At 71.8% G+C, this 112,683-nt stretch carries 105 protein-coding genes and 1 riboswitch; of the genes, 45 read left to right on the top strand and 60 right to left on the bottom strand.

Annotated features, from left to right (window positions below):
• Positions 1–56: 56 nt before the first annotated feature.
• Positions 57–530, top strand: a complete 474-nt coding sequence (locus ADK54_RS04935; RefSeq protein WP_199826866.1) for a hypothetical protein — start codon at positions 57–59, stop codon at positions 528–530.
• A 68-nt stretch (positions 531–598) separates the two neighbouring features.
• Here ADK54_RS04935 and ADK54_RS04930 read toward each other — a convergent pair whose 3' ends face one another.
• The 3 genes from ADK54_RS04930 to ADK54_RS04920 all read right to left on the bottom strand — a co-directional run bounded on the left by ADK54_RS04930 (position 599) and on the right by ADK54_RS04920 (position 2,329).
• Complete coding sequence (locus tag ADK54_RS04930; RefSeq protein WP_078966127.1) at positions 599–1,054, bottom strand: hypothetical protein; 456 nt, start codon at positions 1,052–1,054, stop codon at positions 599–601.
• A 96-nt stretch (positions 1,055–1,150) separates the two neighbouring features.
• Complete coding sequence (locus ADK54_RS04925; RefSeq protein WP_053724267.1) at positions 1,151–1,687, bottom strand: DinB family protein; 537 nt, start codon at positions 1,685–1,687, stop codon at positions 1,151–1,153.
• Between the two features lie 39 nt (positions 1,688–1,726).
• The gene (locus ADK54_RS04920; protein ID WP_053724266.1) at positions 1,727–2,329 is read right to left on the bottom strand and encodes a TetR/AcrR family transcriptional regulator; all 603 of its coding nucleotides are present in this window, start codon (positions 2,327–2,329) and stop codon (positions 1,727–1,729) included.
• Positions 2,330–2,405: 76 nt separating this feature from the next.
• Here ADK54_RS04920 and ADK54_RS04915 point away from each other — a divergent pair, with 76 nt between their 5' ends.
• Together ADK54_RS04915 and ADK54_RS04910 are read left to right on the top strand one after the other, a co-directional pair.
• A complete protein-coding gene (locus ADK54_RS04915; protein ID WP_053724265.1) occupies positions 2,406–3,644 on the top strand; it encodes an FAD-dependent oxidoreductase in 1,239 nt (412 codons plus the stop codon).
• The gene (locus ADK54_RS04910) at positions 3,641–4,546 is read left to right on the top strand and encodes a Gfo/Idh/MocA family protein (RefSeq protein WP_053724264.1); all 906 of its coding nucleotides are present in this window, start codon (positions 3,641–3,643) and stop codon (positions 4,544–4,546) included. The genes ADK54_RS04915 and ADK54_RS04910 overlap by 4 nt, the downstream gene beginning before the upstream one ends.
• On the opposite strand, the gene lnt is transcribed toward ADK54_RS04910, so the two are convergent.
• Entirely contained in the window at positions 4,470–6,041 is a 1,572-nt protein-coding gene (gene lnt, locus ADK54_RS04905; protein WP_053724263.1) for an apolipoprotein N-acyltransferase, read from the bottom strand. The two genes, ADK54_RS04910 and lnt, sit on opposite strands and share 77 nt — an antisense overlap.
• Before the next feature lie 111 nt (positions 6,042–6,152).
• Positions 6,153–6,632 carry a nuclear transport factor 2 family protein gene (locus tag ADK54_RS04900; protein ID WP_053724262.1) on the bottom strand — a complete coding sequence of 160 codons (480 nt, stop codon included), beginning with the start codon at positions 6,630–6,632 and terminating at the stop codon, positions 6,153–6,155.
• 83 nt (positions 6,633–6,715) lie between these two features.
• Between ADK54_RS04900 and ADK54_RS04895 the strand changes: the two genes are divergently transcribed.
• Entirely contained in the window at positions 6,716–7,501 is a 786-nt protein-coding gene (locus ADK54_RS04895) for a crotonase/enoyl-CoA hydratase family protein (RefSeq protein ID WP_053724261.1), read from the top strand.
• A 13-nt stretch (positions 7,502–7,514) separates the two neighbouring features.
• Here ADK54_RS04895 and ADK54_RS04890 read toward each other — a convergent pair whose 3' ends face one another.
• The 3 genes from ADK54_RS04890 to ADK54_RS45655 all read right to left on the bottom strand — a co-directional run bounded on the left by ADK54_RS04890 (position 7,515) and on the right by ADK54_RS45655 (position 8,859).
• Entirely contained in the window at positions 7,515–8,315 is an 801-nt protein-coding gene (locus tag ADK54_RS04890; RefSeq protein ID WP_053724260.1) for a GNAT family N-acetyltransferase, read from the bottom strand.
• A 52-nt stretch (positions 8,316–8,367) separates the two neighbouring features.
• On the bottom strand, positions 8,368–8,565 hold the full coding sequence (locus ADK54_RS04885; RefSeq protein WP_053724259.1) for a hypothetical protein: 198 nt from the start codon (positions 8,563–8,565) through the stop codon (positions 8,368–8,370).
• Between the two features lie 117 nt (positions 8,566–8,682).
• Positions 8,683–8,859, bottom strand: a complete 177-nt coding sequence (locus ADK54_RS45655; RefSeq protein WP_159047626.1) for a hypothetical protein — start codon at positions 8,857–8,859, stop codon at positions 8,683–8,685.
• 209 nt (positions 8,860–9,068) lie between these two features.
• Here ADK54_RS45655 and ADK54_RS04880 point away from each other — a divergent pair, with 209 nt between their 5' ends.
• Positions 9,069–9,446, top strand: a complete 378-nt coding sequence (locus ADK54_RS04880) for a hypothetical protein (protein WP_053724288.1) — start codon at positions 9,069–9,071, stop codon at positions 9,444–9,446.
• Between the two features lie 30 nt (positions 9,447–9,476).
• On the opposite strand, the gene ADK54_RS04875 is transcribed toward ADK54_RS04880, so the two are convergent.
• Positions 9,477–10,349 (bottom strand): undecaprenyl-diphosphate phosphatase, encoded by an 873-nt coding sequence (locus tag ADK54_RS04875; RefSeq protein ID WP_053724258.1) that lies wholly within the window; start codon positions 10,347–10,349, stop codon positions 9,477–9,479.
• A 210-nt stretch (positions 10,350–10,559) separates the two neighbouring features.
• Positions 10,560–11,264: a TVP38/TMEM64 family protein gene (locus ADK54_RS04870; RefSeq protein ID WP_053724257.1), complete on the bottom strand. Its 705-nt coding sequence runs from the start codon at positions 11,262–11,264 to the stop codon at positions 10,560–10,562.
• Between the two features lie 75 nt (positions 11,265–11,339).
• On the opposite strand from ADK54_RS04870, the gene ADK54_RS04865 reads away from it, so the two are divergent.
• From ADK54_RS04865 to ADK54_RS04850, 4 genes are all read left to right on the top strand, one after another.
• Positions 11,340–12,038, top strand: coding sequence for a DNA alkylation repair protein (locus ADK54_RS04865; protein WP_053724256.1), 699 nt, complete (start codon positions 11,340–11,342; stop codon positions 12,036–12,038).
• 291 nt (positions 12,039–12,329) lie between these two features.
• Complete coding sequence (tuf, locus tag ADK54_RS04860; protein WP_053724255.1) at positions 12,330–13,499, top strand: elongation factor Tu; 1,170 nt, start codon at positions 12,330–12,332, stop codon at positions 13,497–13,499.
• 68 nt (positions 13,500–13,567) lie between these two features.
• Complete coding sequence (locus ADK54_RS04855) at positions 13,568–14,407, top strand: patatin-like phospholipase family protein (protein ID WP_053724287.1); 840 nt, start codon at positions 13,568–13,570, stop codon at positions 14,405–14,407.
• Between the two features lie 50 nt (positions 14,408–14,457).
• Positions 14,458–15,318, top strand: coding sequence for a spermidine synthase (locus tag ADK54_RS04850; RefSeq protein WP_053724254.1), 861 nt, complete (start codon positions 14,458–14,460; stop codon positions 15,316–15,318).
• Here ADK54_RS04850 and ADK54_RS04845 read toward each other — a convergent pair.
• Both ADK54_RS04845 and ADK54_RS04840 read right to left on the bottom strand, forming a co-directional pair.
• Complete coding sequence (locus ADK54_RS04845) at positions 15,280–16,581, bottom strand: MFS transporter (protein ID WP_053724253.1); 1,302 nt, start codon at positions 16,579–16,581, stop codon at positions 15,280–15,282. The two genes, ADK54_RS04850 and ADK54_RS04845, sit on opposite strands and share 39 nt — an antisense overlap.
• Positions 16,582–16,686: 105 nt before the next feature.
• Positions 16,687–17,736, bottom strand: coding sequence for a hypothetical protein (locus ADK54_RS04840; protein WP_053724252.1), 1,050 nt, complete (start codon positions 17,734–17,736; stop codon positions 16,687–16,689).
• A gap of 109 nt (positions 17,737–17,845) precedes the next feature.
• On the opposite strand from ADK54_RS04840, the gene ADK54_RS04835 reads away from it, so the two are divergent.
• From ADK54_RS04835 to ADK54_RS04825, 3 genes are all read left to right on the top strand, one after another.
• The gene (locus ADK54_RS04835; RefSeq protein ID WP_053724251.1) at positions 17,846–18,283 is read left to right on the top strand and encodes a DUF4442 domain-containing protein; all 438 of its coding nucleotides are present in this window, start codon (positions 17,846–17,848) and stop codon (positions 18,281–18,283) included.
• A 258-nt stretch (positions 18,284–18,541) separates the two neighbouring features.
• A complete protein-coding gene (locus ADK54_RS04830) occupies positions 18,542–21,022 on the top strand; it encodes a beta-glucosidase family protein (RefSeq protein WP_053724250.1) in 2,481 nt (826 codons plus the stop codon).
• 75 nt (positions 21,023–21,097) lie between these two features.
• The gene (locus ADK54_RS04825; RefSeq protein ID WP_053724249.1) at positions 21,098–21,754 is read left to right on the top strand and encodes a DedA family protein; all 657 of its coding nucleotides are present in this window, start codon (positions 21,098–21,100) and stop codon (positions 21,752–21,754) included.
• A 141-nt stretch (positions 21,755–21,895) separates the two neighbouring features.
• Here the strand turns inward: ADK54_RS04825 and ADK54_RS04820 are convergent, their stop codons facing one another.
• Positions 21,896–22,339 carry a hypothetical protein gene (locus ADK54_RS04820; RefSeq protein ID WP_053724248.1) on the bottom strand — a complete coding sequence of 148 codons (444 nt, stop codon included), beginning with the start codon at positions 22,337–22,339 and terminating at the stop codon, positions 21,896–21,898.
• Between the two features lie 106 nt (positions 22,340–22,445).
• Here ADK54_RS04820 and ADK54_RS04815 point away from each other — a divergent pair, with 106 nt between their 5' ends.
• Together ADK54_RS04815 and ADK54_RS04810 are read left to right on the top strand one after the other, a co-directional pair.
• The gene (locus ADK54_RS04815) at positions 22,446–22,976 is read left to right on the top strand and encodes a gamma carbonic anhydrase family protein (RefSeq protein WP_053724247.1); all 531 of its coding nucleotides are present in this window, start codon (positions 22,446–22,448) and stop codon (positions 22,974–22,976) included.
• A 70-nt stretch (positions 22,977–23,046) separates the two neighbouring features.
• Complete coding sequence (locus tag ADK54_RS04810; RefSeq protein ID WP_053724286.1) at positions 23,047–23,790, top strand: acyltransferase; 744 nt, start codon at positions 23,047–23,049, stop codon at positions 23,788–23,790.
• Here ADK54_RS04810 and ADK54_RS04805 read toward each other — a convergent pair whose 3' ends face one another.
• Entirely contained in the window at positions 23,791–24,657 is an 867-nt protein-coding gene (locus ADK54_RS04805; RefSeq protein ID WP_053724246.1) for a DMT family transporter, read from the bottom strand. It abuts the gene before it with no gap.
• Between the two features lie 130 nt (positions 24,658–24,787).
• Here ADK54_RS04805 and ADK54_RS04800 point away from each other — a divergent pair, with 130 nt between their 5' ends.
• Positions 24,788–25,360, top strand: coding sequence for a helix-turn-helix domain-containing protein (locus ADK54_RS04800; RefSeq protein WP_053724245.1), 573 nt, complete (start codon positions 24,788–24,790; stop codon positions 25,358–25,360).
• A 514-nt stretch (positions 25,361–25,874) separates the two neighbouring features.
• Here the strand turns inward: ADK54_RS04800 and ADK54_RS45650 are convergent.
• Positions 25,875–26,045: a hypothetical protein gene (locus ADK54_RS45650; protein ID WP_159047625.1), complete on the bottom strand. Its 171-nt coding sequence runs from the start codon at positions 26,043–26,045 to the stop codon at positions 25,875–25,877.
• A 45-nt stretch (positions 26,046–26,090) separates the two neighbouring features.
• Between ADK54_RS45650 and ADK54_RS04795 the strand changes: the two genes are divergently transcribed.
• The 3 genes from ADK54_RS04795 to fxsT all read left to right on the top strand — a co-directional run bounded on the left by ADK54_RS04795 (position 26,091) and on the right by fxsT (position 34,031).
• Positions 26,091–28,520 carry an FxsB family cyclophane-forming radical SAM/SPASM peptide maturase gene (locus tag ADK54_RS04795; protein ID WP_053724244.1) on the top strand — a complete coding sequence of 810 codons (2,430 nt, stop codon included), beginning with the start codon at positions 26,091–26,093 and terminating at the stop codon, positions 28,518–28,520.
• Positions 28,521–28,714: 194 nt separating this feature from the next.
• Positions 28,715–30,064 (top strand): TIR-like protein FxsC, encoded by a 1,350-nt coding sequence (locus ADK54_RS04790; RefSeq protein ID WP_078966129.1) that lies wholly within the window; start codon positions 28,715–28,717, stop codon positions 30,062–30,064.
• The gene (gene fxsT / locus ADK54_RS04785; RefSeq protein ID WP_053724243.1) at positions 30,057–34,031 is read left to right on the top strand and encodes an FxSxx-COOH system tetratricopeptide repeat protein; all 3,975 of its coding nucleotides are present in this window, start codon (positions 30,057–30,059) and stop codon (positions 34,029–34,031) included. Before ADK54_RS04790 ends, fxsT begins: the two co-directional genes overlap by 8 nt.
• A 60-nt stretch (positions 34,032–34,091) precedes the next feature.
• Here the strand turns inward: fxsT and ADK54_RS04780 are convergent, their stop codons facing one another.
• From ADK54_RS04780 to ADK54_RS04770, 3 genes are all read right to left on the bottom strand, one after another.
• Positions 34,092–34,955: an alpha/beta fold hydrolase gene (locus tag ADK54_RS04780; RefSeq protein WP_078966126.1), complete on the bottom strand. Its 864-nt coding sequence runs from the start codon at positions 34,953–34,955 to the stop codon at positions 34,092–34,094.
• A 100-nt stretch (positions 34,956–35,055) separates the two neighbouring features.
• Positions 35,056–35,523, bottom strand: coding sequence for a CoA-binding protein (locus ADK54_RS04775; protein WP_078966125.1), 468 nt, complete (start codon positions 35,521–35,523; stop codon positions 35,056–35,058).
• A 35-nt stretch (positions 35,524–35,558) separates the two neighbouring features.
• Positions 35,559–36,509, bottom strand: coding sequence for a phytoene/squalene synthase family protein (locus tag ADK54_RS04770; RefSeq protein WP_053724242.1), 951 nt, complete (start codon positions 36,507–36,509; stop codon positions 35,559–35,561).
• Between the two features lie 473 nt (positions 36,510–36,982).
• Here ADK54_RS04770 and fusA point away from each other — a divergent pair, with 473 nt between their 5' ends.
• The 4 genes from fusA (at position 36,983) to ADK54_RS04750 (ending at position 44,016) form a co-directional block, all read left to right on the top strand.
• Positions 36,983–39,052, top strand: coding sequence for an elongation factor G (gene fusA / locus ADK54_RS04765; protein ID WP_053724241.1), 2,070 nt, complete (start codon positions 36,983–36,985; stop codon positions 39,050–39,052).
• A 57-nt stretch (positions 39,053–39,109) separates the two neighbouring features.
• The gene (locus tag ADK54_RS04760) at positions 39,110–39,736 is read left to right on the top strand and encodes a YigZ family protein (protein WP_053724240.1); all 627 of its coding nucleotides are present in this window, start codon (positions 39,110–39,112) and stop codon (positions 39,734–39,736) included.
• Positions 39,737–39,835: 99 nt separating this feature from the next.
• Complete coding sequence (locus ADK54_RS04755; RefSeq protein ID WP_053724239.1) at positions 39,836–40,990, top strand: exonuclease SbcCD subunit D; 1,155 nt, start codon at positions 39,836–39,838, stop codon at positions 40,988–40,990.
• Positions 40,987–44,016 (top strand): AAA family ATPase, encoded by a 3,030-nt coding sequence (locus tag ADK54_RS04750; RefSeq protein WP_053724238.1) that lies wholly within the window; start codon positions 40,987–40,989, stop codon positions 44,014–44,016. Before ADK54_RS04755 ends, ADK54_RS04750 begins: the two co-directional genes overlap by 4 nt.
• 209 nt (positions 44,017–44,225) lie before the next feature.
• On the opposite strand, the gene ADK54_RS04745 is transcribed toward ADK54_RS04750, so the two are convergent.
• On the bottom strand, positions 44,226–44,672 hold the full coding sequence (locus tag ADK54_RS04745; protein WP_053724237.1) for an Lrp/AsnC family transcriptional regulator: 447 nt from the start codon (positions 44,670–44,672) through the stop codon (positions 44,226–44,228).
• A 95-nt stretch (positions 44,673–44,767) separates the two neighbouring features.
• Here ADK54_RS04745 and ADK54_RS04740 point away from each other — a divergent pair, with 95 nt between their 5' ends.
• Positions 44,768–45,253 (top strand): rhodanese-like domain-containing protein, encoded by a 486-nt coding sequence (locus ADK54_RS04740; RefSeq protein ID WP_053724236.1) that lies wholly within the window; start codon positions 44,768–44,770, stop codon positions 45,251–45,253.
• 58 nt (positions 45,254–45,311) lie between these two features.
• Here ADK54_RS04740 and ADK54_RS04735 read toward each other — a convergent pair whose 3' ends face one another.
• The 4 genes from ADK54_RS04735 to ADK54_RS04720 form a co-directional block, all read right to left on the bottom strand.
• Complete coding sequence (locus tag ADK54_RS04735; RefSeq protein ID WP_053724235.1) at positions 45,312–46,988, bottom strand: DUF885 domain-containing protein; 1,677 nt, start codon at positions 46,986–46,988, stop codon at positions 45,312–45,314.
• Positions 46,989–47,071: 83 nt separating this feature from the next.
• Positions 47,072–48,469, bottom strand: a complete 1,398-nt coding sequence (locus ADK54_RS04730) for a GNAT family N-acetyltransferase (RefSeq protein ID WP_053724234.1) — start codon at positions 48,467–48,469, stop codon at positions 47,072–47,074.
• 153 nt (positions 48,470–48,622) lie between these two features.
• The gene (locus tag ADK54_RS04725; RefSeq protein ID WP_053724233.1) at positions 48,623–50,179 is read right to left on the bottom strand and encodes an alkaline phosphatase D family protein; all 1,557 of its coding nucleotides are present in this window, start codon (positions 50,177–50,179) and stop codon (positions 48,623–48,625) included.
• A gap of 186 nt (positions 50,180–50,365) precedes the next feature.
• Positions 50,366–51,238 carry an alpha/beta fold hydrolase gene (locus tag ADK54_RS04720; protein ID WP_053724232.1) on the bottom strand — a complete coding sequence of 291 codons (873 nt, stop codon included), beginning with the start codon at positions 51,236–51,238 and terminating at the stop codon, positions 50,366–50,368.
• 348 nt (positions 51,239–51,586) lie between these two features.
• Here ADK54_RS04720 and ADK54_RS04715 point away from each other — a divergent pair, with 348 nt between their 5' ends.
• Entirely contained in the window at positions 51,587–52,351 is a 765-nt protein-coding gene (locus ADK54_RS04715; RefSeq protein ID WP_053724231.1) for a GntR family transcriptional regulator, read from the top strand.
• Between the two features lie 117 nt (positions 52,352–52,468).
• On the opposite strand, the gene ADK54_RS04710 is transcribed toward ADK54_RS04715, so the two are convergent.
• From ADK54_RS04710 to ADK54_RS04700, 3 genes are all read right to left on the bottom strand, one after another.
• Complete coding sequence (locus tag ADK54_RS04710; protein WP_053724230.1) at positions 52,469–53,626, bottom strand: ROK family transcriptional regulator; 1,158 nt, start codon at positions 53,624–53,626, stop codon at positions 52,469–52,471.
• Positions 53,627–53,714: 88 nt separating this feature from the next.
• Positions 53,715–54,365 (bottom strand): response regulator, encoded by a 651-nt coding sequence (locus ADK54_RS04705; RefSeq protein WP_053724229.1) that lies wholly within the window; start codon positions 54,363–54,365, stop codon positions 53,715–53,717.
• A gap of 228 nt (positions 54,366–54,593) precedes the next feature.
• A complete protein-coding gene (locus ADK54_RS04700) occupies positions 54,594–55,769 on the bottom strand; it encodes a sensor histidine kinase (RefSeq protein ID WP_053724228.1) in 1,176 nt (391 codons plus the stop codon).
• A gap of 107 nt (positions 55,770–55,876) precedes the next feature.
• Here ADK54_RS04700 and ADK54_RS04695 point away from each other — a divergent pair, with 107 nt between their 5' ends.
• The 3 genes from ADK54_RS04695 (at position 55,877) to ADK54_RS04685 (ending at position 58,057) form a co-directional block, all read left to right on the top strand.
• Positions 55,877–56,806, top strand: a complete 930-nt coding sequence (locus ADK54_RS04695) for an ATP-binding cassette domain-containing protein (RefSeq protein WP_053724227.1) — start codon at positions 55,877–55,879, stop codon at positions 56,804–56,806.
• Positions 56,807–56,809: 3 nt separating this feature from the next.
• Entirely contained in the window at positions 56,810–57,556 is a 747-nt protein-coding gene (locus ADK54_RS04690; RefSeq protein ID WP_053724226.1) for an ABC transporter permease, read from the top strand.
• A gap of 66 nt (positions 57,557–57,622) precedes the next feature.
• Positions 57,623–58,057: a hypothetical protein gene (locus ADK54_RS04685; protein WP_053724225.1), complete on the top strand. Its 435-nt coding sequence runs from the start codon at positions 57,623–57,625 to the stop codon at positions 58,055–58,057.
• A 50-nt stretch (positions 58,058–58,107) separates the two neighbouring features.
• Here ADK54_RS04685 and mug read toward each other — a convergent pair whose 3' ends face one another.
• The 3 genes from mug to def (ADK54_RS04670) form a co-directional block, all read right to left on the bottom strand.
• The gene (gene mug, locus ADK54_RS04680) at positions 58,108–58,653 is read right to left on the bottom strand and encodes a G/U mismatch-specific DNA glycosylase (protein WP_053724283.1); all 546 of its coding nucleotides are present in this window, start codon (positions 58,651–58,653) and stop codon (positions 58,108–58,110) included.
• Between the two features lie 13 nt (positions 58,654–58,666).
• A complete protein-coding gene (gene purB / locus ADK54_RS04675; RefSeq protein ID WP_053724224.1) occupies positions 58,667–60,109 on the bottom strand; it encodes an adenylosuccinate lyase in 1,443 nt (480 codons plus the stop codon).
• Between the two features lie 143 nt (positions 60,110–60,252).
• Positions 60,253–60,900, bottom strand: a complete 648-nt coding sequence (gene def / locus ADK54_RS04670; protein WP_053724223.1) for a peptide deformylase — start codon at positions 60,898–60,900, stop codon at positions 60,253–60,255.
• 224 nt (positions 60,901–61,124) lie between these two features.
• Here def (ADK54_RS04670) and ADK54_RS04660 point away from each other — a divergent pair, with 224 nt between their 5' ends.
• On the top strand, positions 61,125–61,847 hold the full coding sequence (locus ADK54_RS04660; protein ID WP_053724221.1) for a GNAT family N-acetyltransferase: 723 nt from the start codon (positions 61,125–61,127) through the stop codon (positions 61,845–61,847).
• Positions 61,848–61,928: 81 nt separating this feature from the next.
• On the opposite strand, the gene ADK54_RS04655 is transcribed toward ADK54_RS04660, so the two are convergent.
• Entirely contained in the window at positions 61,929–62,765 is an 837-nt protein-coding gene (locus ADK54_RS04655; protein ID WP_053724220.1) for an SGNH/GDSL hydrolase family protein, read from the bottom strand.
• A gap of 181 nt (positions 62,766–62,946) precedes the next feature.
• Between ADK54_RS04655 and ADK54_RS04650 the strand changes: the two genes are divergently transcribed.
• Positions 62,947–63,201, top strand: coding sequence for a holin (locus ADK54_RS04650; RefSeq protein WP_199826865.1), 255 nt, complete (start codon positions 62,947–62,949; stop codon positions 63,199–63,201).
• Positions 63,202–63,205: 4 nt separating this feature from the next.
• Here ADK54_RS04650 and ADK54_RS04645 read toward each other — a convergent pair whose 3' ends face one another.
• From ADK54_RS04645 to bioB, 11 genes are all read right to left on the bottom strand, one after another.
• The gene (locus ADK54_RS04645) at positions 63,206–64,228 is read right to left on the bottom strand and encodes a hemolysin family protein (RefSeq protein WP_053724219.1); all 1,023 of its coding nucleotides are present in this window, start codon (positions 64,226–64,228) and stop codon (positions 63,206–63,208) included.
• Positions 64,225–65,562, bottom strand: coding sequence for a hemolysin family protein (locus ADK54_RS04640; RefSeq protein WP_053724218.1), 1,338 nt, complete (start codon positions 65,560–65,562; stop codon positions 64,225–64,227). The genes ADK54_RS04645 and ADK54_RS04640 overlap by 4 nt, the downstream gene beginning before the upstream one ends.
• A 167-nt stretch (positions 65,563–65,729) precedes the next feature.
• The gene (locus ADK54_RS04635) at positions 65,730–66,152 is read right to left on the bottom strand and encodes a GNAT family N-acetyltransferase (RefSeq protein WP_053724217.1); all 423 of its coding nucleotides are present in this window, start codon (positions 66,150–66,152) and stop codon (positions 65,730–65,732) included.
• Positions 66,153–66,267: 115 nt separating this feature from the next.
• Positions 66,268–67,152, bottom strand: a complete 885-nt coding sequence (locus ADK54_RS04630; protein ID WP_053724216.1) for a TIGR03621 family F420-dependent LLM class oxidoreductase — start codon at positions 67,150–67,152, stop codon at positions 66,268–66,270.
• Positions 67,153–67,176: 24 nt separating this feature from the next.
• On the bottom strand, positions 67,177–69,744 hold the full coding sequence (locus ADK54_RS04625) for an ABC transporter permease (RefSeq protein WP_053724215.1): 2,568 nt from the start codon (positions 69,742–69,744) through the stop codon (positions 67,177–67,179).
• Between the two features lie 6 nt (positions 69,745–69,750).
• The gene (locus tag ADK54_RS04620; RefSeq protein WP_053724214.1) at positions 69,751–70,566 is read right to left on the bottom strand and encodes an ABC transporter ATP-binding protein; all 816 of its coding nucleotides are present in this window, start codon (positions 70,564–70,566) and stop codon (positions 69,751–69,753) included.
• Positions 70,567–70,716: 150 nt separating this feature from the next.
• The gene (locus ADK54_RS04615; protein ID WP_053724213.1) at positions 70,717–71,415 is read right to left on the bottom strand and encodes a class I SAM-dependent methyltransferase; all 699 of its coding nucleotides are present in this window, start codon (positions 71,413–71,415) and stop codon (positions 70,717–70,719) included.
• An 88-nt stretch (positions 71,416–71,503) separates the two neighbouring features.
• Entirely contained in the window at positions 71,504–71,866 is a 363-nt protein-coding gene (locus ADK54_RS04610; RefSeq protein ID WP_053724212.1) for a VOC family protein, read from the bottom strand.
• Positions 71,866–72,558, bottom strand: coding sequence for a dethiobiotin synthase (bioD, locus tag ADK54_RS04605; RefSeq protein WP_053724211.1), 693 nt, complete (start codon positions 72,556–72,558; stop codon positions 71,866–71,868). Before bioD ends, ADK54_RS04610 begins: the two co-directional genes overlap by 1 nt.
• Before the next feature lies 1 nt (position 72,559).
• Positions 72,560–73,849, bottom strand: a complete 1,290-nt coding sequence (locus ADK54_RS04600) for an adenosylmethionine--8-amino-7-oxononanoate transaminase (protein ID WP_053724210.1) — start codon at positions 73,847–73,849, stop codon at positions 72,560–72,562.
• On the bottom strand, positions 73,842–75,062 hold the full coding sequence (gene bioB / locus ADK54_RS04595; protein WP_053724209.1) for a biotin synthase BioB: 1,221 nt from the start codon (positions 75,060–75,062) through the stop codon (positions 73,842–73,844). The genes ADK54_RS04600 and bioB overlap by 8 nt, the downstream gene beginning before the upstream one ends.
• A gap of 145 nt (positions 75,063–75,207) precedes the next feature.
• On the opposite strand from bioB, the gene ADK54_RS04590 reads away from it, so the two are divergent.
• Positions 75,208–76,350, top strand: a complete 1,143-nt coding sequence (locus tag ADK54_RS04590) for an 8-amino-7-oxononanoate synthase (protein ID WP_053724208.1) — start codon at positions 75,208–75,210, stop codon at positions 76,348–76,350.
• 27 nt (positions 76,351–76,377) lie between these two features.
• On the opposite strand, the gene ADK54_RS04585 is transcribed toward ADK54_RS04590, so the two are convergent.
• Positions 76,378–76,599 carry a DUF397 domain-containing protein gene (locus ADK54_RS04585; protein WP_053724281.1) on the bottom strand — a complete coding sequence of 74 codons (222 nt, stop codon included), beginning with the start codon at positions 76,597–76,599 and terminating at the stop codon, positions 76,378–76,380.
• Between the two features lie 23 nt (positions 76,600–76,622).
• Entirely contained in the window at positions 76,623–77,486 is an 864-nt protein-coding gene (locus tag ADK54_RS04580; protein ID WP_053724207.1) for a helix-turn-helix domain-containing protein, read from the bottom strand.
• Between the two features lie 235 nt (positions 77,487–77,721).
• On the opposite strand from ADK54_RS04580, the gene ADK54_RS04575 reads away from it, so the two are divergent.
• The gene (locus ADK54_RS04575; RefSeq protein ID WP_053724206.1) at positions 77,722–78,156 is read left to right on the top strand and encodes an ATP-binding protein; all 435 of its coding nucleotides are present in this window, start codon (positions 77,722–77,724) and stop codon (positions 78,154–78,156) included.
• A 97-nt stretch (positions 78,157–78,253) separates the two neighbouring features.
• Here ADK54_RS04575 and ADK54_RS04570 read toward each other — a convergent pair whose 3' ends face one another.
• The 3 genes from ADK54_RS04570 to ADK54_RS04560 form a co-directional block, all read right to left on the bottom strand.
• The gene (locus ADK54_RS04570) at positions 78,254–78,727 is read right to left on the bottom strand and encodes a C40 family peptidase (protein ID WP_053724205.1); all 474 of its coding nucleotides are present in this window, start codon (positions 78,725–78,727) and stop codon (positions 78,254–78,256) included.
• Between the two features lie 3 nt (positions 78,728–78,730).
• Positions 78,731–78,914, bottom strand: a riboswitch (cyclic di-AMP (ydaO/yuaA leader).
• Positions 78,915–79,253: 339 nt separating this feature from the next.
• Positions 79,254–79,562 (bottom strand): hypothetical protein, encoded by a 309-nt coding sequence (locus ADK54_RS04565; RefSeq protein ID WP_053724204.1) that lies wholly within the window; start codon positions 79,560–79,562, stop codon positions 79,254–79,256.
• A 6-nt stretch (positions 79,563–79,568) separates the two neighbouring features.
• Entirely contained in the window at positions 79,569–80,198 is a 630-nt protein-coding gene (locus ADK54_RS04560; protein WP_053724203.1) for an ATP-dependent Clp protease proteolytic subunit, read from the bottom strand.
• A 251-nt stretch (positions 80,199–80,449) separates the two neighbouring features.
• Here ADK54_RS04560 and ADK54_RS04555 point away from each other — a divergent pair, with 251 nt between their 5' ends.
• From ADK54_RS04555 to ADK54_RS04515, 9 genes are all read left to right on the top strand, one after another.
• Positions 80,450–81,145, top strand: a complete 696-nt coding sequence (locus ADK54_RS04555) for a lysophospholipid acyltransferase family protein (protein ID WP_053724202.1) — start codon at positions 80,450–80,452, stop codon at positions 81,143–81,145.
• 154 nt (positions 81,146–81,299) lie between these two features.
• The gene (locus ADK54_RS04550) at positions 81,300–81,593 is read left to right on the top strand and encodes a type II toxin-antitoxin system Phd/YefM family antitoxin (protein WP_053724201.1); all 294 of its coding nucleotides are present in this window, start codon (positions 81,300–81,302) and stop codon (positions 81,591–81,593) included.
• Positions 81,594–81,891: 298 nt separating this feature from the next.
• A complete protein-coding gene (locus ADK54_RS04545; RefSeq protein ID WP_053724200.1) occupies positions 81,892–82,194 on the top strand; it encodes an urease subunit gamma in 303 nt (100 codons plus the stop codon).
• A gap of 15 nt (positions 82,195–82,209) precedes the next feature.
• Complete coding sequence (locus tag ADK54_RS04540; protein WP_053724199.1) at positions 82,210–82,521, top strand: urease subunit beta; 312 nt, start codon at positions 82,210–82,212, stop codon at positions 82,519–82,521.
• The gene (locus ADK54_RS04535) at positions 82,514–84,235 is read left to right on the top strand and encodes an urease subunit alpha (protein ID WP_053724198.1); all 1,722 of its coding nucleotides are present in this window, start codon (positions 82,514–82,516) and stop codon (positions 84,233–84,235) included. Before ADK54_RS04540 ends, ADK54_RS04535 begins: the two co-directional genes overlap by 8 nt.
• A 14-nt stretch (positions 84,236–84,249) precedes the next feature.
• A complete protein-coding gene (locus ADK54_RS04530; protein WP_053724197.1) occupies positions 84,250–84,924 on the top strand; it encodes an urease accessory protein UreF in 675 nt (224 codons plus the stop codon).
• Positions 84,925–85,054: 130 nt separating this feature from the next.
• Entirely contained in the window at positions 85,055–85,732 is a 678-nt protein-coding gene (gene ureG / locus ADK54_RS04525; protein WP_053724196.1) for an urease accessory protein UreG, read from the top strand.
• Positions 85,720–86,487, top strand: a complete 768-nt coding sequence (locus tag ADK54_RS04520) for an urease accessory protein UreD (RefSeq protein WP_053724195.1) — start codon at positions 85,720–85,722, stop codon at positions 86,485–86,487. Before ureG ends, ADK54_RS04520 begins: the two co-directional genes overlap by 13 nt.
• A gap of 206 nt (positions 86,488–86,693) precedes the next feature.
• Positions 86,694–88,217, top strand: a complete 1,524-nt coding sequence (locus ADK54_RS04515) for an alpha/beta hydrolase (RefSeq protein WP_078966128.1) — start codon at positions 86,694–86,696, stop codon at positions 88,215–88,217.
• A gap of 64 nt (positions 88,218–88,281) precedes the next feature.
• Here the strand turns inward: ADK54_RS04515 and ADK54_RS04510 are convergent, their stop codons facing one another.
• Together ADK54_RS04510 and ADK54_RS04505 are read right to left on the bottom strand one after the other, a co-directional pair.
• Positions 88,282–89,316 (bottom strand): NAD-dependent epimerase/dehydratase family protein, encoded by a 1,035-nt coding sequence (locus tag ADK54_RS04510; protein WP_053724193.1) that lies wholly within the window; start codon positions 89,314–89,316, stop codon positions 88,282–88,284.
• Positions 89,317–89,419: 103 nt separating this feature from the next.
• Positions 89,420–90,121, bottom strand: coding sequence for a lysophospholipid acyltransferase family protein (locus tag ADK54_RS04505; RefSeq protein WP_053724192.1), 702 nt, complete (start codon positions 90,119–90,121; stop codon positions 89,420–89,422).
• A gap of 210 nt (positions 90,122–90,331) precedes the next feature.
• On the opposite strand from ADK54_RS04505, the gene ADK54_RS04500 reads away from it, so the two are divergent.
• A complete protein-coding gene (locus tag ADK54_RS04500) occupies positions 90,332–92,746 on the top strand; it encodes a polysaccharide lyase 8 family protein (RefSeq protein ID WP_053724191.1) in 2,415 nt (804 codons plus the stop codon).
• A gap of 6 nt (positions 92,747–92,752) precedes the next feature.
• Here the strand turns inward: ADK54_RS04500 and ADK54_RS46635 are convergent, their stop codons facing one another.
• The 5 genes from ADK54_RS46635 to ADK54_RS04480 form a co-directional block, all read right to left on the bottom strand.
• The gene (locus ADK54_RS46635; protein WP_199826864.1) at positions 92,753–92,914 is read right to left on the bottom strand and encodes a hypothetical protein; all 162 of its coding nucleotides are present in this window, start codon (positions 92,912–92,914) and stop codon (positions 92,753–92,755) included.
• Between the two features lie 63 nt (positions 92,915–92,977).
• Entirely contained in the window at positions 92,978–93,934 is a 957-nt protein-coding gene (locus ADK54_RS04495; protein WP_053724190.1) for a cytochrome c oxidase assembly protein, read from the bottom strand.
• A gap of 153 nt (positions 93,935–94,087) precedes the next feature.
• Positions 94,088–95,113, bottom strand: coding sequence for a 6-phosphofructokinase (locus ADK54_RS04490; RefSeq protein WP_053724189.1), 1,026 nt, complete (start codon positions 95,111–95,113; stop codon positions 94,088–94,090).
• Positions 95,114–95,303: 190 nt separating this feature from the next.
• Positions 95,304–96,032, bottom strand: coding sequence for a type 1 glutamine amidotransferase (locus ADK54_RS04485; RefSeq protein ID WP_053724188.1), 729 nt, complete (start codon positions 96,030–96,032; stop codon positions 95,304–95,306).
• Between the two features lie 24 nt (positions 96,033–96,056).
• Positions 96,057–97,304, bottom strand: coding sequence for a Mur ligase family protein (locus ADK54_RS04480; RefSeq protein WP_053724187.1), 1,248 nt, complete (start codon positions 97,302–97,304; stop codon positions 96,057–96,059).
• Between the two features lie 117 nt (positions 97,305–97,421).
• On the opposite strand from ADK54_RS04480, the gene def (ADK54_RS04475) reads away from it, so the two are divergent.
• Positions 97,422–98,009, top strand: coding sequence for a peptide deformylase (gene def / locus ADK54_RS04475; RefSeq protein ID WP_053724186.1), 588 nt, complete (start codon positions 97,422–97,424; stop codon positions 98,007–98,009).
• Positions 98,010–98,226: 217 nt separating this feature from the next.
• Here the strand turns inward: def (ADK54_RS04475) and ADK54_RS04470 are convergent, their stop codons facing one another.
• Positions 98,227–98,880: a TetR family transcriptional regulator gene (locus ADK54_RS04470; RefSeq protein ID WP_053724185.1), complete on the bottom strand. Its 654-nt coding sequence runs from the start codon at positions 98,878–98,880 to the stop codon at positions 98,227–98,229.
• A 176-nt stretch (positions 98,881–99,056) separates the two neighbouring features.
• Between ADK54_RS04470 and ADK54_RS04465 the strand changes: the two genes are divergently transcribed.
• Complete coding sequence (locus ADK54_RS04465) at positions 99,057–100,286, top strand: acyl-CoA dehydrogenase family protein (RefSeq protein WP_053724184.1); 1,230 nt, start codon at positions 99,057–99,059, stop codon at positions 100,284–100,286.
• Between the two features lie 94 nt (positions 100,287–100,380).
• Here ADK54_RS04465 and ADK54_RS04460 read toward each other — a convergent pair whose 3' ends face one another.
• The 3 genes from ADK54_RS04460 to ADK54_RS04450 are packed head-to-tail and all read right to left on the bottom strand — an operon-like array spanning position 100,381 to position 104,403.
• Positions 100,381–100,869, bottom strand: a complete 489-nt coding sequence (locus tag ADK54_RS04460; protein WP_053724183.1) for a glutathione peroxidase — start codon at positions 100,867–100,869, stop codon at positions 100,381–100,383.
• 31 nt (positions 100,870–100,900) lie between these two features.
• On the bottom strand, positions 100,901–101,782 hold the full coding sequence (locus ADK54_RS04455; protein WP_053724182.1) for an acyl-CoA thioesterase: 882 nt from the start codon (positions 101,780–101,782) through the stop codon (positions 100,901–100,903).
• Between the two features lie 47 nt (positions 101,783–101,829).
• The gene (locus tag ADK54_RS04450) at positions 101,830–104,403 is read right to left on the bottom strand and encodes a DEAD/DEAH box helicase (RefSeq protein ID WP_078966123.1); all 2,574 of its coding nucleotides are present in this window, start codon (positions 104,401–104,403) and stop codon (positions 101,830–101,832) included.
• An 85-nt stretch (positions 104,404–104,488) separates the two neighbouring features.
• On the opposite strand from ADK54_RS04450, the gene ADK54_RS04445 reads away from it, so the two are divergent.
• Positions 104,489–105,280 (top strand): metal-dependent hydrolase, encoded by a 792-nt coding sequence (locus ADK54_RS04445; RefSeq protein WP_053724280.1) that lies wholly within the window; start codon positions 104,489–104,491, stop codon positions 105,278–105,280.
• 346 nt (positions 105,281–105,626) lie between these two features.
• Here the strand turns inward: ADK54_RS04445 and ADK54_RS04440 are convergent, their stop codons facing one another.
• Together ADK54_RS04440 and ADK54_RS04435 are read right to left on the bottom strand one after the other, a co-directional pair.
• A complete protein-coding gene (locus ADK54_RS04440; protein WP_053724180.1) occupies positions 105,627–107,408 on the bottom strand; it encodes an ABC transporter ATP-binding protein in 1,782 nt (593 codons plus the stop codon).
• Positions 107,405–109,231, bottom strand: coding sequence for an ABC transporter transmembrane domain-containing protein (locus ADK54_RS04435; RefSeq protein WP_053724179.1), 1,827 nt, complete (start codon positions 109,229–109,231; stop codon positions 107,405–107,407). The genes ADK54_RS04440 and ADK54_RS04435 overlap by 4 nt, the downstream gene beginning before the upstream one ends.
• Positions 109,232–109,392: 161 nt before the next feature.
• On the opposite strand from ADK54_RS04435, the gene ADK54_RS04430 reads away from it, so the two are divergent.
• Positions 109,393–111,000 carry a peptide-N4-asparagine amidase gene (locus ADK54_RS04430; RefSeq protein ID WP_234391923.1) on the top strand — a complete coding sequence of 536 codons (1,608 nt, stop codon included), beginning with the start codon at positions 109,393–109,395 and terminating at the stop codon, positions 110,998–111,000.
• 44 nt (positions 111,001–111,044) lie between these two features.
• Here the strand turns inward: ADK54_RS04430 and ADK54_RS04425 are convergent, their stop codons facing one another.
• Entirely contained in the window at positions 111,045–112,433 is a 1,389-nt protein-coding gene (locus ADK54_RS04425; RefSeq protein WP_053724177.1) for a Gfo/Idh/MocA family protein, read from the bottom strand.
• Between the last annotated feature and the right edge of the window lie 250 nt (positions 112,434–112,683).

Genomic DNA, 112,683 nt, shown 5'->3' with positions numbered 1-112,683 from the left:
ATAGCGTCGAAGCCGTTCGGCTTTTCGTGACGACTGGACGACTGGTGGAGACAGCGGTGACGGACATGCAGGAAGCCCCGGGGGACATCGTGATGACCCGGATCGGGCAAGCGATGATGCTGCTGCACGGCGGGGACCGCGAGGAGGCCCGCAACCGCTTCGGAGCGCTGTGGACGGAGATCGGCGAGGACGGCGACGCGCTCCACCGCTGCACCCTGGCCCACTACATGGCGGACGCGCAGGACGACACGGGGGACGAACTGGCCTGGGATCTCAGGGCGTTGGCGGCGGCCGACGGCCTGAGCCAGGAGCGCCTCACCGAGCACCACGCCTGGCTCGCGGTGCGGGCCTTCTACCCCTCCCTCCACCTCAACCTCGCAGCCGACTATGTGAAACTGCACCGCGCCGAGGAGGCCCGGCTCCACCTCGGCCGGGCCCACGCCGCCCTGGACGCGCTGTCCGACGACGCGTACGGGAACGACATCCGCGAGGCGCTGCGGCGGCTTGAGCGGCAGGTGGACGCCATGTGACCCGCCCTCAGCCCCTCAGCTCGATGCCGTGCGGCCCACCGTCAATCCCGGCCAAGTGTGACGGATCGTCAATTGCCGTATGCCTCACGGCAGATGCGGGCCTCCGGGCTGTCCGCCTGCCAGCCGCCGTACCCCTGGCCCAGCGCGCAGATGCCGCCCGAGGCGGGCGGCGCGGGGGCGGGTCGGGGGTGCTGCTTCCTGGGGGCGGCCGGGTGGTGCCTGGGCGGCTCGGCCCGGGGGTGGTGGTGAGGACGGGGCGCTTCCGGCTGCTCGGCCTTCGGCGGCGGGGGCGGCGAAGGGGAGGGGGCGTCCGGGGGCAGGGCCGTGTCCAGGGCCTCGCGGGCCGGGGCCTGGACGATCTGCGGCTGCGGAGCGACCTCGCCCTGCTGCCGGGCGGGCGGGGTGGCGGGCGGCTGGGTTGGTGCGGTCCGGGCGTCGACGGAGACGCAGCCCGAGACGCATCCGCAGACGGTCAGGGCTGCCACGGCCGTCATGAGCTTCAGCGCGTTCCTGGTTCGGTGCATCTGGCAACTCTGCTGGTTACGGCGGGAGTTGGGCGATAGTACGGGCCTATAAATGGCCCGCACGAGTGACCCGGCCGCCTCCGCGTTTCCGTGGGCTCAGTCGCCCGTCGAGCCGTCGAGCGCCTCGCGGATCAGGTCGGCGTGGCCGTTGTGGCGGGCGTACTCCTCGATCATGTGGGTGTAGATCCAGCGGAGGCCGAAGTGCTGCCCGCCGCGGGCGGTGCCGACGCTGAGGTCGTCCAGGTCGTGCTTGGCCGCGTGCGAGCGGGCGGTCGCGACCTCGCGCTGCCAGGTGGCAAGGGCGTCCGCGTAGGTGTCGTCGGGGCCGAAGTGGAAGTCGCCGTCCGGGTCCTCCTCGGTTCCGTACACCCAGGCGTCGGGCTCGCCGCCGAACACCGTGGTGAACCACCAGCGTTCGACCTCGGTCAGGTGCCGCAGCAGGCCGAGCAGGGTGAGCGTCGAGCTCGGCACGGCGGCCTGCTTGAGCTGCTCGTCGGTGAGCCCGGAACACTTCCAGACCAGCGTCCGGCGGTGGTACTCCAGCCAGCCGTCGAGCATGGCCCGCTCGGCCGCGTCCAGTGCGGGCTCGTCGCGCTCGGTCGTCTCGGCCGGCGGTACTTCGGAGGTCGTCATGGCGTCATCCTCTCCGACGGCCTCGACCGGAGCCAACGGTTATCGGAGCGGCGGCCCGGCCAGCATGCCGCGAAGGAGCTCGGTGAAGCCGCGCCGGACCTCCGGCTCGGACGGCACCTCGGCGTGGTAGGAACCCGCCACGCAGGAGAACATCAGGCCCTCGCTGAACGAGATCAGGGAAAGCGCGTGGCGTTCGGGCGCGCTCGATCCCGCGGCCTTCATCAGAGCCACGAGCGGCGCCCTGAACTGTCGTCCGGCCGCGTCGTAGTACGCGCGGAGCTCCGGGCGCCGGGTCGCCTCCAGGGCCAACTCGTAGCGGGACACGAGCAGTTCGCGGTGGCCGGTGAGGTGGCGGTGCAGAGCCAGGGCCAGCGCGCCGGCCAGCTCGTCGGGGCCGCTCCCGGGTGCCGGCATCTCGGCCGGGACGAGCACCTTGGCCTCGCGTTCGGCCTGCCGCCGGACCGCCGCTTCGAGCAGCGCCTGGCGGGTCCGCGCCTGGTTGGAGGTCGAGCCCTGCGGCAGCCCCGCCAGCTCGTCGACGGCCCGGTGGGTGAGGCCGCGCATGCCCCGCTCGGTGAGCAGGGCGAGCGCGGTGTCGGCGATGAGATCGGCACGCGAGGTGCCCGGGGTGCGTGCGGCCATGGGGCCAATCTATCCCGCGCACTACAGCTGTAGTACCGTTGGCTTCTCACTACAGGCGTAGTCGACAGGGGGCGTCATGGACGTGTGCAGCGGAAACGGGGCATCCCGCGCGGTGGTCGTCGGCGGCGGAATCGGCGGGCTCACCGCCGCCCTGGCTCTGATCCGGCGGGGCTGGCGGGTCACCGTTCTGGAGCGGGCCGCTGAGCTGAAGCCGGTCGGCGCGGGCATCGGGCTCGCCCCCAACGCCCAGCGGGCACTCGATGTCGCCGGCCTCGGTGACGCCGTCAGGGCACTCGCCGCCTGGCAGGGGGAGGGCGGCCTGCGCACACCGAGCGGCCGCTGGCTCTCCCGCACCGATCCGCAGGCCGCGGCCGAGGCCTTCGGCGGCCCGATGGTGCTGCTGCACCGGGCGACCCTGATCGACACCCTCGCGGCGGCGCTGCCCGAAGGAGCCCTGCGCACCGGAGAGTTGGCGGAACTGGCCGACCGCGGAGCAGTCGACCGCCCCGCCGTGGTGCGCACCACCACGGGGGACATCGAGGCGGACCTGGTCGTCGGCGCCGACGGCATCAACTCCGTGCTGCGCAAGGCCCTGTTCCCCGCCCACCCCGACCTCGCGTACGCCGGATTCACCACCTGGCGCGTCGTGGTGCCCGACCCCGGCCGGCCCTTCGCGCCGCACGAGACCTGGGGGCCCGGCCGCATCTGGGGCACCCAGCCCCTCAAGGACGGCCGCCTCTACGCGTACGCGGCGGCCAGGACACCGCGCGGCGGGCGCGCCCCCGATGGTGAACTGGCCGAGCTGCGACGGCTGTTCGGCGCCTGGCACGACCCGATCCCGGCCGTCCTCGAAGCGGCCGAGGGAGGTCCGGTGCTGCGCAACGACGTCCACTGGATGGCCGAGGCCCTGCCCGCCCACCACCGCGGCCGGGTCGCCCTCATCGGCGACGCCGCACACGCGATGGCGCCCACGCTCGGCCAGGGCGGCAACCAGGCCATCGAGGACGCCATCGTCCTGGCCCACCACGCGGACCCGCACGGCGACCTCGCCACCGGCCTCGCCCACTACAGCGCCGAGCGGCTGCCCCGCACCATGGGCATCGTCCGCAAGTCGGAGCGGACCGCACGGATCAACATGCTGCGCAACCCGGTGGGCATCGCGGTCCGCAACACTCTGATCAGCGCGGTCTCCGTACTTTGCCCTGCTTTCCCGCTCCGCTCCTTCGCGGACATCGCCACCTGGCAGCCGCCTGGGCGCACGTATGCTGACCAGGCAAGGAAGCAGGACACCCCTCGGCAGAAGGAGACCCCGTGAAGGTCGGATGCATCGGACTCGGGGACATCGCGCAGAAGGCCTATCTGCCGGTTCTGACCACGCTGGCGGACACGGAACTGCATCTGCAGACCCGCACCCCGGCCACCCTGGCCGCGGTGGCCGACACCCACCACATACCGGCCGCGCAGCGCCACACCGACCTCGACTCGCTGCTCGCGCAGGACCTCGACGCGGCATTCGTGCACGCGCCGACCGCGGTGCACCCCGAAATCGTGGCCCGGCTGCTCGAAGCGGGCGTACCGACCTATGTCGACAAGCCGCTGGCGTACGAACTCGCCGACTCCGAGCGGCTCGTGGCGCTCGCCGAGGAGCGCGGCGTCAGCCTCGCCGTCGGCTTCAACCGGCGCCTCGCGCCCGGCTACGCCCAGTGCGCCGACCATCCCCGCGAGCTCATCCTGATGCAGAAGAACCGCGTCGGGCTGCCCGAGGACCCGCGCACCCTGGTGCTCGACGACTTCATCCATGTCGTGGACACGCTCCGCTTCCTGGTGCCGGGACAGATCGAGCACACCGTCGTACGGGCCCGCGTGCGCGAGGGGCTGATGGAGCACGTCGTCCTCCAGCTCTCGGGCGACGGGTTCACCGCGATCGGCACCATGAACCGGATGAACGGGTCCACCGAGGAGATCCTGGAGGTCTCCGGGCAGGACACCAAGCGCCAGGTCCTCAACCTCGCCGAGGTCGTGGACCACAAGGGCCAGCCGACCGTGCGCCGCCGCGGCGACTGGGTGCCCGTCGCCCGCCAGCGCGGCATCGAGCAGTCCGTCCTCGCCTTCCTCGACGCCGTGCGGGCGGGCAAGACGCTCAGCGCGCAGGACGCGCTGGCGACTCATGAGCTGTGCGAGAGGGTGGTGCGGGAGGCCCTGGAGCAGGCCTCCTGAGCGCACGCACGCCCTCGGCCGCGCAGAACAGGGCGAGGGCGCCGAGCGCCGAGTACACCGCCCAGTCGCCGAGCCGCACAAAGGGGGTGGTGCCGGTGGCGAGCGGCACGTCGTACACCGCGGAGGTGCTCGCGGACGTGCCGATCCAGTTGCCGATCCGCTCGCCTGCGGGGCCGTAGACCGCGCTGATGCCGGTCAGCGTCGCGTGGACCATCGGGCGGCCCGTCTCGGCGGCGCGCAGCGCGGCCAGCGAGGCGTGCTGGGCGGGCGCCCAGGTGTCCTGGAACGTCGAGGTCGAGGACTGCGCGATGAGCAACTGGGCGCCCATGCGCACCAGATGACGGCTCATGTCGGGGAACGCGGACTCGAAGCACACCAGCGGCCCCACCCGTACCGCGGACGGCAGCGTCATCACCACGGGCGTCGTGCCCCGCTGTCGGTCCTCGCCCGCCGCCTTGCCGACCGAGGTCGCCCAGCCGAGCAGCGAACGCGCCGGGATGTACTCGCCGAACGGCACGAGCCGCATCTTGTCGTAGCGCTGCCCGGTCGGACCCCCGGGCCCGACGAGGACCGAGCTCTTGAAGATCCCCGGCTTGTCGGACCTGCGCGCGTCCACATTCACCAGGATGTCCGCGCCCAGGTCCTCGGACAGCTTCGCGATCCGCGCGGCCAGGTCCGGCCGGGCGCTCAGATCCTGCCCGACACTGCTCTCTCCCCACACGACGAGATCCACGTGCTGCCCGGCCAGCGCACGGGTCAGCGCCTCGCTGCGGGCGAACCGGGCATCCCCGTTCTCGATCACACCGGGCTGCACCACGGCGACCCTGATCCGGCCGTCCCGCTGCATGTGCGGAGCCCACATCCACACCGCTCCGGCGGTGAGGGCGCACACCGCAAGGACGGACACCATGGCGGTACGCACAGGGGGGAGCGCCACACAGAGGGTGATGGCGGTGTTGACCGCCACCACGAGCAGGCTCACCAGCCACACCCCGCCCACCGACATCAGCCGGAGCGCCGGAGCGACCTCCCACTGGCTCGCGCCGAGCAGCCCCCACGGCCCGCCGAGCCCCTGCCACGACCGGACGAGCTCCACCATCAGCCAGCCCGAGGGCACCACCGCGACGGCGGCCAGCGCGCGCAGAACGGAGGGCCCGCCGCCCAGCGTCGAGCGCACCAGGACGCCCCACGGCGCCCACAGCAGCCCGAGCAGAGCGGCCAGGACCACGATGAAGACATTGAGGCTCGGCAGCAGCCAGTGATGCACCGCGAGCATGAACCCGATGCCGCCGAGCCAGCCGTCGAGCGCGGCCCGCCGCACGCTGCCGGCGGAACGGATCAGGAGCAGCCAGGGCACGAGGGCGACGTAGGCGAACCACCACAGCGAGGGCGCCGGGAAGGCCAGCGAGGGCAGCGCCCCGGCGAGCACCGCGGCCGCCCCGCGCCACCAGGCGGAACTCAGACGCGGTGTGTGACGGCCGACCGGAATCCGCATGCCGCGCCTCCTTGCCCGCCCCCGTGATCCGTTGGGTTCCCCCTGCCAGTGTGCGGGTCGGGCGTCGCCGCGCACAGACGGCCCGGCGCCCGGCGCGTCCCGCCCGCGCGCTCAGCCCCCGGCGAGCGCCCCCGACATCCGCCGCCACTTCTCGTGCACGGTCACCGACCGCAGCCGCCAGCCCGCGTCCGTGCGGACCAGCGAGAACGTGTAGCGACCGCCGGCCTCGAAGTCGGGCGTGGGCGGGGTGCCGTCGCCGTTGGCGCCCAAGCACATCGGGTTGAGGTAGTCGGCGCGCAGTTCGGCCCGGTCGCCCGGGTAGCCGCCGAGATCCTGGAGGGTCAGCAGCCGGTTGGTGATCAGGTGCTGGCGGACCGGGAAGAGCCGCATGGTCTCCGCGAGCCAGCGGGCCACCTCCTGCGCCGGGCCCTCGATGCCGCCCGCCGGGCGGTAGTCGGCGCGGCCGTCGGCGGCGAACAGGGCGCGGTAGGCGGTCCAGTCCCCGTCGTCGACGGCCGCGGCATATCCGGTGATGAGTTCGTCGATGGCCAAACGGTCGAGCAGGGTCCCGAGATCCACGCGCTGCGTCATCGGTTCAGTCTGTGCCAGCGGGCCCGGAACGCCAAGAGCCCTGCACTTGTGGCTGGTTGGCGACCCGTGCTACCGCTGGCGCCATGACTGACGAGACGGCTCCAGCGGTACGCAGCGAACGGCACGGTCCGGTCACGACGGTGGTCCTTTCGCGGCCCGGCGTGCGCAACGCGGTGGACGGCCCGACCGCGAAGGCCCTGGCCGACGCCTTCCGCGCCTTCGAGGCCGACGAGCAGGCCGCGGTGGCGGTGCTCTGGGGCGAGGGCGGCACGTTCTGCGCGGGCGCCGACCTCAAGGCGATCGGCACCGAACGCGGCAACACGGTCACCGAGGACGGCGACGGCCCGATGGGCCCCACCCGGCTCAGGCTCTCCAAGCCGGTGATCGCGGCCGTCGCCGGGCACGCCGTGGCGGGCGGCCTCGAACTCGCGCTGTGGTGCGATCTGCGGGTGATGGAGCAGGACGCCGTGTTCGGGGTCTTCTGCCGCCGCTGGGGGGTGCCCCTGATCGATGGCGGCACGGTACGGCTGCCGAGGCTCATCGGGGCGGGTCGCGCCATGGACCTCGTACTCACCGGGCGGCCGGTGGACGCGGCCGAGGCCCGCGCCATCGGCCTCGCCGACCGGATCGTGCCGAGCGGCACCGCCCGCGCGGCCGCGGAACGGCTGGCCGCGGAGATCGCCGCCTTCCCGCAGACGTGCCTGCGCCACGACCGGATGTCCCTGCTGGAACAGGAGGGCCGCACCGAGCCGGAAGCCCTGCTGGGCGAGGTGCGGCACGGCGCCCAGGCTCTGGAGGAGGCGGCCGAGGGAGCGGCGAGGTTCGCGGCGGGGGCGGGCCGGCACGGCGCGTTCGAGGGCCGGGACTGAACGCCGGCGGCTCTTACGGCTGCCGGATGTACGGCGTCGTCACCGTCAGCGGGGTGAAGCCGAGGCGCCGCAGGATGGGGCGGCTCTGGTCGGAGGCGTCGACCTGGAGGTAGCGGTAGCCGCGCTCGGCGGCGATCCGGGTGCGGTAGGCGATCAGGGCGCGGTAGATCCCCTTGCCGCGCCACTCGGGCAGGGTGCCGCCGCCCCACAGGCTGGCGAACTCCGTACCGGGGTGGAAGTCCATGCGGGCCGCGCTCACCGGCACGTCACCGGCCATGGCGACGACCGCCGTGACGGTCTCGGGGGCCTCGGCGAACTGGGCGAGGAGGCGCGCACGGAACCGGGCGCCGTCGTTGTCGAAGGCCCGCTCGTGGACGTACGCCATGAGGTCGACCCCGGCCGCGTCGGTCACCGGGCGCAGCGTGATGCCGTCGGCGGGCTCGACGTCGCGGGGGAGGTCCGCGACCCGGGCGACCATGACGGTCTCCGCGGGCTCGGCCTCGAACCCGGCCGCGAGCAGGCGCCGGCCGAGGTCGGCGGGGCAGTCGTGGGCGTACAGCTTCCACTCGCACTCGTTGCCGAGCGAGGCGAAGTGGCGGGCCTGTGCCGCGATCTCCGCGTCCGCGTTCGCCGCGGTCAGGTCCGACCAGAGGATGCCGTTCCACACGTGGCCCGGACCCACCTGCCGTACGACGTCGCCGGTCCGCTCGACCGTCGCGCCGGGACCGTCGGGCAGGGCGTTCTCCCGCAGCTGCCGGTCGAAGATCGCGAGCAACTCGTCATCGGTGTCGCCGTTCAGCGCGTCGGTGTCCATCCGGCCACTCCAACACCGTGACGAGGGCCACAGCAACTGGAATTCGCGCGGCTCAGGCCCGCCGCAGCGAGGGGGCTCCCGCCGCCACCGGGGCGCTTTCGCCCACCGCCGCGGCCCACTCGGCGAGCAGCCGCTCGTACTCCTCCGCGGGCCAGTGCTCGTCCGCGCCGTCGACGAGCGCACGGATGGCGTCGTTGGCGGCGTCCGCGTCGGACGGCGCGGGGCCGGACCGCTCGGGGGAGGAAGACATGCGACCAGGCTACGGGTCCGGTCGGACAACCGCCCCCGCCAAATGCGCCGAACCCCAGGTGGGAGCGGTGCGGGGTGGCCAAGATCACAGGGTTTGGGACGTTTGGCCCGCCCGGTGTCAGGCTGCCTGGGCGGTGTCTTGGCGCACGGCCGCGGCCCACTCGACCAGGAGCCAGTGGTAGCGCTCCTCCTCTTCGGGCGAGAGGCGTCCGTCGGACCGCTCCCACAGCGAGCGGATCTCCGCGTTCACCACGTCGGCAGGGCGAAGGGAGCGGCGGTCGAAAGTCGGGGGCATGGGGACAACCCTACGGCCATCAGGTGACCCACCGCCACGGAGTGGGAACTCTCAGCCAACATGCGGCGGTTGAGTGGCGTGGGAGGGCCACTGCCGGCGGGGTGCCGGGGGCGAGATCCGGACAGCTGGCCGTACGGGCGTGGCAACTGCCCGGCGCGGTCGGGGCGTTGTCCGGCGCCCGGGCGGGCCTCGCCGCCTATCCTCGCGGCATGGAGCAGAGCGAGGTTCTCAAGCGAGTGATCGGCATTCTCACCGAGGCCGGGGACTACCGCCGCCGCATCGAGGCGGAGGCCGAACGGGGAGCCCCCGACACGGAGATCGGCATCGTCACCGCTCTGCTCAACGAGACGATGCCGCACATCGAGATCCCCGCCGACGCCACCCCGCAGGAGATGGCCACCCTCGTGGCGCGGGAGGTCGGCGGGGCCATCCGGCAGCTCGTGGCCGCGTTCAGCCTGGCGTTCGTGGCTCTCGCCCAGGTCCACGACTCCGGCGAGCGGGACATGACATCGGCCGATGTGCTCCAGGACCTGGCGCTGCGCGCGGAGGAGCTCAAGGGGGACGGCCCCGAGGAGTCGGCGGGCTGAGCACCCCAACTCCCGTATGCAATACGTGAGTTAGAGTCCCCCGCCCGCGTCCGGGCTGAGGGTGCCCGCGGCGATGAGGGCGAACAGGGCGACGCCGAGCACGATGCGGTACACCACGAAGGGCATGAAGCTCTTGTTGGAGATGAAGGCCATGAACCACGCGATGACCGCGTATCCCACGCCGAAGGCGATGACCGAGGCGAAGAGCGTCGGAAGCATCGGGGCCTGACCCGGGCCGCCCGCGTCCTTCAGCTCGAAGACCCCCGAGGCGAGGACGGCCGGGATGGCGAGCAGGAAGGAGTAACGGGCCGCCGCCTCGCGGGTGTAGCCCATCAGGAGGCCGCCGCTGATGGTGGCGCCGGAGCGCGAGACACCCGGGATCAGCGCCATGGCCTGGCAGATGCCGTAGATCAGACCGTCCTTGGTGCTGAGTTCGCGCAGCGACTTGCGCTCCTTGGCGGCCCGGTGGCGGCCGCCCGACTCGTCGCGGGCCGCGAGCCGGTCGGCGACGCCGAGCACGACGCCCATCACGACCAGGGTGGTGGCGATCACCCGCAGATCGCGGAAGGACGTGTCGATCTGGTGCTTCAGGACGATGCCGAGCACCCCGATCGGGATCGAGCCGACGATGACGAGCCAGCCCATCCGCGCATCGTGGTCCTGGCGCAGGGAGCGGTCGGTGAGCGAGCGGAACCAGGTCGACACGATCCGCGCGATGTCCGTACGGAAGTAGATGAGGACGGCCGTCTCGGTGCCGATCTGTGTGATCGCCGTGAACGCCGGACCCGGGTCTTGCCAGCCCGCGAAGGCCGCGGTCAGCCGCAGGTGCGCGCTGGAGGAGACGGGCAGGAACTCCGTGAGCCCCTGGACGAGCCCGAGTATGAACGATTCGAACCAAGACATGGGTTGCTGCGCCATCCAAGAGGGTCGGGGCCACGGCCGGTCGGGCACGACGGGGACCGGCCGGAGCACCGGGGGCAGCACGGCTGCAACCGGAGATCTTGCGCGGATCGAGGGCACGGTAACGGCCGTGGGTTAACGGATGGTTGACGCCGCGAGGCCCGGGGGAAGCGTGGCCGTCCGGATCGCGGTGAGCCTCGGTGGGCCTGAGCCCTACCGCTGCCGCAGCCGGTGCCGCTTGCGCCAGCCCACCACGGCGGCCGCGGCCCCGCTCAGCACGATGAAGCCCATGGCGATCACGAAGGCGGGCGAGGTCGGCGACGAGGCGCTGCTGCCCGCGACGACGTACGCGAGGGTGTTGGGCACCGAGCCGAGGCCCGTCGCGAGCAGGAACGGCGCCCAGCCCATGCGCGAGACCGCCGCGCAGTAGTTGGCGCCGGCGAACGGCACGCCGGGGAAGAGCCGGATCGCCATCATCGAGCGGAACCCGTGCCGCGACAGCTGGCCGTCCGCCGCCTTCAGCCAGCGCCCGCGCAGCAGGGGCCGCAGCGCGTCCTGCCCGAGCACCCGTCCGAGCCCGAACGAGATGCCCGCGCCGAGCACCGTGCCCGCCAGCGAGGACGCGAATCCGGCCCAGGTGGCGAAGAGCGCCCCGGCGGCCAGATTGAGGATCGGACGCGGCACGAACGCCGCCGTGCACAGCCCGTACGCCACCGCGAAGAGCACGACGGCGCCGGCCCCGCCCACCTGCGGCGGCCAGCCCTCGGCGAGCAGCCGCTGCGGCTGGAGGACGAGGACGGCACTCCCGGCGGCCGCGAGCACCACGACGAGCAGCCCCAGCCGCGCCCACGGCGAGAGCACTGCTCTCGTACAGCGGGCGGCGAGGCCGGGGGACGGGCGGACGGCGGGCTCCAGCATCCGGGGAGACTAACCGACGCGAGCGGTCGCCCGCCGCAGGCGAAGTCCCGGACACCCTCCCCGTACCGTGGGCCCATGACCCCTCGCGCGACCCGCAGCCCGCTCGCCGACGACGTGCTCGGACGGCTCGTCCGGGTCTATCCCGGGGGCGGGGATCCGCACCGGGCCGCCGAGATGGTCGCGTACATGAAGGGCATCGCCCCCTTCCTCGGCATCCGCACCCCCGAGCGGCGCGCGCTGTCGCGGGCGGTGCTCGACGGACTCGTGCGGCCCACCGAAGCGGACTGCGCCGCTGTCGCGCTGCGGTGCTGGGAGCTGGCCGAGCGCGAGTACCACTACTTCGCGGTCGACTACCTGCGGCGCAACGTCCGGGTCTGCTCGTCCGGGTTCCTGCCGGTCGCCCGGCACCTCGTCGCCACCACCTCCTGGTGGGACACCGTCGACCACCTCGCCGCCCACGTCGTTGGCCCGCTCGTCGCCGCCGACGACGGGCTGACCGCCGTGATGGACGAGTGGATCGACGACGACCACCTCTGGATCGCCCGCACCGCCCTGCTCCACCAGCTCGCCTACAAGGAGCGCACCGACCCCGACCGCCTCTTCGACTACTGCCTGCGCCGCGGCACGCACCCGGACTTCTTCATCCGCAAGGCCATCGGCTGGAGCCTGCGCGAGTACGCCAAGACCGATCCGGGCGCGGTCCGCGCCTTTGTGGCGGCCGAGCGCGAACGTCTGTCGCCGCTGTCGGTGCGCGAGGCGCTGAAGAACCTGTAGGGGGCGTTTGCCACCCCAACTTCCGCCCGCCGAAAACCATTCGACGCGCCGCCGCCCACCAGGGATGATCGGCGACATGTCCAGGTACGCCTTCCTCGCAGCGCCGTCCGCAGTCGCGGACGCGCCGAAGGCTGCCGTCTTCACAGCGGCCGGGGCACTCACGGCCGCGGCGCCCCTCGGCGGCGCCCGAAGCTGACCCTTCCCGGAAAGTCCGGCGGACCCCGCACGGGGAGGGTCGGCCGGATTCAGGGGTCCCAGCACGCTCAGCGACCACGCGAGGGACATTCAGCCATGCCCAAGACGGCATACGTACGCACCAAGCCCCACCTCAACATCGGCACCATGGGTCACGTCGACCACGGCAAGACGACCCTGACCGCCGCCATCACCAAAGTGCTCGCCGAGCGCGGCACCGGCACCTTCGTGCCGTTCGACCGCATCGACCGCGCCCCGGAGGAGGCCGCCCGCGGCATCACCATCAACATCGCGCACGTCGAGTACGAGACCGACACCCGTCACTACGCGCACGTCGACATGCCGGGCCACGCCGACTACGTCAAGAACATGGTCACCGGCGCCGCCCAGCTCGACGGGGCGATCCTCGTGGTCTCCGCGCTCGACGGGATCATGCCGCAGACGGCCGAACACGTCCTGCTGGCCCGCCAAGTGGGCGTCGACCACATCGTCGTCGCGCTCAACAAGGCGGACGCGGGCGACGAGGAGCTGACCGACCTGGTCGAGCTGGAGGTCCGCGAGCTGCTGTCCGCGCACGGATACGGGGGCGACTCCGTGCCCGTCGTACGGGTCTCCGGGCTCAAGGCCCTTGAGGGCGAGCCGCGTTGGACCGAGGCGATCGGCGCGCTGCTCGACGCCGTGGACACCTATGTGCCCATGCCCGAGCGCTATGTGGACGCGCCGTTCCTGCTGCCGGTCGAGAACGTGCTCACCATCACCGGGCGCGGCACCGTCGTCACCGGAGCCGTCGAGCGCGGCACCGTGCGGGTCGGCGACCGGGTCCAAGTCCTGGGCGCGGACGTCGAGTCGGTGGTCACGGGCCTGGAGACGTTCGGCAAGCCCATGGAGTCGGCGCAGGCCGGCGACAACGTGGCGCTGCTCCTGCGCGGGGTGCCACGTGACGCGGTCCGCCGCGGACACGTGGTCGCCGAGCCCCACAGCGTCTCGCCATGCCGGAGGTTCACCGCCCAGGTGTACGTCCTCTCCACGCGCGAGGGCGGCCGCTCGACGCCGATCGCGACCGGCTACCGGCCGCAGTTCTACATCCGCACCGCGGACGTGGTCGGCGACGTCGACCTCGGTGAGCTCGCGGTCGCGCGGCCCGGCGACACGGTCACCATGACCGTCGAGCTCGGCCGTGACACGCCCCTTGAGCCGGGCCTCGGCTTCGCCATCCGCGAGGGCGGCCGCACCGTCGGCGCAGGGACGGTCAGCTCGGTCCTGTGACCAGCGGGCCCGCCTTCCCCCAACACCCCGGGGGAGGCGGGCCGTTGGCGTTCGGGCACACTGCGATCATGACGGACACTGCACTGGTACTCGGTTCGGGCGGGCTCACCGGAGTGGGCTGGGAGACCGGCATCCTGTACGGGCTCGCGGAAGCGGGCGTGGACCTGACCGACGCCGGCCTCGTCGTGGGAAGCTCGGCGGGCGCGGTCGTCGGCGCGAACGCGAGCGCACGCCGGACATCCCTCGCCGAGCTGTACGGGCGTCAACTGGCGAAGCCCGAGGGGGAGATCGCGGGCCACCTCGGTGCCGGCAAGCTCTTCCGCTACGCGCGGGCCGTGATCGGCTCCCGTACGCCCGAGGACTACGGCGCGAAGATGGGCCGCTTGGCGCTCGCCGCGGACACCCCGAGCGAGGCCGACCGGCGTGCGGTCATCGCCGCCCGGCTGCTCACGCACGAGTGGCCCGAGCGGGCGCTGAAGCTGACCGCGGTCGCCGCCGACACCGGCGAGCTGAGGGTCTTCGACAAGGACAGCGGCGTGTCGCTCGTCGACGCGGTCGCCGCGAGCTGCGCGGTGCCGCTGGTGTGGCCGCCGGTCACCATCGACGGGTGCAAGTGGATCGACGGCGGCCTGCACTCCACGGCCAACGCCCACCTCGCGGCCGGCTGCCGCCGCATCGTGATCATCGCGCCGAGCCCGGCCGGCGGCGGCCCGCTCGATTCCCCCGCCTCCCAGGCCGCGAAGCTCACCGCGGCGGGCGCGAAGGTGGAGCTCATCACCCCCGACGCCGCCGCGAAGAAGGCCTTCGGGCGCAACAGCCTCGACCCGGCGCGGCGCGCCCCGGCCGCCCGGGCCGGCCTCGCCCAGGCCACCGCCCACGTCGACGCCGTCAAGGCGCTCTGGGCCTGACGCACACCGCCCGGCGACCCGCATCCGGCCGCCGGGCGCACAATGGGACGGTGAACGACGACCCGAGCGCCGAGCCGATACCCGTCATCCGGGAGGTCGACTGGGGCACCGCCAAACTGCTGCCCGACGTCGACCGCGAGCGCGGCTGGCTGCTGACCGTGAACGGCGCCCCGCAGTCGTACGTGGACCTCGACGACCCCACCTACATCGAGTTCGAGTACGTGCGCCGGCTCGCCCACGTCGTCGACTGCGCGGCCGACGAAGGAGTCCCCCTCGACGTGCTGCACCTCGGCGGCGGGGCGCTCACGCTGCCCCGCTACGTCGCGGCGACCCGGCCGGGCTCGCGGCAGGACGTCGTGGACGCCGACCGGGCGCTCGTCCAACTCGTCCGCGAACACCTGCCGTTGCCCCCGGACGCCGGGATCACCCTGCACGCGGCGGACGCCAGGGCCTGGGCCGAGCGGGCGCCCGCCGCCTCCGCGGACCTGCTCGTCGCTGACGTCTTCGGCGGCTCGCGGGTGCCCGCGCACCTCACCTCGATCGAGTACGCGCGCGTCGCCCAGCGGGTCCTCAAGCCCGGCGGCATCTACGCGGCCAACCTCGCGGACGGCGCGCCGTTCGCCTTCCTGCGCTCCCAACTGGCCACGTTCCGGGCGGTGTTCGCGGAGGTCGCGCTGATCGCCGAGCCGTCTGTGCTGCGCGGGCGGCGCTTCGGGAACGCGGTGCTGCTCGCCTCGGCGCGCCCGCTGGACGTCGCGGCGCTCGCCCGGCGCACGGCGGGGGACGCCTTCCCGGCCCGGGTCGAGCACGGCGACTCGCTGCGCCGCTTCATCGCGGACGCCCGGCCGGTCGGCGACGCGGAAGCACAGCCCTCACCCGAGCCGCCCGACGGCGCCTTCAGCATCGGCTGACACCTCGGGCCCGCCCGCGGCCACGGCCTCGGTGCGCCGGGTCAGGCGGCGTACGTCCGGCACGCACAGGACCGCCGCGGTGAGCAGCACGATCAGCGCCGAGCAGCCCCACAGCGCGGACGTACGGCCGACCGCGTTCTGGGCGGGCCCGGCGAGGGCGGTGGCCAGCGGCACCATGGCGATCGAGCCCAGCCAGTCGTAGGCGGAGACGCGCGAGAGCTTCTCCTCGGGGATCTCCTGGTTGAGGGCGGTCATCCACGAGACGCCGAAAACCTCGATCGAGACGCCCGTCACCAGCATGACCGCCATGAGCGCGGCCACCGGCAGCGGTACCGCCAGCGCCGCCGAGGGCAGGGCGAGCGGGAAGACGCACAGGCTGCCCGCGAGCAGCAGCCGGCGCGGCTTCCAGCGCATCATCAGGAGCGCGCCGCAGAACGTGCCGACGCCGAACGCGGCGAGCGCGAGCCCCCACGGGCCGGGACCGCCCAGCTCGTCGCGGGCCACCAGCGGTCCGTACACCGCCTCGGCCGCCGCGACCACGGCGTTGACCACCGAGAACTGGACCACGATCGACCACAGCCACGGCCGTGTGACGAACTCCCGCCAGCCTTCGCGGAGATCGGAGATCATGCCGCCGCCCGCCTCGCGCGGCGGGATGTGGCTCACGTCGAGGAAGGCTCGCAGCGCGCCCGCCACCGCGAAGGCCGCCGCGTCGATCGCGAGCACCCAGCCAGCGCCGAACACGGCGATCAGCGCGCCGCCGAGTGCGGCCCCGCCGATGCCCGCGCCGTGCATGGCCATCCGGTAGAACGCGAAGGCCCGGCCCGCCTCCCCACCGCTCACGCTGGACATGAGCATGCCCTCGGAGGCGGGGCCGAAGAACGCCTGGCCCACCCCGCCGAGCGCGGTGAGCGCCATCATCTGCCAGAGCCGGGGATCGCCGGTCAGGACGAGGAGCGCGAAGGCGCCCTGGGAAAGGAAGTTGAGGGTGTTGGCGGCGACCATCACCCGGTGGCGTGGCAGCCGGTCGGCCAGCGCGCCGCCGACCAGCAGGAACAGGACGAGCGGCACGGTGCGGGCCGCCGCGACCAGGCCCACGTCGCCGCCGCTGCCGCCGGACTGGAGCACCGCGAACGCCGCCGCGATCAGGGCCCCCTGGCTGCCCAGGTTGGTGACGACCGCGGCGGCGGTCAGCAGGGTGTAGTTGCGGCCCGCCCAGGACGGGCGGCGTGCGTGCGAAGGGGTGGCGGCGGCGGAAGTCACTCAGGGACTATCGCCGCTGCCACCCCGTGGCGACAAACGGTTTGCGGCCTCGCTCGCGGCAGGAACCCGGCCCCTATCAGGACCGGATCGCGTTACCGGTGCGCGTCAGGAACCGGAGTCGGTGACCGGCACGAGCCGTATGGTGCCGAGGATCTTCTGGATGGTGTCCTCGTCGACCGCGCCGGGCACGCCCGTGTTGGCGATGAAGCTCCAGGCCGCGAGGTCGCCCTTGGCGGTCTTGAAGCCGAACAGCACGGACTGGCCCTCGGTGGAGCACTTGTCCGTCTTCTTGACGCCCGTCGTCTTGGCGCGGACCACGCTGCCCTGAAGACCCGACTTCGTCGTGAAGGGAACCGGCTTCTCGGAGGTGATGTGGTTCTTGTCCGGCTGGGTGTAGGCGTAGTACAGCCAGTCGTCGGCCTGCTCGGCCGCCTCGTCCGTCGACTTGGCGCCGTTCGCGCCCTTGGTGCCGATCTGGGCGAGAGCGGTGTTCTCGTCGCGACCGCTGCCGTTCTTGGTGGTGCACCACTTGGACTTGTAGTAGGCGGGGGAGGACATCATCATGCCGCCGAACCCGTTGGGGTCCGCCTTGTCGGACCAGCCGACGCTCATGCCGGGGCTGTCGACCTCCCAGTCCGGCGGTACGTCGAAGGCGTCGCCCTTGGTGGGGTTGACCACGACCTTCCAGCCCGCGATCACCGGCTGGACCTGGGCGCCCGCGCCACGCGGGTTGGCGGCCGGGGAGGACGGCGCCGCCGGAGACGAAGCCGCGGGCGACTTCTTGTCCTTGCCGTCGGCCTTGGTGTCGCTCTTGCCGTCGTCCTTGAGGACCACCACGCCGGTCACGGCGGCGGCCACGACCACGGCGGTGGCCGCGATGATGGCGATGAGGGTGGTCTTCTTCCTGTCGTTGTTCTCCGGCGGCTGCGGCGGCCCGGGCGGGCTGCCCACGGGGTACTGCGGCACCGTGGGCTGCTGGTACGGGTTCGGCGTCTGGTAACCCTGCTGCGGCGGATACCCCGGCGGCGGCGCGGGCTGCTGCGGCCCCGGCTGCGTATAGGGATTCGGCTGCTGGTACCCCGGCTGCTGGTACGGGTTCTGATTCGGATCCTGCGGGTTCTGCTCGCCCCCGGGCGGCTGCTGTCCTGGCCACATGGCCAGTAACCATAGAGGTGCACTCCCGCTCCTGCTACGGCCGCCCCCGTCAGGGGATGGCCAATGGCAGCTACCCATGGGTAACATCGGCCCCATGAGCGCTGATCAGATGTCCGTGGGCGAGATGCTCGCCGCGACCGTTCCCATGGCCCGCACCCTCAACCTGAAGTTCCTGGAGACCACCCCCGAGCGTGCCGTGGTGGAGCTGCCGGACCAGTCCGAGTACCACAACCACGTGGGCGGACCGCACGCCGGAGCGATGTTCACGCTCGCCGAGTCCGCCAGTGGCGCCATCGTCATCGCCGCCTTCGGCGACCAGATGAACCGTGCGGTGCCGCTCGCCGTCAGGGCGGAGATCGGCTACAAGAAGCTCGCCATGGGCGTTGTCACCGCCACCGCGACGCTGGGCCGCCCGATCGCCGACGTGGTGGCCGAGCTCGACGCCGGGCAGCGCCCCGAGTTCCCGGTTGTCATCGAGATCCGGCGCGCGGACGGCGCCGTGACCGGCGAGATGACCGTCGTGTGGACGCTTCGCCCCAACTCCTGATCACTCCGTAGCGCAGGCTACGGAACCCGAAGGCGTCCCGGCTCCGGCCGGGGCGCCTTTTCCATGTCCTGGCGGCCGCCCCGTTCACTTTCATTGACTCTTCCACCGGACGGTCCTACGTTTCCCGGCGCCTCGTGGCGCCTGACGGGTTGTCAACTCGGTCGTGACGCATAGTGCGTTCACAGGTCGAACGCCGGCCCGCCGCCTGCTGTGCCGCGGTCCACCACGTCGTGCCCGCACACAAAGGAGTGACGGTCCATGTCCGACACCGTTTCCCGAAGGTCAGCACTGCGTCTGCTGGGCGGCGCCGTCACCGTCGCGGCCACCGCCACCGGCACGCTCGCCGCCCCGGCCAGCGCGCTCTTCGCAACCCCGGCCTCCCGCCGGGTGGAAGCGCTGATCGCCCGCCTCACCCTGGACGAGAAGGTCGGCCTCCTGCACGGCGCGGACGATCCCAAGAGCCTCGGCCAGGCCGGCTACGTCCCCGGTGTGCCCCGGCTCGCGATCCCTGCGCTCAGACTCGCCGACGGACCGGCCGGGGTCCGCGTCACCGCGCACGCGACCGCGCTGCCGGCCCCCGTGCTGCTGGCCTCCGCCTTCGACCCGGCGCTCGCCCGCGAGTACGGCGAGGTCATCGGCCGCGAGGGCCGCGCCCTCGGCCAGGACGTCCTCCTGTCGCCCATGGTCAACCTGATCAGGACCCCGTACGCCGGACGCAACTACGAGACCTTCTCCGAGGACCCGCTGCTCGGCGCGGACCTGGTCGCCGAGGAGACCCGCGGCATCCAGAGCCAGGGCCTCATCGCCACCGTCAAGCACTTCGCCCTGAACAACCAGGAGAAGGACCGCATGTCCATCGACGTGCGGATCGCCGAACGGCCCCTGCGCGAACTCGAACTCCGCGGCTTCGAAGCGGCCGTAGCCGCCGGAGCGGGCGCCGTGATGGGCGCGTACAACAAGGTAAACGGGACCTTCGCCTGCGAGAACAAGCCAATTCTCGGCGACGTCCTGCGTGACGACTGGGGCTTCGACGGCTGGGTCATGACCGATTGGTTCGCCGCCCACAGCACCGTCGCCGCCCTCACCGCAGGCCTCGACATGGAGATGCCGAGCGGCAACTACTTCGCCGACGCCCTCAAGAAGGCCGTGCTCGACGGCAGCGTCCCCGAGGCGCTCGTCGACGGTTCCGTACGCCGCGTCCTGTCCGTCATGGACCGGTTCGGGCTCCTTGACGGGAGCGCTCCCGCCCGGCCCGGCCGCGACCCGCGGGCCGGTGCGCGCACCGCGCTCAAGGTCGCCAAGGCCGGCGCCACCCTGCTCCACAACCGGCACGCCACCCTCCCCCTCACCGGCCGCGCCGCCCGGAGCATCGCCGTGATCGGACCCACCGGAACCATCCCGTTCGTCAGCGGCGGCGGCAGCGCCCACGTCGTGCCCGACCACGCGCGGAGCCCCCTCGACGCCCTCGGGGCCCGGGCCGGCCAGGGCGCCCACGTCGGCTACGCACTCGGCGAGGACCTCTTCGGCAAGCCGCTCCCCGGCACCTCCGCGGGCGCCGACTTCGAGGGCCAGGGTGTCGCACCGGGCGCCACCTGGACGTACGACGGCACGCTCACCGTCGACGACGCCGACGAGTGGACCTTCTACATCCACTACTCCGGCGACCGCCCCAAAGTGCTCCTCGACGGCACCGAACTCTTCCCGCCCGCGCCCGGCCTCGGCGAGTTCTTCGCCGGCGGACTCATCGGCGCCGCACCCGACGGGCTCACCGTCCGCCGCAGCACCCTGGACCTCACCGCCGGGGCACACCGGCTCACCGTCACCGCCAAGGGCCGCGACAAGGGCCAGCTCTTCCGGCTCCGCCGCACCACCGGAGCCACCCGGGCGGCCGACGTCGCCGAGGCGGTCGGCGCCGCCCGCGCGGCCGAGAGCGTCGTCCTCTTCGCGTACGAGGACGCCACCGAGGGCGCCGACCGCACCGCCCTCGCGCTGCCCGGCCACCAGAGCGAGCTGATCGAAGCGGTCGCCGCCGCCAACTCCCGCACCACGGTGGTCCTCAACACCTCGTCGTGCACCACCATGCCGTGGCTCGACCGCGTCGGCGCCGTACTGCAGATGTACTACCCGGGGCAGGAGGGCGCCGAGGCCACCGCGGCCGTCCTGTTCGGGGACTGCGACCCCGGCGGCCGGCTCACCCAGACCTTCCCCGTCTCCGAAGACCGGCACCCGGTGGCCGGGGACCCGCACCGCTACCCCGGAGTGGACGGCACCGAGGAGTACTCCGAAGGCATCCACCTCGGCTACCGCTGGTACGACGCCGAGGACGTGGCGCCGCTCTTCCCCTTCGGGCACGGCCTGTCGTACACGAGCTTCGAGTACGCGGAACTGGACGTGCGGCCCGACGGCGACGGGCTCGCGGTCGGCTTCACCGTCCGCAACACCGGCCGCCGCACTGGCACCACGGTCGCCCAGGTCTACCTCGGCCCCTCGCCCGACCTCCGCCTCGACCAGGCGCGCCGCGCCCTGGCCGGCTACCGCCGCCTGGAACTGGAGCCCGGCCGCGAGCAGCGGGTGACCGTACGGATCTCCGCGCGCTCGCTGTCCTCGTGGGACCCGGAGCGGCACGGCTGGGTGCTCGGCACCGGAACGCGCGAGGTGAGCGTGGGCGTCTCGGCGCGCGAACAGCGGCTCGTCGGCCGTGGCCAGGTCCGTTTCCGCGCCGCGGCCGGCCGGCCCTGACCGGGTAGGCTTCCCGGCGTGCGCCAGGGGGGCGCACGCCGGGCTCCGGCCCGGAGCGAGCGGGAGGAAGCGGCGTTGCACATCCAGGAGTGGCTGGAGCACATCCCCGCCGTCAGTGTCTATCTCCTGGTGGCGCTGGTCATCGGGGTCGAAAGCCTCGGGATCCCGCTGCCCGGCGAGATCGTCCTGGTCAGCTCGGCACTGCTCGCCTCACAACAGGGCCACATCAACCCGGTCGTGCTGGGCGCCTGCGCCACGGCGGGTGCGGTGATCGGCGACTCGATCGGCTACGCGATCGGACGCAAGGGCGGCCGCCCGCTGCTCGCCTGGCTCGGCCGCAAGTTCCCCAAGCACTTCAGCGAGGGCCATGTCGCCATGGCGGAACGGTCCTTCCAGAAGTGGGGCATGTGGGCCGTCTTCTTCGGCCGCTTCATCGCCCTGCTCCGCATCTTCGCGGGCCCGCTCGCGGGCGTACTGCACATGCCGTACTGGAAGTTCCTCATCGCCAACGTGCTCGGCGGGATCTGCTGGGCGGGCGGTACGACGGCCGTCATCTACTACCTGGGCATCGTCGCGGAGTCCTGGCTGAAGAACTTCTCCTACCTGGGTCTGGTCGCCGCGCTGCTGATCGGCGTCGTCTCGATGCTGGTGGTCAAGAACCGGGCGAAGAAGTCGATGGCCGAGGCTGAGGCGGGGCAGTCCACGGCGGAGAACGTTCCGGCCGCGGACTGAGCTCCCGCAGGTCGTTTGGGGCGACTGCGGGCCGTCGGTCGCTGGCCGCGCAGTTCCCCGCGCCCCTAGGGGGTTTGATCGGCCCCCGCCGTGTAGGTGCCCACGCCCCATCGGGGGTTCGACAGCCCTCAGTCGCGGCTCTCAGGGGGTTCTGTCCCGTAGCAGTGCCTTCACGGCCCTGCCGAACACCACGCGCCCAGTCCTCGCCGTCAACCCGTCCAACGCGCGCGGGAGCCCGCGTACGCGCAGGTCCTCTCGCCAGACCACGTACGACCCCGCCCCTGCCCGGCCCACCTCGATCTCGGCCCAGCCGGTGACCGTCCGGCCGCGCTTTTCCAGGCGGCACACGCCCGGGCCGGCCCCGGTCGGCGGCTGCCAGCGCGTGATCTCCATCCGGTCGTCGAAGCCCAGGGGGCCGAGCCCGGTGCGGGCCACGAGGACCGTGCCGGTGCCGGACGGCGGCGGGGTGTGCACGGTGACCCGGGTCAACGGGACGCTGTCGCCGTGCCGTTCCCAGTCGGTGAGCCGGCGCCACGTCTCGGCGGGGGCGAGCCGGGTGCGGCGGGCGATCCGGAAGAGTGCCATCGCGTGATCGTAAGCTGCCCCCCGGCCGCGCGGGCCCAGGCGCGGTCGCTTAGCGTGACACCCGGCGCGATGGCATCCGTACCGGGATCCGTACAAGGAGTGGCGCATGGCAGAGCAGGCGATGGTCGTGGCGGTGGGCGGCAAGACGCCCGAGATCGCCCCGACCGCATTCACCGCACCCACCTCCGTGGTGCTCGGCGAGGTCACCCTCGGGGCGGGCGCGAGCGTCTGGTACCACGCGGTCCTGCGGGCCGACTGCGGGCCGATCGTGATCGGCGCCGAGAGCAACATCCAGGACAATTGCACCGTGCACGTGGACCCGGGCTTCCCGGTCACCGTCGGCGAGCGGGTCACCGTCGGGCACAACGCGGTGCTGCACGGCTGCACCGTCGAGGACGACGTCCTTGTCGGCATGGGTGCCACCGTCCTCAACGGGGCCCGGATCGGCGCCGGTTCGCTGATCGCGGCGCAGGCCCTGGTGCCGCAGGGCATGGTCGTGCCGCCCGGCTCCCTGGTCGCGGGCGTACCGGCGAAGGTGCGGCGCGAGCTGACCGCCGAGGAGCGCGAGGGGATCAAGGTCAACGCCCTGATGTACCTGGGCCTGGCCGAGGACCACCGCACGGCGTACGGCGCCTGAGCCCGCGCTGAGCGGAAGATCACAGGCGTCGGCCCTGATCGGCCGGGTCAGCGATGAGTACCGTGTGCGGGTGCCCAAGAACAGAAACACGTTCTCATCGCTGACCGCCTGGCGGCGCAGGATCGCCTCCCGTGCGGTCCACGGCGGTTGGGGCTGGATCAAGGAGGCCGGCGCGGTCACCGCCGAACACCCGGGGAAGCTGCGCTTCCGCCGGATCGGCGCCGGAACCCGCCTCGCCTTCCCGCAGGGCACCGTCTTCGGTGAGCCCTGGATCGAGCTGGGCGACCACTGCATCATCGCCGAACAGGTCACCCTCACGGCCGGGATGATGCCCGGCCTCGACCTCGGCGCGGAGCCGATACTGACCCTGGGCAACGGGGTCGTGCTCGGCCGGGGCAGCCATGTCATCGCCGATACGACGGTCACCATCGGCTCGGACACGTACTGCGGCCCGTACGTCTACATCACCTCGACGAACCACAGCTACGACGATCCGCACCAGCCCGTCGGCAAGCAGTGGCCCCGCATGGAGCCGGTGGAGATCGGGCCCGGCTGCTGGCTCGGCACGGGCGCCGTGGTGCTGCCCGGCGCCCGGCTCGGCCGCAACGTGGTCGTGGCGGCGGGCGCGGTCGTACGCGGTGAGGTGCCCGACCACGCGGTGGTGGCCGGGGCGCCCGCGCGGATCGTCCGCACCTGGGACGAGGAGAACGGCTGGCAGCCGCCGCTGCGCACGCCCGCGCCGGTGCCCATCCCGGAAGGCGTCACCCCTGAACAGCTGCTTGCCATCGCAGAGTTGACCACCGAAGAGGCCTGATCAGCCGGTCGCGAGCAGCACGGTGCCGACGAGCGCCAGACCCGCGCCCGCCGCCTGCACCATGCGCAGCCGCTCCTTGAGTACCCCGCGCGCGGCCAGCGCGGTGACCACCGGGTAGAGCGAGGCGAGCACCGCGGCGATGGTGACCGGGCCCTGCTGTGCGGCGATCGAGTACGTCCCGTTGGCGGCCACGTCGGCCAGGCCCACGAAGGCGAGCGCGGGCAGCGAGAGCCGGACCAGGTGAAGCCCGCCGTCCTCGGGCAGGGCGCGGGCGCCGCGCCGCACCGAGACGAACAGGGCGCCGCCGCCGACGGCGACGTTGGTGACGCGCTGCACGAAGAGCGCGAGGAAGAGCCCGGTCACGGTCGTGGAGGCCTCGGAGATCAGCGCCATCACCGCACCGAAGCCGAAGGCCGCGAGCAGCGTGAGCAGGACGGCCTGGCGGCGCACCGCCGCGCCGCGGAACTCCGGGCCGCCCGCGAGCAGGATGCCCACCACGGCCACCGCGATCCCGGCGAACTGAAGGATGCCGGGGCGTTCGCCGAGGACGAGCCCGACGCCGACCGGCACCGCGACGCCGAGGGAGCCGAGCGGCGAGACGACGCCCATGGGGCCGAGCGCGAGGGCCTTGTAGAAGCTGAGCATGGCGACCGGGCCCACGGCGCCCGCCGCGACCGCGAACCAGAGCTGCGGGCCCGCCTCGTGCCAGCCGCCGGTCGCGACGACGACCGCACCGAGCACGACCACGGCGACCGACTGCGAGGCGACCACGACGGTCAGCGCGGGTATGCGCCGGGTGAGCAGCCCGCCGCCGAAGTCGGCCAGGCCCCACAGGAGGCTGGTGGCCAGGGCGAACAGTGCTGTCATGGGGGGCCTCGCAGTACAGTGCGGTGACACAGGGGATTCAATGGGGTGCACTCCACCGTAGTGCAGCATATTGAACTCTGTCATCAAAAATATTGGACGGCCTCTCTGGGGCCCACCTCATGGACGGAATGTGTCGGACCTCGAACTGCTGACCCAGTCACTGGCCCGCAACGTCAAGCGCTGGCGCACAGAGCGCGGCTTCACGCTGGACGCGCTGGCGACCCGCGCCGGGGTCAGCCGCGGCATGCTCATCCAGATCGAGCAGGCCCGGACGAATCCCAGCGTGGGCACCGTGGTGAAGATCGGTGACGCGCTCGGCGTGAGCATCACCACCCTGCTCGACTACGAGAGCGGCCCCAAGGTCCGCATCGTCCTGCCCGAGCAGGTCGTCCGGCTCTGGTCCACGGAGCAGGGCAGCTACAGCGCGCTGCTCGCCGGGACCGAGGCGCCGGGCCCGCTGGAGATGTGGGAGTGGCGTCTGATGCCGGGGGACGCCAGCGCGTCGGACCCGCATCCGGCCGGCACGGTCGAGCTGATCCATGTGACGGAAGGCACTTTGACCCTCGTCGTGGACGGCGTCGACTACTCGGTCCCGGCGGGCCATTCGGCATCGTTCGAGGCCAACGCGGCGCACACGTACGGGAATCGGGGCTCCGAGCCGGTCGCGATGACGATGGCGATCTCGGTCCCGTTCGAACGCTGAGACGCTCAACCGCCTTACGGGGACGGCCTGTTGGCTTTCGGGCCGTACGCTTGTCAGGACGGCGAAACGGGATCCCGAGCCCGAATGTGAGCCGGTGTGCGCCCTCGGGGCGCGCACCGTGATCGGTTCAACCTCGCGTTGATCGGTTCACCCTCGCGTTCTGGACGATTTTGGCCTTGTATCTGGTGTTCAGGGCCGAGTCGGGTGGAGGCTGACTCTCGTCACCCTCGCGACCGAGGAGGCGACGAAAGCGGAGTTCATCTCGGACGAAACCACTCGTGCGGGTGGTTTTGGCGCCAACGCCGAACCTGGGCACAGGTCAACGCAGTTGTGGTCTCCCGGGGAGGCGGCAGTGGTCGGACCAGTCGCTCGTGGCGCATGAGCGCACATGGGCACGGCGTGCGGCCGAATTGCACGACCTGTGAAAAGCCCATGCAATGTTCTACGAGCCGTGTTCTGTGCAGTGATCCAGGAAGACCTTGCTGCGAAAACGGCGCTACGATCCGAAAGGCGCTCACGTGGAAGCTCTCGTCTCGGCGGCCGAACGGCCCGGCCCCGCCCCGCACAGGCCGGCCAGCAGGCGGCAGCCGCTGGTGAAGCGGGCAGCGGCGCAGAGTGCCGGGAAGGCTCCGGCGAGCCTGACCAGGGTGATGACTGCGGGCGGCAGCGTCGGCGTTCCCGGCACCTCCGCCTTCCAGTCGGCGCTCTGACGGGCGGAACGACTCCCCCCATGGACGGGACCGACCGGCCGATTCAGCCTGCCCTGTCGCAGTTCGTGCTGAAGGTGCACAGCCGCTGCGATCTGGCCTGCGATCACTGTTATGTCTACGAACACGCGGACACGAGCTGGCGCGGGCGGCCCCGGGCCGTCTCCGAGGACATCCTGGCGCAAGTGGCGGACCGGATCGCCGAGCACGCCAGGCGTCACCAACTCCCCACGGTCCACGTCGTTCTGCACGGCGGCGAGCCCCTGCTCGCCGGGCCCGACCGGATCCGGCGGGCCGCCGAGGAACTCCAGCGGGCCCTGCGCTCGGTGAGCGCGCTCGATCTGCGCATGCACACCAACGGCGTGCTCCTCGACGAGAAGTTCTGCGACCTCTTCCTCGAACTCGGCATCAAGGTCGGGGTGTCCCTCGACGGCGACAAGGCCTCCAACGACCGCCACCGCCGCTACTCCGACGGCCGCAGCAGCCACGCCAAGGTCATCCGCGCGGTGGAGCTCCTCAACCGCCCGCGCTACCGGCGCCTGTTCGCCGGACTCCTCTGCACCATCGACGTGGCGAACGACCCGGTCGCCGTCTACGACGCGCTCGTCGAACTCGCGCCGCCCCGCATCGACTTCCTCCTCCCGCACGCCACTTGGGACACCCCGCCGCCCCGCCCCGACGGCGCTGCCACGCCCTACGCCGAGTGGCTCGACGCGATCTACCGGCGCTGGGACGCGGCGGGGCGGCCCGTGCCGGTCCGCATCTTCGACTCCGTACTGCGCACCCTGCGCGGCGAGAGCAGCCTCACGGAATCGCTCGGGCTCGCCCCGGCCGACCTCGTCGTGATCGAGACCGACGGCACCTTCGAGCAGGCCGACAGCCTCAAGACGTCGTACGACGGGGCCCCGGCCACCGGCATGGACGTCTTCACGCACTCGCTCGACGACGTGCTCCAGCACCCCGGCATGCTGGCCCGCCAGCAGGGCATCGAGCAGCTCTGCGACCAGTGCCGGAGCTGCCCGGTAGTCCAGTCCTGCGGCGGCGGCCTCTACGCCCACCGCTACCGCACCGGCAACGGGTTCGACAACCCCTCCGTGTTCTGCCCCGACCTGCTGACACTGGTCACCACCATCCGAAACCGGGAGGCGGCCGTGCCCGCACTGACGCCGACGCCCTCCGAACTGCCCCTGGATCAGGGCGACTTCGAGGCTCTGGCCGCGGGCTTCGGTGGCGCGGAGACCGTCGCGCGCCTCGCGGCGGCGCAACTGGAGATCAACCAGGAGCTGCTCGCCGCCGTCAGTGAACACATCGCGCTCTCCGACCGCGAAGGCGCCGAGGCCTGGGAGCTCCTGACCCACCTGGACGCCGAGGCGCCCGCCGAACTCGACGCCGTCCTCGCCCACCCCTACACCCGGCCGTGGGCCCTGAGCGTGCTCGAAGGCCGGGCGGCCCCCGCCGGCGGCCTCGCCGAGATCGCGGCCGCCACGGTGCTGCGGGCCCGCCTCGGCCAGAAGGTCTCCGTGCCGCTGCGTGGCGGGACCCTGCGGCTGCCCGGGCTCGGCGGCGTACGGCTCGACGGCGGGGCCGGCCGCGCCGAAGTGACCGCGGGCGCCGACGGGTTCACGGTGCGGGCCGGCTCCGGGCGGCTCGACATCGGCTGGCACGAGGGCCTCGACGGGCCGACCCCGCACTGGCACCCCGTACGCCTCTTCGAGGGCGAGGGCTGGAGCGTGGCCATCGAGGACACCGACCCGCTGCGGGACGCCCACAAGTGGCCCGTCTCCGCGCGGCTCGCGGCCGACGAGGCCAAGCTGTGGGCCGAGGACCTGACCGGCGCCTGGTCCCTGATCCGCCGCGAACTGCCCTCCTACGCGGACGGCGTGGCCGCGGGACTGCGTCTGATCACCCCGCTGCACGCACCGGACGGCAGCAACGTCAGCGCCGCCTGCAGGGAGGCCTGGGGTGCGATCGGGGTCGCCAGGCCAGCATCGCCCGACCAGCTCGCCCTGTTGATCGTCCACGAGTTCCAGCACGTGAAGCTCGCCGCGGTCCTGGACGCCGTCGACCTGTACGACAAGGCCGACCGGAACCTGTACTACGCCCCCTGGCGCGACGATCCGCGGCCGATCGGCGGGCTGCTCCAGGGAACGTACGCCCACATCGCGGTGACCGACTTCTGGCGGGTGCGCCGCGCGACCGCTGAGGGGGCTTGCGAACGCGGCACCGCCGAGGCGCAGTTCGCCCGCTGGCGCCAGCAGACGGCGGAGGCCGTCGAGGAGCTGCTCGGCTCGGGAACCCTCACCGACCTGGGACAGCGCTTCGTCGGGAGCATGGGCCACACGGTGCGCGGCTGGCTGGACGAACCCGTCTCGGGGGCCGCTCTCACCGCTGCGGCCGACTCCGCGAAGCGCCATCGGGCCGAGTGGAAGGCCCGCGTCCAAGCCTCGCGCTGAGGGAATTCCCCCTCGAATTGAGTGAATTCTCCCGCTAATTGATTGATCCACTCACCGGGCGACGCATGATTTCGGTCATGATCTGATCGAAACTCCGTGAGTGGATCAACCATTGGGTTTGTTCGTTCTGTTCCGCCGGAGAATCCTCCGTTCCTACACTGAGGACCCATCCACTTGGACCGGGGGAGACAGTGGTGCAATCAGTGGGGGCCGGGGGCGACGAGCAGAAGCCGTACTTCTTCCTCAGCTACGCGCACACGCCGAAGAGCGACCCCAAGGAGCGAAACCCCAACCTCTGGGTAGAGCGCTTCTTCCGGGACCTCTGCGCCCATGTGATGCAGCTGACGTCCCTGCCGGCCGGCAGCGCCGGCTTCATGGACCAGCAGATGCAGCCCGGCGAGGGATGGCAGGAACGGCTCTCGGACGCTTTGGCGTTCAGCAAGGTGTTCGTGCCGCTCTATTCGCCGCGCTATTTCCTCAGCGAACAGTGCGGCCGGGAGTGGTTCGCCTTCTCCAGCCGGGCCGCCGCCCAGAACCCCCGTAACAGCCACAACAACAGCAACCCCGTCACCGGAATCGTGCCCGCGCTGTGGGTGCCCGTGCCGACCAGACAGCTGCCGCAGCCCGCCGAGCGGCTCCAGTTCAACCACGCCACCTTCGGCGACGAGTACGCCGACGAGGGCTTCTACGGCCTCATCAAGCTCAACTACCTGCGCGACCAGTACGAACGCGCCGTCTACCAGCTCGCCAAACGCATCGTGAGCGTGGCCCAGCAGATCCGCCTGGAGCCCGGTGACCCGCACCAGGACTACGCGAAGGTGCCGCCCGCCTTCGGGCCGGCCGGCGAGCCCGCCCGTGAACTGGAGGTCTCCGTCCTGGCCTGTTCGCGATCCACCCTCCCGACCGGACGCAGCCCGGACTGCTACGGATCCGAGGCCCTCGACTGGAACCCGTACCACCCGGCCTCCTCCAGACCGCTCGCCGACCACACCGTCGACGTCGTACGCGGCCTGGACGAATACACCGTGCACCTCAGCGACTTCGAGGCCGAGCCCGAGCGGCTCCTCGACTCGGAGCCGCCCGCCGGGCCCGGTCTGCTGCTGCTCGACCGCTGGGCCCTGGACGCCCGGAGCCGCCGCGAACTGATGGCCCAGCTGTGCGCCACGCCCAGGCCCTGGATCAGCGTCATGGTTCCGGGCAGCGAGGCCGACCCCCAAACCCGGGTGCACGACGGCGAGTTGTCGCGGCAGACCGACGACGCGCTCGCCACCCGGGTCGACGAGAGCGACGGACATCGCACACCGAGCGCCGGACTGCCCACACTGGAAGCCTTCAGCAAGGCGATCCCGGGGGCCGTGAAGTCGGCGGTCAGATACTACGAGGCCAACGCGCCGACCTATCCACCGCCCGGAAGCGGTGGGCCGATGCCCCGGGTGCTTCCGCGCGGCATCGGCTACGGCGTCAGTGGCCCCGGTGGCCGCGGTCAGAGCACGGACCAGGGCAAGAACAACGGTGATAAGGCGGAGGGCTCATCAGATGACTGAGAACCGCAACGGGACCGTCGTCACGTTCTATTCGTACAAGGGCGGCACCGGACGGACCATGGCGCTGGCCAACTGCGCATGGATCCTGGCGGCCAACGGATACCGGGTGCTCGCGGTCGACTGGGACCTGGAGGCGCCGGGCCTGCACCGGTTCTTCCACCCCTTCCTCGACCTCGCCGACCTGGAGGCGACCCCGGGCCTGATCAACCTGATCACCGACTACCAGGACGAGGCCCGGCGCCCCGCCGACCGCGCCCCCGACTGGCACCGCGACTACGCCCGGGTGCGCCCGCACGCCACTTCCCTGAACTGGAACTTCCCGCAGGGCGGCAGCCTGGACTTCCTCTCGGCGGGGCGGCGCAACCGCGACTACCCGTCCATCGTGGGCAAGATGGACTGGGACGACTTCCACGAGCGGTTCGGCGGCGGCCAGTTCTTCGACGCGATGCGCGACGACATGCAGCGCCACTACGACTACACCCTGATCGACAGCCGTACGGGCCTGAGCGACATCGCCGACATCTGCACCGTCCAGATGCCCGAAGTCCTCGTCGTCTGCTTCACATTGAGCGACCAGAGCATCGACGGCGCCTCGGCGGTGGCCCGCGACATCGAGGAGCGCTACCACGAGCGGCGCATCCGCATCCTGCCCGTCCCCATGCGCATCGACGACGGCGAGAAGGAGAAGGCGGACGCCGGCCGGGCGCTCGCCCGCGAGAGCTTCCCCGGTTTCCCCAGCGGACTGAGCACCGAGGAACTCGCCAACTACTGGGGCACGGTGGAGGTTCCCTACCGCCCCTTCTACGCCTACGAAGAGATCCTGGCCACCTTCGGCGACGCGCCCAACGTCAGCAGCTCCATGCTCAGCGCCTGCGAACGGCTCACCTCCGTCCTCACCGGCGGCCTGGTGAACTCGCTGCCGCCCATCGACGAGGCCGACCGGCTCACCCATGTCGCCGCCTACACCCGGCGCAGGCCCATGCCGCCGTCCAATGTGGTCCTCACCCATGTCGCCGAGGACCAGATGTGGGCGGACTGGCTGGTGCACGTGCTGACCGTCGGCGGGTTCCACGTCGTGCCCATCGACGTACGGACACCCCGGGCGGCCACCGCGGAGGCCGAGTTCACCTCCGGCACCGGATACCGCGTCATCCCCGTCGTCTCGCAGGCCTACCTCAACACCGAGCGCGCCCGCGGCTTCTGGGAGACCGGCGCCGGCCTCGACGCGGCCGGCGGGCGGCGCCAGATACTCCCGGTGCGGGTCGGCGACGTACGGCTCGCCCCGCCGCTCAGCAGCCGCGGCCTCATCGACCTCGTACGCCTCGACGAGAACGACGCGGGGGCCGCCGTGCTGCACGCTCTCGACCGGGCCGAGGCGGTCAACGCCCTCGCGGCCGGGCCGGCCGGGCCCCGCTATCCGGGCAGCGTGCCCAAGATCTGGAACGTACGGCCCCGGCACGCCTGGTTCACCGGCCGCACCTCCGTCCTGGAGAAGCTGCGCGACCAGCTGCGTGGCGACAGCCGCTCCGCTCAGCGCTTCCCGCAGGTCCTGTACGGGCTCGGCGGCGTCGGCAAGACGCAGGTGGCCCGCGAGTACGCGCACCGCTTCCGCGCCGACTACGACCTGGTGTGGTGGATCGAGTCCGAGCAGCCCGACCGGGTGGTGTCCTCGCTGGCCGAGCTGGCCGCCGAGATGGACCTCAGGGCCGGTGACGTGGTGGCCGAGGCCGCGACTGCCGCGATGCAGGCGCTGCGGCGCGGCGCGCCCTACTCCCGCTGGCTGCTGATCTTCGACAACGTCGAGGACCTCGACCGGGCACTGAAACTCCTTCCGGAGGAGACCGAGCCGATCTCCGGTGAAACGTACGGCCACATCCTCGCCACCTGCCGCAACAAGCCGGCCTCGACCAAGGTGGAGGCCATCGAGGTCGAGGTCTTCACGCGCCCCGAGAGCGTCGAGCACCTGTGCCGCCGGGTCACCAAACTCCCCGCTTCGGACGCCGACCGGGTCGCCGACGCGGTCGGAGACCTGCCGCTCGCGGTCGAGGTCGCGGCCGCCTGGCTGGCCGAGACGGCGACGCCCGTCGACGCCTATGTGGAACAGCTCAAGGAGCAGAGCACCAAGGTCCTCTCGCTCGGCAAGCCCGAGGACTACTCGGAGCAGATCGGCGCGACCTGGAACATCTCGATCAGCCGGCTGCGCGACGAATCCAAGGCCGCGGTACGCCTGTTGGAGCTCTGCTCGTTCTTCTCCGCCGAGCCCATCTCGATGCGGCTGATCGGCAGCGACTCGATGTTCGAGTCCCTCCTGCCGTACGACTCGGATCTGCGCGATCGGTACATGCTGGGCAAGGTCATCCAGACCCTGAACCGGTTCGCGCTCGCCAAGGTCGACCCGGCGGACAGCAGCATCCAGGTGCACCGGCTCGTCCAGGCCGCGGTGCGGTCGGGACTGACCGAGGAGGAGGTGGACACCGCCAAGCACGAGGTCCACCGCATCCTCGCCGAGGCCCGCCCGGTCGAGGGCGTCGACCGCGACAACCCCGTCAACGACCCGAAGAGCTGGCCCAGTTTCGAGCTGATCTGGCCGCACCTGAGCGCCTCCGGCATCGCCGACTGCGACGAGGAGAAGGTCCGCCAGCTCATGGTCGACCGCATCCGCTACCTGCTCAAGCGCGGTGAACTGGAGAGCGCCCGGGTGCTCGGCACCCAGCTCAACAAGGTCTGGACGCGCGAGCTCGGCGAGAACGACCTCCAGACCCTCAACATCCGCTTCGAGCTCGCCAACGCGCTGCGCGCCCAGGGCAAGTACCAGGAGGCCCGGGCGATGGACGAGGACACGCTCGCCCGCCAGATCAGCGTCCTGCACAAGGACCACCCGGGCGACGACCACCCGAGCATCCTCATCACCACCGGCAGCCTCGCCGCCGATCTGCGCGCGCTCGGCCGGTTCGACGAGGCCCTCACCCGCGACCTCAGGATCTACCACGGGCTGCGGCAGATCTTCGGCGAGAACCACCCGCGCACCCTGATCGCCGCCAACAACCTCGCCATCGACTACCGGCTCAGCGGCGACAGCGAGGCGGCCCGCAGGCTGGACGAGGATACGGTGGAGCGCCGCAGCGCCTTACTGGGCGACGAGCACCCCTTCACCCTCACCACCAAGGGCCACCTCGGGCGGGACCTGCGCGAGAGCGGCGAGTACGTGGCCTCGGTACAGGTGCTGCGGGAAGTGGTGTCGGCGTTCGAACGGGTCCTGAACGCCGATGTGCCCGAGGCGCTGCGCACCGCCAAGAGCCTCGCGGTGTCCCTGCGCAAGGCGGGCCACCCGCACGAGGCGAAACGCCTGACCGAGGAAACGTACAACCGCTACCGGGGCCGGTACGGGACCAAGGCGCCGGACGCGCTGGCCTGCTGTCTCAACCTGGCCGCCGACTTCTCGGCGACCGGCGACAAGCAGGCCGCCCTCGACCTCGCCGTCCAGGCCCTTGAGGGCTACCAGAGCACGCTGGGCGAGGAGCACCCCTTCACGCTGGCCTGCCGCAACAACGTCTACATCTACCAGCGCGGGCTCGGTGCGGCCCAGGAGGCGGCGCGCGGCGGCGAGGACGTGCGGGCGGCCCTTGAGGAAGTCCTGGGCGCACGCCACCCGTTCACGCTCTGCGCGGCGATCAACCTGGCCAACGCCTACGGCGACATGGGCCGCCCCGACCTCGCCGAACGCTGGGAACGGACCGCGCTCAAGGGCCTGTTGGAGCGGTTCGGGCCCACTCACCCCGATGTGCTCGCCTGCCGCTCCAACCTGGCGATCACGCTGCGGTCGGCCGGCCGGGAGGAGGAGGCCCAGCGGCTGCGGTCCTCCATCCTGGAACCGGCCGCGAAGCAGCTGGGCGTGGACCATCCGATCGCCGAAGCGGCGCGCGCCTGGCGCCGGATCAACCGGGACCTGGAGCCGCAGCCGGTGTGAGCGGGACGGGGAGTGCTCGGGCCACGGGCCCGGGCGCTGCCCCGGTTCGGACCGCGGGACTCACCAAGTCGCCCAGCTCAGCACGCGGGTGAGCGCCCGCAGCGCCCCGAAGTGTGCCGCCCCGCGCTCGACGATCATCTGCGCGCCGGGGATCCGCTCGGCCAGCCAGCGCGTGTGCTGCACCGGTGCGAACACGTCCTGCTCGCCGTGCCACAGCAGTACCGGTGCGTGGATGTCCTCCAGACGGAACTGCCAGTCGGTGCTGAACGCCATCACGTCGTCGACCCAGCCGTCGGCCGAACTGCGCAGCCCCTCCTCGAAGTTGCGCTCCAGCATGGCCCGGATGCCCGCGTCGGCGACGATGCCCCGGTCCGGCTTGGGCAGCCCGGGCCGCATGTCGTTGACCGAACGGCGCGGATCGGCACGGATCGTGATCGACCGCATCTCCAGGGAGGTCGTCAACTGCCCTTTCCCGGCAGCCGCGTTGATGTACTCGCGCACATTGGACTCGGTCATCCCCTCGAACCAGTCGAGCCCCTGGGCGTCCCGCGGCGCGAGCCCCACCAAGGCCGCGGCCCGCGCCGTGCGGTCCGGGAGGAGCGCCGCGCAGGCCAGTGCGTGCGGCGCGCCGCCGGAGCGTCCGACGACGGCGAACTCGTCGATGTCCAGAGCGTCGGCGATCGCCTCCACATCCGCCGCCGCATGCGCAACGCGGCGCCCCGGCAGGCGGTCCGAATCGCCGTATCCCGGCCGGTCGAACGTGATGAGGCGGACGCCGAGGCGGTAGAGCACCGCACTGCGAGGCGCCGGGCCGAGCCGGCTCCCCGGGGTGCCGTGCAGCAGGAACACTGGTCTGCCCTGCGGGTTCCCGTAGTTCTCGACCGCTAAGTCCCGCCCGTCCCTGGTACGAATCAGCTCCCCCAACTGGTGCCTCCCCGTAGGTCTGGTAGGCGACAGTATGAGCGTGTGCCATTCAGTGGTACATACCCGCACTCGTCGAATGCGCGGCCGGAACCCGCCCCGGTCAGCCGAGCCGGGGGATCTCGATCGCCGGGCAGCGGTCCATGACCATGTCGAGCCCGGCGGCGCGGGTGCGGTGGTAGGCGTCCTCGTCGATGACCCCGAGCTGGAACCAGACGGCCTTGGCGCCGATGGCGACGGCCTGGTCGGCGACGGCCCCGGCGAGGTCGCTGTTGACGAACACGTCCACCACATCGACCGGGAACGGGATCGCGTCGAGCGAGGCGTACCCCTGTTCCCCGTGGACGGTCTCGGCCTTGGGGTGCACGGGCACGATCCGCTTGCCGTAGCGCTGCAGGACGTCCGCGACTCCGTAGGCGGCTCGGCGCTGGTTGGAGGAGAGGCCGACGACGGCCCAGGTGTCGCCGGTGGCGGTGAGGATCTCGCGGATGGTTTCCTGCTCGGACTGCTCGGACTGCTCGGACTGCTCGGACTGCACGGGGGTCTCCTCGAATGGGCTGTCCACGGTCATGGACGGAACGCTCACGGCCGTGGACGGCATTCCTGTCACGCCTCGTGGGCCGCGAAGCCCTCCCCACGGCCGAGCTCTCGCCGCACGCGGCGGGCCCGGGCGTACTCCCGCAGCAGCACCCGCACCGCACCCGGCGCCGAGGGCCGGGCCGAGCCCTTCAGCAGGCCGGTGCCCTTCCCGGTGGCCGCCGTGAGGGTGAGCTCGTCGAGGGCGATCAGCGCACGCACCAGCGGGCGTCCCTGCGCCGGGACGAGACCGGTCAAGGGCCGGCTGGCGGCGAGGGTGGTGCGGGCCTGCCCGAGCACGAAGGTGATCAACTCCCGGGTGCCGGGCAGGTCCCGGGCCTGCTCCAGGTCCTCGCGGGTGACCCCGCACCGCTCCAGCGTCTCGCGCGGGATGGTGAGCCGCCCGTCGGCGAGGTCCTCCGCGAGGTCGTTGACGAAGTCGAGGCGCTGGCTGGCGTCGATGTACGTACGGCACCCCGCGCGGAAGTCCGCGGCGTCGCCCTGCGGCGCGAGCAGGCAGGCGACCAGCATGAACGCGGGCAGCGAGTACTGGTCGATGTAGGCCTGGTGGTCCGCCTCCGTGGCGAACCCGGCGAACTCCAGGTCGGCGCGGGCGGTGAGCAGATATTCCTCGACATGGCTGCGCAGGCGGGGAAACACCGTGCTGGTGTGCAGCAGCGGACGGATCACCAGGTGGCCGCTGTCGCCACCGGCCAGTCCCTCGCGTACGAGCTTCTCCCACTCGGCGTAGGCCGCCGCACGTTCGTCCTTCGGGCCGCTGTCGAGCACGTTGTCGCTGTGGTGCATGAAGGCGGTCGCGGCGACCACGTGCGGGAACAGCGGTCCGGGCAGCAGCATGCGCGCGGCCAGGTAGGCGCTGCGCTTGAAGCGGGCGGCGAGTTCGCGCTGGCGCGTGTAGTCGGCGCGCAGCCCGGGATCGCGGATGCCCGCGGCGTCGAGGGCCTGGTTCCACGCGCTCATGTCTGGTGTCTCCTGGTGCTGGTCCTGGTTCGTGCTGTGGGGGTGTCGAAAACCCGGGACCAGTTGATCACGGCGTTGGTCCACCCGGTTCTCCGGAAAACCCCGTGCACCGGGACCGGTCGGCTCCCTACACTCGCCACTGCGCGCCGCCGACAGGGCGTTGCGCGCCTCATGTCGAGTGACGAGCGTCGAGTGAAGAGAAGGGGAGCCAGGTCATGCGTACGCACCACACCGCGGCCGTTGCTCCCCCGTCCCGGTACGACGTGATTTTGGTGTCTCGCATCGCTCGGTGACGGCTGCGCGGCCTTCACCGAATTTCTGTGACGTATCGTCAGAACCCTTTGTTCTCCGTGCTGTTGTGCCGTGTCCTGACGGCTGAGCCGACCGGGTTCTCGTCGTCCTGAATCGCGCTGCCAGCTTGCCCAGTCCGTCCCTGGGCTTCCTCAGCGAAAGCACTCGAAGGGCCTCAGGCCATGCGCACCAACACGCGACCCCTCGCCGCGACTTCTTCCCTCTCCGCCGTCCGCAACCTCGGCATCCTCGCCCACGTCGACGCGGGCAAGACCACCGTCACCGAACGGATCCTGTTCGCGACCGGCGCCGTCCACAAGCGGGGCGAAGTGCACGAGGGGACGACCGTCACCGACTTCGACGCGCAGGAACGCGACCGCGGCATCACCATCTTCGCGGCGGCCGTCAGCTGCCGCTGGGACGGCCATCGCATCAACCTCATCGACACCCCGGGCCACGTCGACTTCGCGGACGAGGTCGAGCGGTCCCTGCGGGTGCTCGACGGGGCCGTCGCGGTGTTCGACGCCGTCGCCGGAGTCGAGCCGCAGAGCGAGTCGGTCTGGCGGCAGGCAGACCGGCACGGTGTGCCGCGCATCGCGTTCGTGAACAAGCTGGACCGGACGGGCGCCGACCTCGACGGGGCGGTCGCCTCGATCCGGGAGCGGCTCGGCGCCGTACCCCTGGTGGTCCAGCTGCCCATCGGACGCGAGGACGGGTTCACCGGCGTCGTCGACCTGGTGCGCATGCGCGCTCTGCGGTGGCACGACGACACCTGCACGAGCGGGCCGGTCGACGGTGCGCTGCTCGACGAGGCGATCCGAAGGCGCCGCCTCCTTGAGGAGACGGTGGCCGAGCTCCATCCGGACGCCCTGGAGGAGTTCTGCGCGGCCTCGGCGCTGACCGAGCGGACCCTCGTACGCGCCCTGCGCGAGCTGACCCTGAGCGGGGACGCCGTGGTGGTGCTGTGCGGTTCGGCCTACCGCAACCGCGGGATCGAGCCCCTGCTGGACGCGGTGCTCGCCTATCTGCCGTCGCCCGCCGACATGCCGCCGGTACGCGGCATCACGGGCGGCGTCGAGCAGGAGCGGGCGCCCGACCCGGCGGAGCCGTTCACGGCGCTGGCCTTCAAGGTGGCGGCCACCACGCGCGGTCGCCTGACCTATCTGCGGGTCTACTCGGGCACCCTGCTCAAGGGCGACTCAGTACGCGACGCGGCGACCGGCCGCATCGAACGCGTCGGCCGGATCCTGCGCGTGCAGGCCGACCGGCACGAGGAACGGGAGGAAGCGATGGCAGGCGACATCGTCGCCGTGGTGGGTCTCAAGGCGGCCCGGCCCGGCGCGACCCTGTGCGCGCCGGACGCACCCGTGCTCCTGGAACCGCCCTCGGTCGCCGAACCGGTGGTGTCGGTCGCGGTCGAGGCCAGGCGCAGCACCGACACGGGTCGGCTCGCCGCGGCGCTGGCCCGCCTCGCCGAGGAGGACCCGTCGCTGGTGGTGCGGTCCGACGCGGAGACCGGCCAGACCGTGCTCTCCGGCATGGGAGAGCTGCACCTGGAGGTCGCGGTGGAGAAGATCCGCCGCGACCAGGGCGTGGAAGTCACCGTCGGCCGGCCCCAGGTCTCGTACCGCGAAACCGTCCTGCGCGGCGTGACCGGCCTCGTATACCGGCACGTCAAACAGGACGGCGGGGCCGGGCAGTTCGCGCAGGTCGTCCTTGATGTGGCGCCCTTGGAGGAGGTGGGATTCGAGTTCCGGTCGACGGTGGTCGGCGGCCGGGTGCCGCAGGAGTACGCGCGCGCCGTGGAGGCGGGCTGCCGCGACGCCCTCGCCGAGGGCCCGATCGGCGGCCATCCGGTCACGGGCCTTCGGGTCACGCTCACCGACGGGGCGACCCACGCCAAGGACTCCTCGGAGCCGGCGTTCCGCACGGCCGGTCGCTTCGCCCTGCGCGAGGCGCTGCGGGCGAGCGTGATGGGGCTCCTCGAACCGGTCGTCGAGGTGACGGTGACCGTTCCCGAGGACGGCGTCGGCGGCGTCCTCGGTGACCTCGCGGCCCGCCGCGGCCAGGTGTCGGCGTCCACCGCCGGGGCCGGTTCCGCGGTGATCACGGCGACGGTCCCGCTGGCCGAGTTCTTCGGGTACGCCTCCCGGCTGCGCGGCCGGACCCAGGGCCGGGGCACCTTCACCACCCGGCCCGCGCCGCTCGCGCCGGTACCGGCCGCGGTCGCCGACGCGCTCCTGACGCGGTAGCCCGCTGCCTGTCCCGCCCCGGTCGGCCGGGGCGGGATGGGCGCATAGGGTGGGCGGATGCAGGAGCAGTACCGCACCATCGCCCGCGAGGGCGTGCACGAGAGCGAGATCAACAGGTCGCGCTTCATCTGCGCGCTCGCGCCCGCCGCGACCGAACAGGAGGCGCAGGCGTTCGTCGCCCGCATCCGCAAGGAGCACCCGACCGCCAGCCACAACTGTTTCGCGTACGTCATCGGAGCCGACGCCTCCGTACAGAAGGCGAGCGACGACGGCGAACCCGGCGGCACCGCGGGAGTGCCGATGCTCCAGATGCTGACCCGGCGCGAGGTGCGGTACGTCGTCGCCGTGGTCACCCGTTACTACGGCGGGGTCAAGCTCGGCGCGGGCGGTCTGATCAGGGCGTACGGCGGTGTCGTCGGCGAAGCCCTGGACGCGCTCGGCACCATCGTGCGTCAGCGGTTCCGCCTCGCCAGCGTCACCGTCGACCACCAGCGCGCGGGCAAGCTGGAGAACGACCTCAGGGCGACCGGCCGCGCGGTGCGCGAGGTGCGGTACGCGGAGGCCGTCACGATCGAGCTCGGGCTCCCCGAGGCCGACGTCGAGGCCTTCCGCAGCTGGCTCGCCGACGCCACCGCCGGCACCGCGACGCTGGAGCTTGGCGGGGAGGCGTACGGGGATGCGTGAGCTCGGCGGCAGCCGCACGGGAGAGCCGAGGCGGGCGGAACAGCCGGATGTGCCGGTAACCGCCCGTGATGTCAGACCCCACCGTTACGCTCGGGGATCATGAGATTCCTGCACACCTCGGACTGGCACCTGGGCCGGTCCTTCCACCGGGTCGACCTGCTCGACGCCCAGGCGGCGTTCGTCGACCACGTGGTGGCGACGGCGAGTGACCGAGGTGTGGACGCGGTGCTGGTGGCGGGAGACGTGTACGACCGGGCGGTGCCGTCGCTCGCCGCCGTCGAGCTCTTCGACCGGGCGCTGCGCAGCCTCGCAGGCCTCGGCGTGCCCACGGTGATGATCTCCGGCAACCACGACTCGGCGCGCAGGCTCGGCGTAGGGGCCGGCCTGATCGAGCGGGCCGGGATCCATCTGCGGACCGACCCGGCGGGCTGCGGCACGCCGGTCATGATCGGCGACGTGGCCTGCTACGGGCTGCCCTACCTGGAGCCCGCCCTGGTCAGGGACGAACTGGCGGCGCCGAAGGCCGGGCACGAGGCGGTCCTTGCCGCGGCCATGGAGCGCGTACGGGCCGACCTCGCGACCCGCCCCGACGGCACCCGGTCCATCGTCCTCGCGCACGCCTTCGTGGCCGGGGGCGAGCCGAGCGACAGCGAGCGCGACATCACCGTAGGGGGAGTCGCCGCAGTGCCCGCCGGGGTCTTCGACGGCGTCGACTACGTGGCCCTCGGTCACCTCCACGGCAGCCAGGTGATCACCGACCGGGTCCGCTACTCGGGCTCCCCGCTCGCCTACTCCTTCTCCGAGGCGACGCACCGCAAGTCCATGTGGCTGGTGGACCTCGCCGCCGACGGAGCCGTCACCGCCGAACGCGTCGACTGCCCGGTGCCGCGCCCCCTCGCCCGCATCCGGGGACACCTCGACGAACTCCTCGAAGACCCGGCGCTGACCCGGCACGAACAGGCATGGGTGGAGGCCACGTTGACCGACGCGCAGCGCCCGGCCGACGCCATGGCCCGGATCAGCACCCGCTTCCCGCACACCCTGAGCCTCGCCTTCGACCCCGAGCGGGCCGACGGCGACCCGCACGCTTCGTACGCGCGGCGGCTCAGCGGCCGCAGCGACCAGCAGATCGCGGAGGACTTCGTGGCGCACGTGCGCGGCGGCAGCGGCCCCGACGACCGGGAACGCACCGTGCTGCAAGGTGCGTTCGACGCCGTGCGCGTGGACGACGGCGTGCGCGAGGTGGCCCGGTGAGGCTGCACCGCATGCGCGTCACGGCCTTCGGCCCCTTCGCGGGCAGCCAGGAGGTCGACTTCGACACGCTGTCCGCCGCGGGCCTGTTTCTGCTGCACGGACCGACCGGCGCGGGCAAGACCTCGGTGCTCGACGCGGTCTGCTTCGCCCTGTACGGAGCGGTCCCCGGCGCCCGGCAGAGCCCCGGCACCGCCCTGCGCAGCGACCACGCCGCACCGGACGTCTTCACCGAGGTGCTGCTCGAACTGACCTTGGGCGAGCGGCGGTTGGAGATCACCCGCCGCCCGCAGCAGGAACGGCCCAAGAAGAAGGGCGTCGGCTTCACCACCGAGAAGGCGCAGACCTGGCTGCGCGAGTACGACCCGGCCGACCGCGCCTGGCGGGCGCTGAGCCGCTCGCACCAGGAGATCGGCGAGGAGCTCGGCCGGCTCATCGGGATGAGCCGGGAGCAGTTCTGCCAGGTCGTGCTGTTGCCGCAGGGGGAGTTCGCCAAGTTCCTGAGGTCGGACGCGGAAGCGCGCGGGCGGCTCCTTGGCAGGCTCTTCGACACCCGCAGGTTCGCCGCCGTGGAGGACCGCCTGGCCGAGCTGCGCAAGACCGCCGAGCGTCAAGTCAAGGACGGCGACGACCAGTTGCTCGCCCTCGCCCAGCGCATGGCGCAGGCCGCGGGCGACAGCGCGGACGCCCGCGCATGGCCACTGCCCGACGCACGGCCGGGGGACCCGGGCCTCGCATCGGCCGTCCTGCAATGGGCGGCCGTCGCGCGGGGTGGGGCGCGCGAGCGCGTCGACATCGCCTCGGCCGCCGTGGCCGCCGCCGAAAGCCGGCAGGCGGCCGCCCGCCGCCTCGTCGAAGAGGCCCGGCAGCTGGCGGCCCTTCAGGAGCGGTACGCCGAAGCGGCCCGCAGGGCGGAGGAGTTGGCGGCCCGCCGTCCCGAACAGGACGCGCTGCGGGCCCGCCTGGAGACGGCCCGCAAGGCGGAGCTGGTCTCGCCCGCGCTGGAATGGTGGGAGCAGGCCCAGCGCGCCCACCGCTCGGCCACTGCCGAACGGGACCGCTCCCGCGCCCGGCTGCACCCGGACCTCGCCGACGCCGGGGCCGATCAACTCGCCGCCCTGGAACGGAGGATGCGGCAGGACCTCGGCGCCCTGGAGTCCGCCCGCCGCGCCGAGCGCCGCAGCGCGGTGATCGACGACGAGCGCGCCCACCTCGACCGGCAGGCCCGCGCCGACGAGGACGCCCTCAGCGATACCGCAGCATGGCTTGCGGGCTGGGAGACCGTCCGGACCGATCACCAGACCCGAATCGAGCTGGCCCACGAAGCGGCGACCCGCGCGGAACAGCTCGCCGGACAGCTCGATCGGGCCCAACGGCGGCTCGCGGCCGCCCGTGAGCGCGACGCGCTGCAGGCCCGCCTGACCGAGGCCGACCGGCGGCATGTCGACATGCGCGAGGCCGCCAACGCCGCTCACGAACACTGGCTGGCGTTGCGCGAGGAGCGGCTGCGTGGCATCGCGGCCGAGCTGGCGGAGCGGCTGCGCGAGGGCGAGCCGTGCACGGTGTGCGGCTCGGCCGACCACCCCGCGCCCGCGCGCCCCGGCACCGGCCAGATCGACCGCGCCACCGAGGACGCCGCGCAACAGGCATACCGGCACGCCGACCGGGCCCGAGCCGAGGCCGAGGCCGCGTTGTCCTCCCTGCGGGAGGAGCTCGCGGGCGCGCGGGCCGCGGCGGGCGCGGCGAGCGTGGCCGAACTGGCCGATGCGGCGGGGGAGTTGCAGAGGGCGCACGGAGCGGCGCGGGACGAGGCGGCCGGGCTGCACGAGGCGCGGCTGGCCCTCTCCTCGGCAGAGGGGGAGTATGAACGGCGGCTGACCGCCCAGCGCACAGCCCAGCAGAACATCGCCGCCCGGACCGCGAGCCGCGAGGCTCTGGAGCGCGAACAGGCCGCCCTGGAGCGGGAGTTGAGCGAGGTGCGGGCGGGCGCGGCCAGCGTCGCGGAGCAGGCCGGGCTGCTCGAACACCGGGCGGCCATCCTCGCCGAGGCGGTGGAGGCGGTCCGCGCCGTCGAGGACAGCGCCGAGCGGCTCAAGGAGGCCGACGGCAGGCTCTCGGAGGCGGCGTTCCGGGCCGGATTCGACACCCCGGCCGCGGCATCTGCGGCGCTGATCGACGAGCGGGGCCGGCGGGACATCCAGCACCGGCTCGACGAGTGGCAGCATCAGCGGGCCACGGTCACCGCGCGCCTCGCCGAACCGGAGACGGCAGCGGCAGGTCTTGCCGCGCCGGCCCGCACACAGGAGGCGGCGGCCGAGTCCGCGGCGGCCGAACGGGCCCTGCGGGAGGCGGCGTCGGCGCTCTCGGCGGCCCGGGACCGCTGTACGGAACTGCACGCGTTGAGCCGTCGGGCCACCGAGGAGACCCGCAGGATCGGCCCGCTGCGCGAGGAGTACGAGCGGGTGGCCCGCCTCGCCGGGCTCACCGCGGGCACCTCCGCCGACAACGAGCGCAAGATGCGCCTGGAGTCGTACGTGCTGGCCGCCCGCCTCGAACAGGTCGCCGCCGCCGCGACGGCCCGGCTCCAGCGGATGTCGGGCGGGCGGTACACGCTGGTCCACTCCGACGCGAAGGGCGGCCGGGGCCGCTCGGGTCTCGGGCTCCACGTGGTCGACGCCTGGACGGGCCGCGAGCGCGACACGGCGACGCTGTCGGGCGGCGAGACGTTCTTCGCCTCCCTCGCGCTGGCCCTGGGCCTGGCCGACGTCGTCACCGACGAGGCGGGCGGGGCGCGGCTTGACACCCTGTTCATCGATGAAGGTTTCGGCAGTCTGGACGACCAGACACTGGACGAGGTGTTGGACGTCCTGGACTCGCTGCGCGAACTCGACCGCAGCGTGGGCATCGTGAGCCACGTCGGCGACCTGCGGCGCCGCATCCCGGCGCAGCTGGAGGTGGTGAAGGACCGGGCGGGTTCGTCGGTGCGGCTGAGGGGGGTGGGCGCTGGGGCTCCGCCCCAGACCCCGTAGTGCACCCCGCCCCGCCCCTTCCCGAAACCCGCTGGGGGTGAGTGTTCGAGTGCGGACCGTGGCTGGCTGGTCGCGCAGTTCCCCGCGCCCCTGGAACGGTCGGTGCTGGCCCGCATCAGGGCATTTCAGCCCGTCCGGCGTTTGAGGACGAGCGCCTTTCAGGCGCGAACGAGGTCTGGGGCGGAGCCCCAGCGCTCCCCGCTCCCCGCTCAGCGGCCTATTGCCCGACGCGGCAGCGGTGACGAATACACCACGCTCGTCGTCACGGACCCCAGCGTCCCGATCTTCCCCGAGATCTCCTCCAGGTGGCTCATCGACCGCGCCCCCACCTTGATCACGAAGCAGTCGTCGCCCGTCACATGGTGCGCCTCCATGATTTCCGGCGTCGCCTCCACCAGGTCGTGGAACGGCTTGTAGTGGCCGTTCGGATAGCGAAGCCGGACGAAGGCGAGGATCGGCCGACCGAGGCGTTCCTGGTCGACGACGGCCGTGTAGCCCGCGATCACCCCGGCCTCTTCGAGCCGCCGCACCCGCTCGGTGACGGCGCTCGCCGACATGGAGACGGTCCGGGCCAGCTCGGCGAACGTGGCCCGGCCTTCCTGCTGGAGGGCTTCCAGAATGCGCCAGTCGGTGGCGTCCGGGGAATACGCGGTCATGCCGCCCAGCCAACCGTGAAATCCCCGGCGGATCAAGAGTTGTTCCGGGGATCGGGCCTTCCCGGAGTTGATCACCGGCGCATAGATTTTCAGCCATGACGACACAGCTCACCGCCCCCGCCAACCCCGTCCTGCGCGTGGCCCCGGCCGCCCCCGCCGACGCCGCCGCCTACTTCCGTGCCAGCCTGGTCTTCCACGCGGACGTCTCCGACGTGGCCTCCGCACTCGCCGTCGAGGGCGACCCCGGATTCGTGGTCCTGGACTCCCGCTCCACCGCGTCCTGGGACCAGGGCCATGTGCCCGGCGCCGTCCACCTGCCGACCGCGCTGATCGTCGAGCAGGCCGAGCAGCTCCTGGACAAGTCCGTCCCGGTCGTCACGTACTGCTGGGGCCCGGGCTGCAACGGCGCCACCCGTGCGGCCCTCGCGCTCGCCGAACTCGGCTTCCAGGTCAAGGAGATGCTCGGCGGATTCGAGTACTGGGTCCGCGAGGGCTTCGCGTTCGAGACGTGGGAGGGCGGCGAGAAGCGCGCCGCCGACCCGCTGACCGCGCCCGTCGACTCCGAGGACTGCGGTTGCTGAACCCGGAGGGCACCGAGGGGGCGGGGCGGCCCGTTCGACGGACCGCCCCGCCGGCACCTCAGAGCTTGGACAGCTCGTCGACCAGGTCGTCGAGGCCGAGCGAGCCCTGCGAGAGGGCCGCCATGTGCCAGGCCTTCGGGTCGAAGGCGTCGCCGTGGCGGGCCCGGGCGTTCTCGCGGCCGAGCAGCCAGGCGCGCTCGCCCAGCTTGTAGCCGATCGCCTGCCCCGGCATCGACAGATAGCGGATCAGCTCGCTCTGTACGAAGTCCGCCGGGCGGCTGCTGTGGCCGCTGAAGAACTCGTGCGCCAGCTCCGGCGTCCAGCGCTCACCCGGGTGGAACGGCGAATCCGCCGGGATCTCCAGCTCCAGGTGCATGCCGATGTCGATGATCACCCGGCAGGCGCGCATCATCTGCGCGTCCAGGTAGCCGAGCCGGCGCTCGGGGTCGGTGAGGAAGCCCAGCTCGTCCATCAGGCGCTCCGCGTAAAGGGCCCAGCCCTCGGCGTTGGCGCTGACGTGACCGACGGTGGCCTGGTAGCGGGAGAGCTGGTCGGCGACGTGCACCCACTGCGCGATCTGGAGGTGGTGGCCCGGCACGCCCTCGTGGTACCAGGTCGACACCAGGTCGTACACCGGGAAGCGGGTCTCGCCCATGGTGGGCAGCCAGGTGCGCCCGGGCCGCGAGAAGTCCTCGGAGGGGCCCGTGTAGTAGGGGGCGGCGGCGCCGCCGGGCGGTGCGATGCGGGACTCCACCTTCCGTACCCGCTCGGCGAGTTCGAAGTGCGTGCCGTCCAGCGCTTCGATGGCCTCGTCCATCAGGGACTGCAGCCAGTCGCGGACCTCGTCGACGCCCTCGATGTGCGCGCCGTGTTCGTCGAGGTGGGCCAGCGCCTCCCAAGGGCCCGCGCCCGGCAGGATCTTGGCGGCCTCGGTCTTCATCTCGCCGAGCAGCCGGTGGTACTCGGACCAGCCGTAGGCGTACGCCTCGTCGAGGTCGAGCGCGGTGCCGTTGTAGTACTGCGACCAGCGCTGGTACCGCTCTCGGCCCACCGTGTCGGCGGATCCCTCGATGGCCGGCGCGTACACGTCGCGCAGCCAGTCGCGCAGCGCGACAAGGGCGGCGGACGCCTCGCCGGCCGCCGTGTCGAGTTCGGCGCGCAGCGACTCGGGGCCCGGTGCCGCGAGCCCCTCGAAGAAGCCGGTGTCCACCCACTCGCCGAGCTGGCCGATGACGGTGTCGGTGGCGCGCGGGCCGCCGAACAGCTTGCGTTCCAGGCCGAGTTCGAGCGAGGCCCGGTAGCCCTCGATGGCGGCGGGCACCGCGCGCAGCCGGGAGGCGACCGCCCGCCAGTCCTCTTCGGTCTCCGTCGGCGTCATGGTGAACGCCATCCGGACGCTGTGGGCGGGCGAGTGCAGATTGCTGACCGCTCGCAGGCCCTCGTCGGCTTCGTGGACGGCGAGTTCGGAGGTCAGTCGCTCCCGCAGCAGCCGGCCGCAGCGGCGCTCGGCGTCGCTGTCGGCGCCGGGCTGCCGCTCGGCCTCGTCGAGGCGGGCGAGCGTGGCGCGCGCCAGGTCGGCCACGGCCGCCTGTCCAGCGGGGGAGAAGTCGGGCAGGAGGGCGTGGCTCGCCCTGACGCCCAGATAGCTCCCGGTGATCGGGTCGAGTTCGATGAGTGCGTCGACGTAGGCGTCGGCGACCTGGCGGGGCAGCGCGCTGCTGGAAGTGACTGACATGCGGACATCCTCTCCGAGCGAGGGCTCCGCGTCACCACCAATCTTGCCGGAACGCCTGACCGGGTCGCTGAGAACCGATCTGCTCAGCGCTGTTCGAAGTGCCCGCGGCGGCCGGCGGAGCTCATCGGGGCCGTCTTGTCGAGGCGGGCGGTGACCACCAGGGTGCCCTCCTCGACCTGGTAGTCCAGCGGCAGCCCGAGTCCGCGCATGGCCGCGACCATGCCGGTGTTGGAGGCCTGGGTGACGGCGTACACGCTGTCGCAGCGGGCTTCGACGGCGAGGTCGGCCAGGCGGCGCAGCAGTTCGGAGCCGATGCCGCGGCGCTGCCAGGAGTCCTCGACGAGCACGGCCACCTCGGTCTCGTCGCCGTCCCACAGCAGGTGGCCGAGCGCGACCAGGCGTCCGGAGGCGGTCTGCACGGCGAGGGTGCGGCCGTAGCGCGGGCTGAGCAGATGGCCGAGGTAGCGGTCGGCGTCGGCGACGGGGCCGTGGTAGCGCAGGCCGAGCGTGCGGTCGGAGCACCGCTCGTGCATGGCCTTGGCGGCCTCGATGTCGCTCTGGTCGGCGCGCCGTACGGTGATCTCGTTGCCCTCGGGCAGCGTCAGGACGTCCTCGCTGCGCGGGACGCGCGGGCCGAGCCGGGCGTCCAGCTCGACCAGCGCCCGGGCCCGGGCGAACTCGGTGGGGGTGAAGGGGAGATGGGGTCGGTCGATGGTGATCGCCCCGCCGTTCGGGTCGCGAAGCCGCATGGTCGTCGACTCCAGTACGCCCTCGACGGGGGCCGTCTCGCCGGTGGGGCGGCCGGTCAGGGAGACCGCGGGCAGCGAGTGGATGGTGCAGCGGCCGAGCAACTGGCGCAGCGCGAGCGGGAGTTCGGCCGCATCCAGCGCGGTGCGGGTGGCGAGGCCGAGGACCCGGGTCGGCGCGTCCACGAGGTCGTGGGCGTCGGCCCGCTCGGTCCAGGTGTCGTGGCCGCCCGCCGCGGAGATCACCCGGGAGAGTTCGGCGGCCGACAGCTCGGCAGGCGTACGCAGCAGGAACTCGTCCACCGTGCCGTCCGCGAGCGGGTGCGTCTGGAGCGTGAGGATGTCCACGCGGTGCCCGGCGAGCGCGGTGCAGAGCGCGGCGAGACTGCCGGGCTCGTCCCGTACGGTCGTCCGCATCCGCCAGAGCGCCGTCTCGCGGGGCGCGCCGTCGGCCCCCGAGACGCCGTCGGTATCGCCCGTGCCGCCGCTGTCCGGGAGCGGCGGCGCATGGCTGTGGCGGCGCGCCCACCAGGTGTGGAACGCCGCCGTGGCGACCAGTGCCAGCGCCGAGGCGACCAGCAGGAACGGTCCGTCGGGGCCGTGCGCGACCAGGTTCGCGAGTCCGTCCGCGACGGCCACGGCCGTGAACAGCGCGGCGAGCTCGACGAGGTCCCGCCGCCAGTGGTGACGGCGGCGGGTGTGCTTGTTGGACAGCTGTCCTTGCGTACCAGTCATGGCATCACTGTGACTCAGCGGTGTTGCGTGATCACGAACGCTTTGTGACTGACGGGTTAAGTGTGCTTCTGATGCTCTTTTGGCTGTTTTCTGCCGGGTATGGCCTGGAGTGTTCGTCTCCGCCTCCCGGCCCGACCATCACCGGCCCCAGGGTCACTGACCCACGAGCCCGGGCCGCAGCACCTGGGTGAAGAGTACCGAACCGCCCTGCGCCCGCAGCCGCACGGTCAACTCGCCGGAGCCGCCGTCGATCTCGATCTCGCCGAAGTTCGGCGGCGCCTCCATGGGCGAGGCGTTGGCCGTGGCCGGGGCGTGCACGAACACCTGCTGGGGGCCGAACGTGCCGTCCACCTTGTCCGGGGGAAAGCCGCCCGCGGCGAGCGGCCCCGACACGAACTCCCAGAACGGGGCGAAGTCCTTGAACGCGGCCCGCGACGGGTCGTAGTGCTCGGCGGCCGTGTAGTGCACGTCCGCGGTGAGCCACAGCGTGCCCGTGATCCGCTGGTGCTTGATGAACCGCAGCAGCTCGGCGATCTGCAGCTCGCGCCCGAGCGGCGCGCCCGGGTCGCCCTGGGAAACGGCCTCGAAGTCGGTCGCGCCGTCCACGACGACGAGGCTGAGCGGCATGTCCGCGGCGATGACCTTCCACACCGCCCGCGACCTCGCCAACTCCAGCTTGAGCCACTGGAGTTGCTCGGCTCCGAGGATGCCGACCCTGTCGTCGGGCTGCCGGTCGGGCGAGTTGGCATCGCGGTACGTCCGCATGTCGAGCACGAACACATCGAGGAGCGGGCCGTGCCGCAGCACCCGTTGCACCCGTCCCGCGCGGTCGCCGGTCCCCAGCGTCGAGATCGGGAAGTACTCGCTGAACGCCCGCCGCGAACGGGCCGCGAGCACATCGAGGTTCTTCTCCGTGTAGCGCGCGTCGTCCAGGATCTGGCCGGGGTACCAGTTGTTGCGCACTTCATGGTCGTCCCACTGCACGATGGACGGCACCTGGGCGTTGAACGCGCGGACGTTCTCGTCGAGCAGGTTGTACCGGAAGTTGCCCCGGTATTCGGCGAGGGTCTCGGCGACCTTGGACTTCTCCTCGGTGGTGATGTTGCGCCACACCCGGCCGTCGGGCAGCGTCACGCTCGGCAGGATCACGTTGTCGGCGTATATGTTGTCGCCGCTGCACAGGAAGAAGTCCGGGTCCAGGCGCCGCATTTCGTCGTACACGCGGTAGCCGCCGATGTCCGGGTTGATGCCCCAGCCCTGCCCGGCGATGTCCCCGGACCACAGGAACCGCACGTCGTCGCGCCGGCTGTCGGGCGCGGTGCGGAAGGTGCCGTGGACCGGCCGGCCGGTGCGCCTCGGGTCGTCGGGGTCGGCCAGGGTGACCCGGTAGTGGATCTGCTCGCCGGCCGGAAGCCCGCGCAGCGACGTCGTGCCGGTGAAGTCCGTACCCGGCCCGAGCAGCGGCCCCTGCCATCTGCGGGCGCGCCGGAAGGACTCCGTCGCGGACGTCTCCACGACCATCCGGGCCGGGCGGTCGGAGCGCGCCCAGATGAGCCCGGACGAGGCGGTGATGTCGCCGGCCTGCACACCCCAGGAGGCGCTCGGCCGACCGGAGCGGGCGAACGCGGGCGCCGTGGCGAGCCCGGTCGGCAGGGCGAGACCCGCCGACGCGGCGAGCGAACCCTTCAGTACGGTACGGCGGTTGGGCATCGGTGTCGCCTCCTGGGGAGGTTGGTCGCTGGGTGCCCTGCCATGCCTACTGCCCGGTGGCGGCGCGAGCGCGAACACCCGGTGAACAACCGGACCGGGCCGAGGGAACCGGAACCAGGGTTCGATCGACTCGCCGATGCCGCTCTGGCCAGCAGCCCTCTCGCCTGGCCCTAACTCAGCCCCGAATCAGGAGAGTTGGGCCGCCGGTCGAGCCGGCACCTCGCCGACCGGGCGGCTTCCGTCCAGGATGACCCGGGTGACCAGGGCGGGGTCGTCGTTCATGGGGACGTGGCCGCAGCCGGGCAGCCGCACGAGCCGGGCCCCCGGGACGGTGTGCTTGGCGCGGACGCCCTGGCGGCGTAGCAGCAGCCGGTCCTTGCTGCCCCAGGCGACGGTCACCGGCACCCCGGGCACGTCGTCGGTGAACAGGACGCCCTGCCCGGCGGCCAGGGTCTGCTCGAAACCGGGCGCGGTGCGCAGCGCCAGCGTCTCGGCGACGACGGCCTCCGGCGAGCGCCGGGCGGGGCGGGCGTAAATGGTGCTGGTCAGCGCGGTGCGCCCGGCGGCGGTGCGGGACATTCGCTCGACGACCGGGAGCGGCAGCGCCTGCGCCACCTGCCGCATCATGCGCAGAACACTGAACGCGTACTGCCGCTCGGACGGCGTCCAGAAGCCGGCGGGGGAGAGCGCCGTCACCGACCGTACGAGCTTCTCGCGCCCCAGCTCCAGGGCGAGCAGGCCGCCCAGCGAATTCCCCGCGACGTGCGGTCGCTCGATGCCGAGGGCCTCGCACAGCGCGTCGAGGATCGGGACGACGGTGGAGAGGCCGTAGGAGACGCCGTCCGGCAGCGCGGGCGAGGCGCCGAAGCCCGGCAGGTCGATGGCGATCACGTCGCGGTCGGCGGCCAGCAGATCGAAGACCGGGTCCCAGGCCTGAAGGTGGTGGCCTATGCCGTGGAGCAGCAGGAGCGGCTCGCCCGTGCCCTCGCGCCGGTAGGTCACCGAGGTGGAGCGGCTCCCCAGGGGAGTGTCGAAAGTGAACGAGACCTCTGCGGTCATGGGGCTGCTCCCTGTCCTGGGATCCACACTTAGACGTCCTGTCAGCAACAACTACCGCTCGGTAGCCTGGAGTTCAAGAGGCATAACGGACATGTCGGCGGCCGGTGGCTTTTCTGGAGTCCGGTCATCGCCTCGGGGTCCTCGCGCGGCACGGTCGTCACGTCGTCACCGGGGCGCGAACGTCGTGTGAACGCTCTGCGGCAACCCTCGTGCGCGCTCCGTAACGGAACGAGGATTGGTCTTGACCAAGGGGGTGGGCCGCCCTATGGTCGCAGAGTTAGTGCAGGAACCTTTAATAAACAAGGGCACGGAAAGCCGCCGCGGACACGGCGATTGCGGAGGATCAGGGTGGGGACCACGCAGCTGGAATCGGTGCCGGAACCGAAGTACTGGCACCTCAAGACGGTACTCAGCGAGGCGCTCGACTCGGACTTCGCGGTGGGCGAGATCCTGCCCAACGAGCGCGACCTCGCGGCCCGGTTCGGCGTCGCACGCGCCACGCTCCGCCAGGCACTGGAACAGCTCGAACTCGAAGGCCGGCTCCAGCGCCGCCGCGGCGTCGGCACCACCGTCGCCCCGCCACGCACGGCCGTCTCGGTCTCCACCGCCCAGCACGACTGGCCCGGTGCGCCCGGCGACGCCTGGCAGACCGCGGATGCCACGGCCGCCGTGCCGCCGGTCGCGGTCGCCCGCCTCTTCGACACTCCCGTCGGCGAGGAGTTGCACGCCGTCCGCCGGACCCGGGTCGCCCACGGCCAGGCCGTCGCCGCCGAGCTCCTCTACGTTCCGGTCGGCTCGGTGCCGGAGCTCTCCGCGATCGACGTGCCCCCGGGCCCGGCCCGCGGCCGCGCCGTCCTGCGTGAACTGCAGCGCCTGGAGCTCGAAGGCCAGGACCGCGCCGTGGAACTCGGCTCGGCGCGCGCCGACGACGCCAAGGAACTCGACCGGCTGCCCGGCGCGCCCGTCCTCGTCGTGACCACCCGGTACTTCGCCGAGGGCCGCACCGCGGCCGTCTCCGTCGCCACCTACCGCGCGGACACCTGCCGCCTCACCTTCGGCGACTCGGTCGACGTGGAGATCAACCACCCCGGCCCGCAGCGCCGGGCCTCCTGACCCCGGTCCACGACTCGCAAGAACCGCACGGCCCGCAGCTCCCGAAGCTGCGGGCCGTGCGGTTTTCGAAGGCGCTCCCGGTACGGCGCCTCGGGGGCCTCGGCGTGCTCACTTGGCTCAGCGCCGCGCCGTCACCGTTCCCTCGACGGCGAACAGCTCTTCCTCCACGTGGTCGAGGGCGAGCCGCAGCGCGCCGGTCGCCACCACCGCCTCGCCCAGCATCGAGAGCACCACGCGAGGCGGCCGCAGACAGTACCGCGCCAACTCCCTGCGCAGCGGCTCCAGTACGCCGTCGATGCCGGCCGCCCAGCCGCCCACGACGACCAGTTCCGGATCGAGGGCGAGCACCAGCGCGGCCACGTCGTGCACCAGCCGCTGAAGGAACCGCTCCACCGCGGCCTGTGCCCGCGCATCGCCCTGCCGGGCCAGCGCGAACACGTCGGCGACGGCCTGCTCGTCCAGCGGGTGCAGCGGCTCGTCCGTCGTCGAGAGCAACTTCTCGGGGGTGACGTCGCGGCCGAGCAGGTGCAGCGCGCCGATCTCGCCCGCCGCGCCGCCGAAGCCCCGGTGCAGCCGGCCGCCGATCAGCGAACCCGCTCCCGGGCTCAGACCGGCCATGACGAAGACGATGTCGTCGGAGTCGGCCGCCGCGCCCTTCCAGTGCTCGGCGACGGCCGCGGCGTTGGCGTCGTTCTCGACCAGCACGGGACAGCGGAAGGAACGCCGCAGCCGCTCGCCCAGCGGCAGACCCGTCCACTCGGGCAGCGCGGTGCCGAGCCGCACGGTGCCGTCGGCCTCGACGATGCCCGGGCTGCCGACGCCGACGGCACGCAGCGAACTGCGCGCCACACCGGCTTTGCGCAGCACCTCGGCGACGGTCAGCCGGACCCGTTCGAGGCGCTCGTCGGCCGAAGCCGTCTCGGGCACCTCGCGGGAACCCGCGCCGAAGATCCGGCCGTCGAGGCCGGAGAGCAGGGCGGCCACCCGATGCGGACCGATCTCTATGCCGAGCAGATGCCCCGCCTCGGCCCGGAACCTGAACCGCCGCGCGGGCCGGCCCTGACGCCGCGCCTCGCCCTCCTCGGGCGCCGACTCGACGACGAGCCCGGCCTCCATCAGCCCGTCGACCACGCCCTCGACCGTCGGTCGGGACAAACCGGTGATCCGGGTCAGATCGGTCAGCGTGGGAGATTCCGCACCCCTGAGGGCGTGCAGCACCACCGCGGAATTGATCCTCCGCAGCAGAGAGGGGTCCCCGCCGGTCAGCCGCCCCAACGTGTGTCCTCCCAGCTCGTGCGCGTGTCTGCCGGATCGTACTCGCTGGTCAGGTGTACGGCGAGCGGCGGCCGGTAACGGAGGCGCATCAGCTCGGGGCCACGAAACCGGACTCGTACGCGGCGATGACCGCCTGGGTGCGGTCCCGGGCACCCAGCTTCGCGAGCACCGCGCTCACGTGCGTCTTCACGGTCTCCGTGCCGACGATGAGCTTGGCGGCGATCTCCGCGTTGGAAAGTCCCCGCGCCATCAGGCGCAGCACAGCGGCCTCCCGGTCGGTGAGCGCCGCCTCGGCGAGCGCCGAGCGCGCCGCACCGTTGCCGTACTCGGCGGCGAGCGCGCGCACCGCCGCCGGGAACAGCAGCGAGTCGCCCTCCGCCACGAGCCGGACCGCGTTGACGATCTCGGCGGGCCGGGCCCGCTTGAGCAGGAAGCCGTCGGCCCCGGCTCGCAGCGCCTCGTACACGTACTCATCGTTCTCGAAGGTCGTCACCACGAGGATCTTCGGCGGGTCCTCCACCGTGCGCAGCACCGCCCGGGTCGCCTCTATGCCGTCCAGGAGCGGCATCCGCACATCCATCGCGACGACGTCCGGCCGCAATTGCCGCACCAGCGGGATCACGGCCGCCCCGTCGGCCGCCTCGCCCACCACCTCGATGTCGGGCTGCGCTTCGAGCACGGCCCGCAGACCCGCGCGGACCAGGGGCTCATCGTCGACCAGAAGTACGGTTACCGGCATCCGGCCAGCCTAGTCGCAGGCCAGAGGGGCACCCGGGGGCCTGTGGACAACGCCGGACCGGGCGCCCGGCACCGGGGTCGGACGCCATGTCGAAGGCCAGGCCATCAGAAGGCCAGGTCATCAGGACGGGCGTCAGCCCAGCGGCATGGCCGGACGTGCGGCAGGACCGGTGGCCAGATGTGTGGCCGGATGGGCGGCCGCACGCCGGACCGGACGCGGGCTCTGACGTCAGATCAGCGTGTCCAGCGGCAGCCGCACCCGCACGCGCCACTCGCCTTCGTACGCCCCCGTCTCCGCCTCCCCTCCGAGCAGCGCGGCCCGCTCGCGCATCCCTCGCAGACCGCTGCCTCCCTTTCCGCCGGGCGCCGCCCCCGTCAGCGGGTTGGTCACATCCATCTCAAGTCGCCTGCCCAGCACGGCCATTCGGATCCGCACGGGTACGGGCCCCGAGTGCCGCAGCACGTTGGTGAGCGCCTCCTGCAGGATGCGGTACCCCTCCCGCGACACCGGACCGGGCACCTGCTCCAGCGGGCCGGAGAACTCCGCGTCGACCTCGGCGCCCGAGCCGCGGGCCGACTCGATGAGCCGGTCGGCCTCCAGGAGCGTGGGGCGCTGACTGGCCGGCAGGCCCGTTTCGCGCAGGACGAGCAGCACCCGCTCCAGGTCCTCCAGGGCGGCCCGGCCGGTCTCCTCGATCGCCGCGAGCGCCCGGTCGGTGAAGGCGGGGTCGCCAGCCGCGCGGGCCGCGCCCGCCTGCACCACGGCGACGGTCAGCGCATGGCCGATGGAGTCGTGGATCTCGCGGGCGATGCGGTTGCGTTCGAGGAGCAGCTCGGTCCGCTCTTCGAGCGCGCTGAGCCGCTCGCCGGCCGAAGGGCCGAGCAGCATGCGCGCGATGAAGGTGATGAGGTTCCCGGCCAGCACCAGACAGGCCAGCATGACTATGAGCGGCACCAGCGCGAGCGGCACGAGCCAGCCGTGGGGCGCAAGGCCGGGCGCCATCCATCCGAAGACGAGCGGAGGGCCGCCCAGTCCGCGCGCGACCAGGTCCACGGACACCGACGGAAGCCAGACGGTGCCCGCGATCGCCAGGCCGGACAGCACGAGCCGCGCCTCCAGCCAGAGCACGGTCCGCCAGCGGTCGCGCCAAGTGGCCGACGGCGCGACCGAGATGGACGCGTCGGGCCTGCCGCGCTCGCCAGGGGTGAGAAGGAGCTGCGCCTGAATGCCCTCTTCGAGACGCACCGCCGGTATCAGCCCGAGCGGCACGACGAGCAGCCCGAGGACCCACACGCGCTGCATGTCGATGAAGAGCCAGATCGCCACGAACGCGATCGGGATCAGCAGATGCAGCCAGCGCGTGTAGGTGACCGGGCGGGTCAGCGGGCGAAGTGAGCGGTGCATTCGCCCATCGTCCCAGCGCGCCGATCGATCCGGCTCCCCCGTGCGGGGGAGAAGCTCCCCTCCGCCGGGGGAGGCGGCTGACCTGCGCGAACGGCGACGCTTGAGGCATGACAAGGATCGACGTCCAAGAGCTCCGCAAGGAGTACGGCACCACGCGAGCCGTGGACCGGCTCACCTTCGCGGTCGAGCCCGGCCGGGTGACCGGCTTCCTCGGCCCCAACGGCGCGGGCAAATCCACCACCATGCGCATCCTGCTCGGCCTCGACCGGCCGACCTCCGGCACCGCACTGATCGGCGGCCGCCGGTACGCGGACCTGACGGAGCCGCTGCGCGAAGTGGGCGCCCTGCTCGACGCACAGGCCGCGCACGGCTCCCGCACGGCCCGCAGCCATCTGCTGGCCCTCGCGGTGAGCAACCGCATACCGGCGCGGCGCGTGGCCGAGGTCCTGGAGGAAGCCGGGCTCGCGGGGGTCGCGGGCCGCCGGATCAAGACGTTCTCGCTCGGGATGCGGCAGCGGCTCGGGATCGCGGCAGCCCTCCTCGGCGACCCGGCGGTCGTGATCCTGGACGAGCCGTCCAACGGCCTGGACCCCGAAGGGATCATCTGGACAAGGGAGTTGATGCGCGGCCTCGCGCGGGAGGGCAGGACGGTGCTCGTCTCCAGCCACCTGATGAACGAGACCGCGTCGTTCGCCGACCACCTGGTCGTGCTCGGCCGCGGCCGGCTCCTCGCCGACACCCCGATGCGGGACTTCATCGACTCCCGGATCCGGCCCAGGGTCCGGCTGCGCACCACCGAAGGCTCCCGGCTGCGGACTCTCCTGCGCGGCAAGGGCTTCGACCCGGTCCAGGGAGAGGACGGACGCTGGACGGTGGAGGGCGCACGCGTCGACGAGATCGGCCCGATCGCCGCACGCGAGGGCATACCCATCCTCGAACTCGCCGATGAGGAAGCCACGTTGGAGCAGGCCTACCTCGATCTGACCGCCGACCAGGCGCAGTACACGTCCTCCCCGCCCCAGTCCCAGGAGGCCTGAACCATGTCGTTCCCCGCGGTACTCCACACCGAGTGGATCAAGGTCCGTTCGCTGCGTTCCCTGGTGGGCTCCCTGCTGACCGTCCCCGTGGCGACGGCGGGCCTCTCCCTCCTCATCTGCGCCGCGCTGGGCCGCCCACAGCCCGGCAGTACGGACTTCGACCCGGTGCTGTTCTCCTACTACGGCCTGAATTTCGGGCAGTTGGCAGCGATCATTTTCAGCGTCATGGCCATGGCGGGTGAATACAAGAACGCGGGGATCCGGATATCCCTGGCGGCCGTGCCCAACAGGACGCTGTTCTACGGCGCCAAGCTCGCGGTGATCGGCGGGTGCGTCCTCGCGGTCGGCCTGGTGGCCAGCCTGATCAGCTTCCTCGGCGGCCAGGCGCTGATGGACCGGGGCTTCGGCATAGGCATCGCGGATCCGGGCGCGCTGCGCGCGGTCGTCGGCTGCGCCTTCTATCTGGCCCTGATCAGCCTGCTCTCGGCCGGAGTCGCCGCCCTGCTGCGCAGCGTCACCGGCGCGCTGAGCCTGCTCGTACCGCTGTTCCTGATCGTCCCGTTCGTGGTCGGAGACGTGTCGCAGGGCGGCAGCGGGGCCGACTTCCTGCCGGACCGGGCGGGCCAACAGGTCCTGCTCCAGCACCCGGTCGGGACGCTCGGGCCGTGGAGCGGGATGGCCGTCCTGGCGGCCTGGACGGCGCTCGCGGCGGGCGCCGGCTGGTGGGCGCTGAGGCGGCGCGACGCCTGACCGGATGGCGGCTGTCCAGTTGCTGAAGGCACGTCAATTGTCAGTGCCGGGCGGTTTACTGACGACATGACCACCGCTCTGTATCTCCAGCACATCGACCGGCTGCGCTCCCGGGAATTCCCCGTGGAGCGCAGCCGAAGCGGCGCGGAGGTGAGCGGCCCGGGATACCACTGCGCGTGCCTGAGCGCCGACGAGGAGGAATGGGAGGACCTGACGGAACGACTGGAAAAACGTGCCCAATGCGTCGCCGACCACGACGCCCTGGTGGCCGAGCTCACCCGACGCTGGGAGGAACCGCAGTGGATCAGCCTCTGGAGCGCCCAGGCCCGGCTGGTCGCGGGCGAGGCGATACCGGAGCCCTGGGCGGAGTTCGCCGTCGGCTTCGACTTCCTGAACCTGTGGCGGGTCGAGGGCAGATGGATAGCCGTGGGCCTGGACCTGGAGGCGGAGGGCCCGGGCTGGGACCTGAGCGTGACGGTGACGGAGGTGGACCCGCCGTAGCGGCCGGGACGCCTGCCCCTGTGCAGGGGGAGCGCCCCCAACGGCGCGGGTCAGTCGAGGCCGGCCTGCGCGGCGACGCGCAACCGTCCGTACTCCTCAGCCATCGTCTGCGCGGTCCAGTGCGCGTTCAGCCCGCTGGGATTGGGCAGCGCCCAGACCCGGGTCGTGCCGATCGTGTGGTCCTGGGGGCCGATCTGGGCCCGGCGGTCGCCGAAAGCCGTGCGGTAGGCGGTCACGCCCACCACGGCCAGCCAGTCGGGCCGGAGCCGCTCGACCTTCGCCGCCAGCAGGCGCCCGCCCTCGCGGAACTCCTCGGCGTCGAGTTCGTCGGCCCGCGCGGTGGCCCGGGCCACCACATTGGTGATGCCGAGACCGTACGAGAGGAGCTCGCCCTGCTCGGCGGGCTTCAACTGCCTCGGAGTGAAGCCGGACAGGTGCAGCACCGGCCAGAAGCGGTTGCCCGGGCGGGCGAAGTGGTGGCCCGTGGCCCCGGACATCAGGCTCGGGTTGATGCCGCAGAACAGCACGGACAGGCCGCCCGCGATCACGTCGGGGATGACGGTGTCGCGGGCGGCCTGGAGTTCCTCGGGGCTCAGCACGGGTGCGGGATCAGAGGATCGAGCCCGGGGTGTAACCGGCGGCCGCGGGATGCTGCTTGACGATCTCCTCGATGCGGGAGACCACGGCGGTGACCTGGTCGCCGGCGGCACCGGTGAAGGACAGCTTGTCGGCCATCAGGCCGTCGAGCTGGGCGCGGTCGAGCGGCATGCGCTCGTCGGCGGCCAGCTTGTCGAGGAGCTCGTTGCGCTCGGCGCCCTGCTCGCGCATCGCGAGGGCGGAGGCGACGGCGTGCTCCTTGATGACCTCGTGCGCGGCTTCGCGGCCCACCCCGGCACGGACGGCGGCCATCAGGACCTTCGTCGTGGCCAGGAACGGCAGGTAGCGGTCCAGCTCACGGGCGACGACGGCGGGGAACGCGCCGAACTCGTCGAGGACCGTCAGGAAGGTTTCGAGCAGGCCGTCGAAGGCGAAGAACGCGTCGGGCAGCGCGACCCGGCGGACCACCGAGCAGGAGACGTCGCCCTCGTTCCACTGGTCGCCGGCCAGCTCGCCGGTCATCGAGGCGTAGCCGCGCAGGATGACCATCAGGCCGTTGACGCGCTCGCAGGAGCGGGTGTTCATCTTGTGCGGCATCGCGGACGAGCCGACCTGGCCGGGCTTGAAGCCTTCGGTGACCAGCTCGTGCCCGGCCATCAGCCGGACCGTCTTGGCGACCGAGGACGGCGCGGCGGCCAGCTGCACAAGGGCGGTCACCACGTCGTAGTCGAGGGAGCGCGGGTAGACCTGGCCGACCGAGGTGAAGGCGTGCGCGAAGCCGAGGTGGCCCGCGATGCGCTGCTCCAGGTCGGCGAGCTTCGAGGCGTCGCCGCCGAGCAGGTCGAGCATGTCCTGGGCGGTGCCGACGGGGCCCTTGATGCCGCGCAGCGGGTAGCGGGCGAGCAGATCCTCAAGGCGGCCGTACGCCACCAGCAGCTCGTCGGCCGCGGTCGCGAAACGCTTGCCCAGGGTCGTGGCCTGCGCGGCCACATTGTGCGAGCGCCCTGCCATGACCAGCTCGGCGTACTCGCCGGACAGCTTGCCGAGGCGCGCGAGGACCGCGACCGTGCGGTCCCGCATCAGTTCGAGGGAGAGCCGGATCTGGAGCTGCTCGACGTTCTCGGTCAGGTCGCGCGAGGTCATGCCCTTGTGGACCTGCTCGTGGCCGGCCAGCGCGTTGAACTCCTCGATGCGGGCCTTCACATCGTGCCGGGTGACCTTCTCGCGCTCGGCGATGGAGGCGAGGTCGACCTGGTCGATGACGCGCTCGTAGTCGGCGAGTGCGGCCTCGGGCACCTCGATCCCCAGGTCCTTCTGGGCGCGCAGCACGGCGAGCCACAGCTGGCGCTCCAGCTTGACCTTCTGCTCGGGGGACCAGAGGACGGCGAGCTCCGCGGAGGCGTAGCGGCCGGCCAGAACGTTCGGGATGCGAGGCTTCGCAGACACAGCAGTCACGTGTCCAGAGTCTACTGGCGATTTCTGCAGGCCAGTGCCCCGCCCCGGTTTGTGCCTTGCTACGAGAAGGTTGCGCCGCCGCCGAGGCCGGGCGCACCGCTCACGGAGCGGAACGAGCGGTCGGCTCGCGGTGACGGCCGGGCTCACGCCTCCGCCGCGTCGCCGAGCTCGAAGGCGAGGGCCTCGGCCGCGGCGGCCGGGGTGGGCTGCGCCCAGCGGCCGGCCATCGCCTCCCGCGAGGACAGCGAGCGCAGGTCCGCGCGGTCCAGGTACAGCGTGCCGTCGAGGTGGTCGGTCTCGTGCTGGACGATGCGGGCGGGCCAGCCTGTGAACACCTCGTCCACCGTGCGGCCGTGCTGGTCGAGCGCGCGCAGGCGTACGTTCGCGTGCCGGGCCACGACCGCGCCCCAGCCCGGCACGCTCAGGCAGCCCTCGAAGAACGCGGCCCGGCCGGGCCCGACGGGCTCGTACGACGGATTGATCAAGACCCGGAACGGCTGCGGGACGCGGCCGCGGACCTGCCTGATCTCCTGGGATACCTCCGCCGCGTCCTCGATGACCGCGAGCCGCAGCGGGAGGCCCACCTGCGGTGCGGCGAGGCCGACGCCGGGAGCGGCGAGCATCGTCTCGCGCATCGCCCCGATCAGCCGGTCGAGGCGCTTGCGGTCCAGGCGGTCGTCCACCGGTTCGGCCGGCCGGCGCAGCACGGGGTCGCCGGCGGCGACGATCGGCAAGGGGCCGGAACCGGCGAGCAGTTGGTCGACGAGGTCGGTGAGTGCGGAGGGCGACATGCCCACAGCATGCCAAGAACGATCACTCGGCGCGCAGTCGGGTTCATGTCCGCCTTGTGAACAATCCGGTCTTCCGGGAATGCGCGGCCGGAATCGGATCTTTCATGTGAGGGAGCCCGGAGCGGACGGTGTCGCGGTCGAAGGCGAGGTCGAAGGCGCCGACAGCGGCCGCCGAGCCCCGGCGTTGCCTCATCCGACGTTGCCTCATCCCGAGCGAGGAGATCATGTCCAACGCGTCCGTCCGCACCGAGATCCCGGCGCATCCGCTGGACAACCCCGCGTACGCCTCGCTGACCGGGCCGCACGCGCGGTTCGCCGAGGTGCGCGGCAGGGTGCTGCGCTACGAGACCGACGTCTCGCCCTGGCTCGGGCTGCCCGCGGACCCGGACGCCGGCGACTGGGCGGACCTGGCCGCGCTCGCCGGGCCCGGTGCGGAAGTGGCGCTCCCCGGGGTGCGGGTCGAGCTGCCCGAGGGCTGGGAGATCACCTTCGACCTGGAGGGCGTCCAGCTCGTCGACGAGGCGGTGGACGCCCGTCCCGACGAGGAGGCGGTGCGGCTCGGCGCGGACGACGTGCCCGACATGCTCGCCCTCGTGGAGCGCACCCGGCCCGGGCCGTTCCTGCCCCGCACCGTGGAGCTCGGCACCTATCTCGGCATCCGCCGCGAGGGCCGGCTGATCGCGATGGCCGGGGAGCGGCTGCACCCGCCGGGCTGGACCGAGATCAGCGCGGTCTGCACCGACGACGCGTTCCGCGGTCAGGGCCTCGGCTCCCGCCTCGTCCGCGCGGTCGCCTTCGGCATCAGGGAGCGGGGCGAAACACCGTTCCTGCACACCGCGGCCACCAATACCGCCGCGATCAGGCTCTACGAGTCGCTGGGCTTCCGGCTCCGCCGCACCACCCGGTTCCTCGCGGCCCGGGTGCCGGAGCCGAGCACGGCGGGGTGACGGACCGTCGAACCCGCAACTCCGGGTCCGGGAGCCTGAGTTGATGATGGATCAAATCAGCGAAGCCGAGTTGATGCCGCGTCACTCCTCGACCTGGACCCACCCCGAAACCGGCCCCGCGGCCGCCCCGTCCCCCGGCGTGACCCAGAACGCCCGTCCCCGCGCGGCGTCGAAGTGGGCGCCGCTGCGGCCGTCGCCGGAGGAGCGGCCGGTGATGCGGCGCCCGATCCAGGGCACCAGGTGTTGGCGGGCGAAGCGGAGGTCGGCGGTGCGGCTCGCGGCCCAGCCGGGGCGGACCGGCGGCGGCAGGGGGGAGCGCCAGTCGTCCTCGGCGTCCAGGCCCAGCGTCTGCCAGACCGCCTCGGCCACCCTGTGGTGCCCGTCCTCCGTCAGATGCAGCCGGTCCACGTCCCAGAGCCGCTGGTCGCCCAGCACCGGCGCGCCGTACAGGTCGACCACCAACGCGCCGTGCCGCTCGGCCAGTTCGTCGACGTAGGAGAAGAGCTCCTCCATGCGCGGGCGGAAGCGGTCGAGGACGGGGCCGTTGCGGCCCGGGCTGCGCATCAGGACCAGTTGCTTGCAGGAGGGCGCGAGCTGCTCGACCGCCTCCGTCAGGAGGTCGCGCACCCGGCCCATGTCGCACTTGGGCCGCAGGGTGTCGTTGAGGCCGCCGACCAGCGTGATGACGTCCGGGCTCAGCGCGGCCGCCGCGGCCACCTGCTCCTCGACGATCTGCCCGATGAGCTTGCCGCGCACGGCGAGGTTCGCGTACCGGAAGCCGGGTGTGCGGGCCGCGAGCCGGGTGGCGAGCACATCGGCCCAGCCGCGGTAGGACCCGTCGGGAAGCCGGTCGGACATGCCCTCCGTGAAGGAGTCGCCGATCGCGGCAAAGCTGGTGTATGAGGCATTCATCTCCATGGCGGAGCGATCGTACCGCGCGGTAGTGACAGTGGCTCCGGGGCGTCGAAGCCCTCGTGGGGACCGTGATCGCAAGGAGGCCGACCAGGCCCTTTCGGCGGTGCCCGTTCCGCGGTATGCCAGGAGCACATCAACTTTTTGGAACCCGGCCGGGCCCGGCCGTCGAGAGAGCGAGCATGCGATGTTGTTCACCGCGGCCTTTTGGAAAGCCACCGCCGAGCGTGCCATCCGCACCTTCGCCCAGGCACTCGCCGCCGTCCTCACGGCCGGCGCGACCAACCTCCTCGACGTCCACTGGACCGCGGCGTTCGCGACCGCGGGCATGGCCGCGGTGCTCGCCGTCCTGATGGCGGTCGGCTCCTCGCAGCTGGGGCAGCCGGGCCCGGGCCTCACCGAAACCACGAACCCGGCCACCCCCGCCAAGCCGGTTCAGTGATCGGCTAGGCCGCGGCCGCCGGCGGGCCCACGAGCTCCCGCAGGACGTCCTCCATCGTGACGAGCCCCGCCAGCTTGCCCTCATCGCCGAGGACCGCCGCCAGGTGCGTACGGCTGCGCCGCATCGCGGTCAGGACGTCGTCGAGGGGGGTCGCGGCGCGCACCCGGGCGATCGGCCGCAGCGCCGCGACCGGGAAGGCCACGTCGCGCGGCACCGCGTCCAGGGCGTCCTTGACGTGCAGATAGCCCAGGATGCGGCTGTCCTCGTCAACGACCGGGAAGCGCGAGAACCCGGAGCTCGCCGACAGTCGCTCCAGCTCCTCCGGAGTGGTGCCGACCGCGGCCCGTACCACCTTGTCCAGCGGTACGACCACATCGCGCACCGGCCGTCGTCCCAGCTCAAGGGCGTCGTGCAGACGCTCGGCCGCCCGGTCGTCGAGGAGCCCGGCATGGCCCGCGTCGGTCACCAGGCGGGCCAGCTCGTCGTCCGAGAAGGTCGCCGCGACATGGTCCTTGGCGTCCACCCTGAGCAGTTTCAGGATGGTGTTGGCGAAGGCGTTGATCGCGAAGATCGCCGGGCGCAGCGCCCGCGCCAGCGTCACAAGGGGCGGGCCGAGGAGCAGCGCGGTGCGGGCGGGCTCGGCCAGCGCGATGTTCTTCGGCACCATCTCGCCGAGCAGCATGTGCAGATACGTGGCGACCGCGAGGGCGAGCACGAACGACACCGGGTGGATGAGCCCGTCCGGCACGCCCACCGCGTCGAAGGCCGGTGCGACCAGGTGCGCGATGGCCGGTTCGGCGACCACGCCGAGCACCAGGGTGCACAGCGTGATGCCGAGCTGTGCCGCGGCCATCAGCGCCGAGACGTGTTCCAGGCCCCAAATGACGCTGCGGGCACGGCGGTTGCCGTCCTCGGCGAGCGGTTCGATCTGGCTGCGGCGCACCGAGATCAGGGCGAACTCGGCGCCGACGAAGAAGGCGTTGACGACCAGCGTCGCCAGGCCGATCAGAATCTGGATCGCGATCATCGGCCGGCCTCTTCGTCGTCGCCCTCGGGGTTCAGGGGTGCGTGCAGCAGGACGCGGGCCGCGCGCCGACCGGACGCGTCGACCACGTCCATGCGCCAGCCGGCCAGCTCCACCCGGTCGCCGACCGTCGGAATCCGGCCAAGTTCGGTGGCAATCAGACCTGCGAGGGTCTCGTACGGGCCGTCCGGCACGCACAGGCCGATGGCGGCGAGCTGGTCGTCGCGGGCGGCGCCGTCGGCGGAGTACAGGGAGCGGCCGTCGGCGTCCTGCCCTGCGGGGGCGAGGTCGGGGGTCTCGTGCGGATCGTGCTCGTCACGGACCTCGCCGACGACCTCCTCCACGATGTCCTCCAGGGTGACGACGCCCGCGGTGCCGCCGTACTCGTCGATGACGACGGCCATGGTGCGCTTGCCGTACAGCTGGTCCAGGAGCCGGTCCACGGTGAGCGTCTCGGGCACGAGCAGCGGTTCGCGCAGCAACGACGTCACCGGGTGCAGCCGCCTGAGTTCGGCCGGTACCGCGAGGACGTCCTTGATGTGGGCGATGCCGACGACCGAGTCGAGGCTGCCCCGGTAGACGGGGAAGCGGGACAGGCCCGTGGCGCGGGTCGCGTTCGCGACGTCCTCGGCGGTGGCCTGGATGTCGAGCGCGGTGACCTGCACGCGGGGCGTCATCACGTTCTCGGCGTTGAGCTCGGCGAGGTTGAGGGTCCGCACGAACAGCTCGGCGGTGTCCGCTTCAAGGGCGCCCTCCTTGGCCGAGTGCCGGGCGAGGGCGACCAGCTCCTGCGGGCTGCGCGCGGAGGCCAGCTCCTCGGCGGGCTCCAGGCCGAAGCGGCGCACCAGGTGGTTGGCCGAGGTGTTGAGGTGGCTGATCAGCGGGCGGAAGGCCGCGCTGAACGCGCGCTGCGGGGCCGAGACGACCTTCGCGACGGCGAGCGGCGAGGAGATGGCCCAGTTCTTGGGGACCAGCTCGCCGACGACCATCAGGAACACGGTGGAGAGCACCATGCCGAGCACCAGGGCAACCGAGCTCGCGGTGGTCGCGGACAGGCCGAGTCCTTCGAGCGGGCCGGTCAGGAGCTTGGCGATCGACGGCTTGGCGATCATGCCGATGACGAGGCCGGTCACGGTGATGCCGAGCTGGGCGCCGGACAGCTGGAAGGTGAGGCTCCGCACGGCCTTCAGCGCGCTGGAGGCACCTCGTTCGCCGCGCTCGACGGCTCGCTCCAGATCGCTGCGCTCGGCGGTGGTGAGGGAGAACTCGGCCGCGACGAAGACCGCGCAGACCAGCGAGAGCAGTACGGCCGCCAGGAGCAGGAGCACTTCGGTCATCGGGTCACCTCCGTCCCATGATCGGCCAGGGGGAGGCGGGGCGCGCGGTGTCGCGCGGCGGTGCTGGTACTGGGAGGCTCGCCCATGGGCGGACGCTCACACCTTTCAGTCGGTGGGTAGAGGTTCACCCATGGTAAAGCACTGGCAAAGAGAAGTGGCCCGGCCGCTCAGCCCAGCGGCTTCACCCAGCGGCGCCACTGCTCCTCGGGCCCGTAGCCCGCGGCCTGCCAGGCGTGCCGCGCAAGCTCGTTGCGGACCAGGACCATGGCGTCCGCCCGGCGTCCGCCGAGCGCGACGAACCGGTCCTCGGCCGCGGCGAGCAGCGCCCCGCCGATGCCCTTGCGGCGGTGGTCCGGGTGGACGGCGAGGCGGTACAGATGGCAGCGCCACCCGTCGAAGCCCGCGATCACCGTGCCGACAAGATCGCCGCCCGTCTCGGCGAGGATCAGCGTCTCGGGGTCGCGGGCGACGAGGCGCTCGACGCCCTCGCGGTCGTCGCTGATGCTGGTGCCCTCGGCGGCCGTCTTCCAGAAGGCCGGCACCGCGTCCAGGTCCTCGGGCCCGGCGGCCCGGATGCGCAACTCGTCCATGGCGTTCATCCCACCACCGGGCCGTGACCCGCGGTGAACCGTTTTGCCATACGGACGCCGATCCATGCGGAGCCGATCGACGCGGAGCCGATCGACGCGGACGCCCACCGCCCGCTCATTCGCCCCGCAGCACCTCGATCACCGCCCCGAACTCCTCCATGTACGGGTCCAGGACCGTGAGGTACGAGAAGCCGTAGCGCTCCCGCTGGGCGCGCAGTTGGTCCGCCATCTGCCGCACCGTGCCGATGAGCAGGACCGGCAGGTCGAGCATCTCGTCCTCGGTGAGATGGGGAAGGCGGTGCAGCGATTCGCGCACCGCGGCCCGCCGGTCCCGGGTCACGGCCACCCACTGGATCAGCAGGTTGAGCTCGGCCGGAGTCTCGCGCGCGGCCGCGAACCGCCGGTAGGTGGCGACCCGCTCCGCCAGGTCGTCGGCGTTCATCACGGTGAGCGTTCCATCGACGGGCGAGGTCCGCGCCCCGGTGAACGCGGCGATGTCCGCGTGCTCGGCGGTCAGCCGCAGCATCCGGTCGCCCTTCGCGCCGATGAGCAGCGGCGGCCGGGGCCGCTGCACGAGCTGCGCCGCGTGCGCCTCGTCGCCGAGAAGGCGCTCCAACTCCCTTACGGTACGGGCGAGATGGTCGACCCGGCCGCCCGGCGTGCGCCACGCGACCCCGGCTCGCTCGTGCTCCTCGCGTACGTAACCGGTGCCGAGCCCGACTTCCAGGCGGCCGTCGGTCAGCGCGTCCACCGTGGCGATCTCGCGGGCGAGGAGGGCCGGCGTCCAGAACGCGGCGTTGAGCACGAACGGCCCGACCCGGGGCCGCTCCGTGGCGTACGCGGCGGCGACCACGGCGGGGAACGGCGCGGGCATGCCGAGGTGGTCGGCCACCTGGATCACGTCGTAGCCCAGTTCCTCGGCCCGGCGGCAGCGCTTGCGCCACTCCCCGCCCACCGCCGGGGTCACCATGTTCACAGCGAAACGGAACGGACGGGTCATCAACTCTCCTCAGGAGTCCGGGAGTTACTCGTGTGCGATGGCGGCCAGCACATTCATCCGCGAGGCCCGCAGCGCGGGCAGCAGCGCCGCCACCAGGCCGACGACCACCGAGCCCACCGCGACCGCGACGATCGTCGACCACGGCACCGCGAACGCGGTGAGGCCCTGGAGCGCGAGCACCTGCTGTACCGCCACCCCCCACACCATGCCCAAGGCGAGCCCGAGCAGTGCGCCGAAGACCGCGATCACGACGGATTCCAGCCGGATCATCCGCCTCAACTGCACCCGGGAGAGCCCGAGGGCCCGCAGCAGCCCGATCTCTCTGGTCCGCTCGACCACCGACAGGGCAAGGGTGTTGACCACCCCGAGCACCGCGATCACGATCGCCAGGCCCAGCAGCGCGTACACCAGGTAGAGCAGCACCGCGATCTGGTCGTGCACCAGCTTCTTGTAGTCGTTCTGGTCCCTGACCTGGACCTGGGGATACGAGGTCAGCGTCGTCTTCAGCGCCGCGCGCAGCTGGTCGGCGGGTGTGCCGCTCGCCGCGTTCACATAGACGGCGGCGTCCTGACCGCCGGGCACGTACCGCTCCAGCGTGGCCAGGCCCATGAAGAGGCCGCCCTCGGTGGCGAATCCTCCGTTGGCCTGGTTCATGTCGGTCAGCGCCGTCACGGTCAGCCGCGCCTGCTGCCCGGAGGAGAACAGCACGGGCAGCGAGTCGCCGATCCGCACGTCGTGGTCGTGGGCGTACGTCTTGTCCATCGCGAGGCCGTCGGCGGCGAGCGCCTGCGCCGTGCCGCCGCTCGCATACGTCAGATGGGCCACGTCGTCGAGCTTCGGATCGTAGCCGGACGCCGTCGTGTCGGCCTTCTTCCCGTCCGGCAGGGTGACCCGCACGGGCGCGAACCGCTGCCGCACCACGGTGCCCACGCCCTTCGTGGCCCGGATCCGCTCGGTGATCTCCTGCGGGAACGGCTGGAAGTTGGCGTTCTGGATGACGAAGTCCGCGCCGAGCACCCGGTCGATCTGCTGGTCGAAGGATTTGGACATCGAGGTGCTGGCCACGGAGAGCCCGGTGACCAGGGCGATGCCGACCATGAGCGCGGACGCGGTCGCTCCGGTGCGCCGCGGATTGCGCAGGGCGTTGCGCTGGCTCATCCGGCCCACCGGGCCGAACACCTTCGGGAACGCCCCGCCGAGCACCCGGATCACGGGCCGCACCAGAAGCGGACCCGCGACGACGGTCGCGATCAGAGTGAGCACGAGCCCAAGTCCCAACAAGGACGAGGCAGTTGAGGCCCTGCTGCTGGCCGCGCAGCCCGCCAGGGCCGCCGCTCCGGCCGCGCCGAGGAACGCGCCCACCACGGCCCGTACCCGCAACGGCCGCCCCGCGCCCGCCACTTCGGCGTCCACGAGCGCGGCCATGGGGGAGACCTTGGCCGCCCGGCGGGCCGGAAGGTAGGCGGCGACGAACGTCACGCCGACGCCCACCGCGTAAGCGGCCACCGGGGTCGGCCAGTTGACCACCATCTCGGCGGCGCTCAGGTTCATCCCGAACAGGCTCATCAGCGCGATGAGCCCGGCGGCGAGCCCGACGCCGACGGCGAGGCCGAGCGTCGACCCGACCAGACCGAGCAGGAGCGCCTCCAGGAGCACCGAACGGCGCACCTGCCCGCGATCGGCACCCAGAGCCCTCAACAGGCCCAGTTCCCGGGTGCGCTGGGCGATCAGCATGGAGAAGGTGTTGACGATCAGGAAGATCCCGACGAGCACGGCGATGCCTGCGAAGCCCAGCATCAGGTACTTGATGACATCGAGGAATCCGCCGAGCTGCGCGGCGTCCGACGTCGCCTGCTCGGCCGCGGTCTTCAGGTCGTACCGTCCGCCGAGCCGGTCCGCGACGCGCTGCTTCAGTACGTCGTCGCTGACGCCCGGGGCGGCGTCGACCGAGATGCTGGTCGCCGCGTCCGGCTTGCCGAGCAGCCGGGACTGGGCGGTCGGGGTGTCCAGGAAGACCAGGGCCGCGCCCGGGTTGGTGGTGGTGAACGTGGCGATCCCGACCACGCCCACCTTGAACGAACCGGGCCCGGCGAGCACGGTGAGGGTGTCGCCGATCCGCACCTTCTTCTTGTCCGCGGTGTCCTTGTCGAGCAGCGCCTCGTGGGGCCCGCTGGGTTCGTGACCACTCGTCAGCTTCACCGGACTGCGTTTGTCCACGTACCAGTTGGTGGCGATCGTGGGTCCGCCGGTGGTCGGCCCCACCACCTGGTCGCGGGCATCGACGACGGTGATGCCGGAGACGGCCGCGTCGATGCGCGCGGCCGCGACGCCGTCGACGTGGGCGAGCTGAGCGGCGAGCGAGGCCGGCACGGTGGGTGTCTCGCCGGACGGCAGCGCGGCGTTGATCTCCTTCTTCGGCGAGACGGTCACGTCGGCCGACGTCGAGGCGAAGAGCCGGTCGAAGGTACGCGCCACGGTGTCCGAGAAGATCAGCGAACCGGCGACGAAAGCCACCGAGAGCACCACCGCGAGGGCGGAGAGGAGGAGTCGCCCCTTGTGCGCGAGGAAGCCGCGCAGGGTCGCCTTCAGCACGGCCGGTCAGCTCTTGCGCGGTGCGTCGTCAGGGGCGCCGAGGTGCGGCCGGGCGCCCGAGAAGAGCCGCATCCGCTCCAGGACGGCTTCCGAGGTGGGCCGCTCCATCCTGTCCACGATCCGCCCGTCGCCAAGGAAGAGGACCAGATCGGCGTGGCCCGCGGCGCCCGGGTCGTGCGTCACCATCACCACGGTCTGCTCCAGGCTGTCCACCGCCTCCCGCAGGAACGCAAGCACCTCCGCGCCCGCGCGCGAGTCCAGGTTGCCGGTCGGCTCGTCCGTGAAGATCAGCTCCGGCCGGGACGCGAGGGCCCGCGCGCACGCGACCCGCTGCTGCTGGCCCCCGGACAACTGCGCCGGGCGGTGCTTGAGGCGGTCGCGCAGGCCGAGCGTGTCGATGACCCGGTCCACCCACGCCCGGTCCGGGGTGCGGCCCGCGATGTCCATGGGCAGCGTGATGTTCTCGGCGGCCGTGAGCGTGGGCAGCAGGTTGAACGACTGGAACATGAAGCCGATCCGGTCCCGCCTGAGCCGGGTGAGCTCCCGTTCCTTGAGCCCGGTGATCTCGGTGTCCCCGAGCCATACCTGCCCCGCCGACACGGTGTCGAGCCCGGCCAGACAGTGCATCAGGGTCGACTTCCCCGAACCCGAAGGACCCATCACCGCGGTGAAAGCGCCCCGCGCGATGTCCACGTCGACCGAGTCCAGGGCGAGCACCGTGGTCTCGCCACTGCCGTACGCCTTGGTCAGTGCGCGCGCCCGCGCGGCGACCGGCGCCGCGGGCTCCGTTCCGTACGCGTGTGCCGTTGCAGGTGTGGACAAGGCCGCCTCCCCGATTGTGGCGTCATGGCCGCTCCAACTCCCGTACCGCATAAGAGAGTAGAGGCCGGGGCCGAACCGTCGCCATCCGTCGAGGGGCCCGGTGTGGGGAGGCGGATGTAAGGGGCACGTGCCATGCTCGGACACCGGCTCCTACTCGGATACCGGCTCCTGTTCGTCCGGGCCGAGCGCCGGGCGCCGCGCCACCCCGAGCACACACGGCGAGGACGGCGATGCGACGCCCTTGGCGGGCACCCGCAGATGGCGGTAGCCGACGATCTCGAAGCCCGCCGCCTCGATCGCGCCCAGCGGATCGCGCGCGGTGTGGCAGCCGCCGAACAGCAGCGGCCACACCGTGCGGTCCAGGCCGCGCTGCACCGTCGCAAGGGCCCGGCCGTCCGCCCGGCCGTGCTCGAAGAACCGCAGCTCGCCGCCCGGGCGCAACACCCGGCGGATCTCACCCAGCGCCCGCGAGAGGTCGCGTACCGAGCACAGCACCAGCGAGGCGACCGCCGCGTCGAAGGCCTCGCTCTTGACCGGCAGGGCCTCCGCGGCGCCCGGCACCACGTCCACCGGAACCTCCGCCTGGAGCGCTGCGCGGACCGCCAGCTGCCTCAGCGTGCGCTCCGGTTCGATCGCCACCACCTCGGACACGGCTGCCGGATAGTGGGCGAAGTTGAGCCCGTTGCCCGCGCCGATCTCGATGATGCGCCCCGAGAGCCCGTCGAGCAGTTCCCTACGGTGCTCGGCGATGCCGGCTCTCAGATCCACCGCCTCGCTGAAGCGCGCGTAGAAGCGGGCGAACACGGGGTGGTGCACGGCATCCGGGGCGATCTTGGTGCGCTGCGCCATGTCGGACCTCCTGAGCCTCGGGCAGCCGGCCGGTTGCCGGCGTCCTGCGGGCAGCCGGTTACCGCCATTGTCCCCGCGCCGCGCCCGCTCACCCGTCCGTGGACTCCACGAAGCAGAACTCGTTGCCCTCGGGGTCCCGCATCACCTGGAAGGCCCCCTGGGCGTCGGTCACGGTCGCGCCCACGGGACGCGCCCCGCGCCGCACGGCCGCCGCCCGCGCCCGGCGCACGTCCTCGACCGCGAGGTCCAGGTGCAGCCGGTTCTTGCCGGCCTTCTCCTCAGGTACGCGCTGGAAGGCGAGGCGCGGCGCGCCCGGCGGATCGACGTACGCCCACGAGGAGTCGCGCACCACGGGGCGCCCGCCGAGCAGCCCGGCCCAGAAGCGGGCGAGCCGCCCCGGGTCGGCGCAGTCCACGACGAGCTGCCCGAGGCGGGCCCGTAAAACAGCCATCAGATACTCCAAACGCCGCCGAGCGCCGGGGCGAGCCAACCGGCAGCTCGGGTACGGAAGTCGGCGGGCGCCAGCCGTCCGGCGCCCTCGGGCACAGTGCCGAGCAAGGGTGCCCCGGCCGCCTCGGGAAGGTCCGCGAGATTGCATCGCGAGGCCAGATCCGGCTCGGCCGGCCAGCTGCCCACGACGACCCCGGCGAATTCGAGATCCCGGGCCCGCAGGGCCTCGCCGGTCAGGGCCGTCGAGTTCAGTGTGCCCAGTCCGGCGGGCGTCACCACCAGGACGGGGGCACCGAGCAGCCGGGCCGCGTCCGCGAGCGTGCCGCCCTCGTCGTCGAAGCGGACCAGGAGCCCGCCCGCGCCCTCGACCAGTACGAGATCGTGCTCGGCGGCCAGTTTCGCCGCGGCCTCCGCCACTTCCTGGGGGCCGATGGGTGCCATACCGGCCCGGCGGGCCGAAGTGTTGGGCGCCAACGGCTCGGGGAACCGGGCCAGTTCGACCCCGGTCACCGCCTCCCCGGCGAGCCGCCGCACCTCGAAGACGTCACCGGGCTCACCCGGCGCGACCCCCGTCTGAGCCGGTTTGAGCACGGCCACCGAACGGCCGGCGGCGAGCGCCAGGGCGGCGACGGCCGCCGTGGTGATCGTCTTGCCGATCTCGGTGCCCGTACCGCTCACGACCAGAATCGCCATCTCAGCCCTCCCGCGCCGCCGCGCACACCGCACGGCAGATACGCGCCAGATCGTCGTCGCCCGTCACATAGGGCGGCATCGTGTAGATCAGATCCCTGAACGGCCGCAGCCACACGCCCTCGCGCACGGCCGCCGCGGTCGCCGCCTTCATGTCGACGTCGTGGTCCAGCTGGACGACGCCGATGGCGCCGAGCACCCGGACGTCCCGTACGCCCTCGATCGAGCGGGCTTGGTCAAGGCCGTCGAGCAGGCCCCTCTCGATGCGCTTGACCTCGCCCTGCCAGTCCTGGCCGAGCAGCAGGTCGATGGAGGCGAGCGCCACCGACGCGGCCAGCGGGTTGCCCATGAACGTCGGACCGTGGGCGAGCACCGGGACCTCGCCCGAGGAGATGCCCGCGGCGACCCGGCTCGTGCAGAGCGTCGCCGCCATCGACAGATAGCCGCCGGTCAGCGCCTTGCCGACGCACATGACGTCCGGCGAGAGCGCCGCGTGGTCGGCCGCGAACAGCGCGCCGGTGCGGCCGAAGCCGGAGGCGATCTCGTCGAAGACGAGCAGCACGCCGTGCTCGTCGCAGGCCTCGCGCAGCACCTGCAGGTACGCGGGCGAGTGGAACCGCATGCCGCCCGCGCCCTGCACCACCGGCTCCACGATCACCGCGGCCAGCTCGTCGGCGTGCCGCGCGATCGTCTCGCGCAGCTCCCGGGCGTACGACTTCTCGAACTCCGCGGGCGGAGCGCCGGCGAAGATCTGGCGGGGCAGCGCGCCCTGCCACAGCTCGTGCATCCCGCCGTCGGGGTCGCACACCGACATCGGCTGCCAGGTGTCGCCGTGGTAGCCGCCGCGCCAAGTGAGCAGACGCTGCTTGCGCGGCTGCCCGACCGAGCGCCAGTACTGCAGGCACATCTTCACGGCCACCTCGACCGCGACCGAGCCCGAGTCGCTGAGGAAGACGTGCTGGAGCGGCCCGGGCGTGATCTCGACGAGCCGGGCGGCGAGCCGGACGGCGGGCTCGTGGGTGAGCCCGCCGAACATGACATGGCTCATCCGGTCCAGCTGGGAGCGCGCCGCCTCGTTGAGCACCGGGTGGTTGTAGCCGTGCACGGCCGACCACCACGACGACATCCCGTCGATCAACTCGCGCTGACCGTGGGCCGGTTCGGCAAGGCGCAGCCGTACGCCCGACGCCGACTCGACGAGGAGCTGCTCCTGCCGGCCCGGCATCGGGCCGTACGGATGCCAGACGTGCCGGCGGTCCAGGTCGAGCAGATCGGTGGGGGAGTACTCAGGCATTGGGCGCGAGATCCGTCCCCGCGCCCCGGCGGCGCACGGCCACCAGATCGGTGCGCGCCTGGTCCGCGGGCGCCTGCTCGGGTGCCTCGACAGCGCCGTGGCCACCGCAGGGCCCGCAGCCGCCGCCCTCGTGGGAGCCGCAGCCGCTCTCCTCCTGCGAACCGCAGGCGCCCGTGCCCGTACCGCAGCCCGCGGCGGCGACCGCGTCCGCGCGGTGCTGCGGAAGCGTCGTGGTGCCCGCGCCCTCCACCTCGAACCCGGCGTCCGCGATCATGTCGAGGTCGGTCTGTCCGGCCTGGCCCTCGCTGGTCAGGTAGTCGCCCAGGAAGATCGAGTTGACCAGGTGCAGGGCGAGCGGCTGCATCGAGCGCAGATGCACCTCACGGCCACCGGCGAGCCGCACCTCGACGTCCGGGCACACGAACCGGGTCATGGCGAGGATCCGCAGGCAGCGCTGCGGCGTGAGGTTCCACTCCTTGCCGAGCGGGGTGCCCTCGAACGGGATGAGGAAGTTCACCGGCACCGAGTCCGGGTCGAGGTCGCGCAGCGCGAAGACCACGTCCACCAGGTCCTCGTCGGACTCGCCCATGCCCGCGATCAGACCGGAGCAGGCCGACAGACCCGCGTCGTGCGCCTTGGTCACGGTGTCCACGCGGTCCTGATAGGTGTGCGTGGTCGTAATGTCCCCGTACGTCCCTTCGGACGTGTTCAGGTTGTGGTTGTACGCGTCGGCCCCGGCGGCGCGCAGCCGCTCGGCCTGGCCGTCCGAGAGGAGACCGAGGCAGGCACAGACCTCGACGCCCTCGTTCTGCTCCTTGATCGTCTCGATCGTCTCGGAGACCCGGGCGATGTCACGGTCCGTGGGGCCGCGGCCGCTGGCCACCAGGCAGACCCGCTTGGCGCCGCCCGCGACGCCCGCGGCCGCGGCTTTCGAGGCCTCGTCGGGCTTGAGCCAGGTGTACTTCAGGATGTCGGCCTTGGAGCCGAGCCGCTGGGAGCAGTACGAACAGTCCTCGGGGCACAGGCCCGACTTCAGGTTGACCAGATAGTTCAGCTTCACCCGGCGTCCGAACCACTGGCGGCGCACCTTGCCGGCCGCGGCCACCACATCGAGCAGTTCGTCGTCGGAGGTCGCCAGCACGGCGAGTGCCTCTTCGCGGGTCGGCAGTTCGCGCCGCAACCCCTTGTCCACCAGCGTGTTCAGCAGGTCCATGGCGCCGATCTTCGCGCACGGCACCGCCTGTGGCCAAGGTAGGGATCCCACAACACGGGCCGTTTGAGGTGTGTGTATCGCCACACCCTGACCTGGCATGGCACCGGCTAGGGTCTGTCGGCAGCCTACAAAAAGGGACTCCACCATGTCGCGAGCGCCGTTCGACTGGATCGACGGAGAATCGGAGCGCCGCGAGCGCGCCGGTCTGGTCCGCACCCTGCGGCCGCGCCCCGCCGACCAGGACCTCCTGGACCTGGCGAGCAACGACTACCTGGGGCTCACCCGGCATCCCGCGGTCACGGCGGGCGCGGCCGAGGCGGCCCACCGCTGGGGCGCGGGCGCCACCGGCTCCCGCCTGGTCACCGGGACCACCGTGCTGCACACGGAGCTGGAGCGCGAACTCGCCGAGTTCTGCGGCTTCGAGTCGGCCCTGGTCTTCTCCTCCGGGTACGCGGCGAACCTCGCGGCGCTCACCGCGCTCGGCCCGCACGGCTCCCTGATCGTCTCCGACGCGGGCAACCACGCCTCCATCGTCGACGGGTGCCGGCTCGCCCGCGCTCGTACCGAGGTCGTTCCGCACGCCGAACCGGAAGCGGTCCGCAAGGCCCTGGACACCCACGGCGGGCCCGGCCTCGTGGTGTCCGACTCCGTGTTCTCGGTGGACGGCGATGCCGCCCCACTGCCTCAACTCGCCGCTGCCTGCCGGGAGTTCGGGGCCGCCCTGGTCGTGGACGACGCGCACGGGCTCGGGGTGCTCGGCGAGGGAGGGCGCGGCGCGCTGCACGCGGCCGGGCTCGCGGGCGCGGACGACGTGGTCGCCACGGTCACCCTGTCCAAGTCGCTCGGCAGCCAGGGCGGCGCGGTCCTCGGCCCGGCCCGGGTCATCCGCCATCTGGTGAACGCGGCCCGCACCTTCATCTTCGACACCGGGCTCGCCCCCGCGTCGGTCGGCGGGGCGCTCGCGGCCCTGCGACTGCTGCGCGCGCAGCCGGAGTTGGCGGGCCGGGCCCGCGCCGTCGCCGCCGAACTGCACGGCCGGCTCACCGCCGCAGGCCACCTCGCGGTACGTCCCGACGCCGCGGTCGTCTCCGTGCGGGCCCCCTCGCCGGAGGCCGCGGTGGCCTGGGCCGGGGAGTGCCGCGAAGCCGGGCTGGTGGTCGGCTGCTTCCGGCCGCCGTCGGTGCCGGACGGCATCTCGCGGATCCGGCTGACCGCCCGGGCGGATCTGGCGGAGCGCCAGATCGACAGGGCTGTGGGCGCGATCCTGAGGACCGCGCCCACAGCCTGACGGCTCGTCAATTCGCTGTGCTGTCCCTCAATTCGCGGTGCTGAGAGTGGAGATGAAGCGCTGCCAGGCCGGGGCGCCGAAGAGCAGCGCGGGCCCGTCGATCCGTTGGGAGTCGCGGACGGCAAGCAGCTCGCCATTGAGCCGGGCCGCCTCGACACAGTTGTTCATGCCCACGCTGCGGCTGCTGCGCCGCCAGGTGGCAGTCGTGAGGGAAGTGCTGGAAGGAACGTGCGCAGGGCGTGCGGACATCATGCCTCCCCACTCGCCATGAACTAGCCCGGTTCCCCCCGGGCTATCCGGGCGATGAGATCCAACGAGTCCTCGGAGGAGAGCGCGAGTGCCTGGACGGTCAGGAATGCGGCACTGTACGCCTCAAGGTCTTCTCTCCGTTCGAGGTAGAGGCTACTCGTCAGATGGTCGATAACAACCACATCCAGATCCGAAATGGCCGGAAATGAAAAGATAATGAAAGGGCCGGTCAGGCCGACATAGCCGCCGTAATGGAAAGGGATGACCTGCAACCGCACGTGCGGCAGTGCGGCGAGCTGCAGCAAATGCCGTAACTGGTCCCGCATGGCCGCCGGGCCGCCCACTCGCCGACGCAATACCGCCTCGTCGAGCACCGCGCTGAGCACCAGCGGCGGATCGCCGCGCAGCACCTCCTGGCGGGCGATCCGCACCTCCACGAGCGAGTCCACCTTGTCCGAGGGCAGCCCCCCGAGCGCGGCCCGCGTCACCGCCCGCGCGTACGCCGGCGTCTGCAAAAGCCCCGGCACCACCGAGGTCTCCAGGGTGCGGGCCGAGCGCGCCTGCGACTCCAGACTGATGAAGTCGCGGTACTGCGTCGGCAGCAGGCCCCGGTACGCATGCGCCCAATCCACCCCGGCGCCGCCCGCCGAATCGGCCAATGCCTGCAAAAGCGCGCGGAGTTCGGGGTCGCGCACCCCGTACGCTTCGAGCAGCCGGGCCACGTCCGCCGGCTTCACGCCACTGCGACCGGTCTCGATCCGGCTCACCTTCGACTGGTGCCAGCCGACCAGACCGGCCGCCTCACCACTCGTGAGACCCGTGTCGTCGCGCAGCTTGCGCAACTCCTCGCCGAGCTTGCGTCTGCGCACCGCCGGCCCGTGCCCCATAGCCGCCTCCTTCGTCTCCGGCGATGGGTAAGTGTGAGCCCAAATACGGTCTACCGTCGGAGAGTTCACTGCTTTGAGCGACAGATATATGCATATCTTGGTGGATCGCACCCGAGACCGGCACGATGAGTGGCACTCTGACGCGAAGCACAATCCGAGGCCGATGTCGTCTTCGCGAGCGCTCAACCGCTACGAGTCTTCAAGCCGGCCCGGGTGGGAAAGGGACAGCGTCGCCATGGCAGACCACCTCGAAGCAACCCTCACTCTGCCGAGCGATCCCGCCTCGGTCTCCGCGGCACGGAGGTACGTCGTCGGGGTCCTTGCCGACTGGGGCCTGCCGACCGACGCCGAGGCCGCCGACACGATCCGCCTCATCGTCTCCGAGCTCGCCACCAACGCCGTGCAGCACACCTTCGGCCAGTCGCCCACCTTCACCGTGGACGTCCAGCTGGAGCGCGAGGAGGAACTGCGGATCGGGGTGACCGACAGCCACCCGCGCTGGCCGAAACGATTGCCCGCCGCCGTCCAGCAGGACAACGGCCGGGGCATGGTGATCATCCGCTGGCTCGCCGCCGAGTGCGGCGGCCGGCTCTCGGTCGCGCCCACCGCGGACGGCGGCAAGACGGTCTGGATCGCCCTGCCGTGGACGGCGCCCGTCCAGAGCGGCTAGGGCCTGTCCGCCGGACAGGCCCTAGAGACGTGCCGAGGGCGCCCGAGGGCGTCCCGGTACGCGGGACACGCACCGGGACGCCCGGTCTGGCGGCGCGTCAGCCCACCCGCCCGTACAGGACGCTGTGGCTCCAGATCCGCTCCAGGCGGACCACCGTGCCGGCCTTGGGGGAGTGCCAGATCCTGCCGTTCCCGGCGTAGATCCCCACGTGGTACACCCGGCCCCCCGAGTGGAAGAACACCAGGTCCCCGGCCTTGCGGGACGAGGCCGAGACATGCCGGGAGCCGTTGTACTGCTGCTGGGCGGTGCGGGGCAGCTTGCGGCCCGCCTGCTTGAACGAGTAGAGCGTGAGCCCCGAGCAGTCGAACCGGTACGGGCCCGTGGCGCCGAACTGGTAGGGCGATCCCTTCTTCGACGCGGCCACGTGGAGCGCCCTGGCGGCCACGGCGGCGGCGTTCGCCTCGGGCGTGCTGCCCGGTGCCAGCGTCATCGCGCCCGTCACGGCGAGGGTGAGGGCACAGACGGTGCCGAGGCGGACCGCCAGCGACGAGACGTGTGTATGCGCGGTCATGCGCAACCCTTCGTCAAACCGCCTGCGAAGGATGACCTGTCGGGTTCGGACTGGCGAAGACGCCCGGCCGCGCATGCGGCTTCACCCCGAGGGACGGCCGGGGTACGGCCTTCCCGAAGTACTCGGGTCCTCCACTCCTGCCGGTCCACTCTTGTCGACCAGTCGTCCGGAACGGCGGCAGGACTCGGCGTCCGCCCGGACCGCCCCGCCGCGGTGGCGGGGGCTTGTCGTCCTAGGGGATCTTCACGCACCGACTGTCGGATTTACGGACCGAAACGGCTTTGTGTGAGGGTGCTCACGACTGCCTGGTTCGGGTGGACAGGGGCCGTTCGGCGCTACTGCAAATGGGGCTGACGAGCCCTGTACCAGCAACGGAAGGATCGATTCAGCAGATTGTCCACAGGCCGTAAGCAACTCATAAGGGCCGGTGAAAGTAGCCGCCGGTGGGCCGAACGGGGGTAGCCCGTCTGGTGCGTTTCGTCGGCCCTATGAGCGCGTCGGGTATCCCTCGCGGTTCCGGGTGCACTCACCCCGTCGTCTGCGGGGGCACCGTGAGCCGCCCCGCGCGGCGCTCGCCGTCCAGGATCCGCAGCGCCCGTGTCAGCGTCTGCGCGTGTACATGGGCCTCCCCGCGCTGGTGCATCAGCGTCAGGGCCTCCTTCAGCGCGGCCGCCCGGCCGACCAGGGCCTGGGCGGCCCTGAGGGCGGTGTACGTGTCGTGGCCGTGCGCCGGATTGATCCGGCCGAGCAGGTCGACCACTTCGAGGTAGGAGTCGATGAATTCGGCCTCGGCGCGCGTCAGGGCGGGCAGCGGCGGCAGTTCCGGTGGCAGCACGGCGGTTCACCTCCCGCGCAGCGACGTCTTGCGGCTTTCGAGTACGTGATCGGCGAGCCCGTACGCCACGGCGCCGTCGGCGTCGAAGACCACGTCCCGCTCGATGTCGGCGGCCACCTGCTCCGGGGTCCTTCCCGTGTGCCGAGCGAGGAGTTCGGTCAACAGCACGCGCCCACGCAGGATTTCGGCCGCCTGGATCTCCAGATCGGACGGCTGCCCCTGCACCGCCTCCTCGATGGCCGGCTGCTGGAGGAGCACTCGGGAGCCGGGCTGTACGGCGCGCTTTCCGGGCGTGCCGGCCGCGAGCAGCAGCGCGGCCACCGAGCTCGCCTGGCCCAGGCAGAACGTCTGCACATCGCAGGTGACGAACTGCATCGTGTCGTGGATCGCGGCCATCGCGGTGAGCGAGCCGCCGGGGGAGTTGATGTAGAGCGAGATGTCCCGGTCCGGGGCCGCGTGCTCCAGGTGCATGAACTGGGCCATCACGTCGTTGGCCGAAGCGTCGTCGACCGGGGTGCCGAGAAAGATGATCCGCTCCTCGAAGAGCTTGGAGTACGGATCGAGCGTGCGGATGCCCGAGGCGGTGCGCTCCTGGAACTCGGGCACCACGTAGCGGGCGGCGGGGCGGTGGTTCATGACATACCTCTCCTCGACCGGAGGTTCCGAAGGCCTCTGTGGAAAATGTACAGGACGTACAGAACCAGGGTGAGGTGTTGTCCGGAGATCGCGGCGAAGTGGCAGGTCAAAGGGTGTTTCGCTGTCGGCGGGTGGGCGGTTTTGGCCGCCGGTGACGGCGGGCCTTGGCTCAATAGGCCCTCTCCCGGCGATCTCCACGGGTGGCTAGCGTGCGTCGGCGCGGGGGTCACCTGGGGAGAGGGCTCACTGAAGTGTTCTATTTCGCATTCCGTCTCGTGGTGCTGGTGCCGCTGCTGCGGTGGCTGTTCCGCCCGTGCGTCGAAGGGGCCGGGCGGGTACCCGAGGCAGGTGCGGTGATCCTCGCGGGGAATCACCAGTCGTTCACCGACCAGTTCCTGCTGGGCGTGACGCTCAGGCGCCGCCTCACCTTCCTGGCCAAGCAGGAGTACTTCACCGCGCCGGGCCTCAGGGGCCGGGCGACCGCGGCGTTCTTCCGCGCGCTCGGTCAGATCCCGGTCGACCGCTCCGGCAAGGACGCGGCACAGTCGGCGCTCGACACCGCCCTCCAAGTCCTGGGTGACGGAGGGGTGTTGGGGGTCTTCCCCGAAGGGACGCGGTCGCACGACGGGCGGCTGTACAAGGGCAAGGTCGGGGTCGCGGCGATGGCGTTACGGTCCGGCGCTCCTGTGGTCCCGGTCGCGATGATCGGGACGTTCGAGGCGCAGCCGAAGGGCCGCCGACTGCCCCGGCGCGTGCCGATCACCCTCCGCTTCGGCGAACCCCTGGACTTCTCGCGCTATGCCGGGATGGAGAACGAGCGCCTGGTGCTGCGAGCCGTGACGGACGAGATCATGTATGCGGTGCAGAAGCTGTCGGAGCAGGAGTATGTGGACGTGTACGCGGCCGAGGCCCGCACGGCCTGGGAAGCGGCCGCCGCGGCCGCCTGACCCGTTCGCGCACGGCGCGGCGGGGCCCTGTCCGGGACGCACCTCCCCGGCCGGGGCCCCTTTGCGGACCGAGCCCACCGCACCCCTGTGACCTGCGCGGCTGCCGTTTCCCGCGGACCCAACGGCGCAGGTGGGCGGAGTCTAAGCTGGGTGCATGGCCTACGAGATTCCGGTGACGCAAGCCCGCGCAGAGCTCGCGGAGCTGATCAACCGCGTTGTGTACGGCGGGGAGCGGGTCGTGGTGACGCGCCACGGGAAGCCGCTCGTCGCCCTGGTCTCCGCCGCTGACCTGGCGAAACTGGAGTCCGAGCAGGAGCAGGAGCCGCAGCAGGAGGAGCAGGCGACCAGTTCGGTCTCGTTCGTGCACCCCCTGCCGAGGTCCGCCCCCGCGGAGCCCCGGCGCTTCGGGATCGCCGCGGAACACCGGGGTCCGCGCATCGGCGACTGAGAGCGAAAGTACGCGTCGCCGTGCGAGTGTCCCATACACCGATCTGCCTCGCCGAGGCGCCCCCTTGCTGATCATGGATTCTTAAAGCGCCAGTTAACGCGCCGGAAAAACTTCCGCTCTAACGTGCAATGCCTGGCCAAGGGGCCCGGAGATGGCGCTCAACAGGATGTTGAAGTCGGATACGGTTCCGCTGCGTTCGGGCGGCGAACACCTGTCCGGTCGGTCTCCGCCCTCGACGCCAGCTGGGTCCGTCCATGGCTGTCCGTGGACGGAAGGGCACGACTGTGAGGTGGGAAGCGTGCAACTGACGCCGCACGAGCAGGAACGGCTGCTCATCCATGTAGCCGCGGATGTCGCCGAGAAGCGCAGGGCCCGCGGGGTGAAGCTCAACCATCCCGAATCCGTCGCGCTCATCACGTCGCACATCCTCGAAGGAGCCCGTGACGGTTGCACCGTCGCCGAACTCATGGCGTCCGGGCGGAAGTTGCTCTCCCGTGACGAGGTCATGCCCGGCATCCCGGAGATGATCCACGACGTCCAGGTCGAGGCGACCTTCCCGGACGGCACCAAGCTCGTCACCGTCCACGAACCGATCGCCTGACGGGGGAGCGCCGCCGTGATTCCCGGAGAGATCCTCTTCGCCGAGGACCCCATCGCGCTCAACGAGGGCCGTGAGGTCGTGCGGCTGACCGTCCTCAATGCCGCCGACCGGCCCGTCCAGGTCGGCTCCCATTACCACTTCGCCGAGGCCAACCCCGGCCTCGACTTCGACCGTACGGTTGCCCGGGGCAAGCGACTCAACATCGCCGCGGGCACCGCCGTCCGCTTCGAACCCGGCATTCCCGTCGACGTAGAACTCGTCCCCCTGACCGGCCGGCGCATCGTGCCGGGGCTGCGCGGCGAGACCGGAGGTTCCCTCGATGACTGACCTCGACCGCGCCGTGTACGCCGACCTGTTCGGCCCCACCACCGGCGACCGCATCCGGCTCGCCGACACCGATCTCCTGGTCGAGATCGAGGAGGACCGCTCGGGCGGGCCCGGGCGCTCGGGCGACGAGGCGGTGTTCGGCGGCGGCAAGGTGATCCGCGAGTCCATGGGGCAGGCGCGGACCACGCGAGCCGAAGGCGCGCCGGACACCGTTGTCACCGGGGCCGTGATCATCGACCACTGGGGCATCGTCAAGGCCGACATCGGCATCCGCGACGGGCGGATCACCGGCATCGGCAAGGCGGGCAACCCGGACACCATGGACGGCGTTCACCCCGAACTCGTCATCGGCCCCGAGACCGAGATCATCGCGGGCAACGGGAAGATCCTCACCGCGGGAGCCGTCGACACCCACGTCCACTTCATCTCGCCCACGCTCATCGACCAGGCGCTCTCCTCCGGCATCACCACGCTGGTCGGCGGCGGCACGGGACCCGCCGAGGGCAGCAAGGCCACCACCATCACGCCGGGCCCCTGGCATCTGGCCCGCATGTTCGCCGCGCTGGAGAACGCGCCCGTCAACATCGGGCTGCTCGGCAAGGGCAACACCATGTCCCGCGAGGCCATGTACTCCCAGCTGCGCGGCGGCGCCCTCGGATTCAAGATCCACGAGGACTGGGGAGCCACCCCCGCCGTGATCGACGCCTGCCTCGGCGTCTGCGACGAGACGGGCGCCCAACTCGCCATCCACACCGACACGTTGAACGAGGCGGGCTTCGTCGGCGACACCCTCGCCGCCATCGCGGGCCGCTCGATCCACGCGTACCACACCGAAGGCGCGGGCGGCGGGCACGCGCCCGACATCATCACCGTGGTCTCGCAGCCCAACGTGCTGCCCAGCTCCACCAACCCGACCCGGCCGCACACCGTCAACACCATCGAGGAACACCTCGACATGCTGATGGTGTGTCACCACCTCAACCCGGCCGTGCCGGAGGACCTCGCGTTCGCCGAGTCCCGGATCCGGCCCTCGACGATCGCGGCCGAGGACTTCCTGCACGACCTCGGCGCCATCTCGATCATCTCCTCCGACTCCCAGGCGATGGGCCGCATCGGCGAAGTCGTGCTGCGTACGTGGCAGACGGCGCACGTCATGAAGGTCCGGCGGGGCGCGCTGGCCGGGGACGGGCACGCCGACAACCACCGGGTGCGGCGCTACGTCGCCAAGTACACGATCAACCCGGCCGTCGCCCAGGGCCTCGACCACGAGATCGGATCGGTGGAGAGCGGCAAGCTCGCCGACCTCGTGCTGTGGGAGCCCGCGTTCTTCGGGGTCAAGCCGCAGCTCGTCATCAAGGGCGGCCAGATCGCGTACGCGCAGATGGGTGACGCGAACGCGTCGATCCCCACCCCGCAGCCGATCCTGCCGCGCCCCATGTTCGGCGCGTACGGCAAGGCGCCCGCCGCCAACTCCCTCAACTTCGTGTCCCAGGCCGCGCTGGAGGACGACCTCCCCGAGCGGCTCGGCCTGGACAAGCGGTTCGTGGCCATCAAGAACACCCGCCGGGTGGGCAAGGCGGACATGCGCGAGAACGACGCGCTGCCGGACGTCAAGGTCGACCCCGACACGTTCACGGTGACCATCGACGGTGATGTGGTGGACCCGGCGCCGGCTGCCGAACTGCCCATGGCCCAGCGCTACTTCCTCTTCTGACGGGCCGTCACCACATGAGCCGCGCAGCCCTGCTCGTCCTCGCCGACGGTCGTTTCCCCGCCGGCGGCCACGCCCACTCCGGCGGTGCCGAACCGGCCGTCAAGGCGGGACGCATCCGTAACGCCACCGACCTCGCGGAGTTCTGCCGGGGCCGGCTGCACACCGCCGGCCTCACCTCGGCCGCGCTCGCCGCCGCGGCCGCCGCGGGGCTCGACCCGCTCGCCCTGGACGAGGCCGCCGACGCCCGCACTCCGTCCCCGGCCCTGCGGGCCACCGCCCGCAAGCTCGGCCGCCAGATGATGCGGGCGGCCCGGGCGACCTGGCCGTCCGCCGAACTCGACGCGCTGGCCGCCGCCCGGCCGCGCGGCGTTCACCAGCCGATCGTGCTCGGCCTCGCCGCCCGCGCGGCGGGGCTCGGTCCCGAAGACGCGGCGCACTGCGTGGCGTACGAGGTGGTGAGCGGGCCAGCCACGGCCGTCGTACGGCTGCTGAGCCTCGACCCGTTCGACGCGACGGCCGTCCTCGCCCGGCTCGCGCCGGACCTTGACGCGGTGGCTCGGCGGGCCGCTGTCGCCGCCACGGAGGCGGCGGTCGGCGGGCTGGACGCGCTGCCCGCGGCCTCCGCTCCGCTCCTGGACGTCATGGCCGAGGCGCATGCGGCTTGGCCGGTGCGGCTGTTCGCGTCGTAGGGAGGTGCGGCACCGCTGCCCGGGGGCTCCGGCCCCCAGACCCCCGTTCGCGCCTCAAGAGCGCTCGTCCTCAAACGCCGGACGGGGCCGAAAGAGGTTCCCCCCACACACATACAACCTGGAGAGCCGCATGCACCTCGACCACTCCCACGAAGGCCCCGCCGCCATCAGTGCCGACGCCCACCGACCCGACGGCACCCGGCGGGCCCTGCGCGTCGGGCTCGGGGGGCCCGTCGGGTCCGGGAAGACCGCCACCGTCGCCGCGCTCTGCCGGGCCCTGCGCGACCAGCTTTCCATCGCCGTCGTCACCAACGACATCTACACCCGCGAGGACGCCGCCTTCCTGCTGCGCAACGCCGTGCTGCCGCCCGAGCGGATCCAGGCCGTCGAGACCGGGGCCTGCCCGCACACCGCCATCCGCGACGACATCTCCGCCAACCTCGAAGCCGTCGAGGACCTGGAGGACGCGGTCGGGCCGCTCGACCTGATCCTCGTCGAGTCCGGCGGCGACAACCTCACCGCCACCTTCTCCAAGGGGCTTGTCGACGCCCAGATCTTCGTCATCGACGTGGCGGGCGGGGACGACATCCCGCGCAAGGGCGGACCGGGCGTCACCACCGCCGACCTGCTCGTCGTCAACAAGACCGACCTCGCACCGTATGTCGGGTCCGACCTCGGGCGGATGGCCCGCGACGCCAAGGAGCAGCGGGCCGAACTCCCCGTTGTCTTCCAGTCGTTGAGGTCCGACGAGGGCGTCGGCCAGGTCGCCGGCTGGGTGCGGGAGCAGCTCGCGGCATGGTCGGCCTGACCCTCGGCGCGCCGGGGGTGCGCGCCACCGCCCGCATCGTCGCCACCCCCGAAGGCCTGCCCGTACTGGAAGGGGAGGGGCCGCTCGCGCTGCGCCGCACCCGGGCGCGCGGCCCGTACCACCGGGTCACCGTCGTGGGCGCGATGAGCGCCCCGCTCGGCGGCGACCGGATCGCCGTCGAGGCCGAGGTGCGCGACGGGGCGCGGCTCGACGTCGACTCGGCCGCCGCCACCATCGCGCTGCCCGGTCGCGACGGCGAGCGGGCGCACTACGACGTGCGCCTCACCGTCGGTGAGGGCGCCGAACTGCGCTGGCTTCCCGAGCAGCTCATCTCGGCGCACGGCAGCGACCTCGCGATGCGCACCCGGATCGACCTCGCGGCCGGAGCCCGCCTCGTGTTCCGTGAGGAACAGGTGCTCGGCCGCCACGGCGAGGCCCCCGGCACCCTCGCCACCCGCCTCACCGTGCACCGCGCCGGCCGCCCGCTGCTCGACCAGGAGCTGGCGTACGGGCCGGGCGCACCCGGTGGCTGGGACGGGGGAGCGGTGCTCGGCGGGCACCGGGCGGCGGGTCAACTGCTCGTCGTGGCACCGGAGTTCACCGACCGTCCCGCCGAGACCCGGATGCTCGGCGACAGCGCCGTGCTCACTCCGCTCGCCGGGCCGGGCTTCCTCGTGACGGCGGTGGCCGCGGACGCCCGGCTGCTGCGCCGGACCCTCGACGACGTACTGCACACGCACCTCGCGACACGCTGACCGCTCAGCGGAACACCACGCACCGGCTATCGGTTCGGTAAAAAAACACCTGTACGGCCTGTGCACAGTGGCCTCACAGACGAAAGGATCCCCCGACAGGCCCAAATGGCGCGCTGAGACTGACAGCGCACTTCAGCAGGGGGAGGTACCACTTGAGACGCACCGCAGTGCTCGGCTCGGCCGGCACACTGATCGCGGGCACGCTGATGGTGGGCGCGATAGCGGCTCCGGTCGCCAACGCCGACAACCGCGACCACGGTTGGTCCGAGGCGCGTGGCGCGCAGGTCGCCGCCGACAGGGCGGCCAAGCAGGGCATCAATTGGACGGACTGCCCCGCCGACTGGGCGATCGCCAAGCCCATTCAGTGCGGCTACGTGAGCGTCCCGCTCGACTACTCGCGGCCCAACGGCAAGCAGATCAAGCTCGCCGTCGACCGCATCGGCAACACCGGCACCAAGGCCGAGCGCCAGGGTGCCCTCATCTACAACCCGGGCGGCCCCGGCGGCTCCGGCATGCGCTTCCCCACCCGGGTGACCACCAAGAACCCGCTGTGGACCAACACCTCGAAGGCGTACGACTTCGTGGGCTTCGACCCGCGCGGCGTGGGCCACTCGACGCCGATCTCCTGCGTGGACCCGCAGGAGTACGCCAAGGCGCCGAAGGCCGACCCGGTGCCGAGCAGCGAGGCCGACAAGCGCGCCCAGCGCAAGCTCGCCGCCGAGTACGCGGACGGCTGTGCCGAGCGCAGCGGCTGGATGCTGCCGTACATGACCACGCCGAACACCGCGCGCGACCTGGACGTCATCCGGGCCGCCCTCGGTGAGAAGAAGCTCAACTACCTGGGCGTCTCCTACGGCACCTACCTGGGCGCGGTCTACGGCACGCTGTTCCCCTCGCACGTCCGCCGCATGATCGTGGACAGCGTGGTCAACCCGGACCAGGACAACATCTGGTACCAGGCCAACCTGGAGCAGGACGTCGCCTTCCAGGCCCGCTGGAACGAGTGGGAGGACTGGGTCGCCAAGTACGACTCCAAGTTCCACCTCGGCACCACCCGGGCGCAGGTCGAGGCCCAGTGGCTGAAGCTGCGCGCCGACGCCAAGAAGAGCCCGCTCGACGGCAAGGTCGGTCCGGCCGAGCTGCTCGGGTACTTCCAGAAGGCCCCGTACTACGACTCGTACTGGGTGCCGGTCGCCAAGGCGCTCAGCGCGTACGCGGCGGGTGACATCAAGCCGGTCGTCGCCGCCTCCGCTCCCGACATGTCGGACATCGCGGGCAACATCGCCTCGGAGAACGGCAACGCGGTCTACACCGCCGTCGAGTGCGCGGACGCCAAGTGGCCCACCAGCTGGCGCAAGTGGGACCGCGACAACACCAAGCTGAACAAGGACTACCCGTTCCTGACCTGGTCCAACGCCTGGATGAACCTGCCGTGTGCCACCTGGTCCACCAAGCAGCAGAACCCGGTCGAGGTCAAGACGGGCAAGGGCCTCCCGCAGGTCCTGATCGTGCAGTCCACCAATGACGCCGCCACCCCGTTCCAGGGCGCCGTCGAGCTGCACAAGGCCTTCAAGAACTCGCGCCTCGTCATCGAGAAGGGCGCCGGTTCGCACGGTGTGACCGGTCTCGTCAACCCGTGCATCAACTCGCGCGTGGACGACTACCTGCTCACCGGCAAGACCGACAAGGCGGACTACACCTGCACCCCGCACGCAACTCCCGTGCCGTAGGCGTTAGTTGAGCAGAGGGGGGGGCGGCCGGAGATTCTCCGGCCGCCCCCTTTGTCTTCATGTCTTACGCACGCCCGGCCAGCCAGGCGTCCTCGGCCGCGTAGTCGAACAGGCCCACGGCCGCGTAGTTCTTGGCCATCTTCGGGAACGCCTCGCTCCACTCCCGGCCCTTCAGCTGCCCGGCCAGCCACTCGACCGTGGCGGGCAGCGACTCCACGTACCCGGTCACCGGCCGGTAGTCCAGCTCCCGCTCGGCCGTGCCCATGTCGTAGACGATCGGATGCGGGGTGCTCCACGGCGTGATGCCGACCGTGCCCGGCGGCGCGCCCTCCACCAGGACGAGCTCGCTGCGCACCCCGACGATCTCGTCGATGGCCGCGCTGATCTCGGCGACCGTCGGGGCTTCGCCGTCCGCCGCGTTGAGCACCCGGTCGCCGGGCCTGTTCGCGGCCAGCCGGATCAGCTCCGCGATGTTGGAGACGTGCGCCGGATGGAACCGGCTCTCCCCGCGGTACGCGAGCACCCGCACCGGCCGCCCGTCCAACGCCCGCTTCACGAAGTGCAGTTCACGCGGCGTCTGGCAGTACGGCCCGTGGACCGCCCCCGCGCGCAGCAGCGTCGAGGGGATCGACGAGCCGAGCAGCTCCTGCTCAAGAGCCACCTTCCGGGTGCCGTACGTCGCCTCGCCGGGAGCCACGGTGGCCAGCGACTCCGGGATCGGGACCGGGTAGCACGGCGACCCGTCGGGCTCGGCCTGGGTGTCGAAGCCGCGCCCCTCGTCGTCCTCGTACACCGCGCCGCTGGAGATCACCACCGCGGAGCCGATCCGGTCGCCGAGCCTCGCCAGCTGCCGGGCGTGGCCCTGCCCGTACGCGACCATGTCGACCAGTACGTCGACGCCGTCCCCGAGTGCGGCGGCGAGGGCCGCGTCGTCCTCGCGGTCGAGGCGCACCCGCTGTACGTTCCCGGGCCAGGCGGCGTCCCCGCCGCCTCCTCGTGACGCGGCCCGCACCTCCCAGCCGTCCTCGGCGAGCGCGCGCACGGCGGCCCGCCCGATCTGTCCGGTAGCTCCGATGACGAACGCGCATCCCTTGGTCATGGCCCGGACGCTACGCCCGCGCCGATCAAGGCGGCCAGAGCGTTCCGCCCTGCGCGGATCCGCCCAGGGCCGAGCGGTCCGGGGAACTGCCGGACACGGGCTCTCAGCTGATGATGCCCCGGAACCTGCGCGACTCCTCGGCCTTCACGTCGGCCGCGTACCGGTCCACGTACTCCTGGCCCGACAACTCCATGACCTTGTACATGATCTCGTCGGTGACCGCCCGCAGGATGGCCTTCTCGCCCTCCATCCCCTCGTACCGCGAGAAGTCCAGCGGCTCGCCGAAGCGGATCGACACCCGCTTGATCTTCGGTACGACCTGGCCGGGCGGCTGGATCTCGAAGGTGCCGACCATCGCGCACGGGATCACCGGAACGCCGCCCCGGATGGCCATCACCGCGACGCCGACCTTGCCTTTGTACAGCTTGCCGTCGTGCGAGCGGGTGCCCTCGGGGTAGATGCCGAGCAGCTCGTCCTTGGCGAGCACCCCGAGCCCCTCCCGGATCGCGGCCTGCCCCGCCTCCTTGCCGGACCGGTCCACCGGGATCTGGCCGATGGCCCGGAAGAACGCGGCGGTCAGCCGGCCCTTGATGCCGGGCCCCGTGAAGTACTCCTGCTTGGCGAGGAAGGTGATGCGTCGCTTCAGCATCACCGGCATCAGGAAATGGTCGGAGAAGGAGAGGTGGTTTCCCGCGACGATCGCCGCGCCCTCCTCGGGAATGTGCTCAAGTCCCTCCAGCCTCGGCCGGAACAGCAGTCTCAACAGGGGCCCCAGGACTGCGTATTTGAGGATGTAGTAGAGCACCCGCAAGCTCCTCACCATGCAGAAGGGTGGCCAGTGTAGGGGGAGGTCCCCGCCCCTGTAACCACTGGCGACGGGCCTGACGGCGGATCGATCAATCGATCATTTGTGCGCGAGTTCTTGAGCGAACGAAGTGTGAAGAGTAGAAACCGTTCACGTCACCGCGTGAACCCCTCCCTCCCCTTCCCTCCCACTCCTCGGGCTGGAGTCCCCATGACAACTCCCTGGTCCCGCCGTGCCTTTCTGTATGCCACGGGCTCCTCGGCCCTCGCCCTGGGGATCGCCGGGGCCCCGGGGGCCGAAGCCGCCGACTCCTACGACGCGCTGCGCGCCACCTGGCGGACGCTGATCCTCGGCACCGGCTTCAGCCCCACCGCCGAACCGTTCAGGTCCAGGCTCGCCGACCTCGGCTCCGCCGCCTCGGCCCTGCTCTCGACGATGGCCCCGGTGAGCGGATCCCTGTGGCCCGACGCCGTCTACGCCGACCCGGACCCGGACACCGACCAGGAGTCGTACGGCTACTCGGCCAGGATGAACGACAGCTGCACCCGGCTGCGCACCATGGCCGAGGCCTACAGTCGGCCCGGCACCGGACTCACCGGCGACAGCGCCCTCGCCACCGCCATAGCCACCGGCCTCGACCACCTCCACAGCGACGTCTACAACGAGGGCCGGGCCGCCTACGGCAACTGGTACAACTGGCAGATCGGCGCCCCGCAGGCCCTGCTCGACAGCTGCGTCCTGCTGTACGACCAGCTGTCCTCGGGCCAACTGGCCAGCTATCTCACGGCAGTTGACCACTTCGTGCCGGACAGCGCCGTCTCCGTCTACTCCGGTACGAGCACCGGAGCCAACCGCGTCGACCTGTGCCGGGTGCTCGCGCTGCGCGGAGTGCTCGGCAAGAGCTCGGCGAAGCTCTCCCTGGCCGCGAACGCACTCTCGCCGGTCTTCCCGTACGTGGCCTCGGGAGACGGGCTCTACGCCGACGGCTCCTTCATCCAGCACACCTATGTGCCGTACACCGCCTCCTACGGGTCGGTGATGCTCGGCGGCCTCGGCATGCTGTTCGCCCTGCTCGCCGGCTCCGCCTGGCAGGTCACGGACCCGGCCCGGCAGATCGTCTTCGACGCGGTCGAGAACGCCTGGGCGCCCTTCCTCTACAACGGCCTCGCCCTGGACGGTGTCGCGGGCCGCGCCATCAGCCGGGGGATCTCCGCCGCGGGCGGCCCTCAGCAGGACGACCATGCCCGCGGCCATGCGATCCTCGCCTCGATCGTGCTGCTCGGGCAGGGTGCCAGTAGCGCCGAGAACGCCCGCTGGCGCGGGCTCGTCAAAGGCTGGACGCAGCGCGACTACTACAGCCCGCCGCTGGACGACGGCTTCCTGAACATCTCAAGTCTCGCCCGCCTCAAGGGAGTTCAGGACGACAGCACGGTGTCCGCGATCGCCGAACCCGTCGGCCACCGCCTCTTCACCCACATGGCCCGGGCCACCCACCGCCGGCCCACCTGGGCCGCCGCCATCAGCATGGCCGACAAGCGGATCACGTACTACGAGACCGGCAACGGCGAGAACCTGCACGGCTGGCACACCGGGTCCGGAATGCTCTACTGGTGGGGCGACACCTATGCGAACGGCCAGTACAGCGACGCCTTCTGGCCCACCGTGGACCCGTACCGGCTGCCCGGCACCACGGCCTCGCGCAAGGCCCTCGCGGATGCGGCGGGCGGCGACTGGGGGGCGTCCAGGCCGGACGTGAACTGGGTGGGCGGCGCGACCGACGGGCAGCGGGCCTCCATCGGCCAGTACCTCAAGGGCCTGGGAAGCACCCTGCTCGCGAAGAAGTCCTGGTTCTGCCTCGACGACGCCATCGTGTGCCTGGGCGCGGGCATCTCGTGCACGGACGGCACGGCCGTCGAGTCGACCGTCGACAACCGCAACCTCGGGCCGACCGGAAGCGCCGCACTCACCGTCGACGGGACCGTCCAGCCGCTCGCCTACCCCTGGTCGGCGACCCTGACCGGCGCCTCCTGGGCCCACCTCGCGGGCCACGGCGGCTATGCCTTCCCCGGCAGGGCGACCGTACAGGCCAGGCGCGAGGAGCGTACCGGCCGCTGGAGCGACATCAACAAGGGCAGCTCGACGACGCCGATCAGCCGCCGCTACCTCGCCCTGTGGGCCGACCACGGCACGAACCCGTCCGGCGCCGGATACTCCTACGTGCTGATGCCGGGCGCATCCGCCTCCCAGACCGCCGCCCGCGCCGCCGACGCCAGCTGGCTGAGCGTGCTCGCCAACACCGACGACCAGCAGGGCGTCCAAGTGCCCTCGCTCGGCTTCACCGGGGTCAACTTCTGGTTCGGCGGCACCGTCGGCGCGCTCACCGCCAGCGCGCCGTGCGCCGTGATGATCGGCGAGCGGAGCGACGGCACCGCGGTGATCTGCGTCAGCGACCCCATGCGGATGCAGACCTCGCTGACCCTCACCTGGAGACGGGCCGTCGCCTCGGTGACCTCCCGCCCGGCCACCGTCACCGGCGCCACCACGGGCTCGTCCCTGACCCTCACCTTCGGCGACCTCAGCGGCACCGGGGGAGCCACGCAGCAGACCACCGTCAGGCTCGGCTGACCGGGCTCACGTGCTGCGCGACGTCGCGGCCGTCCCGATCGCGGTGAGCCCGAGCACCACCCAGCCGAACCACAGCCAGCCGCTGCTGCCGAGCGCCACCGTGTACGCAGTGATCACCACCAGCATCACGAGGGTGAGCACCATCATCGACTTCGTCGAACGGGGCATAGCGTCCCCTTCCTCCCGGCGGGCGCCGTGAAGACCATGGTCTCCCCGGGAGGGGCCGCCGCGCTACTGCCCGCGCGTGTTCAGTGAGGCGAGATAGGCGTTGTAGGCCTGAAGTTCCTTGTCGCCGTTGCGGTCGGCGGCCCGGTCGGTGCGGCGCGCGTGGCGCTTCTCGGTGGCGTACCACTGGAAGACGAGCGCGATCAGGACGAGCACCGAGGGGATCTCGCTGAACGCCCAGGCGATGCCGCCACCGGCCTGCTGGTCGGTGAGCGCGTCGATGCCGAGCGAGGCCGGCGGGTTCTTGTACGTGCCGATCATGGGCTCGCTGGCCATCATCAGGGCGATGCCGAAGAAGGCGTGGAAGGGCATGCCGGCGAAGAGCTCCAGCATCCGCATCACATAGCCGGGCCGGTGCGGGCCCGGGTCCACGCCCATGATCGGCCAGAAGAAGACCAGACCGACCGCGAGGAAGTGGACCATCATCGCGATGTGCCCGGTCTTGGACTCCATCAGGAAGTCGAAGAGCGGCGTGAAATAGAGCCCGTACAGGCTGGCGATGAAGAGCGGGATCGTGAAGGCCGGGTGCGTGATGATCTTCATGTACCGGCTGTGCAGCAGCATCAGGAGCAGCTCGCGCGGGCCCTTGCGGCCGCGCGGGGCGACCGGCAGCGCGCGCAGCGCGAGCGTGACCGGCGCGCCGAGCAGCAGCAGGATCGGCGACAGCATGCTGATCACCATGTGCTGCACCATGTGCACGCTGAACATGACCATGCCGTAGTCGTTCAGCTTGGTGCACATGACGAGCCCGATGGTCAGGACGCCCACGGTCCAGAAGATCATCCGGCTGACCGGCCAGCTGTCGCCGCGCCGTCTGAGCCGGACCACACCCCACGCGTACAGGCCGAGCCCGAGGAGGCAGCCGATGAGGAAGAAGGGGTCCGTCGACCATTCGAGGCCCCGCGCCAGCGTGAACGGCGGCAGGTCCATGTTCATGTCCATGCCGTGCCCGCTGTGATCCATCCGCTGACTCCTGATTCGTACCGGTTGTCCCGCACCAGACTAGAACCGCCCCCGGCCGGTGATGCGGCCGGGGGCGGTTCATTGCATACAGAACAATCCGGAAGCGGACGGTGCTGTGCGGCCGGAGGCCAGGGTCTGTCCGCCGGACAGGCCCTAGAGCACGCACTCCGCTTCGGCGTACCGCTCGGCCGGGACGGTCTTCAAGGTGGCCGTCGCCTCGGCGAGCGGGACCATCACGATGTCGGTGCCGCGCAGCGCGGTCAGCATCCCGAACTCGCCGCGGTGGGCGGCCTCGACCGCGTGCCAGCCGAATCGGGTGGCGAGCACCCGGTCGTACGCGGTGGGCGTGCCGCCGCGCTGGACGTGGCCGAGGATGACCGGCCGGGCCTCCTTGCCCAGGCGCTGCTCCAGCTCGATGGAGAGCTGGCGGGCCACGCCCGCGAAGCGCTCGTGGCCGTAGACGTCGGTGCCGCCCACGTCGAACTGCATCGAGCCCTCGCGCGGCTTGGCGCCCTCGGCGACGACGACGATCGCGAACTTCTTGCCCGCCGAGAAGCGCCGGCCGACCAGCTCGGTCAGCTCGTCGATGTCGAAGGGGCGCTCGGGCACGACGATGGCGTGCGCGCCGGCGGCCATGCCCGAGTGCAGCGCGATCCAGCCGGTGTGGCGGCCCATGACCTCGACGATCAGCACGCGCTGGTGCGATTCGGCGGTGGTCTTCAGGCGGTCGAGGGCCTCGGTCGCCACGCCCACGGCGGTGTCGAAGCCGAAGGTGACGTCGGTCGAGGCGATGTCGTTGTCGATGGTCTTGGGCACGCCCACGATGGGGAGCCCCGCCTCGGAGAGCAGGGTCGCGGCCTTCAGGGTGCCCTCGCCGCCGATCGGGATGATCGCGTCGAGCCCGAGCTCGGCGACGTGTCCCTTGGCGCGCTCGACGCCGTCGCGCAGATGCGCGGGCTGGACGCGGGAGGAGCCGAGGATGGTGCCGCCACGGGCGAGGATGCCGCCGACCGCATCGAGGTCGAGCTTGCGGTAGTCGGCTTCGAGCAGGCCCCTCCAGCCGTCGTGGAAGCCGATGACCTCGTCGCCGTGGTCGACCACCGCGCGGTGCACGACGGATCGGATGACGGCGTTCAGGCCGGGGCAGTCGCCGCCGGAGGTGAGCACACCAATTCGCATTGCCCGGAGAACCTTTGCAACGTGGGCCGACGACCGGACCACGTCGTCCGGTTGGATCCCCGTCACCCTACCGGCGCAAGGTGACGGGGGCCGAATCGGAGGTCCGACTGATGGACGTGGTACGAACGTACGAACCGCCCACCAGCCGGACCGAGTTGCCGAAGGTGTCCGCTCTCGCTCGTTTCGGGCGTTACGCGGGCTGGGTCGCCGACGCGATGCGCTCGGCGCGCAGCGCCTCGTACCAGCGGTCGTCGGTCGGCGGCAGCGCGTTCACGTCGAGGGCCAGCTTCAGGAGCATGTCCGCGATCTGCGGATTGCGCGCGAGGACCGGGCCGTGCATGTACGTACCGAACACGGTGTCGTTGTACGCGCCTTCGGTGCCGTCTCCCGTGCCGTTGCCCTTGCCCAGGCGGACCCGGGCGAACGGGCGGGCGGTCGGGCCGAGGTGGGTGACGCCCTGGTGGTTCTCGAAACCGGTCAGCTGGGGCAGGCCGAGCCGCTCGTCGATGTCGCCGAGCACGTCGCCGACGCAGCGCTCGCCCTCGCCGCGCGTCGAGATCACGTCGAGCAGGCCGAGGCCCGGCTCGCGCTCGCCGAGGTCGTTGATGAACTCGTGGCCCAGGATCTGGTACCCGGCGCAGACCGAGAAGATGATCGCGCCGTTGGACGCCGCCCGGCTCAGGCCGGTGTCGCGGCGCAGCCGCTCGGCCGCGAGCCGCTGCGGCCGGTCCTCGCCGCCACCGATGAGGTAGATGTCACCGGAGGTCGGGATCGGCTGGTCGCTGCGGACGTCGAGCCGGTGCACGTCCAGGCCGCGCTGGCGCGCCCGGCGCTCCACGACCAGGGCGTTGCCCTGGTCGCCGTAGGTGCTCAGCAGGTCGGGGTAGACCCACACGAGGCGCAGGCTGTTGTCTGCCATGTCGCTTGCTTGCTCCTTCCTTGGTCAGTTGCCGACGACGCGGCGGACGTCCTGGAACGCGGTGTAGTTGGCGATCAGCTCGATCCGCCCGGGCGGCGCCAACTGGGCGCACTCCTCCAGGCTTTCGCAGACCCGGAAGTCCAGGTTCGCGACCTCCAGACGCACCGCCAGGTCCAGCTTGCGGTCGCCGATCACGAAGATCGGGTGGCCGGCGAGCCGGGTGTAGTCGACGTCCCACAGCCAGGAGGTGTCCGTGCCGTCGGCGCCGCGGGCGTTGACGGACAGGACGACCGGCGTGGGCGGCGGGTCGATGAGGGAAAACGTTTCGAGCCAGCCCGCCGGGTTCTTCGCGAGCAGGAGCCGCAGCTCACGGCCCTGGAAGCTGACCACGTCGTAACGTCCCGCGACCGCCTGCACCTGGTACATGCGCTCAAGGGCGACCTGCGGCGGCACCCCGAACACCGCGGCGACCGCGGCGGAGGTGGCGGCGTTCGCCTTGTTGGCGCGGCCGGGCAACTGGAGGTGGATCGGCCAGGCCGACCCGTGCGGGTCCAGTACGTAGTCGCCGTTGAGGACCCAACTGGGCGCCGGGCGGCGGAAACCGCACTCGCCGCAGAACCAGTCGTCGCCGGGCCGCTGCATCACACCGCCGCAGGCGGGGCACGACCAGGCGTCGTCCTTCCACTCCTGACCGGCCGCCACCCACACCACGTTGGGGGAGGAGGACGCCGCCCACACGACCAGCGGGTCGTCCGCGTTGGCGATCACCACGGCCTTGGAGCCGGACAGGCCCTCGCGCCACTTCTCGGCGAGCATGCGGGTCTCGGCGGCGCGGTCGAGCTGGTCGCGCGAGAGGTTGAGCAGCGCGATCGCCTTCGGCGTCACATCGCGCGCGACACCCGCCAGATACTTCTCGTCGACCTCGATCACGCCGTACTTGGCGTCCGAACCGCCCGCCAGCGCCGACGTGATGCCGGCCGGCATGTTGGCGCCGAGCGCGTTCGACACCACCGGGCCACTGGCCCGCAGCGCCTCGGCGATCAGCCGGGTCGTGGTCGTCTTGCCGTTCGTCGCCGACACCAGGACGACGTCCAGATGAGTGGCGAGCCGCCCGAGCAGATCGGGGTCGAGCTTGAGCGCGACGCGCCCGCCGATCACCGATCCACTGCCCCGGCCCGCCGCGCGCGACACCGCCGCGGCGGCCTTGCCCGCGGTCACCGCCAGCTTGGCTCGCGGTGACAGGGGCCCGGCACCTCCAACGTGTCCTGACATCGTCCTTGATCCTCCTTGCGCCTGGGTCGGGTGTCAGCCTATCGAGATCCGGTCAGCGCCCCGAACCGCGCCACCATTCGAAATGGCCTCCACCCCTCGGAACGTACTCTTGCGCCCATGCGCCACCGTCCCATTCCCGGCAGTTCCGGCTCCGTACGAGAGATGAGTCTCCTCGGCGACCGGTTGCTCCACGCCCCCTGCGAACCCGTCACGGACTTCGGGCCCGCGCTGCACCGCCTCGTCCAGGACATGTTCGCGACGATGTACGCGGCCGAGGGTGTCGGCCTGGCGGCGAACCAGATCGGCGTCGCCCAGCGGGTGTTCGTGTACGACTGCCCCGACGACGAGGACGTGCGGCATCTGGGGTACGTCGTCAACCCCCGCCTGGTGGAGGCCGACGGCATGGAGGTGCGCGGCCCCGAGGGCTGCCTCTCCCTGCCGGGTCTGGAGGCGCCGACCTCGCGCTTCGACCGGGCGGTGGTGGAGGGCGTGGACCTCTCGGGCGAGCCCGTACGGATCGAAGGCACCGGGTTCTTCGCCCGCTGCCTGCAGCACGAGTGCGACCACCTGGAGGGGGTGGTGTACGCGGACCGGGTCACGGGGTGGCGTAGGTCCTGGTTGCGGCGGGCGATCCGCAAGGCGCCGTGGGGCGGACGGGCGGACTGGCCCCACCCCGCCCCTTCCCCAAACCCTCCGGGGGAGTAAGTCCGGCTGCGGACCGTGGATGACTGGTCGCGCAGTTCCCCGCGCCCCTGGCAGAGCCGGGTACAGGCATCTTCAGCCTGTCATGGGGGTCCCCTGGCCCTTAAGGCCTTGGGGGAGTTTGAGGACGAGCGCCCTTCAGGCGCGATACGGGGTCTGGGGCGGAGCCCCGGGAGCACTTTCACCCCCGGCGGGTTCCGGGAAGGGGCGGGGTGGGGGATCAGAAGCCCGGTCCGCCCACCCGGTCGCCCGCCGCAGCCAGCCGCCCCCACAACAGGTCGGCCAGCGCCTGCACCAACTCCGCGCGGGAGCACGGGCGTTCGCCCAGCCACCAGTCGCCCGCCGCATGCATCATGCCGACGATCCCGTGCCCCCAGACCCGCGCGAGCACCTCGCTGCCCGGCCCGAGGTCGATCCGCTCGGCGATCACCACGCCCAGGTCCTCGCCCATGCGGCGGAGCAGCGGCGCGGAGTGCCGGCCCACGTCGAAGCCCTGCTCGGACTCCGGTGCCGGGGAGTCCTCGGCGGGGTGCATCAGGAACCGGTACACCTGAGGCCGCGCCTCGATGGCCGTCAGGTAGGTCTCCAGGGTCGCCTCGACCCGCTCGCGCCGCTCGGCGGGCGCGTCGAGCGCGGCCCGCAGCGCGGAGAGCAGGGCGTCGGTGTGGCGCTGGGCCAGCGCGCGGTAGAGGCCGCCCTTGTCGCCGAAGTGGCGGTAGAGGATGGGCTTGGTGATGCCCGCCTCGGCCGCGATCGCGTTCATGGAGGCCTTCGGGCCGTCCCGGAGCACCACCCGGTCCGCCGCCTCCAGCAGTTCGCGCCGCCGGCGCTCGGCCGCCGTTCGCTGCTGTGCGGCCTGCTGTGTGGTCTCCATGGGTTCTTCTCCCCGCCCGTACTGCATTTTCCTTGGGTTCCATCTTTCGAAAGCCTTGCGCAACGTAACACTCCGCCCGGCGGCGGCGCTGGGCGGCCGGTGGTCGGTTGACAGGGGCTACCCGCCGGTAACAGACTTCGGTTACCGGAAGTAACGCTTGGAGTGGTGGAGGGGACATGGCCGAGTTCACGATGGATCTCAACGACGACCAGAAGCAGGTCCGGGACTGGTTGCACGGGTTCGCCAAGGATGTGATCCGCCCCGCGGCCGCCGAGTGGGACGAGCGCGAGGAGACTCCCTGGCCGGTGATCCAGGAAGCGGCCAAGGTCGGAATCTACTCCCTCGACTTCTACGCGCAGCAGTTCTTCGACCCGACCGGCCTCGGCATCCCGGTCGCCATGGAGGAGCTGTTCTGGGGCGATGCGGGCATCGCGCTCTCCATCGTCGGCACGGGCCTGGCCGCCGTCGGCGTCCTCGCCAACGGCACCGAGGAGCAGATCGGCACCTGGATCCCGCAGATGTACGGCGACGTGACCGACGTCAAGGTCGCCGCCTTCTGCTCCTCCGAGCCGGACGCGGGCTCCGACGTCGCCTCGATGCGCACGAAGGCCGCGTACGACGAAGCCAAGGACGAGTGGGTCCTGAACGGCACCAAGACCTGGGCCACGAACGGCGGCATCGCGAACGTCCACGTCGTGGTCGCCGTGGTCGACCCGGCGCTGGGCTCCAAGGGGCACGCCTCCTTCATCGTGCCGCCGAACACCCCCGGCCTGACCCAGGGCCAGAAGTTCAAGAAGCACGGCATCCGCGCCTCGCACACCGCCGAGGTCGTCCTCGAAGACGTACGCGTACCGGGGCACTGCCTCCTCGGCGGCAAGGAGAAGCTCGACGAGCGGCTCGCCCGGGCCCGCGAGAAGGCGAAGGCCGGTGGCGGTGAGCGCGTGAAGAACGCCGCGATGGCCACTTTCGAGGCGTCCCGCCCGGCCGTCGGCGCGATGGCGGTCGGCACCGCACGGGCCGCGTACGACTACGCGCTCGAATACGCCAAGACCCGCGAGCAGTTCGGCCGCCCGATCATCGACAACCAGGGCATCGCCTTCCAGCTCGCCGACATGCGCACCCAGATCGACGCGGCTCGCCTGCTGGTGTGGCGCGCGTCCTGGATGGCGACGACGGGCAAGAAGTTCGAGTCGGCCGAGGGGTCGATGTCCAAGCTGTACGCGAGCGAGACGGCGAAGAAGGTCACCGCCCAGGCGATCCAGATCCTCGGCGGCAACGGCTTCACGCGCGAGTACCCGGTGGAGCGCATGCACAGGGACGCGGCTATTTACACCATCTTCGAGGGTACGAGCGAGATTCAGCGGCTCGTCATCGCCCGCACCCTGTCGGGCATGCCGATCCGCTAGCGGTCGGCCCGCGGGAGCGGGGCTGACCCGCTCCGGTTGTGCGAAGGCGCCCCGCCTCGCGTGAGGGGGAGCGCCTTGGGCCGCAAGTCCGGGGTCAGGCAGGCAGGTTGGCCTCGATGAGGGCGACGACCTCGGGGGCCTCCGGCTCCGTGCGGGGGCGGATGCGCGCGGCGACCTCGCCTCGGGGGGAGAGCAGGAACTTCTCGAAGTTCCACTGGATGTCGCCGGCCTCGCCGTTGGCGTCCGCGGTCTTCGTCAGCTCCGCGTAGAGCGGGTGCCGGCCCTCGCCGTTCACGTCGGTCTTCTCCAGGAGCGGGAAGGTCACGCCGTACGTGGCCGAGCAGAACGTGCCGATCTCCTCGGCGGTGCCGGGCTCCTGGCCGCCGAACTGGTTGCACGGCACGCCGAGCACGGTCAGACCGCGGTCGCCGTACTCCTTCTGGAGCCGCTCAAGACCCGCGTACTGCGGGGTCAGACCGCACTTGGACGCCACGTTCACCAGGAGCACGGCCCGGCCCTCGTAGTCGGCGAGGGAAGTCGGCTCGCCGGTCAGGGTGCGCAGCGGGATGTCGTACAGGCTCATCGGTAACTCCTTCTGGAAAAAGGTGAGTTGATCAGTCGGCGGCGGCGCCCAGTGGGCGGAAGAGGCCCTCCTGGACCACCGACACCAGCAGTTCGCCCTCGCGGTTGTAGATCCGGCCGCGGGCCAGGCCCCGGCCGCCCGTCGAGACCGGGGACTCCTGGTCGTACAGGAACCACTCGTCGGCGCGGAACGGGCGGTGGAACCACATCGCGTGGTCGAGCGAGGCCATGTCGAAGCCGCGCGGCCCCCACAGCGGCTCGACCGGGATGCGCACCGCGTCCAGGAGCGTCATGTCGCTCGCGTACGTCAGCGCGCAGGTGTGCACCAGCGGGTCGTCGCCCAGCGGGCCGACCGCGCGCATCCAGACAGCGCTGCGCGGATCCGCGTCCTTGATCTCCTCGGCCGTCCAGCGCAGCCGGTCGACGTACCGGATGTCGAACGGCTGGCGGCGTGCCATCCGCTCCAGGGCCTCGGGCAGGGCGCCCAGGTGCTCGCGGATCTCCTCGGCGACCGTGGGCAGCGACTCCGGTTCCGGGAAGTCGAGGCGCGGCGGGAGCTGGTGCTCGATGCTGCCGGGCTCCGGGCGGTGGAAGGACGCGGTCAGGTTGAAGATCGTGCGGCCCTGCTGGACCGCGGTGACCCGCCGGGTGGTGAAGGACCGCCCGTCGCGCACCCGCTCCACCTGGTAGACGATCGGCACGCCGGGCCGCCCCGGCCGCAGGAAGTACGCGTGCAGCGAGTGCACCGGACGCTCACCGTCCGTGGTGCGCCCGGCCGCGACCAGCGCCTGGCCCGCGACCTGCCCGCCGAAGACCCGCTGGAGGGACTCCTGCGGGCTGCGGCCGCGGAAGATGTTGACCTCGATCTGCTCCAGGTCGAGCAGATCGACGAGTCTCTCCGCCGGATTGGTCATGTCGTCGCGGTCCTCTCGGGTCGGTGCCGGGGTCGTCGCAGCCGGGTTCAGAGTTCGCCGACGTCGGTGACGCGCACCACCGCACGGCCCTCCTCGTCGGACGCCGCCAGGTCGACCTCCGCGCTGATGCCCCAGCCATGGTCGCCGTTCGGGTCGGCGAACGTCTGGCGGACGCGCCACAGGCCGTGCGCCGCGTCCTCCTCGATCGCGAGCAGCTTGGGGCCGCGCGCGTCGGGACCGGTGCCGAGGTCGTCGTACTCGTCCCAGTACTTGTCCATCGCCTCGCCCCACGCGTCCGCGTCCCAGCCGGACTCCGCGTCGAGCTCGCCGAGCGCGTCGACGTTGTCGAGGGCGGCCAGCTCGACCCGGCGGAACATCGCGTTGCGTACGAGCACCCGGAAGGCACGGGCGTTGGCCGTGACCGGCTTGACCTCGTCGGCCTTCTCCTGGGCCTCCTCGGCCGTCTGGATCTCCGGGTTGGCGAGCTGCTCCCACTCGTCCAGGAGCGAGGAGTCCACCTGACGCACCATCTCGCCCAGCCAGGCGATCAGATCCTCCAGGTCCTCGGTCTTCAGGTCGTCCGGGATGGTGTGGTCGAGCGCCTTGTACGCGCTCGCCAGATAGCGAAGGACGATGCCCTCGGTGCGCGCCAGCTCGTACCAGGAGGTGAACTCCGTGAAGGTGAGCGCCCGTTCGTACATGTCACGGATGACCGACTTCGGCGAGACCGGGTGGTCGCCGACCCACGGGTGCGACTTCTTGTACACGTTGTAGGCGTGCCACAGCAGCTCTTCCAGCGGCTTCGGGTACGAGATGTCCTGGAGCCGCTCCATGCGCTCCTCGTACTCGACGCCGTCCGCCTTCATCTGCCCGACGGCCTCGCCGCGCGCCTTGTTCTGCATCGCGGCGAGGATCTGGCGCGGGTCGTCAAGGGTCGACTCGACGACCGAGACCATGTCGAGCGCGTACGACGGCGACTCCGGGTCAAGGAGGTCGAAGGCGGCGAGCGCGAACGTCGACAGGGGCTGGTTCAGCGCGAAGTCCTGCTGGAGGTCGACGGTGAGCCGGATCGTGCGGCCCTCGGCGTCGGGGGTCTCCAGCTGCTCCACCACACCGCCGTCGAGCAGCGAGCGGTAGATCGCGATGGCCCGGCGGATGTGCCGCAGCTGCGCCTTGCGCGGCTCGTGGTTGTCCTCCAGGAGGTGCCGCATCGCCTCGAAGGCGTTGCCCGGCCGGGCGATCACCGAGAGCAGCATGATGTTGGTGACCCGGAAGCGGGAGGTCAGCGGCTCGGGATCGGAGCCGATCAGCTTCTCGAAGGTGGTGTCCGACCAGGCCACGAAGCCCTCGGGGGCCTTCTTGCGGACCACCTTGCGGCGCTTCTTCGGGTCGTCGCCGGCCTTGGCGAGCGCCTTCTCGTTCTCGATGACGTGCTCGGGCGCCTGGGCCACCACGAACCCGGCGGTGTCGAACCCGGCCCGCCCGGCGCGGCCCGCGATCTGGTGGAACTCACGGGCCCGCAGCGTGCGGACCCGGTTGCCGTCGTACTTGGTGAGCGCGGTGAACAGGACCGTACGGATGGGCACGTTGACGCCGACGCCGAGGGTGTCGGTGCCGCAGATGACCTTCAACAGGCCCGCCTGCGCGAGCTTTTCGACCAGGCGGCGGTACTTGGGCAGCATGCCCGCGTGGTGCACGCCGATGCCGTGGCGGACGTAACGGGACAGGTTCTGACCGAACTTGGTGGTGAAGCGGAAGTTGCCGATCAGGTCGGCGATCTTGTCCTTCTCCTCGCGCGTACACATGTTGATCGACATGAGCGACTGCGCCCGCTCGACCGCCTGCGCCTGCGTGAAGTGCACGATGTAGACCGGCGACTGCCGGGTTTCGAGGAGCTCGGTCAGCGTCTCGGTGATGGGCGTCGTGACGTACTCGTACGAGAGCGGCACGGGCCGGGTCGCCGAGCGGACCACCGCGGTCTCGCGGCCGGTGCGGCGGGTGAGGTCCTTCTCGAACATCGCGACGTCGCCGAGGGTGGCCGACATCAGGACGAACTGCGCCTGGGGAAGTTCCAGGATAGGGATCTGCCAGGCCCAGCCGCGGTCGGCCTCGGCGTAGAAGTGGAACTCGTCCATCACGACCTGGCCGATGTCGGCGTGCTTGCCGTCGCGCAGCGCGATGGAGGCGAGCACCTCGGCGGTGCAGCAGATGACGGGCGCGTCCGCGTTCACGGAGGCGTCGCCGGTCAGCATGCCGACGTTCTCGGTGCCGAAGAGCTTGCACAGGTCGAAGAACTTCTCCGAGACCAGCGCCTTGATCGGCGCGGTGTAGAAGGTGACCTCGTCCCGGGCCAGGGCCGCGAAGTGCGCACCCGCCGCCACCAGGCTCTTTCCGGAGCCGGTCGGGGTGGAGAGGATCACGTTCGCCCCGGACACGACCTCGATCAGCGCCTCCTCCTGGGCCGGGTACAGGTTGATGCCCTGGTCCTCGGCCCAGGTGGAGAAGGCCTCGAAAAGGGCATCGGGGTCGGCACTCGGCGGCAGCTGATCGATAAGGGTCACGCCCCCATCTTGCCTGGCGCACGGCCGGAAGCGGGAACCGGCCGCCGACGCGAAGATCATCGCAGGTAGGCTGCCAGCTCGGCCCGTCCGCGGACGGGCCGTCAACTGACGCACGGAACAAGAGGAAATGGGGCGGGGCACGGTCATGATGGGACCTGCGCACTCACTGTCGGGGGCCGCGGCCTGGCTCGGGGTGGGCGCGGCAGCGGCCGCCGCCGGACACCCCATGCCGTGGCCGGTGCTCGCCGTGGGCGCCCTGATCACCGCGGGTGCGGCGCTCGCACCCGACCTCGACCACAAGTCGGCGACCATCTCGCGCGCCTTCGGGCCGGTGTCGCGCGGCCTGTGCGGCATTGTCGACGAGCTGTCGCACGCCGTCTACAAGGCGACCCGCGGCCCCGGCGACCCGCGCCGCAACGGCGGCCACCGCACCCTGACCCACACCTGGCTGTGGGCCGTCCTGATAGGGGCGGGCGCCTCCGCCGCGGCGGTGTTCGGCGGGCGCTGGGCGGTCCTCGCGATCCTCTTCGTGCACCTGGTCCTCGCCGTCGAAGGCCTGCTGTGGCGGGCCGCCCGGGTCTCCAGCGACGTGCTGGTGTGGGCGCTCGGCGCGACCAGCGCGTGGATCCTGGCCGGCGTCCTCGACCAGCCGGGCAACGGCTCGGACTGGCTGTTCAGCGGCCCCGGCCAGGAGTACCTGTGGCTCGGTCTGCCGATCGTGCTCGGCGCCCTCGTCCACGACATCGGCGACGCCCTGACCGTCTCGGGTTGCCCGATCCTGTGGCCGATCCCGCTGGGCCGCAAGCGCTGGCACCCCATCGGCCCGCCGAAGGGCATGCGCTTCAGGGCAGGCAGCTGGGTCGAGCTGAAGGTCCTGATGCCGGCGTTCATGGTGCTCGGCGGGATAGGCGCGGCGGGCGCGCTGAACTTCATTTGAACCCCGCCCCGCCCCTTCCCTAGACCCGCCGGGGGTTGGGAAGGGGGAAGGCGGGTTTCCTGGGGCTCCGCCCCAGACCCCGTTCGCGCCTTGAGGGCGCTCGTCCTCAAACTCCCCCAAGGCCTCAAGGGCCAGGGGCCCCATGACGGGCTGGGGTTGCCCGTACCGCATGCCGCTAGGGGCGCGGGGAACTGCGCGACCAGCCACGCACGGTCCGAGGCCGAAAGCGGGTTTAGGGGCGCGGGGAACTGCGCGTTCAGCCCAGCACGGTCCGCGCTGAACAACGAACCGGGGGCCGGGCCAGGGGCCCAGCACCGGAGTGCCGAGCCCCCCCCCGCGCCGCAGGCTAACCGTGCCAGGACCGCCACAGCGCCGCGTACGCGCCGTCCGCCGCGACCAGCTCGTCGTGGCTGCCCAGCTCGCTGATCCGGCCACGCTCGACCACCGCGATGACGTCCGCGTCGTGCGCGGTGTGCAGCCGGTGCGCGATCGCCACGACGGTGCGGCCGTCCAGGACGCGGGCAAGGGAGCGCTCCAGGTGGCGGGCCGCCCGCGGGTCCAGGAGCGAGGTCGCCTCGTCCAGGACCAGAGTGTGCGGGTCCGCGAGTACCAGCCGGGCGAGCGCGATCTGCTGGGCCTGTGCCGGGGTCAGCGACAGGCCGCCCGAGCCGACCTCCGTAGCGAGGCCGTCGTCGAGGGCCCGCGCCCAGCCGTCCGCGTCGACCGCCCCGAGCGCCGCCCACAGCTCGGCGTCGTCGGCGCCCGTGCGGGCGAGCAGCAGGTTGTCCCGCAGCGAACCCACGAACACGTGGTGCTCCTGGTTGACCAGGGCGACGTGTTCGCGCACCCGTTCCGCCGGCATCCGCGACAGCTCGGCCTCGCCAAGGGTGACGCGGCCCTCGCGCGGGGAGTAGATCCCGGCGAGCAGCCGGCCGAGGGTCGACTTGCCCGCGCCGGACGGCCCGACCAGGGCGACCCGGGTGCCCGGGGCCACCGACAGCGACACCTCGTGCAGCACGTCCACGCCCTCGCGGTAGCCGAAACGGACCCCGTCCGCCGCGACGTGCCGCCCGTCGGGGCGCACCCCGGCGTCACCCGCGTCGGGCTCGATGTCCCGCACGCCGACCAGGCGCCCGATCGACACCTGGGCCACCTGGAGCTCGTCGTACCAGCGCAGGATGAGCCCGACCGGCTCGACCAGCATCTGGGCGAGCAGCGCGCCCGTGGTGAGCTGGCCGACCGTGATCCAGTCCTTGAGGACGAAGACCCCGCCGATCGTCAGCACCGACACCATGATCGTCATGTGGCTGACGCTGACCACGGGGAAGAGCACCGTCCGCAGCCACAGCGTGTACCGCTCCCACGCCGTCCACTCCTTGACCCGCTGGTCCGAGAGCGCGATCCGGCGGCCGCCGAGGCGGTGCGCCTCGACCGTGCGGCCCGCGTCGACCGTCTCGGTCAGCGCGGAGGCGACCGCCGCGTAACCGGCGGCCTCCGAGCGGTAGGCCGCGGGCGCGCGGCGGAAGTACCAGCGGCAGCCCACGATGAGCACCGGCAGCGCGATCAGCACCGCGAGCGCCAGCGGCGGGGCCGTGATCCCGAGCGCGCCGAGCAGCAGCGCCGCCCACACCACACCGATCGCCAGCTGCGGCACGGCCTCGCGCATCGCGTTGGCAAGCCGGTCGATGTCCGTGGTGATCCGGGACAACAGGTCGCCCGTACCGGCCCGCTCAAGGACGCTCGGCGGCAGCCCGACCGACCGCACCAGGAAGTCCTCGCGCAGATCGGCCAGCATCTCCTCGCCGAGCATCCCGCCGCGCAGCCGCACCATCCGCACGAACACCGTCTGGATGATCAGCGCGACCGCGAACAGGGCTGCCACGCGCCCGAGTTGAAGGTCGCGGGATCCCTTCGACAGGTCCTCCACGACACCGCCGAGGAGGTAGGGGCCGACCATGGACGCGATCACGGCGACCGCGTTGACCCCGATCAGGACCGAGAACGCCCCGCGGTGGCGCCGCATGAGTTCCCTCACGTACGAACGCACCGTCGCCGGGGTGCCCACCGGCAGGGTGGTGGCCGACTGCGGGGCCGCCGGGTCGTACTCCGGTGCTGCCACGCCGATCATGCCGACTCCTCCACTTTCTCCATCGCCCGTGACGTCGCCTGCGACATCGTCTTCGACTCTTCCTCGTCCGTCTCGCGGGTGACGACCGCGCGGTAGCGGGCGTCGGTGTGCACCAGTTCGCGGTGCACGCCCACCGACGCGACCTCGCCGTCGTGCACGAACACGATCCGCTCGGCCAGGTCGAGCAGCAGCGGCGACGACGTGAACACGACCGTCGTCCGCCCCGCCCGCAGCCGCTTGATGCCGTCCGCGACCCGCGCCTCGGTGTGCGAGTCGACCGCCGAGGTCGGCTCGTCGAGCACCAGGACCTCGGGGTCGGCCACCAACGACCGGGCCAGGGCCAGACGTTGACGCTGCCCGCCCGAAAGCGACCGGCCGCGCTCGGTGATCCGGGTGCCCATCGGGTCCTGGCAGTCGCCGGCCGAGGCCTGTGCGAGCGCCTCCAGTACGTCACCGCACTGCGCCGCCGCCAGCGCGTCCGCCGCCCCGACCTGCCCGGACGAGGGCACGTCGAGCAATTCGCGCAGCGTGCCCGAGAGCAGCACCGGATCCTTGTCCTGGACGAGGACGACGGTGCGGGCGTCGTCCAGCGCGAGCCCGTCGAGCGCGACCCCGCCGAGCAGCACCGAAGGAAGCTCGTCCGGCTCGGCGGCATGCCCGCCGAGCCGGTCCGCGAGCCGCCCGGCCGCGTCCGGGTCACCGCACACCACGGCCGTGAACCGGCCCTCGGGTGCGAGCAGCCCGGTCCCCGGGTCGTACAGATCACCGGACGGCAGAGCCCGCCCCGGCCCGGACGACACCCCCGTGTCCGTCCCGGCCGGGTCGGTGACCCGTTGGAGCGCGAGCACCCGCGCCGCCCGCTTCGCGGAGGGCCGCGAGAACGAGTACGCCATCGCGATCTCCTCGAAGTGCTGCAGCGGGTACAGCATCAGCGTCACCGCGCTGTACACGGTGACCAGTTCGCCCACCGCGATCCGCCCGTCGAGCGCCAGGTGCGCGCCGTACACGACGACCGTGATGAGCAGCAGGCCCGGAAGCAGCACCTGGACCGCCGAGATCAGCGACCACATGCGGGCGCTGCGCACGGCCGCGCGGCGGACCTCCTGCGAGGCCTCGCGGTAGCGGCCGAGGAACAGCTCCTCGCCGCCGATGCCCCGCAGCACGCGCAGCCCGGCGACCGTGTCTGACGCCAACTCCGTTGCCCGGCCCGCCTTTTCGCGCTGGATGTCCGCGCGCTTGGTGGCGCGCGGCAGCAACGGCAGGACGGCCAGGGCGAGTACGGGCACGCCGATCGCGACGACGATGCCGAGTGCGGGCTGGTAGATCAGCAGCCCGACACAGATGATCACGAGTGCGGCGGCGGCCGCCGCGAAGCGCGAGAGCGCCTCCACGAACCATCCAATTTTTTCCACGTCACCCGTCGATACCGCGACCACTTCGCCCGCCGCGACCCGGCGCGTGAGCACCGAGCCGAGCTCGGCGGTCTTGCGCGCGAGCAACTGCTGCACCCGGGCGGCCGCGGTGATCCAGTTGGTGACCGCGGTGCGGTGCAGCATCATCTCGCCGACTGCGATGGCCACGCCGAGCAGCACGTTCAGCGCGGCCGCGAGCGCGAGCCGGTTGCCCGAGCGGTCGACGGCCGCCTGTACGGCGAGCCCGACGGTCAGCGGCAGCCCGGCGATGCCGCACTGGTGCAGCAGCCCCCAGGCGAGGGCTTTGAGCTGGCCGCCGAGCTGATTGCGGCCCAGCCAGTAGAGGAAGCGGGGACCCGAGCGGACATCCGGTTCGCCTGGATCCGTAAAGGGAAGATCGCGAATCTGCATGACGTCCCGGGATTCCTTGCATCGAGTGGCCTGAGCCGTGCAAGGTTCGCCCTTTCCGCTTGCGGATTTCAATCGATTTTTCCGCGTTGGGGCACAGAACCCGCCAAGGTCCGCCCCTCGGGTCTGGCGTCCCGGCCGCGCTCGCGCTTCACTCCTGACCCATGAGACGACGAAAGATCATGTCCATGCTCGGCGGCCTCACCCTGGCCGCCGGTCTGGTGCTCGGCGCGGGCCCGGCCGCCGCTGCCGACACCCCGCCCGCCGAGTTCGGCACCGACTGGCACGACCCGCTGACCGCGGCGCCGCCGGTGGCCACCCCGCACACCAAGTCCTGCCAAGTCACCCTGGCCGAGGCCCAGTTCCGCGACTACACGCCCTACAAGGGGAGTTACGCACCCCCCAAGGGCTGCGGCCACCGCTGGAGCAAGGTGGTGCTGCGCCTCGACGGCAAGGTCAAGGGGCGCCAGTACGACCGCCTCGGCTATCTCCACGTGGGCGGCGTGGAAGTGCTGCGCACCTCGACGCCGGAACCCTCGGTCGACGGCATCGCCTGGAACGTCGAGAAGGACGTCACGCGCTACAGCGACACCTTCCGCGCCGCCCAGCCCGTCGAGATGCTCATCGGCAACACCGTCGACGACACCTACACCGGCGTCATCGACGTCAAGGTGACGCTCACCTTCTACGCCGCCGAAGGCCGCACCGCGCCCGCCGCGACCCCCGACAAGGTGCTCCCGCTGGACACCGCGCAGGTCACCACCCCGCGCAACGCGGAACGCGTCGTCGCCGAGGTGTACGCGACCGGCTCGGGCGGCGGCTGCGAGGAGTTCTGGTACCTCGCGGTTCCCGATCCCGCCGCCTACTCCTGCAAGGCGCCGGCAGGGCCCAACCGGGAAGTGCAGATCAGGGTCGACGGCCAACTCGCGGGAATAGCAGCCCCGTTCCCCACCGTATGGACGGGCGGCTGGTCCAACCCCTTCCTCTGGTACGTCGTCCCCGCGCCCCGCGCCTTCGACGTGAAGCCCGTCGAGTACGACCTGACGCCGTACGCGGCGCTGCTCAACGACGGCCGCCCGCACCAGGTCGAGGTCTCCGTCGCCGGGGTCCCCGCCGGGCAGGCCGGCTGGTCCACCCCGACGAACCTGCTCATCTGGCAGGACAAGGGCAGCAAGGTCGTGACGGGCGGGCTGACCCGGCACGACGAGACGGCGCCGGTCAACTCGACGACGTACAAGCCGGGTTCACCGGAACTGCGGCTCGACGCGAGCAGCAGCCACCGGCTCACCACGGCCGGATACCTCAACACCTCGCACGGCCGCGTCACCACGACGGTGGCCCGTTCGGTGTCGGCCGATTCGGTGCACCGCTGGACCGAGGGCGAGAACACCGATGCGCTGAAGGGGAGTTGGCACGACGACCAGAGCGTGACGACATCCGGCCGGGGCCCCGCCGTGACCGCCCGCGACAACCGCACGTACGCGATGGACGGCACCACGACCATCGGCACCGACGGCCGGCTGCGCACCGTCATCAGCCTCGGCGACCGGGCGGACGCCCTCACCCTGCGCGGCGCGCGCCCCACCGTCTTCTCGCACCTCGACGACACCTATCAGGGTGACGCCTCCTGGACGATGAACGTGCCGCGCGAGCAGCGCCACGCGGTCGGCACCTCGGCCGAGCGCTACCGCCTGTACGGCTCGGACGGCTGCTACGACCGCAGCCTGAAGACGGCCCAGGGCACCCTGACCGAGGACGTCCGGCACTGCTGAGCGGCCGCTGCCCCCGGCCGGCAGAGGCCGGGGGCACCCGCGGCTCACATCTCGACGGGCTTCTCGGAATCCATCCCGGGGCGGGACTTCTTCCACTCACCTCGCGTGAAGTCGGGGATCTGCTGCGGCATGCCGCGCTGCTTGATCGACAGATTGCTCAGCGGGACCGGAGAGGTCCACGTCGCCGCGTCGTACACGTCGAAGTCGGGCACGAGGCCCAGGCGCACGCACTGCATCAGCCGGAACACCAGCATGTAGTCCATCCCGCCGTGCCCGCCCGGCGGATCGGCGTGCTCCTTCCACAGCCAGTGGTCCCACTCGGCGTACTTCGAGAAGTCGCCCCACTCGTCGTTCTTGTGGTCCGGCTCGATGTAGATCCGCTCGGGGTAGTCCTCGAAAAGTCCCTTGGTGCCGCCGAGGCTGTTGATCCGGCTGTAGGGATGCGGGGTCGAGACGTCGTGCTCAAGCCGGATCACCCGGCCCTTCGCGGTCTGCACCAGGCTGATCGTGCGGTCGCTCTCGATGTACGTCTCCCTCCAACTCGGGTCGCCCGCAGGCATGTTGGCGGCCCGGTACTGGGCCAGACCGAGCGAGGGCGAGCCGACGCTGACGATGCTGACCGCGCGGTCGCCCCGGTTGAGGTCCATGTAGTTGGCCACCGGCCCGAAGCCGTGATTGGGGTACAGGTCGCCGCGCAGCCGGGTGTGCCAGAGCCTGCGCCACGGGCCCTCGTAGTACGCGGGGTCGAACATCAGGCCCCGCAGATCGTGGTTGTACGCACCCGCGCCGTGCAGCAGATCCCCGAACTTGCCCGCGTGCGCCATGCGCAGCACCCGCATCTCGTTGCGGCCGTAACAGCAGTTCTCCAGCTGCATGCAGTGCCTGCGGGTCCGCTCCGAGAGGTTCACCAGCTCCCACAGCTCGTCGAGCTGGAGCGCGATGGGACATTCCACGCCGACGTGAACCCCGTTCAGGAGCGCCGACCTGGCGATCTCGAAGTGCGAGTCCCAGGGCGTCGCGACGTGCGCGAAGTCGATGTCGCCGCGCTTGAGCAGCTGCTCGTAGTCGTGGTCGCCATGCACATACACGGCCGGTGCGGGCTGCCCGGCGGCCGTGACCTTGGCGGCGGCCCGCTCGGCTTTCGCCTTCACCGGATCGCACAGCGCCACCACCTTGACGCCCGGCACGGCGAGGTAGAGGTCGATCATCGCCCCGCCCCGATTGCCGAGCCCGATCAACGCGACCCGCACGACCGAACGCCGCTGGAAGGGCACCCCGATCATGCTCCGGCCCTGGCGTCCGGGTTCCTGAGCGGGCGCCTCCTCCGCTGCCGCAGGCGTGGCCCCGAACGCGAGCCCGGCACTGGCGGCCCCCGCAGACCACAGAACGGACCGCCGACTGACGTCGTGCTGCTCCGGTACCGCGTCGTTCATCGAACCTCCAGGCGATCGACGGGACTTGCATGGGCAGCCATTTGCGCGCCCTTTACCGAACTCAGGTAAGGACTTTGAAGGGTGAGACAGGTGGTGCGCAAGAGTGCGGGGTGCGCGTGTCGCCCGGGGTGACGTGCTGGGCGCCGTACCAGGGCTTGTACGTGAATAACCGTCAGAGTTGACCTGTCGGACGAGGTGTGGTGGGAGGCTGGAGCATGGCTCTGCCTTCGCAACATCGCATCCCCGCCGC

It is taken from the genome of Streptomyces sp. WM6378 (assembly GCF_001279695.1).
Lineage (GTDB): Bacteria > Actinomycetota > Actinomycetes > Streptomycetales > Streptomycetaceae > Streptomyces.
This window is presented reverse-complemented; position numbering and strand designations above follow the sequence as displayed.

Coding starts and splice junctions, on each gene's coding strand:
- ADK54_RS04930 (WP_078966127.1), bottom strand. CDS start 1,054: ATGCACCGAACCAGGAACGCGCTGAAGCTCATGACGGCCGTGGCAGCC.
- ADK54_RS04925 (WP_053724267.1), bottom strand. CDS start 1,687: ATGACGACCTCCGAAGTACCGCCGGCCGAGACGACCGAGCGCGACGAG.
- ADK54_RS04920 (WP_053724266.1), bottom strand. CDS start 2,329: ATGGCCGCACGCACCCCGGGCACCTCGCGTGCCGATCTCATCGCCGAC.
- ADK54_RS04915 (WP_053724265.1), top strand. CDS start 2,406: ATGGACGTGTGCAGCGGAAACGGGGCATCCCGCGCGGTGGTCGTCGGC.
- lnt (WP_053724263.1), bottom strand. CDS start 6,041: ATGCGGATTCCGGTCGGCCGTCACACACCGCGTCTGAGTTCCGCCTGG.
- ADK54_RS04900 (WP_053724262.1), bottom strand. CDS start 6,632: ATGACGCAGCGCGTGGATCTCGGGACCCTGCTCGACCGTTTGGCCATC.
- ADK54_RS04895 (WP_053724261.1), top strand. CDS start 6,716: ATGACTGACGAGACGGCTCCAGCGGTACGCAGCGAACGGCACGGTCCG.
- ADK54_RS04890 (WP_053724260.1), bottom strand. CDS start 8,315: ATGGACACCGACGCGCTGAACGGCGACACCGATGACGAGTTGCTCGCG.
- ADK54_RS04885 (WP_053724259.1), bottom strand. CDS start 8,565: ATGTCTTCCTCCCCCGAGCGGTCCGGCCCCGCGCCGTCCGACGCGGAC.
- ADK54_RS45655 (WP_159047626.1), bottom strand. CDS start 8,859: ATGCCCCCGACTTTCGACCGCCGCTCCCTTCGCCCTGCCGACGTGGTG.
- ADK54_RS04880 (WP_053724288.1), top strand. CDS start 9,069: ATGGAGCAGAGCGAGGTTCTCAAGCGAGTGATCGGCATTCTCACCGAG.
- ADK54_RS04875 (WP_053724258.1), bottom strand. CDS start 10,349: ATGTCTTGGTTCGAATCGTTCATACTCGGGCTCGTCCAGGGGCTCACG.
- ADK54_RS04870 (WP_053724257.1), bottom strand. CDS start 11,264: ATGCTGGAGCCCGCCGTCCGCCCGTCCCCCGGCCTCGCCGCCCGCTGT.
- ADK54_RS04865 (WP_053724256.1), top strand. CDS start 11,340: ATGACCCCTCGCGCGACCCGCAGCCCGCTCGCCGACGACGTGCTCGGA.
- tuf (WP_053724255.1), top strand. CDS start 12,330: ATGCCCAAGACGGCATACGTACGCACCAAGCCCCACCTCAACATCGGC.
- ADK54_RS04855 (WP_053724287.1), top strand. CDS start 13,568: ATGACGGACACTGCACTGGTACTCGGTTCGGGCGGGCTCACCGGAGTG.
- ADK54_RS04840 (WP_053724252.1), bottom strand. CDS start 17,736: ATGTGGCCAGGACAGCAGCCGCCCGGGGGCGAGCAGAACCCGCAGGAT.
- ADK54_RS04835 (WP_053724251.1), top strand. CDS start 17,846: ATGTCCGTGGGCGAGATGCTCGCCGCGACCGTTCCCATGGCCCGCACC.
- ADK54_RS04830 (WP_053724250.1), top strand. CDS start 18,542: ATGTCCGACACCGTTTCCCGAAGGTCAGCACTGCGTCTGCTGGGCGGC.
- ADK54_RS04820 (WP_053724248.1), bottom strand. CDS start 22,339: ATGGCACTCTTCCGGATCGCCCGCCGCACCCGGCTCGCCCCCGCCGAG.
- ADK54_RS04815 (WP_053724247.1), top strand. CDS start 22,446: ATGGCAGAGCAGGCGATGGTCGTGGCGGTGGGCGGCAAGACGCCCGAG.
- ADK54_RS04805 (WP_053724246.1), bottom strand. CDS start 24,657: ATGACAGCACTGTTCGCCCTGGCCACCAGCCTCCTGTGGGGCCTGGCC.
- ADK54_RS04795 (WP_053724244.1), top strand. CDS start 26,091: ATGGACGGGACCGACCGGCCGATTCAGCCTGCCCTGTCGCAGTTCGTG.
- fxsT (WP_053724243.1), top strand. CDS start 30,057: ATGACTGAGAACCGCAACGGGACCGTCGTCACGTTCTATTCGTACAAG.
- ADK54_RS04775 (WP_078966125.1), bottom strand. CDS start 35,523: ATGACCGTGGACAGCCCATTCGAGGAGACCCCCGTGCAGTCCGAGCAG.
- ADK54_RS04770 (WP_053724242.1), bottom strand. CDS start 36,509: ATGAGCGCGTGGAACCAGGCCCTCGACGCCGCGGGCATCCGCGATCCC.
- fusA (WP_053724241.1), top strand. CDS start 36,983: ATGCGCACCAACACGCGACCCCTCGCCGCGACTTCTTCCCTCTCCGCC.
- ADK54_RS04760 (WP_053724240.1), top strand. CDS start 39,110: ATGCAGGAGCAGTACCGCACCATCGCCCGCGAGGGCGTGCACGAGAGC.
- ADK54_RS04755 (WP_053724239.1), top strand. CDS start 39,836: ATGAGATTCCTGCACACCTCGGACTGGCACCTGGGCCGGTCCTTCCAC.
- ADK54_RS04745 (WP_053724237.1), bottom strand. CDS start 44,672: ATGACCGCGTATTCCCCGGACGCCACCGACTGGCGCATTCTGGAAGCC.
- ADK54_RS04740 (WP_053724236.1), top strand. CDS start 44,768: ATGACGACACAGCTCACCGCCCCCGCCAACCCCGTCCTGCGCGTGGCC.
- ADK54_RS04735 (WP_053724235.1), bottom strand. CDS start 46,988: ATGTCAGTCACTTCCAGCAGCGCGCTGCCCCGCCAGGTCGCCGACGCC.
- ADK54_RS04730 (WP_053724234.1), bottom strand. CDS start 48,469: ATGACTGGTACGCAAGGACAGCTGTCCAACAAGCACACCCGCCGCCGT.
- ADK54_RS04725 (WP_053724233.1), bottom strand. CDS start 50,179: ATGCCCAACCGCCGTACCGTACTGAAGGGTTCGCTCGCCGCGTCGGCG.
- ADK54_RS04720 (WP_053724232.1), bottom strand. CDS start 51,238: ATGACCGCAGAGGTCTCGTTCACTTTCGACACTCCCCTGGGGAGCCGC.
- ADK54_RS04705 (WP_053724229.1), bottom strand. CDS start 54,365: ATGCCGGTAACCGTACTTCTGGTCGACGATGAGCCCCTGGTCCGCGCG.
- ADK54_RS04700 (WP_053724228.1), bottom strand. CDS start 55,769: ATGCACCGCTCACTTCGCCCGCTGACCCGCCCGGTCACCTACACGCGC.
- ADK54_RS04695 (WP_053724227.1), top strand. CDS start 55,877: ATGACAAGGATCGACGTCCAAGAGCTCCGCAAGGAGTACGGCACCACG.
- ADK54_RS04690 (WP_053724226.1), top strand. CDS start 56,810: ATGTCGTTCCCCGCGGTACTCCACACCGAGTGGATCAAGGTCCGTTCG.
- ADK54_RS04685 (WP_053724225.1), top strand. CDS start 57,623: ATGACCACCGCTCTGTATCTCCAGCACATCGACCGGCTGCGCTCCCGG.
- def (WP_053724223.1), bottom strand. CDS start 60,900: ATGTCGCCCTCCGCACTCACCGACCTCGTCGACCAACTGCTCGCCGGT.
- ADK54_RS04660 (WP_053724221.1), top strand. CDS start 61,125: ATGTCCAACGCGTCCGTCCGCACCGAGATCCCGGCGCATCCGCTGGAC.
- ADK54_RS04655 (WP_053724220.1), bottom strand. CDS start 62,765: ATGGAGATGAATGCCTCATACACCAGCTTTGCCGCGATCGGCGACTCC.
- ADK54_RS04650 (WP_199826865.1), top strand. CDS start 62,947: ATGTTGTTCACCGCGGCCTTTTGGAAAGCCACCGCCGAGCGTGCCATC.
- ADK54_RS04645 (WP_053724219.1), bottom strand. CDS start 64,228: ATGATCGCGATCCAGATTCTGATCGGCCTGGCGACGCTGGTCGTCAAC.
- ADK54_RS04640 (WP_053724218.1), bottom strand. CDS start 65,562: ATGACCGAAGTGCTCCTGCTCCTGGCGGCCGTACTGCTCTCGCTGGTC.
- ADK54_RS04635 (WP_053724217.1), bottom strand. CDS start 66,152: ATGGACGAGTTGCGCATCCGGGCCGCCGGGCCCGAGGACCTGGACGCG.
- ADK54_RS04630 (WP_053724216.1), bottom strand. CDS start 67,152: ATGACCCGTCCGTTCCGTTTCGCTGTGAACATGGTGACCCCGGCGGTG.
- ADK54_RS04615 (WP_053724213.1), bottom strand. CDS start 71,415: ATGGCGCAGCGCACCAAGATCGCCCCGGATGCCGTGCACCACCCCGTG.
- ADK54_RS04610 (WP_053724212.1), bottom strand. CDS start 71,866: ATGGCTGTTTTACGGGCCCGCCTCGGGCAGCTCGTCGTGGACTGCGCC.
- bioD (WP_053724211.1), bottom strand. CDS start 72,558: ATGGCGATTCTGGTCGTGAGCGGTACGGGCACCGAGATCGGCAAGACG.
- ADK54_RS04600 (WP_053724210.1), bottom strand. CDS start 73,849: ATGCCTGAGTACTCCCCCACCGATCTGCTCGACCTGGACCGCCGGCAC.
- bioB (WP_053724209.1), bottom strand. CDS start 75,062: ATGGACCTGCTGAACACGCTGGTGGACAAGGGGTTGCGGCGCGAACTG.
- ADK54_RS04590 (WP_053724208.1), top strand. CDS start 75,208: ATGTCGCGAGCGCCGTTCGACTGGATCGACGGAGAATCGGAGCGCCGC.
- ADK54_RS04585 (WP_053724281.1), bottom strand. CDS start 76,599: ATGTCCGCACGCCCTGCGCACGTTCCTTCCAGCACTTCCCTCACGACT.
- ADK54_RS04580 (WP_053724207.1), bottom strand. CDS start 77,486: ATGGGGCACGGGCCGGCGGTGCGCAGACGCAAGCTCGGCGAGGAGTTG.
- ADK54_RS04575 (WP_053724206.1), top strand. CDS start 77,722: ATGGCAGACCACCTCGAAGCAACCCTCACTCTGCCGAGCGATCCCGCC.
- ADK54_RS04570 (WP_053724205.1), bottom strand. CDS start 78,727: ATGACCGCGCATACACACGTCTCGTCGCTGGCGGTCCGCCTCGGCACC.
- ADK54_RS04560 (WP_053724203.1), bottom strand. CDS start 80,198: ATGAACCACCGCCCCGCCGCCCGCTACGTGGTGCCCGAGTTCCAGGAG.
- ADK54_RS04550 (WP_053724201.1), top strand. CDS start 81,300: ATGGCCTACGAGATTCCGGTGACGCAAGCCCGCGCAGAGCTCGCGGAG.
- ADK54_RS04535 (WP_053724198.1), top strand. CDS start 82,514: ATGACTGACCTCGACCGCGCCGTGTACGCCGACCTGTTCGGCCCCACC.
- ADK54_RS04530 (WP_053724197.1), top strand. CDS start 84,250: ATGAGCCGCGCAGCCCTGCTCGTCCTCGCCGACGGTCGTTTCCCCGCC.
- ureG (WP_053724196.1), top strand. CDS start 85,055: ATGCACCTCGACCACTCCCACGAAGGCCCCGCCGCCATCAGTGCCGAC.
- ADK54_RS04520 (WP_053724195.1), top strand. CDS start 85,720: ATGGTCGGCCTGACCCTCGGCGCGCCGGGGGTGCGCGCCACCGCCCGC.
- ADK54_RS04515 (WP_078966128.1), top strand. CDS start 86,694: ATGGTGGGCGCGATAGCGGCTCCGGTCGCCAACGCCGACAACCGCGAC.
- ADK54_RS04510 (WP_053724193.1), bottom strand. CDS start 89,316: ATGACCAAGGGATGCGCGTTCGTCATCGGAGCTACCGGACAGATCGGG.
- ADK54_RS04500 (WP_053724191.1), top strand. CDS start 90,332: ATGACAACTCCCTGGTCCCGCCGTGCCTTTCTGTATGCCACGGGCTCC.
- ADK54_RS46635 (WP_199826864.1), bottom strand. CDS start 92,914: ATGCCCCGTTCGACGAAGTCGATGATGGTGCTCACCCTCGTGATGCTG.
- ADK54_RS04495 (WP_053724190.1), bottom strand. CDS start 93,934: ATGGATCACAGCGGGCACGGCATGGACATGAACATGGACCTGCCGCCG.
- ADK54_RS04490 (WP_053724189.1), bottom strand. CDS start 95,113: ATGCGAATTGGTGTGCTCACCTCCGGCGGCGACTGCCCCGGCCTGAAC.
- ADK54_RS04485 (WP_053724188.1), bottom strand. CDS start 96,032: ATGGCAGACAACAGCCTGCGCCTCGTGTGGGTCTACCCCGACCTGCTG.
- ADK54_RS04480 (WP_053724187.1), bottom strand. CDS start 97,304: ATGTCAGGACACGTTGGAGGTGCCGGGCCCCTGTCACCGCGAGCCAAG.
- def (WP_053724186.1), top strand. CDS start 97,422: ATGCGCCACCGTCCCATTCCCGGCAGTTCCGGCTCCGTACGAGAGATG.
- ADK54_RS04470 (WP_053724185.1), bottom strand. CDS start 98,880: ATGGAGACCACACAGCAGGCCGCACAGCAGCGAACGGCGGCCGAGCGC.
- ADK54_RS04465 (WP_053724184.1), top strand. CDS start 99,057: ATGGCCGAGTTCACGATGGATCTCAACGACGACCAGAAGCAGGTCCGG.
- ADK54_RS04460 (WP_053724183.1), bottom strand. CDS start 100,869: ATGAGCCTGTACGACATCCCGCTGCGCACCCTGACCGGCGAGCCGACT.
- ADK54_RS04455 (WP_053724182.1), bottom strand. CDS start 101,782: ATGACCAATCCGGCGGAGAGACTCGTCGATCTGCTCGACCTGGAGCAG.
- ADK54_RS04450 (WP_078966123.1), bottom strand. CDS start 104,403: ATGATCTTCGCGTCGGCGGCCGGTTCCCGCTTCCGGCCGTGCGCCAGG.
- ADK54_RS04445 (WP_053724280.1), top strand. CDS start 104,489: ATGATGGGACCTGCGCACTCACTGTCGGGGGCCGCGGCCTGGCTCGGG.
- ADK54_RS04440 (WP_053724180.1), bottom strand. CDS start 107,408: ATGATCGGCGTGGCAGCACCGGAGTACGACCCGGCGGCCCCGCAGTCG.
- ADK54_RS04435 (WP_053724179.1), bottom strand. CDS start 109,231: ATGCAGATTCGCGATCTTCCCTTTACGGATCCAGGCGAACCGGATGTC.
- ADK54_RS04430 (WP_234391923.1), top strand. CDS start 109,393: ATGAGACGACGAAAGATCATGTCCATGCTCGGCGGCCTCACCCTGGCC.
- ADK54_RS04425 (WP_053724177.1), bottom strand. CDS start 112,433: ATGAACGACGCGGTACCGGAGCAGCACGACGTCAGTCGGCGGTCCGTT.